General features: G+C 64.2%; 103 protein-coding genes, 1 tRNA gene and 16 pseudogenes (2 of these 120 only partly in view). 60 read left to right on the top strand and 60 right to left on the bottom strand.

The window, feature by feature from the left end; genetic code table 11:
• From D1F64_RS24665 to D1F64_RS13780, 5 genes are all read left to right on the top strand, one after another.
• A protein-coding gene (locus tag D1F64_RS24665; RefSeq protein WP_117412902.1) for a cobaltochelatase subunit CobN crosses the window boundary here: on the top strand, positions 1-947 show its 3' portion. Its footprint begins 898 nt before the window's first position; 947 of the gene's 1,845 nt are visible here — the last part of the coding sequence; the start codon falls outside the window, past its left edge; the stop codon is at positions 945-947.
• Positions 944-3,133, top strand: coding sequence for a cobaltochelatase subunit CobN (gene cobN, locus D1F64_RS13795; RefSeq protein WP_248304462.1), 2,190 nt, complete (start codon positions 944-946; stop codon positions 3,131-3,133). The genes D1F64_RS24665 and cobN overlap by 4 nt, the downstream gene beginning before the upstream one ends.
• On the top strand, positions 3,130-3,756 hold the full coding sequence (cobO, locus tag D1F64_RS13790; RefSeq protein ID WP_117412900.1) for a cob(I)yrinic acid a,c-diamide adenosyltransferase: 627 nt from the start codon (positions 3,130-3,132) through the stop codon (positions 3,754-3,756). The genes cobN and cobO overlap by 4 nt, the downstream gene beginning before the upstream one ends.
• Before the next feature lie 247 nt (positions 3,757-4,003).
• Positions 4,004-4,300: a YrhK family protein gene (locus D1F64_RS13785; RefSeq protein ID WP_205470475.1), complete on the top strand. Its 297-nt coding sequence runs from the start codon at positions 4,004-4,006 to the stop codon at positions 4,298-4,300.
• 28 nt (positions 4,301-4,328) lie between these two features.
• The gene (locus tag D1F64_RS13780) at positions 4,329-5,768 is read left to right on the top strand and encodes a cobyric acid synthase (protein ID WP_117414603.1); all 1,440 of its coding nucleotides are present in this window, start codon (positions 4,329-4,331) and stop codon (positions 5,766-5,768) included.
• Here D1F64_RS13780 and D1F64_RS13775 read toward each other — a convergent pair.
• The 3 genes and pseudogenes from D1F64_RS13775 to cobD all read right to left on the bottom strand — a co-directional run bounded on the left by D1F64_RS13775 (position 5,765) and on the right by cobD (position 8,511).
• Positions 5,765-6,376 (bottom strand): DUF938 domain-containing protein, encoded by a 612-nt coding sequence (locus D1F64_RS13775; protein WP_117412899.1) that lies wholly within the window; start codon positions 6,374-6,376, stop codon positions 5,765-5,767. The two genes, D1F64_RS13780 and D1F64_RS13775, sit on opposite strands and share 4 nt — an antisense overlap.
• Before the next feature lie 160 nt (positions 6,377-6,536).
• Positions 6,537-7,384, bottom strand: a pseudogene (gene cbiB, locus D1F64_RS13770) (adenosylcobinamide-phosphate synthase CbiB); the annotation flags it as partial.
• Entirely contained in the window at positions 7,378-8,511 is a 1,134-nt protein-coding gene (cobD, locus tag D1F64_RS13765) for a threonine-phosphate decarboxylase CobD (RefSeq protein ID WP_117412898.1), read from the bottom strand. The gene cobD and the pseudogene cbiB, both read right to left, overlap by 7 nt.
• 718 nt (positions 8,512-9,229) lie before the next feature.
• Between cobD and D1F64_RS13760 the strand changes: the two genes are divergently transcribed.
• From D1F64_RS13760 to D1F64_RS13745, 4 genes are all read left to right on the top strand, one after another.
• Positions 9,230-9,721 (top strand): lysozyme inhibitor LprI family protein, encoded by a 492-nt coding sequence (locus tag D1F64_RS13760; protein WP_117412897.1) that lies wholly within the window; start codon positions 9,230-9,232, stop codon positions 9,719-9,721.
• A 152-nt stretch (positions 9,722-9,873) separates the two neighbouring features.
• Complete coding sequence (locus D1F64_RS13755) at positions 9,874-11,049, top strand: GGDEF domain-containing protein (protein WP_117412896.1); 1,176 nt, start codon at positions 9,874-9,876, stop codon at positions 11,047-11,049.
• A gap of 243 nt (positions 11,050-11,292) precedes the next feature.
• Positions 11,293-11,910, top strand: coding sequence for an ATP-dependent Clp protease proteolytic subunit (locus D1F64_RS13750; protein WP_117412895.1), 618 nt, complete (start codon positions 11,293-11,295; stop codon positions 11,908-11,910).
• A gap of 13 nt (positions 11,911-11,923) precedes the next feature.
• Entirely contained in the window at positions 11,924-12,280 is a 357-nt protein-coding gene (locus D1F64_RS13745; RefSeq protein ID WP_117412894.1) for a hypothetical protein, read from the top strand.
• 156 nt (positions 12,281-12,436) lie between these two features.
• Here the strand turns inward: D1F64_RS13745 and D1F64_RS13740 are convergent, their stop codons facing one another.
• Positions 12,437-12,850, bottom strand: coding sequence for a hypothetical protein (locus D1F64_RS13740; RefSeq protein ID WP_117412893.1), 414 nt, complete (start codon positions 12,848-12,850; stop codon positions 12,437-12,439).
• 343 nt (positions 12,851-13,193) lie between these two features.
• Positions 13,194-13,895: a DUF599 family protein gene (locus tag D1F64_RS13735; protein ID WP_117412892.1), complete on the bottom strand. Its 702-nt coding sequence runs from the start codon at positions 13,893-13,895 to the stop codon at positions 13,194-13,196.
• A 315-nt stretch (positions 13,896-14,210) separates the two neighbouring features.
• On the opposite strand from D1F64_RS13735, the gene D1F64_RS25135 reads away from it, so the two are divergent.
• The 6 genes from D1F64_RS25135 (at position 14,211) to D1F64_RS13710 (ending at position 20,851) form a co-directional block, all read left to right on the top strand.
• Positions 14,211-14,342, top strand: a complete 132-nt coding sequence (locus D1F64_RS25135) for a hypothetical protein (protein WP_256372873.1) — start codon at positions 14,211-14,213, stop codon at positions 14,340-14,342.
• A gap of 205 nt (positions 14,343-14,547) precedes the next feature.
• Positions 14,548-14,940 carry a rhodanese-like domain-containing protein gene (locus tag D1F64_RS13730; protein ID WP_162901734.1) on the top strand — a complete coding sequence of 131 codons (393 nt, stop codon included), beginning with the start codon at positions 14,548-14,550 and terminating at the stop codon, positions 14,938-14,940.
• A gap of 123 nt (positions 14,941-15,063) precedes the next feature.
• Positions 15,064-16,608: a carboxyl transferase domain-containing protein gene (locus tag D1F64_RS13725; RefSeq protein WP_205470798.1), complete on the top strand. Its 1,545-nt coding sequence runs from the start codon at positions 15,064-15,066 to the stop codon at positions 16,606-16,608.
• Between the two features lie 153 nt (positions 16,609-16,761).
• Positions 16,762-18,393 (top strand): PAS-domain containing protein, encoded by a 1,632-nt coding sequence (locus D1F64_RS13720; protein ID WP_117412889.1) that lies wholly within the window; start codon positions 16,762-16,764, stop codon positions 18,391-18,393.
• Positions 18,394-18,399: 6 nt separating this feature from the next.
• Positions 18,400-19,326 (top strand): response regulator, encoded by a 927-nt coding sequence (locus D1F64_RS13715; RefSeq protein WP_117412888.1) that lies wholly within the window; start codon positions 18,400-18,402, stop codon positions 19,324-19,326.
• Between the two features lie 127 nt (positions 19,327-19,453).
• Complete coding sequence (locus D1F64_RS13710; protein ID WP_117414602.1) at positions 19,454-20,851, top strand: L-serine ammonia-lyase; 1,398 nt, start codon at positions 19,454-19,456, stop codon at positions 20,849-20,851.
• A gap of 22 nt (positions 20,852-20,873) precedes the next feature.
• Here the strand turns inward: D1F64_RS13710 and D1F64_RS13705 are convergent.
• From D1F64_RS13705 to D1F64_RS13695, 3 genes and pseudogenes are all read right to left on the bottom strand, one after another.
• Positions 20,874-21,694 (bottom strand): annotated as a pseudogene (locus tag D1F64_RS13705) (sulfite exporter TauE/SafE family protein).
• Between the two features lie 5 nt (positions 21,695-21,699).
• Positions 21,700-22,239: a rhodanese family protein gene (locus tag D1F64_RS13700; protein WP_117412887.1), complete on the bottom strand. Its 540-nt coding sequence runs from the start codon at positions 22,237-22,239 to the stop codon at positions 21,700-21,702.
• 108 nt (positions 22,240-22,347) lie between these two features.
• Positions 22,348-22,686: a metalloregulator ArsR/SmtB family transcription factor gene (locus D1F64_RS13695; protein ID WP_117412886.1), complete on the bottom strand. Its 339-nt coding sequence runs from the start codon at positions 22,684-22,686 to the stop codon at positions 22,348-22,350.
• Positions 22,687-22,788: 102 nt separating this feature from the next.
• On the opposite strand from D1F64_RS13695, the gene D1F64_RS13690 reads away from it, so the two are divergent.
• Positions 22,789-23,682, top strand: coding sequence for an MBL fold metallo-hydrolase (locus D1F64_RS13690; RefSeq protein WP_117412885.1), 894 nt, complete (start codon positions 22,789-22,791; stop codon positions 23,680-23,682).
• A gap of 100 nt (positions 23,683-23,782) precedes the next feature.
• Positions 23,783-25,713, top strand: a pseudogene (locus tag D1F64_RS13685) (acetyl-CoA carboxylase biotin carboxylase subunit).
• 119 nt (positions 25,714-25,832) lie between these two features.
• Here D1F64_RS13685 and D1F64_RS13680 read toward each other — a convergent pair.
• From D1F64_RS13680 to D1F64_RS13670, 3 genes are all read right to left on the bottom strand, one after another.
• A complete protein-coding gene (locus D1F64_RS13680; protein WP_117412884.1) occupies positions 25,833-26,294 on the bottom strand; it encodes a hypothetical protein in 462 nt (153 codons plus the stop codon).
• A 120-nt stretch (positions 26,295-26,414) separates the two neighbouring features.
• Positions 26,415-26,702, bottom strand: coding sequence for a coiled coil domain-containing protein (locus D1F64_RS13675; protein ID WP_117412883.1), 288 nt, complete (start codon positions 26,700-26,702; stop codon positions 26,415-26,417).
• 55 nt (positions 26,703-26,757) lie between these two features.
• Positions 26,758-27,075, bottom strand: a complete 318-nt coding sequence (locus tag D1F64_RS13670) for a hypothetical protein (protein ID WP_162901547.1) — start codon at positions 27,073-27,075, stop codon at positions 26,758-26,760.
• A 247-nt stretch (positions 27,076-27,322) separates the two neighbouring features.
• On the opposite strand from D1F64_RS13670, the gene D1F64_RS13665 reads away from it, so the two are divergent.
• Both D1F64_RS13665 and D1F64_RS13660 read left to right on the top strand, forming a co-directional pair.
• Complete coding sequence (locus tag D1F64_RS13665) at positions 27,323-27,826, top strand: c-type cytochrome (RefSeq protein WP_117412881.1); 504 nt, start codon at positions 27,323-27,325, stop codon at positions 27,824-27,826.
• A gap of 75 nt (positions 27,827-27,901) precedes the next feature.
• A complete protein-coding gene (locus D1F64_RS13660) occupies positions 27,902-28,336 on the top strand; it encodes a DUF1489 family protein (RefSeq protein ID WP_117414601.1) in 435 nt (144 codons plus the stop codon).
• A 12-nt stretch (positions 28,337-28,348) separates the two neighbouring features.
• On the opposite strand, the pseudogene panC reads toward D1F64_RS13660, so the two are convergent.
• Positions 28,349-29,214 (bottom strand): annotated as a pseudogene (gene panC / locus D1F64_RS13655) (pantoate--beta-alanine ligase).
• 168 nt (positions 29,215-29,382) lie between these two features.
• Here panC and D1F64_RS13650 point away from each other — a divergent pair.
• The 3 genes and pseudogenes from D1F64_RS13650 to D1F64_RS25450 all read left to right on the top strand — a co-directional run bounded on the left by D1F64_RS13650 (position 29,383) and on the right by D1F64_RS25450 (position 30,842).
• Positions 29,383-30,109: pseudogene (locus tag D1F64_RS13650) on the top strand (VWA domain-containing protein).
• A gap of 68 nt (positions 30,110-30,177) precedes the next feature.
• Positions 30,178-30,438, top strand: coding sequence for a hypothetical protein (locus tag D1F64_RS25455; RefSeq protein ID WP_205470473.1), 261 nt, complete (start codon positions 30,178-30,180; stop codon positions 30,436-30,438).
• Complete coding sequence (locus D1F64_RS25450; protein ID WP_205470472.1) at positions 30,399-30,842, top strand: DnaJ domain-containing protein; 444 nt, start codon at positions 30,399-30,401, stop codon at positions 30,840-30,842. Before D1F64_RS25455 ends, D1F64_RS25450 begins: the two co-directional genes overlap by 40 nt.
• A gap of 31 nt (positions 30,843-30,873) precedes the next feature.
• On the opposite strand, the gene D1F64_RS24090 is transcribed toward D1F64_RS25450, so the two are convergent.
• Both D1F64_RS24090 and D1F64_RS13635 read right to left on the bottom strand, forming a co-directional pair.
• Positions 30,874-31,227 carry an SPOR domain-containing protein gene (locus tag D1F64_RS24090; RefSeq protein ID WP_117414600.1) on the bottom strand — a complete coding sequence of 118 codons (354 nt, stop codon included), beginning with the start codon at positions 31,225-31,227 and terminating at the stop codon, positions 30,874-30,876.
• Between the two features lie 526 nt (positions 31,228-31,753).
• A pseudogene (locus D1F64_RS13635) lies at positions 31,754-32,626 on the bottom strand (D-alanyl-D-alanine carboxypeptidase family protein); the annotation flags it as partial.
• Positions 32,627-33,044: 418 nt separating this feature from the next.
• Here D1F64_RS13635 and D1F64_RS13630 point away from each other — a divergent pair.
• The 5 genes from D1F64_RS13630 (at position 33,045) to D1F64_RS13610 (ending at position 38,030) form a co-directional block, all read left to right on the top strand.
• Positions 33,045-33,377, top strand: a complete 333-nt coding sequence (locus D1F64_RS13630; protein WP_117412880.1) for a phasin family protein — start codon at positions 33,045-33,047, stop codon at positions 33,375-33,377.
• Positions 33,378-33,982: 605 nt separating this feature from the next.
• A complete protein-coding gene (gene clpS, locus D1F64_RS13625) occupies positions 33,983-34,318 on the top strand; it encodes an ATP-dependent Clp protease adapter ClpS (protein WP_117412879.1) in 336 nt (111 codons plus the stop codon).
• A gap of 9 nt (positions 34,319-34,327) precedes the next feature.
• The gene (gene clpA / locus D1F64_RS13620; RefSeq protein WP_117412878.1) at positions 34,328-36,745 is read left to right on the top strand and encodes an ATP-dependent Clp protease ATP-binding subunit ClpA; all 2,418 of its coding nucleotides are present in this window, start codon (positions 34,328-34,330) and stop codon (positions 36,743-36,745) included.
• Between the two features lie 182 nt (positions 36,746-36,927).
• Positions 36,928-37,665: an AzlC family ABC transporter permease gene (locus tag D1F64_RS13615; protein WP_117412877.1), complete on the top strand. Its 738-nt coding sequence runs from the start codon at positions 36,928-36,930 to the stop codon at positions 37,663-37,665.
• Positions 37,662-38,030: an AzlD domain-containing protein gene (locus D1F64_RS13610; protein ID WP_117412876.1), complete on the top strand. Its 369-nt coding sequence runs from the start codon at positions 37,662-37,664 to the stop codon at positions 38,028-38,030. The genes D1F64_RS13615 and D1F64_RS13610 overlap by 4 nt, the downstream gene beginning before the upstream one ends.
• Before the next feature lie 303 nt (positions 38,031-38,333).
• Here the strand turns inward: D1F64_RS13610 and D1F64_RS13605 are convergent, their stop codons facing one another.
• From D1F64_RS13605 to D1F64_RS13590, 4 genes and pseudogenes are all read right to left on the bottom strand, one after another.
• Positions 38,334-38,774, bottom strand: a complete 441-nt coding sequence (locus tag D1F64_RS13605; RefSeq protein ID WP_117414599.1) for an HIT family protein — start codon at positions 38,772-38,774, stop codon at positions 38,334-38,336.
• 113 nt (positions 38,775-38,887) lie between these two features.
• Positions 38,888-40,125 (bottom strand): annotated as a pseudogene (locus D1F64_RS13600) (GNAT family N-acetyltransferase).
• A 101-nt stretch (positions 40,126-40,226) separates the two neighbouring features.
• On the bottom strand, positions 40,227-40,988 hold the full coding sequence (locus D1F64_RS13595) for a glycerophosphodiester phosphodiesterase family protein (protein WP_117412875.1): 762 nt from the start codon (positions 40,986-40,988) through the stop codon (positions 40,227-40,229).
• Between the two features lie 29 nt (positions 40,989-41,017).
• A complete protein-coding gene (locus tag D1F64_RS13590) occupies positions 41,018-41,482 on the bottom strand; it encodes a RidA family protein (RefSeq protein WP_117412874.1) in 465 nt (154 codons plus the stop codon).
• Between the two features lie 217 nt (positions 41,483-41,699).
• On the opposite strand from D1F64_RS13590, the gene D1F64_RS13585 reads away from it, so the two are divergent.
• The 3 genes from D1F64_RS13585 to D1F64_RS13575 all read left to right on the top strand — a co-directional run bounded on the left by D1F64_RS13585 (position 41,700) and on the right by D1F64_RS13575 (position 44,025).
• Positions 41,700-42,575 carry a DUF1849 family protein gene (locus D1F64_RS13585; protein ID WP_117412873.1) on the top strand — a complete coding sequence of 292 codons (876 nt, stop codon included), beginning with the start codon at positions 41,700-41,702 and terminating at the stop codon, positions 42,573-42,575.
• 525 nt (positions 42,576-43,100) lie between these two features.
• Positions 43,101-43,310, top strand: coding sequence for a cold-shock protein (locus D1F64_RS13580; RefSeq protein ID WP_117412872.1), 210 nt, complete (start codon positions 43,101-43,103; stop codon positions 43,308-43,310).
• Positions 43,311-43,782: 472 nt separating this feature from the next.
• Positions 43,783-44,025, top strand: a complete 243-nt coding sequence (locus tag D1F64_RS13575; protein WP_117412871.1) for a hypothetical protein — start codon at positions 43,783-43,785, stop codon at positions 44,023-44,025.
• Positions 44,026-44,108: 83 nt separating this feature from the next.
• Here the strand turns inward: D1F64_RS13575 and D1F64_RS13570 are convergent, their stop codons facing one another.
• From D1F64_RS13570 to D1F64_RS13545, 7 genes are all read right to left on the bottom strand, one after another.
• Entirely contained in the window at positions 44,109-44,441 is a 333-nt protein-coding gene (locus D1F64_RS13570; RefSeq protein ID WP_117412870.1) for a hypothetical protein, read from the bottom strand.
• A gap of 44 nt (positions 44,442-44,485) precedes the next feature.
• Positions 44,486-44,626: a hypothetical protein gene (locus tag D1F64_RS23430; protein WP_162901546.1), complete on the bottom strand. Its 141-nt coding sequence runs from the start codon at positions 44,624-44,626 to the stop codon at positions 44,486-44,488.
• 53 nt (positions 44,627-44,679) lie between these two features.
• Positions 44,680-46,584 carry a DUF11 domain-containing protein gene (locus D1F64_RS13565; RefSeq protein ID WP_117412869.1) on the bottom strand — a complete coding sequence of 635 codons (1,905 nt, stop codon included), beginning with the start codon at positions 46,582-46,584 and terminating at the stop codon, positions 44,680-44,682.
• 128 nt (positions 46,585-46,712) lie between these two features.
• Complete coding sequence (locus D1F64_RS13560) at positions 46,713-47,684, bottom strand: hypothetical protein (RefSeq protein ID WP_117412868.1); 972 nt, start codon at positions 47,682-47,684, stop codon at positions 46,713-46,715.
• 173 nt (positions 47,685-47,857) lie between these two features.
• The gene (locus D1F64_RS13555) at positions 47,858-49,150 is read right to left on the bottom strand and encodes a DNA polymerase IV (protein WP_117412867.1); all 1,293 of its coding nucleotides are present in this window, start codon (positions 49,148-49,150) and stop codon (positions 47,858-47,860) included.
• 26 nt (positions 49,151-49,176) lie between these two features.
• Positions 49,177-49,845, bottom strand: coding sequence for a hypothetical protein (locus D1F64_RS13550; RefSeq protein ID WP_117412866.1), 669 nt, complete (start codon positions 49,843-49,845; stop codon positions 49,177-49,179).
• Complete coding sequence (locus tag D1F64_RS13545) at positions 49,838-50,113, bottom strand: DUF3572 domain-containing protein (RefSeq protein WP_117412865.1); 276 nt, start codon at positions 50,111-50,113, stop codon at positions 49,838-49,840. The genes D1F64_RS13550 and D1F64_RS13545 overlap by 8 nt, the downstream gene beginning before the upstream one ends.
• A gap of 166 nt (positions 50,114-50,279) precedes the next feature.
• Here D1F64_RS13545 and D1F64_RS13540 point away from each other — a divergent pair, with 166 nt between their 5' ends.
• Entirely contained in the window at positions 50,280-50,651 is a 372-nt protein-coding gene (locus D1F64_RS13540; RefSeq protein WP_117412864.1) for a response regulator, read from the top strand.
• Positions 50,652-50,684: 33 nt separating this feature from the next.
• Positions 50,685-52,055, top strand: coding sequence for a PleD family two-component system response regulator (locus D1F64_RS13535; RefSeq protein ID WP_117412863.1), 1,371 nt, complete (start codon positions 50,685-50,687; stop codon positions 52,053-52,055).
• Positions 52,056-52,789: 734 nt separating this feature from the next.
• Here D1F64_RS13535 and rpmG read toward each other — a convergent pair.
• The 6 genes and pseudogenes from rpmG to topA all read right to left on the bottom strand — a co-directional run bounded on the left by rpmG (position 52,790) and on the right by topA (position 60,576).
• Positions 52,790-52,957 (bottom strand): 50S ribosomal protein L33, encoded by a 168-nt coding sequence (rpmG, locus tag D1F64_RS13530; RefSeq protein WP_117412862.1) that lies wholly within the window; start codon positions 52,955-52,957, stop codon positions 52,790-52,792.
• Between the two features lie 115 nt (positions 52,958-53,072).
• On the bottom strand, positions 53,073-54,248 hold the full coding sequence (locus tag D1F64_RS13525; protein ID WP_117412861.1) for an MFS transporter: 1,176 nt from the start codon (positions 54,246-54,248) through the stop codon (positions 53,073-53,075).
• Positions 54,249-54,399: 151 nt separating this feature from the next.
• Positions 54,400-55,140, bottom strand: coding sequence for an NUDIX domain-containing protein (locus D1F64_RS13520; protein ID WP_117412860.1), 741 nt, complete (start codon positions 55,138-55,140; stop codon positions 54,400-54,402).
• Positions 55,137-55,610, bottom strand: coding sequence for a DUF983 domain-containing protein (locus tag D1F64_RS13515; protein WP_248304461.1), 474 nt, complete (start codon positions 55,608-55,610; stop codon positions 55,137-55,139). Before D1F64_RS13515 ends, D1F64_RS13520 begins: the two co-directional genes overlap by 4 nt.
• The gene (rnr, locus tag D1F64_RS13510) at positions 55,610-57,895 is read right to left on the bottom strand and encodes a ribonuclease R (RefSeq protein WP_248304460.1); all 2,286 of its coding nucleotides are present in this window, start codon (positions 57,893-57,895) and stop codon (positions 55,610-55,612) included. Before rnr ends, D1F64_RS13515 begins: the two co-directional genes overlap by 1 nt.
• A 12-nt stretch (positions 57,896-57,907) precedes the next feature.
• A pseudogene (gene topA, locus D1F64_RS13505) lies at positions 57,908-60,576 on the bottom strand (type I DNA topoisomerase).
• A 540-nt stretch (positions 60,577-61,116) separates the two neighbouring features.
• Between topA and D1F64_RS13500 the strand changes: the two are divergent.
• Complete coding sequence (locus D1F64_RS13500) at positions 61,117-61,386, top strand: hypothetical protein (protein ID WP_162901543.1); 270 nt, start codon at positions 61,117-61,119, stop codon at positions 61,384-61,386.
• 16 nt (positions 61,387-61,402) lie between these two features.
• On the opposite strand, the pseudogene dprA reads toward D1F64_RS13500, so the two are convergent.
• The 4 genes and pseudogenes from dprA to D1F64_RS13480 form a co-directional block, all read right to left on the bottom strand.
• A pseudogene (gene dprA / locus D1F64_RS13495) lies at positions 61,403-62,556 on the bottom strand (DNA-processing protein DprA).
• On the bottom strand, positions 62,557-63,171 hold the full coding sequence (gene plsY / locus D1F64_RS13490; RefSeq protein WP_117412857.1) for a glycerol-3-phosphate 1-O-acyltransferase PlsY: 615 nt from the start codon (positions 63,169-63,171) through the stop codon (positions 62,557-62,559).
• A gap of 36 nt (positions 63,172-63,207) precedes the next feature.
• Positions 63,208-64,515, bottom strand: coding sequence for a dihydroorotase (locus tag D1F64_RS13485; protein WP_117412856.1), 1,308 nt, complete (start codon positions 64,513-64,515; stop codon positions 63,208-63,210).
• A gap of 10 nt (positions 64,516-64,525) precedes the next feature.
• Positions 64,526-65,482: an aspartate carbamoyltransferase catalytic subunit gene (locus D1F64_RS13480; protein ID WP_117412855.1), complete on the bottom strand. Its 957-nt coding sequence runs from the start codon at positions 65,480-65,482 to the stop codon at positions 64,526-64,528.
• A gap of 123 nt (positions 65,483-65,605) precedes the next feature.
• Between D1F64_RS13480 and D1F64_RS13475 the strand changes: the two are divergent.
• A pseudogene (locus D1F64_RS13475) lies at positions 65,606-67,248 on the top strand (isovaleryl-CoA dehydrogenase).
• Positions 67,249-67,263: 15 nt separating this feature from the next.
• Here D1F64_RS13475 and D1F64_RS13470 read toward each other — a convergent pair.
• From D1F64_RS13470 to D1F64_RS13445, 6 genes and pseudogenes are all read right to left on the bottom strand, one after another.
• A complete protein-coding gene (locus D1F64_RS13470) occupies positions 67,264-67,446 on the bottom strand; it encodes a hypothetical protein (RefSeq protein ID WP_117414597.1) in 183 nt (60 codons plus the stop codon).
• Between the two features lie 119 nt (positions 67,447-67,565).
• Positions 67,566-68,492 carry an AEC family transporter gene (locus D1F64_RS13465; RefSeq protein WP_117412854.1) on the bottom strand — a complete coding sequence of 309 codons (927 nt, stop codon included), beginning with the start codon at positions 68,490-68,492 and terminating at the stop codon, positions 67,566-67,568.
• 64 nt (positions 68,493-68,556) lie between these two features.
• Positions 68,557-69,320, bottom strand: a protein-coding gene (locus D1F64_RS13460) for an IS5 family transposase (RefSeq protein WP_117410987.1) whose coding sequence is annotated in 2 segments (ribosomal slippage) — positions 68,557-68,990 and positions 68,990-69,320 — 765 coding nt in all. Because the reading frame shifts where the segments join, the coding sequence is not laid out codon by codon here.
• Between the two features lie 80 nt (positions 69,321-69,400).
• The gene (gene ruvX, locus D1F64_RS13455; RefSeq protein ID WP_117412853.1) at positions 69,401-69,871 is read right to left on the bottom strand and encodes a Holliday junction resolvase RuvX; all 471 of its coding nucleotides are present in this window, start codon (positions 69,869-69,871) and stop codon (positions 69,401-69,403) included.
• Between the two features lie 112 nt (positions 69,872-69,983).
• Positions 69,984-70,352: a rhodanese-like domain-containing protein gene (locus tag D1F64_RS13450; RefSeq protein ID WP_117412852.1), complete on the bottom strand. Its 369-nt coding sequence runs from the start codon at positions 70,350-70,352 to the stop codon at positions 69,984-69,986.
• Between the two features lie 27 nt (positions 70,353-70,379).
• A pseudogene (locus tag D1F64_RS13445) lies at positions 70,380-71,263 on the bottom strand (MBL fold metallo-hydrolase).
• A gap of 213 nt (positions 71,264-71,476) precedes the next feature.
• On the opposite strand from D1F64_RS13445, the gene D1F64_RS13440 reads away from it, so the two are divergent.
• The 3 genes from D1F64_RS13440 to D1F64_RS13430 all read left to right on the top strand — a co-directional run bounded on the left by D1F64_RS13440 (position 71,477) and on the right by D1F64_RS13430 (position 73,786).
• Positions 71,477-72,184: a metal-dependent hydrolase gene (locus D1F64_RS13440; RefSeq protein WP_117414596.1), complete on the top strand. Its 708-nt coding sequence runs from the start codon at positions 71,477-71,479 to the stop codon at positions 72,182-72,184.
• 130 nt (positions 72,185-72,314) lie between these two features.
• Entirely contained in the window at positions 72,315-72,998 is a 684-nt protein-coding gene (locus tag D1F64_RS13435; RefSeq protein WP_117412851.1) for an HAD-IA family hydrolase, read from the top strand.
• On the top strand, positions 72,995-73,786 hold the full coding sequence (locus tag D1F64_RS13430) for an ATP12 family protein (RefSeq protein WP_117412850.1): 792 nt from the start codon (positions 72,995-72,997) through the stop codon (positions 73,784-73,786). Before D1F64_RS13435 ends, D1F64_RS13430 begins: the two co-directional genes overlap by 4 nt.
• A 35-nt stretch (positions 73,787-73,821) precedes the next feature.
• Here the strand turns inward: D1F64_RS13430 and D1F64_RS13425 are convergent, their stop codons facing one another.
• The 4 genes from D1F64_RS13425 to D1F64_RS13410 all read right to left on the bottom strand — a co-directional run bounded on the left by D1F64_RS13425 (position 73,822) and on the right by D1F64_RS13410 (position 77,982).
• Positions 73,822-74,553: a proteasome-type protease gene (locus D1F64_RS13425; RefSeq protein WP_117412849.1), complete on the bottom strand. Its 732-nt coding sequence runs from the start codon at positions 74,551-74,553 to the stop codon at positions 73,822-73,824.
• Between the two features lie 145 nt (positions 74,554-74,698).
• Positions 74,699-75,514 carry a transglutaminase family protein gene (locus D1F64_RS13420; protein ID WP_117412848.1) on the bottom strand — a complete coding sequence of 272 codons (816 nt, stop codon included), beginning with the start codon at positions 75,512-75,514 and terminating at the stop codon, positions 74,699-74,701.
• 157 nt (positions 75,515-75,671) lie between these two features.
• A complete protein-coding gene (locus D1F64_RS13415) occupies positions 75,672-76,586 on the bottom strand; it encodes an alpha-E domain-containing protein (RefSeq protein ID WP_346432239.1) in 915 nt (304 codons plus the stop codon).
• Between the two features lie 40 nt (positions 76,587-76,626).
• Positions 76,627-77,982: a circularly permuted type 2 ATP-grasp protein gene (locus D1F64_RS13410; RefSeq protein WP_248304778.1), complete on the bottom strand. Its 1,356-nt coding sequence runs from the start codon at positions 77,980-77,982 to the stop codon at positions 76,627-76,629.
• Positions 77,983-78,320: 338 nt separating this feature from the next.
• On the opposite strand from D1F64_RS13410, the pseudogene D1F64_RS13405 reads away from it, so the two are divergent.
• Positions 78,321-79,852, top strand: a pseudogene (locus D1F64_RS13405) (acyl-CoA carboxylase subunit beta).
• A 114-nt stretch (positions 79,853-79,966) separates the two neighbouring features.
• Here the strand turns inward: D1F64_RS13405 and D1F64_RS13400 are convergent.
• The gene (locus tag D1F64_RS13400; protein WP_248304459.1) at positions 79,967-80,326 is read right to left on the bottom strand and encodes a hypothetical protein; all 360 of its coding nucleotides are present in this window, start codon (positions 80,324-80,326) and stop codon (positions 79,967-79,969) included.
• On the opposite strand from D1F64_RS13400, the gene D1F64_RS23420 reads away from it, so the two are divergent.
• The 3 genes from D1F64_RS23420 (at position 80,313) to D1F64_RS13390 (ending at position 81,490) form a co-directional block, all read left to right on the top strand.
• Positions 80,313-80,690 carry a hypothetical protein gene (locus D1F64_RS23420; protein WP_162901542.1) on the top strand — a complete coding sequence of 126 codons (378 nt, stop codon included), beginning with the start codon at positions 80,313-80,315 and terminating at the stop codon, positions 80,688-80,690. The two genes, D1F64_RS13400 and D1F64_RS23420, sit on opposite strands and share 14 nt — an antisense overlap.
• Before the next feature lie 173 nt (positions 80,691-80,863).
• Positions 80,864-81,139, top strand: coding sequence for a hypothetical protein (locus D1F64_RS13395; RefSeq protein ID WP_117412847.1), 276 nt, complete (start codon positions 80,864-80,866; stop codon positions 81,137-81,139).
• A 105-nt stretch (positions 81,140-81,244) separates the two neighbouring features.
• Entirely contained in the window at positions 81,245-81,490 is a 246-nt protein-coding gene (locus D1F64_RS13390) for a hypothetical protein (RefSeq protein ID WP_117412846.1), read from the top strand.
• A 191-nt stretch (positions 81,491-81,681) separates the two neighbouring features.
• On the opposite strand, the gene folB is transcribed toward D1F64_RS13390, so the two are convergent.
• The 4 genes and pseudogenes from folB to D1F64_RS13370 form a co-directional block, all read right to left on the bottom strand.
• Complete coding sequence (folB, locus tag D1F64_RS13385; protein ID WP_117412845.1) at positions 81,682-82,044, bottom strand: dihydroneopterin aldolase; 363 nt, start codon at positions 82,042-82,044, stop codon at positions 81,682-81,684.
• Between the two features lie 115 nt (positions 82,045-82,159).
• Positions 82,160-82,576 (bottom strand): hypothetical protein, encoded by a 417-nt coding sequence (locus D1F64_RS13380; protein WP_162901541.1) that lies wholly within the window; start codon positions 82,574-82,576, stop codon positions 82,160-82,162.
• Between the two features lie 243 nt (positions 82,577-82,819).
• Positions 82,820-83,538 (bottom strand): annotated as a pseudogene (locus D1F64_RS13375) (LrgB family protein).
• Positions 83,535-83,939, bottom strand: coding sequence for a CidA/LrgA family protein (locus D1F64_RS13370; protein WP_117412843.1), 405 nt, complete (start codon positions 83,937-83,939; stop codon positions 83,535-83,537). The pseudogene D1F64_RS13375 and the gene D1F64_RS13370 overlap by 4 nt, the downstream one beginning before the upstream one ends.
• Positions 83,940-84,444: 505 nt before the next feature.
• Between D1F64_RS13370 and D1F64_RS13365 the strand changes: the two genes are divergently transcribed.
• Entirely contained in the window at positions 84,445-86,751 is a 2,307-nt protein-coding gene (locus D1F64_RS13365) for a S8 family peptidase (protein WP_117412842.1), read from the top strand.
• A gap of 201 nt (positions 86,752-86,952) precedes the next feature.
• On the opposite strand, the pseudogene D1F64_RS13360 reads toward D1F64_RS13365, so the two are convergent.
• The 5 genes and pseudogenes from D1F64_RS13360 to D1F64_RS13340 all read right to left on the bottom strand — a co-directional run bounded on the left by D1F64_RS13360 (position 86,953) and on the right by D1F64_RS13340 (position 92,106).
• Positions 86,953-87,806 (bottom strand): annotated as a pseudogene (locus tag D1F64_RS13360) (cation diffusion facilitator family transporter).
• Positions 87,807-88,043: 237 nt separating this feature from the next.
• The gene (locus tag D1F64_RS13355; RefSeq protein WP_162901540.1) at positions 88,044-89,405 is read right to left on the bottom strand and encodes an FAD-dependent oxidoreductase; all 1,362 of its coding nucleotides are present in this window, start codon (positions 89,403-89,405) and stop codon (positions 88,044-88,046) included.
• Between the two features lie 11 nt (positions 89,406-89,416).
• The gene (locus tag D1F64_RS13350) at positions 89,417-90,964 is read right to left on the bottom strand and encodes a diguanylate cyclase (protein WP_117412840.1); all 1,548 of its coding nucleotides are present in this window, start codon (positions 90,962-90,964) and stop codon (positions 89,417-89,419) included.
• Positions 90,965-91,084: 120 nt separating this feature from the next.
• On the bottom strand, positions 91,085-91,780 hold the full coding sequence (locus tag D1F64_RS13345; protein ID WP_117414593.1) for a pentapeptide repeat-containing protein: 696 nt from the start codon (positions 91,778-91,780) through the stop codon (positions 91,085-91,087).
• A gap of 17 nt (positions 91,781-91,797) precedes the next feature.
• Positions 91,798-92,106 (bottom strand): DUF1294 domain-containing protein, encoded by a 309-nt coding sequence (locus tag D1F64_RS13340; protein ID WP_117412839.1) that lies wholly within the window; start codon positions 92,104-92,106, stop codon positions 91,798-91,800.
• Between the two features lie 120 nt (positions 92,107-92,226).
• Between D1F64_RS13340 and D1F64_RS13335 the strand changes: the two genes are divergently transcribed.
• The gene (locus tag D1F64_RS13335) at positions 92,227-94,239 is read left to right on the top strand and encodes an acetyl/propionyl/methylcrotonyl-CoA carboxylase subunit alpha (protein ID WP_117412838.1); all 2,013 of its coding nucleotides are present in this window, start codon (positions 92,227-92,229) and stop codon (positions 94,237-94,239) included.
• Positions 94,240-94,296: 57 nt separating this feature from the next.
• Here the strand turns inward: D1F64_RS13335 and D1F64_RS13330 are convergent, their stop codons facing one another.
• The gene (locus tag D1F64_RS13330) at positions 94,297-94,488 is read right to left on the bottom strand and encodes a hypothetical protein (RefSeq protein WP_117412837.1); all 192 of its coding nucleotides are present in this window, start codon (positions 94,486-94,488) and stop codon (positions 94,297-94,299) included.
• A 198-nt stretch (positions 94,489-94,686) separates the two neighbouring features.
• Between D1F64_RS13330 and D1F64_RS13325 the strand changes: the two genes are divergently transcribed.
• Positions 94,687-95,370: an HAD family hydrolase gene (locus D1F64_RS13325; RefSeq protein ID WP_117412836.1), complete on the top strand. Its 684-nt coding sequence runs from the start codon at positions 94,687-94,689 to the stop codon at positions 95,368-95,370.
• A gap of 7 nt (positions 95,371-95,377) precedes the next feature.
• Here D1F64_RS13325 and D1F64_RS23415 read toward each other — a convergent pair whose 3' ends face one another.
• Positions 95,378-95,518, bottom strand: a complete 141-nt coding sequence (locus D1F64_RS23415; protein WP_162901539.1) for a hypothetical protein — start codon at positions 95,516-95,518, stop codon at positions 95,378-95,380.
• 164 nt (positions 95,519-95,682) lie between these two features.
• Between D1F64_RS23415 and D1F64_RS13320 the strand changes: the two genes are divergently transcribed.
• Complete coding sequence (locus tag D1F64_RS13320) at positions 95,683-96,060, top strand: acylphosphatase (protein WP_117412835.1); 378 nt, start codon at positions 95,683-95,685, stop codon at positions 96,058-96,060.
• On the opposite strand, the gene D1F64_RS13315 is transcribed toward D1F64_RS13320, so the two are convergent.
• Positions 96,033-96,722 (bottom strand): hypothetical protein, encoded by a 690-nt coding sequence (locus D1F64_RS13315; RefSeq protein WP_117412834.1) that lies wholly within the window; start codon positions 96,720-96,722, stop codon positions 96,033-96,035. The two genes, D1F64_RS13320 and D1F64_RS13315, sit on opposite strands and share 28 nt — an antisense overlap.
• Before the next feature lie 15 nt (positions 96,723-96,737).
• Positions 96,738-97,370: a lipoyl(octanoyl) transferase LipB gene (lipB, locus tag D1F64_RS13310; RefSeq protein ID WP_117412833.1), complete on the bottom strand. Its 633-nt coding sequence runs from the start codon at positions 97,368-97,370 to the stop codon at positions 96,738-96,740.
• Between the two features lie 193 nt (positions 97,371-97,563).
• Between lipB and D1F64_RS13305 the strand changes: the two genes are divergently transcribed.
• From D1F64_RS13305 to D1F64_RS13255, 13 genes and pseudogenes are all read left to right on the top strand, one after another.
• Positions 97,564-97,830 carry a FliM/FliN family flagellar motor switch protein gene (locus tag D1F64_RS13305; RefSeq protein WP_117412832.1) on the top strand — a complete coding sequence of 89 codons (267 nt, stop codon included), beginning with the start codon at positions 97,564-97,566 and terminating at the stop codon, positions 97,828-97,830.
• Positions 97,831-97,910: 80 nt separating this feature from the next.
• A tRNA-Leu gene (locus D1F64_RS13300) sits at positions 97,911-97,997 on the top strand.
• 416 nt (positions 97,998-98,413) lie between these two features.
• Positions 98,414-99,826: a magnesium transporter gene (mgtE, locus tag D1F64_RS13295; protein WP_117414592.1), complete on the top strand. Its 1,413-nt coding sequence runs from the start codon at positions 98,414-98,416 to the stop codon at positions 99,824-99,826.
• Between the two features lie 99 nt (positions 99,827-99,925).
• Positions 99,926-100,474 carry an ATP-binding cassette domain-containing protein gene (locus D1F64_RS13290; RefSeq protein ID WP_248304456.1) on the top strand — a complete coding sequence of 183 codons (549 nt, stop codon included), beginning with the start codon at positions 99,926-99,928 and terminating at the stop codon, positions 100,472-100,474.
• The gene (locus D1F64_RS25445; RefSeq protein ID WP_346432238.1) at positions 100,471-100,878 is read left to right on the top strand and encodes an ABC transporter permease; all 408 of its coding nucleotides are present in this window, start codon (positions 100,471-100,473) and stop codon (positions 100,876-100,878) included. Before D1F64_RS13290 ends, D1F64_RS25445 begins: the two co-directional genes overlap by 4 nt.
• Entirely contained in the window at positions 100,800-101,276 is a 477-nt protein-coding gene (locus D1F64_RS25440) for an ABC transporter permease (protein ID WP_346432237.1), read from the top strand. Before D1F64_RS25445 ends, D1F64_RS25440 begins: the two co-directional genes overlap by 79 nt.
• A 25-nt stretch (positions 101,277-101,301) precedes the next feature.
• Positions 101,302-101,598 carry a hypothetical protein gene (locus D1F64_RS13280; protein ID WP_248304836.1) on the top strand — a complete coding sequence of 99 codons (297 nt, stop codon included), beginning with the start codon at positions 101,302-101,304 and terminating at the stop codon, positions 101,596-101,598.
• Positions 101,559-101,741, top strand: a complete 183-nt coding sequence (locus D1F64_RS24655) for a hypothetical protein (RefSeq protein ID WP_346432326.1) — start codon at positions 101,559-101,561, stop codon at positions 101,739-101,741. The genes D1F64_RS13280 and D1F64_RS24655 overlap by 40 nt, the downstream gene beginning before the upstream one ends.
• Entirely contained in the window at positions 101,738-102,184 is a 447-nt protein-coding gene (locus tag D1F64_RS13275; protein WP_117412830.1) for a PaaI family thioesterase, read from the top strand. The genes D1F64_RS24655 and D1F64_RS13275 overlap by 4 nt, the downstream gene beginning before the upstream one ends.
• A 66-nt stretch (positions 102,185-102,250) precedes the next feature.
• On the top strand, positions 102,251-102,484 hold the full coding sequence (locus tag D1F64_RS13270) for a type II toxin-antitoxin system CcdA family antitoxin (protein ID WP_117412829.1): 234 nt from the start codon (positions 102,251-102,253) through the stop codon (positions 102,482-102,484).
• A 12-nt stretch (positions 102,485-102,496) separates the two neighbouring features.
• Entirely contained in the window at positions 102,497-102,823 is a 327-nt protein-coding gene (locus tag D1F64_RS13265; protein WP_117412828.1) for a CcdB family protein, read from the top strand.
• Between the two features lie 38 nt (positions 102,824-102,861).
• Complete coding sequence (locus tag D1F64_RS13260) at positions 102,862-103,311, top strand: GNAT family N-acetyltransferase (protein ID WP_117412827.1); 450 nt, start codon at positions 102,862-102,864, stop codon at positions 103,309-103,311.
• A 103-nt stretch (positions 103,312-103,414) separates the two neighbouring features.
• Positions 103,415-104,532 (top strand): annotated as a pseudogene (locus D1F64_RS13255) (isovaleryl-CoA dehydrogenase).
• Positions 104,533-104,750: 218 nt separating this feature from the next.
• Here D1F64_RS13255 and D1F64_RS13250 read toward each other — a convergent pair.
• Complete coding sequence (locus D1F64_RS13250) at positions 104,751-107,471, bottom strand: ribonuclease E/G (RefSeq protein WP_117412826.1); 2,721 nt, start codon at positions 107,469-107,471, stop codon at positions 104,751-104,753.
• A gap of 965 nt (positions 107,472-108,436) precedes the next feature.
• On the opposite strand from D1F64_RS13250, the gene D1F64_RS13245 reads away from it, so the two are divergent.
• Both D1F64_RS13245 and D1F64_RS13240 read left to right on the top strand, forming a co-directional pair.
• The gene (locus D1F64_RS13245; RefSeq protein WP_248304455.1) at positions 108,437-109,711 is read left to right on the top strand and encodes an N-acetylmuramoyl-L-alanine amidase; all 1,275 of its coding nucleotides are present in this window, start codon (positions 108,437-108,439) and stop codon (positions 109,709-109,711) included.
• A 353-nt stretch (positions 109,712-110,064) separates the two neighbouring features.
• Positions 110,065-112,364, top strand: a pseudogene (locus tag D1F64_RS13240) (penicillin-binding protein 1A) (it continues 183 nt past the right edge of the window).

Below are 112,364 nucleotides of genomic sequence, written 5' to 3'. Positions count from 1 at the left end.
AGGGCTGGGCGGAAAGCGACCGGGGCCTGGGCATTCGTGATCTCGCCATGCACGTGGTGCTGCCCGAACTCGACGGCCGCATCCTGTCCCGCGCGATCTCCTTCAAGGAGGCGGGCGATCAGGACCCGTTGACCCAGAGCCGGCCGGTTCGCTTCGTGCCGAAGTCTGATCGGGTGCGGTTTGTCGCGGAGCTTGCGCGCAACTGGACACGGTTGGGCCGTGTGGCGGCAAGCGAGCGCAAGGTGGCGCTGGTGCTGGCCAACTATCCCAACAAGGACGGCCGCATCGCCAACGGCGTCGGGCTGGACACGCCGGCCTCGGCCGCCGGCATTCTGCGGGCCATGGCGGATGCGGGCTATGCGCTTGAAAGCATTCCGGAAAATTCGTCCGCACTGATGGATGTTCTGCTCACGGGGCAGACCAATGCGATCGGAACGGCTGCGAAAGGATCATCGGGGCCTGAAAGCGCGTCCGGGGCTCGAAACGAAACCGTTTCGCTGACCCTACAGGATTATGCGGAGCTGTTTTCGCGTCTTCCGAGGGCGGTGCGCGCGGGCGTTTCGGAGCGCTGGGGCGCGCCGGAAGATGATCCGTTCGTGCGTGACGGCGCGTTTCATCTCGCCATCCACCGCTTCGGCAATGCGGTCGTCGGCATACAGCCGGCGCGTGGCTATAACATCGATCCCAAGGAAACCTACCACGCGCCCGACCTGGTGCCGCCGCACAATTATTTCGCCTTCTACATGTGGCTGCGCGACGCCTTCGGCATCCACGCGGTGATCCATGTGGGCAAGCACGGCAACCTGGAATGGCTGCCGGGCAAGGCGCTGGCGCTCAGCGAGGACTGCTATCCCGAAGCCGTGCTCGGGCCCGTGCCCAATATCTATCCGTTCATCGTCAACGATCCGGGCGAGGGGCGCAGGCCAAGCGCCGCACCTCCGCCGTGATCATCGATCACCTGACGCCGCCGCTGACCCGGGCCGAGAGCCACGGTGTGGGCGCGGAGCTGGAGGTGCTGCTGGACGAATATTATCTCGCGGCCGGGGTCGATCCCCGGCGCATGAAGCGTCTCGAGGACGACATCTTCCAGCTCGCCGCGCGCCACGGGCTTGATGTGGATGTGGGCATCACTCGCGAGATGGACCGCACGTTGAAGCTGACGCGGATCGACGCGCATCTGTGCGACTTGAAGGAGCTGCAGATTCGCGACGGACTGCATGTGCTGGGACAGTCGCCCCAAGGCCATCTGCTGCGCGACCTGCTGGCCGCGCTTGCCCGCGTGCCCCGCGGCTCTGCGCCCGGCGAGGCCTCGCTGCAGCGGGCCATCGCGCAGGATCTGGGACTGATGGCGGCGGCAGCGTTGCCGGGCGCCGGCGGGAATGGAAGTGCGCCCTCATCTGGTCCTGCGGGCCACCTTCTCCCCGCAGGGGAGAAGGAAGGGCTCGCCGCCGAGAAAGAGGAAGGCCGCGCCGCCGCGGAGACGAAAGGCGGCCGCGCTGGTGGTTCGGAACACAGCCTCACGACGGATGCCTCTGCTCCCTCTCCCCGTCGGGGAGAGGGTTGGGGTGAGGGGGACGCCCCGTCCGATACCGGCTTTTCCTTCGATCCGCTGGATTGCGAGATGGCGGACCCATGGCCGGGGCCGCGTCCGGGCGCACTTGCCGAAGTCGCAGACGACGTGTGGCGTACGGCGGGCGACACGGTGGAGCGCATCGAGATGCTGGCGCTGCGGCTGGTAGACGGTGCCGCATCCGTGCCCGGTCCGCGCACGCAGGCGGTCGTGGACGGCATCAACGATACTCTGAAGACCCGGGTACAAGCCTCTGGCCCTGCGGAGATTTCCGCCGTTCTCAATGCGCTCGACGGGCGCTTTGTCGCGCCGGGGCCGTCGGGTGCGCCGACACGCGGGCGTCCGGACGTGCTGCCGACGGGCCGCAACTTCTATTCCGTCGACGTGCGCGCCGTTCCCAGCGAGACCGCCTGGGCGCTGGGACAGCTTTCCGCCGAGCGGCTGGTGGAGCGCTATTTCCAGGAAGAGGGCGCCTGGCCGCAAGCCATCGCGCTCACAGCCTGGGGCACATCGAACATGCGCACGGGTGGCGACGACATCGCGCAGGCGCTGGCGCTGATCGGCGCGACACCCGTCTGGGAAGCCGGTTCGGGGCGCGTCACCGGCTTCGAGATCGTGCCGCTTTCCAAGCTCGGGCGGCCGCGCGTCGACGTGACCTTGCGGATTTCCGGATTCTTCCGCGACGCCTTTCCGCACCAGATCGATCTTTTCGACAGCGCCTTGCGCGCCATCGCGGATCTCGACGAGCCGGAGGACGCGAACCCGATCGCGACCCGCGTGCGTGCCGACGCGATGCTGCTTGCGGACGGGGGCATGGAGGAAGGCCTTGCGCGCCATCGGGCGGCGTTCCGGGTGTTCGGATCGCGCCCCGGCGCCTATGGCGCGGGGTTGCAGGCGCTGATCGACGAGGGAATTTGGGAGGAACGCGGCGATTTCGCCGAGGCCTTCCTGACCTGGGGGTCCTATGCCTATGGCGGTGGTGAGCAAGGCGCCGACGCCCGCCCGGAACTCGAGAGCCGGCTGCGCCAGACGGACGCCGTGGTGCAGAACCAGGACAACCGCGAGCACGATCTGCTGGATAGCGACGACTACTACCAGTTCGAGGGCGGGCTGGCGGCCAGCATCGAGACGCTGAAGGGGGAGGCGCCGCGGGTCTTCCACAACGATCACTCGCGGCCCGAGCGCCCGGTGATCCGCACGCTGGACGAGGAGATCGCCCGGGTGGTGCGTGGGCGAGCGGCCAACCCCAAATGGATCGCCGGCGTGATGCGGCACGGCTACAAGGGCGCCTTCGAGATCGCCGCCACGGTTGACTATCTCTATGCTTTCGCCGCGACCACGCGCGCGGTGAAAGATCATCATTTCGACCAGCTGCACGCGGCCTATCTGGAAGACGCGGTCGTGCGTGATTTCATTGCCGATGCGAACCCGGCGGCGCTCGCCGAAATTGCCGAACGTCTGAAGGACGCCGTCGACCGCGGCCTCTGGAGGCCGCGGTCCAACAGCGCCTATGATCAGTTGAGCGCGCTGGCGCGCGCCACACCCAAGGAGACAGGCTCATGAGCAAGCAGGACATGACCGAGGAGGAACTCAATGCGCGCCACGCGGAGAAGATGAAAAAGAAGAAGGCCGCGCGCGACAAGATCATGGCCACCAAGACGATCGAGAAGGGGCTGCTGATCGTCCACACCGGCAAGGGCAAGGGCAAGTCGACCGCCGGCTTCGGCATGGTGTTCCGCTCGCTCGGCCACGGCCACAAGGTGGCCATCGTGCAGTTCGTCAAGGGCCGTATCGACACCGGCGAGCGCATGGCGCTGGGCCGTTTCGACGATCTGGTGACGCTCAAGCGGATGGGCGACGGTTTTACCTGGGAGACCCAGGACCGGCAGCGCGACATCGCCGCCGCGCGCGAGGCTTGGGAAATGGCCAAGCAATTGATCACCTCGCGCGAGCACCGGCTGGTGCTGCTCGATGAGCTCAACATCGTGCTGCGCTATGACTATCTCGACATCAACGAGGTGGTGGAGTTCCTCAAGACCGAGAAGCCCGACGACGTGCATGTCGTCATCACCGGGCGCAACGCCAAGGACGAGTTGATCGAGATCGCGGATCTGGTCACCGAGATGACGCAGATCAAGCATCCCTTCCGCTCCGGCGTGAAGCCGCAGGAAGGCATCGAGTTTTAGGGGGGAGGCGGAGCCGGTCGCGCCTCTCGATTGTCATCCCGGCCGAAGCGCGAGCCCCGGGACCCAGTAGCCGTTGAGCCATCGCGCAGGCCACGCTATCGCCGCACGAATGGGCGCGTGAGCCGAGAATCCAATGGCTACTGGGTCCCGGGTCTCGCGATGCTCGCCCGGGATGACAATCCGGTGATGCTCGGCCGGAACGACAACCGGGGTGACCGTGTCGCCACACCCGCAACAGGAGACGCCCGTGCCGAAACTTTTTGACCAAACCCTGCGTGATCGCTCCGATGAGCATCGCGATACGGTGACCCGCTACGAGATGACGCGGACGCTGGTGGAGTTCCTGGCGGCCGTCGCCTTCATCATCGGCAGCATCTTCTTCTTCTACGAGTCTTTGATGTTCGCCGGCACGTGGCTGTTTCTGATCGGCTCGATCCTGTTCGGGATCCGCCCGGCCATACGCCTGGTGATGGAAATCCGGCTGGTCAGTATTAAGGCGCCCGACAAGATCGTCCCGGAGGCCTTGCGTGGCAACGACGACTGACGCGGACGCGGTCAAGACGCCCGCGCTGATGATCCAGGGCACCGGCTCCAATGTCGGCAAGAGCGTCGTCGTGGCGGGCCTGTGCCGTCTGTTTGTTCGGCGCGGGCTCAAGGTCATGCCGTTCAAGCCGCAGAACATGTCCAACAACGCCGCGGTGACCGAGGACGGCGGCGAGATCGGCCGGGCGCAGGCGCTGCAGGCGCGCGCGGCATGCGTGCCGCTGTCGGTGCACATGAACCCGGTGCTGCTCAAACCCGAGACCGACACCGGCGCGCAGGTGATCGTGCAGGGCAGGCGTCACGGCACCATGCGGGCCGAGGAATACGGGCGGCACAAGGCCGAGCTGCTGCCAAAGGTTCTCGAGAGTTTTGCGATCCTCGAAGGGGAGGCCGATCTGGTGCTCATCGAGGGCGCGGGCAGCCCGGCCGAGACCAACCTGCGCTCCGGTGATATCGCCAACATGGGGTTTGCGGACGCGGCCGACGTGCCGGTGGTGCTGGTGGGCGACATCGATCGCGGCGGCGTCATCGCCTCGCTGGTCGGCACGCACACGGTGCTGGAGCCCGGTGAGCGGGATCGAATCAAAGGCTTTCTGATCAACCGCTTCCGCGGTGATGTTGCGCTGTTTTCTGAAGGTGAGGCAGAGATTGCGCTGCGCACGGGCTGGGCGGCGCTTGGCGTGATCCCGTGGTTCGACCGCGCCGGCGAGCTTCCAGCCGAGGATGCGCTGGGGCTGGAGGGCGGCGGGGCATCGGGCGCGGCTCTCAAGGTCGCCGTGCCGGTGATCGGCCGCATCGCGAATTTCGATGATCTCGATCCGCTGCGCATGGAACCGGATGTCGATCTGGTGCTGGTACGGGCCGGTGAGCCGCTGCCCGGTGACGCGGATCTGGTGCTGTTGCCCGGATCGAAATCCACCATCGGTGACCTCGCCTATTTTCGCGCGCAGGGCTGGGACATCGATCTGATCGCGCACGTGCGGCGCGGCGGCCGCGTGATCGGCCTGTGCGGCGGCTACCAGATGCTGGGCCGAACCATCGACGATCCGGACGGCATCGAGGGCGCGGCCGGATCTGTCGAGGGGCTCGGCTTGCTCGACGTGGAGACCGTTCTTGGCGGTGATAAGCGGCTCACCCTGACGCACGGAACACACGTGGCAAGCGGTGCCAGCGTTGAGGGTTATGAAATTCATCTCGGCCGCACGACGGGGCCGGACTGCGCGCGGCCGCTGCTGGAGATCGGCGGCGAAACGGATGGCGCAACCTCGGCGGACGGGCTTGTTTGCGGCACCTATCTGCACGGGCTGTTCGGCGCCGACGGATTTCGCGCCGCCTATCTGGGCGCGCTTGGCGGGGTGTCGAGCGTCGCCTATGAAGCGCGGGTCGAGGCGGCGCTCGACGCGCTGGCGGATCATCTGGCCGCTTGCGTCGATACCGATGCCCTGCTGGCGATCGCGCGGGCGCGCTAGGTCCGTTTCCAGACCAGCAATTGGTTGTTGGCCGGCATGGCGTGATCGGCGACAAGTTCCAGCTCTTGGGCTTTTGCCAATGCGTCCACAGCCTCGATATCGCGGATGCCGGCTTGCGGATCGCGCGATCGGAGATAGGCGTCGAACTGCGCGTTGCTCGGCGTTGTGAAGGCGCCGCCGTATTTGAACGGGCCGTAGACGGCGAGCATGCCGCCCGGCGCGAGCACGCGGCCGACGCCCTTGAAGAACGCTTCCACCAGCGGCCACGAGACGATGTGCAGCGAATTGGCGGTGAAGACCGCCTCCGTGCTCTCGACCGGCCACGGCTGGTCGCCGATGTCGAGCAGGAGCGGCGGCCGGATGTTGCCACGCGGTTCCCGCGCAAAACGCGCCTCGAGCCCCGGCAGATTCGGCTCGAGATCCGTGGGCTGCCAGGTGAGGTGCGGCATGCGGATGGCCATATGCACCGCGTGCTGGCCGGTACCGCTGGCGATTTCCAGCACGGTGTTCACATTCGCGAAGGCGTCCCGGAGAACGCCGGCGATCGGCTCCTTGTTGTTCTCCGCCGCCTGGGAGGACGGGAGCGGGTTACTGTTGTCGAGCGGCATGAGTGTACCCCGTGTTTGCAGCCGGCCCGCGTTACAGCCGCCAGACGAGGGCGGCCAGGGATCCGATAAGGACAAGTAGCAGAACCCATGCGGCCGTGTTGACGCGCACCGCGCGGGTTATGTCGTTGGCATCGGCGTCGGGGCGGCCCGCCGGATTCATCCAGGGGTCGTCCACGACCTGCGTGCCGTAGTGACGGGGCCCGGCCAGGGCCACGTCCAGAGCGCCCGCCATGGCAGCCTCGGGCCAGCCGGCATTGGGGAGCGGTGGGTCTGGGCGTCGTTCACCATCGCCGTGAAGGCGGCCCGCGTGCTGCCGCGTGCGACCCGGGCGCTCAGGGCGATCAGGACGCCTGAAAGCCGTGCCGGGACCAGATTGAGAACATCGTCCAAACGGGCGGCCGCCCAGCCGAACGCCTCATAGCGCTCCGAGCGGTGGCCGATCATCGAGTCGGCGGTGTTGATCGCCTTGTAGGCGATGATGCCGGGCAGGCCTCCGATGGCGAACCAGAAGGCGGGCGCGACAACGCCGTCGGAGAAGTTTTCCGCGCAGGACTCAATTGCCGCTCGCGCGATGCCCGCCTCGTCGAGACTCTCGGGATCCCGCCCGACGATCATCGACACCGCGTGACGTGCCTCGTCGATCCCATGGTTCATCCCGTCGCGGACAGCGGTGACATGCACGGTAAGGCTTCGCTGGGCGATCAGCGTGGAGGCAGCAAGCACGATCAGCACCGAGCCGCCCGGCACCATCCGGAACAGGTGTTCCATCACAAGCCCGATCACGATGCTCGCGCCGACCAGCACCGCCACCAGGAGGACGCCGGCTGCGCGGCGGACGTGAGGCAAAAGGGAAGCGCTGTTGGTGCGGAACTCGAACGCCGAAATCAGTCGGCCAATGTTGACGACCGGATGCGGCAGCCGACGCCACAGCCAGCCCGGATCGCCAATCACGGCATCCACAGTCAGCGCGGCCAGCAGCAGCAACAGGGCATCGGATCCAGTCAGCATGAAGCGTCTTCTGTTCGGGTGCCTGCCCGCGGCGGGCGCCGATCGTCGGCCGGGGGCAGTTCATCAAGGGATTGCGACAACGCCGTGTCGAAACGCGTCAGCGCTGCGTCTGTACCCGGAAGTCCGATGCGAAGCCAGTGGGGCGCGTAGTCGAAGGCACGTGTCCAGATGTGCCGGCGTGCCAGTGCCGCGTGCAGGGCATGGGCATGTTCGTGCCGGATCAGCCGGAAGAGCGTCGTGCCCCCGGCAATCGGCAGGCCATGCCGGGCGAGGACGGCATCGAGCGCCGCGCTGTCCCGGATCAGCGTCTGGCGCATTTCTGTCTGCCACGCCGTGTCCCGCAATGCGGCGGCGCCGATCTCCAGCGCGGGGCCGGAGACGGACCAGCCGCCGATCGCCTCCGACAGGCTTGCGCACAGGGCAGGCGGTCCCGCGAGGAAGCCGAGGCGCAATCCGGCGAGACCGAAGAACTTTCCGAACGATCGCAGAACGGCCACAGGCGTCGTGCTGGCATGCGGCAGCACGCTTGTCTGCGGCGCGACATCGGCGAAGGCCTCGTCGATGATCAGCAGCCCGTCACGGGCGGCGAGCATGCGGGCGACGTCGAGCAGGGCTTCAGGCGCGAGGCTGCGGCCATCGGGATTGTTGGGGTTGACCAGCACCACGATCCGGTCGGCGGCGCCGATCTCGTCCAGCGACAGGATTTCGCGAACCGGACGATGCGCGCCGCGCCAGCAGCCGGCATGGCTGGAATAGGTTGGCGAGAGCACCACGACGTCACCCTGCGGCGCGATCGTCGGCAGGCGCGCGAGGATGGATTCGGTGCCGGGCGCGGCCGTGACGCCAAACGCATCCGGCACGCGATATGCGCCACGCGCCGCGTCCAGCAAGGAGGACATCGCGGCGTCGCCGGGGAGGGTGCTCCAGGCGTCCGCCGCAAGAGTGAATTGCGGCCCGTTTCGCGGCGTTTCGGATGCGTTCCGTTCGCCTGGCGCATGTGTTGTCCCGTGGCGCGATTCGGGCCATTGCCACGCATGGGGATTGATTCCCGTCGACAGGTCGAGCCAATCGTTTCGGCTGCCGCCGAAATGGCGCGCCGCCTCGCTCAAATCGCCGCCGTGCCGCATCCCTGTTGTCCCATTCTCACTGTGAATCACCGTGTTTTAGCGCTTTTTTGCTCGCATGTGTGCGCTACGTAGCGGGTAGTTCGGACCGCATTCGACCGAACAGACTGGGAGGGGTTCGCCGGTTAGGGTTTGAGTCGCATTAACCAGAGGTTCCGCCCATGTCGTTCGCAGGAATTCGTTCACTGCATGTGGTCGGCGCTGATCGCAGAGGTTGTAATAGTCCGGTGTCATCCATCTGCCTGAACTGCCCCAATCGTCTTCGGTGTGTCCGCTCAGGCTGGCAGTCGCCGAATCGGTTCTGGTTCCCCCATGTGGTGATGATCCGCCCCATCAGGGAATGTCCCTGCAAGCAGGATCTCGGTGTAGACGCGATAGGCGCAGGGTCCGGTCCCGTGCCGTGCGTGCGCCTCTCCGATGAGGAAGACACCGACGTCGCGCCCAAGAACGCCGTCGCATAGTATCACCGTTCCCCGTCGCCCAGGGCCGGTACGCGGATGACGCGCGTCGTGAAGCAAGCGTGCTTTCGCGCTTCGCGAGCCGGCTTTCCAAGCTCCTAATGCTCTCCCCAAACGCTCCGACATGGCCAGGTCAACATCCCTTCCGGTGTACCGGCGCCGATATGCGCCGGCCATGCGTTCGGACCCGTTGAACTGGCGGCCGACCCGGCTATGCTGCTCCACTGAAGCCGGGGGCGGCTGACGACTCGCGGGAGGCTTTGATGCGGTCGATTTTGCTTTGCGCCGTGGTGGCGCTTGCGGCTGCGTCGGGAGCGCGGGCGCAGGACAATTTTCTGGAAACGACGGCGGCGGACCGTTCCAACCTGCAATCGTGCATCGAGGCGGCGCACGATATGAACGCCCTGGTCGACCAGTGTATCGGCGCCGCCGCCGACCCATGCATGGATCATCCCGACAATCAGCACACGATGGGCATGAGCGCATGCGCCGTCCGCGAGCAGAGGTTCTGGGACGAACGGCTGAACGCGGCCTACTCGGAACTGAGACGCGTTCTCGGCGAGCCGGTCCGCACTGAACTGCGCGACGTGCAGCGTTTGTGGATCAAGTGGCGCGACACCTCCTGCGCCTTCACGATCGCCTATTACGATGGCGGCACGGCCTACAAGCCCGCGATGGCCCTGTGCGGCATGCGGGCGACGGCGCGCCGCGCGATCGACCTTCAGGAAATTCTCGACCTCTTGAAAAGCCGCTGATCACGCGGCTGTGTTGTCTCTCCGGGCAGCGCCGGTCGCTTTTCCACCGGGAATTGATAAAGTTTACGCATCAATAATCTCTATCCGGCAGATTACGTAACTTGGCGCGCTTGGGGCGTCCTCCGTCAGCCGCTGTGGGTTCCGCCGCTACCATGAATCTTGATATTTCAACCCTGCTGCTGCTGCTGGGCACCCTGTGTTTTCTCGTCGGCATTACTTTGCTTTGGGTCTGGCGCACGACCCGGCAGGAGGTCGGACTTTTCTGGTGGGGGATCAGCTTTCTGGTGCGTGCGCCGGCGTTTCCCCTGATCATGGCGCGTGGATATATTCCCGACTGGATTTCAATCGATGTCGCGGTCGGGTTTCTGATGCTCGGACTTGGAACCGGCTGGTACGGTTCTCGTGGCTTCTCGGGGCGGCCAATGTATGTCCCCGTCGCATTGGCGCCACTCGCGATATGGCTGTTCGCCAGCCAGGTGCCCGCGCTTCACGACGACACCAGCAACAGGATGCTGCTGATCTCCGGCCTGACGGCGATCTACTCGTCGGCCGTTGCCATCGAGTTCTGGCGGTGCGCCAACGACGGTGCGTTCCTGCGCAGGGGGTTGGCCATACTGTTCGCGATCAACGGCGGCCTGCATGCGGTGCGCGGGATCTACTCGCTGGTCTCGGACCTGCCCTATGACATCATGAATGCGGGAAACGGCTTCGCTGCGTCGATGTATTTTCCCTCTGTCATCCTGATGATTGGCGCGCTGCTCGGCGTCGCCCTGCACAACGACCGCACCATGCGTGCGCTGCGCCAGGAGGCGGAGTTCGATTCGCTGACCAACGTTCTGACCCGCAAGGCGGTGTTCACCCTTGCCGACCGGGAGATCAGCCGGGTGCAGCAGGATGGCGGCTTCATCGCCTTGCTGCTGTTCGATCTCGATCACTTCAAGACGATCAACGATTCCCACGGCCACCAGGCCGGTGACATGGTGCTGCTGCGGTTCTGCGAGACCATTGGCGGGCGGTTGAGAAAGAGCGATCTGTTCGGTCGTATTGGCGGCGAGGAATTTGTGGCGATGTTGCCCGACGTCGATGGACCGACGGCTTGCCGTATTGCCGATGAGTTGCGCCGGGCCGTCGACGAGCTGAGCATCGTGCGCGCGGGACAGGTCATTCCGGTCTCCGTCAGCATCGGTGTCGCCTGCGCGCGCGGCGGCGTGGCGGCGCTTGATGCCCTGATGCAGGAGGCGGACGAGGCGCTTTACGGCGCCAAGCAGCAGGGCAGGAACCAGGTTCAATTGGGCGGGCTCGCTCCGGCGTTCGCCGCTCATTCCTGATGCCGGTGTGTGTCGGCGGCAGTAAGGCCGGATCGCCACCCGTCGCGGGTGCTGGATCGTGCCGCGCCGGCGTTGCGGATGTGACGTTTACCAGCTGGTCACCCCGCCGGTGTTGATTGGGCTTTGACGCCACAATTGCCACTTGAGCGTTTGCTAGGGCGTGCGCCATGGCCTAGATATGGGGCATGACAAGCACGCTTCGCCGGTTCGCCGGCTGAACACCCGCAACAGCAGGATTCCCGCATGAAGGATTATGCCGCCACTTCGCCCTCCCGTCTCGACGAGGAAGAGGATGAAGAAAAGACCAAGACGCAGCAGTCGATCCCCGTCGATAAACACCTGTTTGAGGCACGCACCGTTCTCATCACGGGCCAGATCACCATGGAGTTGGCGCGGGACGTTTGCGCGCGGCTGATGGCGCTGGCACAGGTCTCGAACGATCCGATCACCGTGATCGTGTCCTCGCCGGGCGGCCACGTGGAATCCGGCGACATGATCCACGACACCATCAAGTTTATCGTGCCGAAGGTGCGCATGCTGGGCATGGGCTGGGTGGCGAGCGCGGGCGCGCTGATTTTCGTGTCGGTGCCGCTCGAGGATCGCTATTGCACCCCGAACACCCGCTTTCTGCTGCACCAACCGTCCGGTGGCGCAGGCGGCCCGGCAACCGATATCGAGATCCAGGCGCGCGAGATCCTGAAGATGAAGGATCGCCTGAACAAGATCTTCTCCGAAGCCACGGGGCAGCCGGTCGAGCGGATCGACAAGGACACCGACCGGGACTACTGGATGTCTCCCGACGAGGCGATCAAGTACGGTCTCGTCGGCAAGATCGCCGCACAGGCATCCGAACTCGGCTAGCGCGGATACGACAATGCGCGTGTTGTACACGACAGCGCGGGCGGTGAAAGCCGCCTGCGCTGTAGCTTTCCTTGTCGGTTCCGCGGCCCCGGCGCAAGCGTTTTCGCCCGCGCCACACGAGATGCCGTTCCACACTTTGTCGGATATCGAACTGCGTCTGGAAATGGACCCGGATTCCCAGGCGATCGGGACGGTCCGGCGTGGCACCGGCGACATCAGGGTGCTTTGGTGTGAGCCGGCAATCCCCTCGCAAGCGTGGCAGGACGCGACTCCGGATCAGCAGCGGGCCCTGCTCGACACCCGCTGGTGCGAGATCGAGGCCGACGGATTGGTCGGCAATGTGGATGGACGGATGCTGTCCCCTGGATAGGCCCGCGGGTCGGCCCGCCGACGGGTGTCGAACATGGTGTCAATGCAATGAACCGGGCGGCGCAGATGCAACGCCCGGTTCATTGCGTTTTGCGTGTGAATTTCGTCGCGTGTCGTCGCAGCACAGGGTGGAATCAAGAGGCCGATGGCGGTTGCGTCAGGCAGGTTGCGCAACGGGTTTGTCGAGAACGACGTTGCGCATTTGCTCGATGGCGGTGATCGCGTCGTCACGCGCCGCGAGCGAGGCTCGGACCGAGTGCAGGGCGGCGGGGATGAGATTGCAGAAACGGTCGAATTCCTGGTCTGATTGCAGCAGGATCTTGTAGTCCGTGCGCAGGGATTGACCTTCGTAATAGGGTGAGCCCCCGAACGTGAATGTGAGGAAGGCCTCGAGCCTGCCGACCAGTTCGGACTTTCCGATCCGGGCCGCGCGATCGGCGAACTGCGCGTCCTCGCGCAAGTGGTCATACAGCGCGTGTGCGGTCGTCCGCATGGCGGGTAGTCCGCCAAGTTCGAAGTAGAGCGTCGCCATTGTCATCCTGTCCTCCGGCACATTGTCGATGTCCACCATGTTGACAGCGTGCGGACCCGGCGATGCCGCGGGGATGGCGACGCGCTGGTCTCGAAAGGCGCTGACTGGGACGCTATGCGCTGGCAGCACGCTGGGAACGCGCTAAGGAAAACACCGTATGAGGCAATCTCACTGTGAGATATATCACCTCCGTGTAAATTAGTTGTCATAGCGTCAAGTTGGCCACTCGCGCTGTTGAAACTTTATTTCTTTCAATGGGTTTTATAAGGTTCTTGAATTCCGCTCCGCACTTGCACGATTGCGTCCGAACTCTGGAGGCGCGTCGTGAGCATGCGTGCTGCGGTGTGGCGATCGCCGGACGGTCGCCACGGCGTGTTTGGGCTTAGACCTGGTTGTTCTCGCCAGTCGGCGTGCGCGCCGCCTCCAGCGCATTCGAGAAGAACTGCCTGCGTGTGAGCACCAAAGTGACGCAACTTGTGACGGCGACGAACGGCAACGGCCCGGCGAACCAGCTCATGAAGCCGATGGAAAAGAACAGCGCCCGCTGACCCTGGTTGAAGTGACGGCCGGCGAGAATGTTCATGGCCGCTGCCTTTTCCGCCATCGCGAGCGCGTGCGGGGTCGGGGTGGTGTCGTGCGGCACGGCGCCGACCAGGATCGAGCAATAGTTGAACAGACGGTAGGCCCAGCCGAACTTGAAGAACGTGTAGGCGAAGATCATCATCAGGCCGAGGACCTTTGCCTCCCACTGGCCGCGGGTCATGGCGATGGAAAACGGCAGGTCGGCGTAGAGTTCCAGCACCCGCTCGGTCGCATTGAGCATCGCGAAGCCGCCGCCCAGTGCGAGCAGGGCGGTGGAGGCGAAGAAGGCGGTTCCCTGCTGCAAGCCGGAGATGATCTGGGTATCCACCATGCGCATCGGGCGTTCGCGCATCGCCAGCATCCAGGCATGGCGATAGCCGTCCATGGTGTGCGACAGGGTGCGGTGTTTCCAGCGGCTGTGCCCAACGAGCCAGTTGAAGGCCGTCCAGCAGACAAGGAACCAGCCCAGCGCGGCCGCGTCGATGGGGGAGAGCGAAGTCATGATGCCAATCCGATCAGGGGCATGAACAATACGCGGGAACGGGTTCGGGGCATAGGGCGTGCCCTCTCTGAGGACCCTCGCATGCGCGGAAGGCGGCTTGCCCGGACGCGTCAAAACCCTTGGTTTGCGCGGGGTTCTGAACCGCGGGAGCATGACGCCGGTTATGCACAGGGAGCGTGACAGCCATGTGCATAAGGCCGCGCTTCGGGTTTGTTCGCACTTGCGAAAGCGTTACCATGGCGTTAAATCGCTGTACGGAAACAAGCGCGCCGGTTTCTCCCGGCCAGGCGCGCGCCATATGCGGATAGGAGTTTCATGGACGATCATGCGCAGAAGTCCTGCTGGGGTGTGATGACCTGGACGGTCTTGACCCTCGGAGGCGCTCTGATGCTCGTGTATCTGTTTGGTGGATTTGATCCTGCTGCGACGACGCTCGTCGCGCGCTGACACCGACCACGATAGCGACAAGAATATTCCGGGAATTTGGCGAAAGGCGCGGCGCAATCCGCGCCTTTTGTCGTTCTGCGCGAGGCGCTTGCGTGCTGATGCTCCCAGGAGCGTCGATCGGGACCCTTGTTATTCGATTGCCGAGTCGCGACACTCGCTTCCATATTCGCTCGTTGTGGGCGTATCGGAAGGAACAGCAATGGCAATGAAGCGCGGCTACAAGGATCTCGTTGAAGAGGCCGAACGCGAGATCGTCACGTTGAGTGCCGGCGAGGCTTTGGCGCTTTCGGGCGATCCGGGCGTCGTCCTTGTCGATCTGCGCGACATCCGCGAACTGGCGCGCGAGGGCAAGGTGCCGGGTGCCGTTCACGCGCCGCGCGGCATGCTGGAATTCTGGGTCGATCCAGACAGCCCGTATCACCGTGAGGTCTTCTCCCAGGACAAGCGCTTTGTGTTCTTCTGCGCCGGCGGCTTGCGTTCGGCTCTGGCCACCAAGGCCGTGCAGGATATGGGGCTGGAAAACGTGGCGCATATCGCCGGCGGATTCGGCGCCTGGCGGGACGCGGGCGGCCCGGTGGACAAGCCGGAACAGCGGTAGCGCGGGTCTCAAGCTGCCAGATTCTCGATAAAAAGATCGATTGCAAGGAAAGGCTTACGCGTGGCGGTTGTGAAATCCGATATCTCCCCGGCATCCGATGCATTCCGCCACCAGGCGGCCGACATGCAATTGCTGATCGACGATTTGAAGGCCAAGCGCGCGGAGGCAGCCGCCGGCGGACCGGCGCGTGCCCGCGAAAGGCATCTTTCGCGCGGCAAGTTGCTGCCGCGCGAGCGCGTCCTGCGGCTGATCGATCCGGGGACGCCGTTTCTCGAACTCTCGCCGCTCGCCGCGCACGGTCTGTACAACGACGCGATCCATGGTGCGGGACTGATCACCGGGATCGGCCGCGTCTCGGGGCGTGAGTGCATGATCGTGTGCAACGATGCGACCATCAAGGGCGGGACCTATTACCCGATGACGGTGAAGAAGCACCTGCGCGCCCAGGAAATAGCGCGCGAGAACCGCTTGCCGTGCATTTACCTGGTGGATTCAGGTGGCGCCAACCTGCCGAACCAGACCGACGTGTTTCCCGACCGCGAGCATTTCGGCCGCATCTTCTTCAACCAGGCCAACATGTCGGCGATGGGAATCGCCCAGATCGCCGTGGTCATGGGATCGTGCACCGCCGGCGGTGCCTATGTACCGGCCATGTCCGACGAGACGATCATTGTGCGCAGGCAAGGTACGATTTTTCTCGCCGGTCCGCCGCTGGTGAAGGCGGCGACGGGTGAGGAGGTTTCCGCCGAGGATCTGGGCGGCGCGGACGTGCATGCCAGGACATCCGGCGTTGCGGATCATTATGCGCTCGATGACGAGCAGGCGCTGGCCATGGCGCGCCGCTGTATTGCAAATCTGAACGGCGAGAAGCGCCCCGATATTGCGTTGCAGCCGCCGCGCGCGCCGCTCTATGACCCTTCGGAACTGGACGGTGTCGTGCCGGCGGATCTGAAAAAGCAGTATGACGCGCGTGAGGTGATCGCGCGGCTGGTCGACGGCTCCGAGTTCGACGAATTCAAGAAGCTCTACGGCACGACGCTGGTCACGGGCTTTGCCAGGATCGAGGGCATGCCTGTCGGGATCATCGCCAACAACGGCATCCTGTTTTCTGAATCCGCACTGAAGGGCGCGCATTTCATCGAGTTGTGCTGTCAGCGGCGCATCCCGCTGCTGTTTCTCCAGAACATCACCGGCTTCATGGTGGGACGCGACTATGAGGCCGGCGGCATCGCCAAGGACGGCGCCAAGCTGGTCACCGCCGTCGCCTGCGCGCAGGTCCCAAAGGTCACCGTCATCGTCGGCGGTTCGTATGGGGCGGGCAACTACGGCATGTGCGGACGCGCCTACAGCCCCCGGTTCCTGTTCATGTGGCCCAATGCCCGGATTTCCGTGATGGGCGGCGAGCAGGCGGCGTCGGTGCTTGCGACGGTCAAGCGCGACAACATCGAAGCGGACGGCGGCGCATGGAGCGCGGAGGAGGAGGAGGCCTTCAAGGCGCCAATCCGGGATCTCTATGAGCAAGAGGGGCATCCTTACCATGCCACCGCGCGGTTGTGGGACGATGGCATCATCGCGCCGTCGGAAACCCGTCGCGTGCTGGGACTGGCGTTTTCCGCCGCGCTCAACGCACCGGTTCCAGAAACAAAATTCGGCGTCTTCAGGATGTAATATTAAATAAAATTCTAGTTACTTTGACTATAAATCAAGAATAAGTATTTTCTCATACGTATAAATTTCCTTATTTCCATTTTTTACTTATGTTTAACTGGTCAGGCCGGATAGTCGCTCTGCAAATTTTAGTTGTGGAGGATGTAGTGAGTCATGGCAGGCGAGCATTTCATTGCCGAGAGCGACCAGCTGCTTCCTCTGCTGTCGCAGCTGCTCGATACAACCCATCAAGGTGTCTCTGTCATCGACAAGGATTTCAAGCTGTTGTTGGCCAATCAGCGCGCGGTTGAGCTTCTCGATCTGCCGCAAGCGCTGCTTGATGGCACCTACAATTTCGCGGACATGATCGCGGAACATGCGCGCCGCGGCTACTATGGACCGGGCGATCCGGAGGAAGTTGCGCGGGAGCGTATCGCCATTCTGAAGAATGGCGAGGCGCACGATCTGGAAAAGCAACATGCAGACGGCACGGTGCTGCGGCTGCGAGGCACGCCGCTGGAGAACGGCGGTTTCATGACCATCGTGACCGATGTGACCATCGAGCGTGCGGCCGAGCGCTATCTGGCCGAGAACCGGGACGATCTTGCCGGCCGGTTGGAGGTGCAGGCGCGGGACCTGAAGGCAAGTCACGACCTGTTGTCCAGCGCGGTGGACGCCATCCCCGACGGTCTGGTGATGACCGACCGCGATGGCGTGCTCACGCTGGCCAACGACGCCATGAAGCGCCTGTTTCCCGAAATCGAAGGCCATATCCGCGACAAGCGCACAATTGCCAGCGTCATTCCGCTTGGCTCCGCGGCGGCCAGGACTGTCGATCACTCCGAGGGAGTGGACAAGGATGCGTTCTTCGAGCATGTCGCGGTGGAAAGCGACCACCGGATGTTCGCCAACAAATGGATCCGCGTACAGAGTTCGCCGGTATCCCACGGCGGCCACATTGTCGTGTTTGCCGATATCTCCGACTTCAAGAAACAGAACAAGACGTTGCGCGCTCACGCGGATCAACTGGTGAAGCATTTGCGCAAGGAGAAGCGTCTCAACGAGATGCAGCGCGAGTTCGTTTCCATGGCCTCGCACGAGTTTCGCACCCCGCTGGCGATCATCGACGGTGCGGCCCAGCGGCTGAAGCGGCGTATCGACAGGCTGGAGCCGCTGGACGTACTGGAGCGGGTCACACGAATTCGTGATGCCGTCGGCCGCATGCAGTATCTCATCGACCGGTTCATCGACTCCTCCGGCGCACATTCCGGAAACATGGAAATCGAACCGACGCTACAACCGCTTGACGCGCTGCTTGGCGCGATCTGCCGTCAGCAGGCACAGGTCCACACCTCGCACCGGATCGAGACGTCCTTCGACATTGACGGTGTGGTGCTGAACATCGACAGGCGGATGATCGAGCAGTGCGTGCTCAACGTGCTTGGCAATGCCATCAAATATTCGCCTGGCGGGGACAGGATCGAGGTCAAGGCGCATGTCGAGGGCCGCTACGTGGAGATCAGGGTGAGCGATTTCGGCGTCGGCATTCCGAAAAACGAGATCAGCAAGATTTTCGGCCGCTACTTCCGTGCCTCCACCTCCAGCGGCATCCCGGGTACGGGCATCGGGCTGAATTTGACCGAGATGGTCATGGAGCAGCACCACGGCAAGATCGAGGTGGAAAGCACCGTTGGCGAGGGGACGACCGTTGTCCTCAAGCTGCCATATGCACAGGACGAGGCGATCGGCGCGCAGGCAGACTCAGGCGCGCTTGTGGTGAAAACGGCTGCGGCGGGGGCGAGGTAGAAGGCAATGGCAGACAAATACAAGGTCCTCTGCGTGGAGGATGAAGAGCTGATCCGGGCGGATCTGGTCGATGAGCTGACGGACGCCGGATACGAGGCGATTCCAGCCTGCAACGGATTGGACGCGATCGAGAAGCTGAAGGGCGTGCAACCGGACCTGATCCTGTGCGACATCATGATGCCGGAAATGGACGGTCCCGCACTGCTCACGCATGTCCGCGCGACGATGCCGGAATTGGCGCGCGTACCGTTTATTTTCCTCACCGCTCGCGCCAGCCGCGGGGATATCATCGATGGCAAGCAGGCGGGGGCGGATGACTATCTGACGAAGCCGCTCGATTTCGACATGCTGCTGGCGACACTGAAATCACGTTTTGGCGAAGTCGAGCGGATGACCGCGATCGCCAGCCAGGAACTGGTCAAGCTGTATCAATCCATCGGGTCCAGTCAAAAGGTGAAGACCGCGCTGAAGGTTTCCATCGTCACCGGAAACTCCAGCATGGTGGGGCCGATCAGCTCCGCGCTCACCGAACTGGGCTGCGAGGTCTCGGTGCATCATGAGGAGACGCTCAAGAACTCTGTGTTCCGTAGCGATCATGCCGATGTGAATTTCCTGATCTACGGCAAAATTGTGCACTTCTGGTTGAAATATCTCGCGACCACCATGCATAAGGATAAATCGTCCAAGGTGGTGGTGCTGATCCCGGCGCATATGTCGAAGGACGCGCGCGAGGCGCTGATGGAGTTGGGCGTGGACCAGTGCATCGAGTTTCCGTTCCGTCCGGTCGAGATCTTCAAGGTGATCATGGAGAGGCTGTCGGAGGGCGGAAAGGCCGTGAAGCCGGCCTCAAGTGCCGCCGTGACGGCGGCGGCGCCCGCGTCTTCAAAGGCGCCGGAGCCGAAAAAGGTGCCCGTTCGGGCTAACAGCGGCTGATTGCATCCCTATGCTTGGCCATTGTTGCGGCGCAGGCGCAACAATGGCAGCCGGGTTTCACCGCATCCCCTCTGGCGCATCCTTGAGATTCACGGCATGCTGACGCTCGGTCATGGAAAGAGCGCGCATGTTTTTGTCTGTCTTCGAGTTGTTCAAAATCGGAATCGGTCCGTCGTCCTCTCATACGGTTGGGCCGATGGTCGGCGCGGCTCGCTTTTTGGAGGCCTTGTCGGGTATGGGCCAGCCCGCACCCGGCGCGGGCAAGCCGGAACGCATCCGGGTGACGCTTTACGGTTCGCTGGCATTCACTGGCAAGGGGCACGGCACCGACCGTGCCATCGTGCTCGGCCTGCATGGCGCGAAGCCGGATGCCATCGAACCCGAAGACGTCGAGGGGTTGCTCGCGCGCGCGCAAACGGCCCAGGCCGTAGCGCTTGAGCCTCTCGGGGTGCTGGCCTTCGATCCTCAGGGCGACATTATCTTCGATTATGGCCCGGCGTTGCCCGGACATGCCAACGGTATGGTGTTTGCCGCCCTTGATGCGCATGACAACGTTGCCTTCTCGCAGACCTATTATTCGATTGGCGGTGGGTTTGTGCTCTCCGCCGACGAGCTCAAGGCGCTTGATCGCGAGGCGCGGACGGATGGCGTCGCGGTTCCCTATCCATTCGCATCCGCCGTCGCCATGCTCGACATGGGCGACAAGAGCGGACTGACCATTGCCGAGATGAAGCGCGCCAATGAGATCGCGCGCATGGGACGCGACGAACTGGTGGAAGGGCTCGACCGAATCTGGACCGTGATGAGCGACTGCATCGATCGTGGACTGGAGCGGGACGGGGTGCTTCCCGGCGGGCTGAAGGTGAAGCGCCGCGCCAAGGGCATCCATGACCAGCTGGTGGATGAAAAAAGCTTCAACATGCCCCAGCCGCACCGGGTGATGGACTGGCTCGGGGTCTATGCCATGGCGGTGAACGAGGAGAATGCGGCCGGTGGCCGGGTGGTTACGGCGCCGACCAACGGCGCGGCGGGTGTCATTCCGGCGGTCATTCGCTATTATCAGGATCACTGCGTTGCGGCTGACCGCGAGGGCGTTCGAACCTTCCTGCTCACCTCCGCCGCGATCGGCGGCATCATCAAGCACAATGCGTCGATCTCGGGCGCGGAAGTCGGCTGTCAGGGCGAGGTCGGATCGGCCGCGGCCATGGCGGCGGCGGGCCTGTGCGCGGCCCTTGGCGGCACCAACGCGCAAATCGAGAATGCGGCGGAAATTGCGCTGGAACATCATCTTGGGATGACCTGCGATCCCGTGGGCGGGCTGGTGCAGATCCCCTGTATCGAGCGCAATTCGCTGGGCGCGGTGAAGGCCGTGACGGCGGCGTCGCTCGCGTTGCGCGGTGACGGTACGCATTTCGTGCCGCTGGACACCTGCATCGCCACCATGCGCGATACCGGCCGTGACATGAGTGACAAATACAAGGAGACCTCCACCGGCGGTCTTGCCGTCAACGTGGTGGCCTGCTGAGCGTCTGTGGGCCTTTCAGCGCTTACAAAAGCGCCGGCAAGCCCTTGACGAGCATGTAGATACCGACCATCACCACCGCCGCCGAGAAGACCAGCGTGAGATGGCGCGCGGTGCCGCCGAGCCTTGCGGCGCCCCATGTGCCAATCAGTCCTCCCAGGATGCCGCCGGCAATGAACTCCATCGCCAGGCCCAGTCGACCAGCCCTGAAAGGGCGTAGTTCGTGGCCGTCGTCAGTCCGAAAGCCGTGACGGAGACAAGCGAGGATCCTACGGCGTTGAGCATTGGCATGGCGGTGGCTGCGATCAGCCCAGGCACGATCAGAAACCCGCCGCCGATGCCGAAGAATCCCGCCAGCGCGCCGACGCCGAGGCTGGAGCCGATCAGGCGCGGCAACAGGCGGGTGGCATTGAGACGGGTGAGCGCGACCTGCGGATCGTCGGAGGACGATTTTCGCCGCAGCATCGACAGGCCGACCACGACCGTGATGAGACCGAAAAGCGCCAGCAGCCGCTCGCCGTCAAACGCCTTGCCCAGCGATGAGCCGATGGCCGCCCCCAGAATGCCGGTCGCCGCGAAGACCATGGCGCAGGGCCACTTCACGGTTCCCTTGCGGGCATGACCGATAAGGTTGGCTCCGGCGCTGACGGCAACCGCAAGCGCGCTGGTACCAATGGCGACATGCGGGTTTTCAACGCCCACCACGTAGACGAGAAGCGGAACGGCGAGGATCGAGCCTCCACCGCCGATCAGGCCCAGTGACAGGCCGACGAGACCGCCGGCGGCAATGGCTTCAAGATTCGCTCCCAACGATCCTGCGTCAAGAAACCCGAGGACAGACTCCATCGGGTCTACTCGATCACGCCACTTGCCGGCTTGGCGGCGTTCCAGGGCATGCGGCTCAATGCTGTGGCGAGAGGGCAGATGCCCGTCAGGCCTGCGGAGAGCAGACCGAGACCCGCGGCACCCGACACCAGGTGCCACAGCGGATCAACCAGGAGCCCCAGGGCGCATCCCAGCACGATGACACCGCCGGCAGTGATCAGCACCTGCCGCATCAGGCTCAGCGAGGCGCCTTCCTTCCGCTCGGTCGGCAGGCCGGCCTGTTTCCAGGCCGAGAGGCCACCTTCCAGGATGTAGGCCTCGCAGTCGATCGCCGACTTCAGGTTGCCCGCCGCCGCGCCGGTACGCATGCCCGACTGGCACATGAAGACGACGATTTCGGCGTTGCCGGTGTCTGGCCTCAACGTTTTGAGCCTGGAAAGCGGATGCAGTTGCGCGCCGGGGATGTGCTCACGGGCGAATTCGCCCGGCTCGCGCACATCGATCAGCAGCGCGCCGCGGCCATGAAGATCCCGCGCCTGCTGCGGCGTGATGGATGTCAGGCTCATGGGAGGTTCCTTCCGGCTGGACATGCGGCGCAATGGAGGCCGGTCATGATGGGTCGCATCGTCGGCGTCGCGCGCCAGCGTTCATCCGTGTGGCGCGGACGCGATGTGCTACTGAGTCTTCGTGGGCTTGGCGGCAGGAGGATCGCAGAAGATTTCCTTCAGCAAATGCAGGATCCGGCCCGCGTCGTCATTGGCGACAAAATAGAAGAGCGTCTGGGCATCGCGGCGGAACGCCACCAGCCCTTCGGCGCGCATCTTCGCCAGATGCTGCGACAGCGCGGACTGGCCGAGCCCGATCATCTCGGAAAGCTCGGTGACGGAAAGCTCCCCGTGATTGGCGAGCTCGCACAGGATGCGCAGCCGCTTTTCATTGGCCAGCAGCTTGAGGAGCCGGGTGGCTTCTTCTGCGCGGGCGCCCAGGTCGATCTGTTCTGCGGTCGGCTGCATGTCGTTATCCGGTAAAATTAGATATTGCTAATTTAGTTATGGCTCATATATGTGTCAATTGAGAAGATTGCCACTGATTATCGATGTCGAGAGGATACTCCCATGCCCGAAACCGGTATGTCCCATTCCACGGTCGCGCCAGAGATCCAGGCATTTTTCGATGAGCCAACCAATACGGTGAGCTATCTCGTTTGGGATCCGCGGAGCGCCAAGGCGGCGGTGATCGATCCGGTGTTGAACTATGACCACACATCGGGCGAGGCGGCAACGGATGCGGCGGACCTGATCCTTCAGGTGGCGCAGGCCAACGGACTTGATATCGAATGGGTGCTGGAGACCCACGCCCATGCCGACCATTTGTCCGGCGCGCCCTATATCAAGCTGAAGACCGGGGCCAAGGTGGGAATCGGTGAGCATATTCGCGATGTCCAGAAAATCTTCCGCCCTGTGTTCAACGCCACTGACCTCAAGGGCGACGGCTCCGAGTTCGATCACCTGTTCTCCGATGGCGAGGTTCTGGAAATCGGCGATCTGCGAATCGAGATCATCGCCACGCCGGGGCACACGCCCGCCTGCATTTCCTACAGGATCGGCGATGCGGTGTTCGTTGGTGACACGCTGTTCATGCCGGACTTCGGCACCGCGCGGGCGGATTTTCCCGGCGGCGACGCGCGCCAGCTCTATCGCTCGATGCAGCGGCTGCTGAGCCTGCCGGACGACACGCGGCTGTTCATGTGCCACGACTACAAGGCGCCGGGACGCGACGCCTATGCGTGGGAGACTACGGTTGCGGAAGAAAAGCGCGACAATATCCACATCGGCGGCGGCACGTCCGAGGACGACTATGTGGCGATGCGCGAGGCCCGTGACGCGACGCTGTCCGCCCCGGCGCTTCTGATGCCCTCGATCCAGGTGAACATCCGCGCCGGCAAGCTGCCTCCCGCCGAATCCAACGGTGTTACCTACCTGAAAATTCCCGTGAAGCTGGCCGGTTGAACGGATTGTTGCTTTTCGCCGCTTTGCTCTTGTCATCTTGCGGCGAACGGGTTTCCTTGACCGCAACACGACTGCGCGGACCGGAGGAAACAGGCACGCCATGCTGTCATCGGTATTGATCGCCAACCGGGGCGAGATCGCCTGCCGGATCATCCGCACGGCGCGCCGCATGGGCTTGCGCACCATTGCCGTCTACTCGGCGGCGGACGCGGATGCGTTGCACGTGCGGCTTGCCGATGAGGCCGTGGCCATCGGCGCGGCGCCGGCGTCCGAATCCTATCTCGTCGCGGACAGGATCATCGCCGCGGCCAAACAGACCGGCGCGCAGGCGGTTCATCCCGGCTACGGGTTCCTTTCCGAGAATGCCGCCTTTGCCGAGGCATGCGCCAAGGCGGGGCTGGTGTTCGTCGGTCCGCCCGCGTCCGCCATCCGGGCCATGGGCCTCAAGGACGGCGCCAAGGCCTTGATGGAAAAGGCGAAGGTTCCGGTGGTGCCAGGCTACTACGGCGACCGGCAGGAGCCGGAGTTTCTCAAGCAGAAGGCCTATGAGACCGGCTATCCGGTGCTGATCAAGGCCGTGGCCGGTGGCGGCGGAAAGGGCATGCGGCGCATCGACAAGGCGGTGGATTTCATCGCCGGTCTGGAGGCCGCGCAGCGCGAGGCGCAATCGGCGTTCGGCGATCCGCATGTGCTGATCGAGAAATTCGTCAAGAATCCCCGTCATATCGAGATCCAGGTCTTCGCCGACAATCACGGCGAGGCCGTGCACCTGTTCGAGCGCGACTGTTCGGCCCAGCGACGTCACCAGAAGGTGATCGAGGAAGCGCCCGCGCCGGGCATTCCGGACGCCGTGCGCGAGACGATGGGCAAGGCCGCGGTCGCCGCCGCCAAGGCGGTGGGCTATTCGGGCGCCGGCACGGTGGAGTTCATCGCCGAGGGCACGGGCGAACTGAAGGCTGACGGCTTCTGGTTCATGGAAATGAACACCCGCCTGCAAGTGGAGCATCCGGTGACCGAATGCGTCACCGGCACGGATCTGGTCGAGTGGCAGTTGCGCGTCGCCTCCGGCGAGCCGCTGCCGGCCAACCAGGCGGCGCTGACGCTCCAGGGTCATGCCATCGAGGTCCGGCTCTACGCCGAGGATCCCGACAACGGATTTCTGCCGTCCGCCGGACGGCTCGATATCCTGCGCTTGCCCGAAGGCGAGGGCGTGCGCGTGGACACCGGCGTGGAGGAGGGGGCGCAGGTCTCTCCCTACTACGATCCGATGATCGCGAAGATCATCACCCACGGCGCGGACCGGGATGAGGCGCTGGATCGCATGCACGATGCGCTGGCGGGCACGGTCGTTGCCGGGCCGCGCAGCAATCTGGCGTTCCTGCGCCAGCTGATCGATCATCCCCTTGTGCGTGCTGGAGCCTTCGACACCGGACTGATCGATCGCGAGCTTGGCGCGCTCACGCAAGGCTCGGTGTCCGATGACACGGTCGCCGCCGCTGTCGATAGCCTGCTTTCGGGTGTCGAGGAGGCGGCGGGCGGAAGTGGCGGCGGTTGGCGCGATCCGTGGTTGGCGCGTGATGCTTTCCAGTTGTCAGGTCCGCGCGAGGTTGGAGTCCGCGTCAGCGTCGACGGCGAGGACCGCGAGATCCGCATCGATTGGCAGAAGCGCGAAGCGCAGGCGGCAGGGGACACAGGCGCGGTGCTGCGCGCGGGCGATGCCGTCTATGCGCTGGAAGGCGGCCGCGCCATCAAGGTCGAACTCACCGATGCGCTGGCCCGCGACGCGGAGGACGTGGGAGGGCATGGCGTGGTGCAGGCGCCGATGCACGGCAAGGTAATCGCCGTCTTTGTGGAGCCGGGGCGGCGGTTCTCCGTGGCGAGCCGTTGTTTATTGTCGAGGCGATGAAGATGGAGCATTCGGTCTCCGCCCCGCGCGATGGCATTGTGGCCAGCATCGCTGCCGCCGTCGGCGATCAGGTCGCCCAAGGCGCTGCGGTGGTGGTGCTGGAAGAAAGCGACACTTTGGTGTGAGACGACCGCCCGGGGTTTGCGACAGATCCCCGGCATCAATCGCCCGCACGTGCGATGCTCATGTATTGGGTGACATAGGCCGGTCAGGGTGCCCGAGCGGGTTGGCCCAGGCCTGACCTTTATTTCGCTTTCTCTGCTTGCTCCGGCTTCCCGGCATCCCAGGCCGCTTCCAGATCGGCATAGGCGTCGGAAAAGCCGCGCTTGATGTCATCCCAGGCAGAATCAGCGCCGTACCTCAGCGCGCCGTACCATTCGCCGAGCCGGTTTCGTCTGTCACGCAGTTCTTGCAGGGATTCAGCGGCGGCCTGGCGCGCGGTCGTGCTCATCTCGCCCCATTTGTTCCGCAAGGCCTCAGCCTTTTGCTCGATCTGCGAGTCGAGCTTGTCGAGGGCGGCGCGGGTCTCGGCCAATGCCTGGTCGCGGCGCTCCAACGAATACTCCTTGATCGCGGTGACGGCCTCCGAGATCTCCTTGCGCATTTGTTCGCTGCTGACCGGGTCCTTGCCATCGGCCGCGGTGGCCGGCAAGACGGTGGCGCCCAAAGACGCCGAGAGCAGGAGGGCCGTTGTCATCTTTCTCATATCTTCGAGTTTCTCCGTGTTGTTGAATCCTCCTTTGCCCGGCCGTGCCCGTCCGGGCTGGAAAGCGGTGCCTTGGCTCCGAATTGCGTCCCGCATGTCTCTTGCGCCAGAACGGCCGGCTTATCCGAACCGGGATGTCGCTGTGCGCACGGCGTTTTCGAGGCTGTCCCAGGCGCTCTCCATGCCGGCCTTGAGATCCTCCCAGGCCGTCTCGCTGGTACGCTGCAACTCCTCGAGCTTTGCTTGCGCGTCCTTTTGTTGCTCGCGCAACTGGTCGATCTGCTTGTTGTACGCGATCTGTGCATCCGCCTGGGCTTCGTCGGCCTTTGCCTTGAGGCGGTCGATTTCCGCGTTCCATTCGTCAAGCCGTGCCTGAAGCTTGGCTTCGTATGCGTCTTTCATGCTCATTTTTCTCGTCTCCGTTTCCTGCGGTGTACGGGTGTCCTCCCTGGAGAGCTCAGCCTCAAAGGATCATGAAACCACGTACGGTGCATTGAGTTAGAACAACGCCTCGGACCGGTTTCGAGTTCCATTGTTGCTGATTGCGGTGGATAGAGGCGCGCACGCGGCTTGAGCCGCGGGCGATGCCGTCTCTGCGCTGGAACGCGGCCGCGCCATCAAGGTCGAACTCACCGATGCGCTTGCTCGTGACGCGAAGGACGTGGATGGGCGTGGTATGGTGCACCCCAATGCACGGCAAGGTGATCGTCGTTTTGACGAGCCGTCGGCGGCTCTCCGCGGCGAGCCGTTGTTTATCGTCGAGGCGGTGAAGATGGAGCATTCGGTCGCCGCCCGCGTAACGGGCGCACACGGTCGGCAATCAGGTCGCCCAAGGTGCGGCGGTGGTGGCGCTGGAAGAATTGGCGACACTCGAGCAATAGGCTGGGTCTTCTGATATTTGCGGTCCGGGGATCGAATGCGTGACGGATATCACAGCGTCAAATCCGCCAATACCGCAAGGCTATTGGCGCCGGACACGATGTCCGGTGACAGAAATGGGGATATCCATGAAATCCAGATTTGTTTCGATGCTTGCGGCGCTTGCCGGTCTCGCAGTGACGCTGTCGGTAGGATCGGCGCGCGCCGACGAGGCGGTCGAGCGCGGCAAGTACCTCGTGGCGCTCATGGGTTGCAATGATTGCCACACGCCGGGGTATTTCTTCGGCAAGCCCGATATGGCGCACATGTTGAGCGGTTCCGAGGTCGCCTTTGAAATCCCGGGTATGGGTGCCTTCGCGGGGCCGAATCTTACGCCGGACAAGGAGACCGGGCTGGGCGACTGGACGAACGAGCAGATCGTCACCGCGCTTCAGACCGGCGAACGCCCCGACGGGCGCATGTTGGCGCCGGCGATGCCCTGGCGCTCCTTCGCCCAACTGACGCCGGACGACGCGATGGCGATTGTGCTCTATCTGAAAACCTTACCTGCGGTGTCGAACGAGGTCCCGGGTCCGTTCGGTCCCGGTGACGTCGTGCCGACCTTCATCAGCCGCATTCTGCCACCCGGTCAGATGGTCGCCGATCCGCAATAGACGCGCCTGACGGGGCGGCCTGTGCACAACCGCCGTAGCGCTTTGCCACGGCCGCCCGCCTGCTAAATCATGGGCATGACCCTGAACCTGGTGAAATTGTGCGTCGGCGTCGATTCGGTCGAGGACCTCAAGGCCTGGGCTGATTTCCGCCGCGACGAGGCACGCGCTCAGGGAATCGATTTCGAGCGCACGCACACGACCCGCATGGTGCCCACGCGGCGCGATGAGTTGCTGGACGGCGGCTCGCTCTACTGGGTGATCAAGGGCAAAATTCAGGTGCGCCAGCGGCTTGTGGACATCCGCCCGTTCAAGGACGAGGCCGGAATCAAGCGCTGCGATCTGGTGCTGGAGCCGAAGCTGGTGCTCACCCGCATGCAGCCCCGTAGGCCGTTTCAGGGCTGGCGCTATCTCACGAGCGACGATGCGCCACCGGACATCCGCAAATCCACGGGTGACGACGAAATGCCCATTGAGATGCAGCGCGAACTGGCGAAACTGGGTCTGCTTTAGGCTGCGGCTTCCCTACACCGGCATGTTGTCGATCAGCCGCGTCGTGCCGATACGGACGGCGGCGAGCACGCGCATCGGGCGATCACCGGGCGTGTCGATCGCCGCAAGCGTCTCCGCGTCGCGCAGCGCGAGATAGTCGACATTGAAGCCGGCGGCTTCCAGTGCTGCGCGGCCATCGCCCAAGGCTGTTGCCGCATCCGTGCCCGTCTTCAACCGTCCGATGAGTGACTTGAGCGTTGCCGGCAGGATGGCCGCGGTGGCGCGTTCCTCGGCGCTCAGGTAGGCGTTGCGCGACGACAGGGCCAAGCCATCGGCCTCGCGGATGGTGGTTGCGCCGCGGATCTCGATGCCCAGATTGAGATCGCGGACCATCTGCCGGATCACCAGAAGCTGCTGATAGTCCTTCTCGCCAAAGATCGCCATGTCCGGTCGCCCGGCGCTAAGCAGCTTGGCGACGATCGTGGCGACGCCCTTGAAGAAATGCGGCCGGAAATCTGTTTCAAGCCCGAGCGAGGGGCCCCAACGACTATCTCCGTCGCGAAGCCTTGCGGATACATCTCTCTGGCGTTGGGCGCGAAGACCACATCGACGCCCAGTGGCTTCAGCTTGGCGATGTCGCGGGCTTCGGTGCGCGGATAGGCGTCGAGATCCTCACCCGGCGCGAATTGCGTCGGATTGACGAAGATCGTCACGATGACGCGATCGGCCAGTTTCGACGCCTCTTCGACCAGCGCCAGATGACCGGCATGCAGCGCCCCCATGGTCGGCACCATGGCGATGCGGTGACCGTTTTTCTTTTGCTCGTCGGACCAGGCCTGAAGCGCGGCAATGGTTCGGATGATGGCCGGCGCGGTTGCCGAAGGCGTGTCCGAAGTCATGGAAGGTCTCTCGAAATCTGATGCCCGTCGGGCGATGATTTAACAGACGGGCGATCGGATTGCACGGGTGATAAGCCGCTGGAATGTCAGGTTTTGTGATCGGCATCCTTGCGGCAGCGGTGACATCGCGCCACATTTAGAAAACCCGAAAGAGGAACGCGGCACGGTATGGCGGATCCGAAGACACCCACACGCACCAAAACCGCGGCGACGAAGGTCACATCTCCCTCCAGTTCCGCCGAGGTGGACGCCTTCGTGCAGCGGACGCGGACATTCGCGCCGAAGGCCGACGGTAACGGCCGGCTGATCTTTGCGCTCGACGCGACGATGAGCCGCCAGCCGACCTGGGACCGCGCCTGTTCCATTCAGGCGGAGATGTTTGAGGAGGCCGGGCGCATCGGCGGGCTCGATATCCAGCTTGTGTATTTCCGGGGGTTCGGGGAATGCCGGGCCAGCAAATGGGTCGGCAACGCCAAGGGCTGGCCAGCCTGATGACGCGGATCGATTGCCGCGGCGGGCACACGCAGATCGGCAAGGTTCTCAAGCATGCCGCAAGCGAGACGCGCGCGCGCAAGGTGCAAGCGCTGGTTTATGTGGGCGACTGCATGGAGGAGAGTGTCGATTCACTGTGCGCGAAGGCGGGGAACTGGGCCTGCTCGGCGTGCCCGCCTTCATGTTTCAGGAAGGGCACGATTCCGCGGCGGAGGCGGCGTTTCGCGAGATCGCCCGGCTGACCAACGGCGCCTACTGCCGTTTCAGCTCGGCGTCCGCGAAGGAACTGCGCGATCTCCTGAGGGCGGTCGCTGTATACGCCGCCGGTGGGCGCAAGGCGCTCGCCGACATGGGCAACCGGGGTGGCGCAGGCGCGCGGCTCCTCATCGAACAATTGCGGTAGAGCGACATGGGACTTTTCTTTTTTGGTGTCGCGGCGCTGTTTCTGGGCTGGTCGCGGTCAACGCCTTCGTGCAGGCGGATCCGCGCCGGCTCGCCGGGCAAATGCGCGTTGCCGCCGGGCTGGCGATGCTCGCCGTGGCGGGCGTGCTGGTCTTCACCGGCCGCTGGGCCTTCGCATTGCCGCTTGGGGCCTTCGCCCTGTCGCTGCTCGGCTGGGGCGGCGTGCCTGGCTTTGGCCGTGTCGGCGGGGGAGCCATTCCGGCGGACAGCGGTCGCAGGTGCGTTCCGCAATGTTGGAAATGGAGCTCGATCACGACAGCGGCACGCTGACCGGCATGGTGATCGCGGGAAGTTTCGAGGGCCGCGCGCTTGACGATCTGGCGCCCGACGACCTGCAGGCGCTGCTCAGCGAAATCGCGGCCGACGCGCAGAGCGTCGCGCTACTCGAAGCCTATCTTGATCGCCGGATGCCCGGATGGCGTGAAGACTTCGAGGCGAATGGCGCATCGGGGCAGGGCGCAGCGACGAGCGCGGGCCCCATGACCGATGAGGAGGCCTACCAGGTTCTTGGGCTTGCGCCCGGCGCCGGTGAGGCGGAAGTCCGGGAAGCGCATCGACGCCTTATGAAAAGGCTGCACCCCGACCAGGGAGGAACGACGTTCCTTGCGGCCAAAATCAACGAGGCCAAAGACAGGCTTTTGAGGAGACATGGGTCCTCCGGTACGCATTACTGATGCCGGTACACATTACTGATTCAGATACACATTATGGATGCAGGTGATAGCAGGCGAACTTGGCTTTCTTCAGCGAACGGCAGGCGGCCTTCGCCGATGCCTTTGAGTCAAATCCGACGAACCGGGCGCGATACAGGGTTGAGCCACTGGCCTCGACGGTTTCGGTGTAGAGCGCGCTGCCGGCAAGCGCGTCGCCCGCCTTGGCCTGCGCCTTCTTCAGAAGATCGAGCGCGCCTTCCTCGCTCTCCGCGGCCGCGATCTGCACCTGCCAGCCCGAGGGCGGCGTCGGCTTCGCCTTTTCGGGCGCGGGCGTGCTCGAGGCGGCTGTGGCGGGCGTGTTCGAGGCAACTGTGATGGTCGTGGTGCGTACCTGCTTGATGGGCATGGCGGGAGCGGCCTTCGCGGAGCCGGTTGTCAGCGGCAGCAAAGAACCCGCCTGGACCGGTGCTCGGGCCTGGACCGTTTGCGGCTTGCTGATCGCAAGCTGATCCACCGCGCGCTCCGCGGCGCCTGGAATATTGGCCGGTGGCGCCATCGCCAGAAGCATCTCGCGCGGCTTGCCGTTGGCGGCCGGGGCTCGCCCGGCATCGGCTGCCGTTTCGGCGTTGCGATCGCGGTATCGAGGCGCAGCGGCCCCTTGCTCGTGGCGCCCAATTCAAGGGAATGCGCGGCGGCGATGCGGGCGGTCGGTGTCGGGATCTTGCCGATCGAGGCGACGGTGAGTTCACCGGCATCGCCTTCGCTGATTTCGTTGGGGCGCGGCGGCACGGGCGGAATCGCAGGGCGGCGCTTGCCACGGCCAGTTCTGGCGCGGCGACCGGAATGGCCTTTGGCGCCTCTGCGAACTGAATCGCCGGCTTTGCGGGCGGCAGCGGCGCGTTGGCGATGACCACGTAGTTCGCGGCGCGGCCGGCCATCAAGGGAACCGTGCGCTTGCCGGAGCTTGCCTTGGGCAGATACGCGGCGATCAGTTTCTTCATCTGTGCATCGCGTGTGCGGCCGGTTCGGCCTCCCAGGACAACGGCGACGATGTGCCGGTCGCGGTGGTGCACCGAGGAGACCAAGTTGAAGCCCGAGGCGCGGGTGTAGCCTGTCTTGATGCCGTCGACGCCCTTCACGTGGCCCAGAAGCTTGTTGTGGTTGCCGTACCGGCGCCCTCCGATCGAATAGGAGCGCATGGAGAAGTACTTGTAGTACTTCGGGAAGTGGTCCTGGATCGCCCGGCCGAGGGTCGCGAGGTCGCGCGCCGTGGTATATTGCTGGGAGTTCGGCAGGCCATGCGCATTGCGGAACTGGGTGTGGCTCATGCCCAACCTGTGGGCGGTGCTCGTCATGCGCCGGGCGAAGGCTGCCTCGGACCCTGCGATGTTTTCGGCCACCGTGGTGGCGACATCGTTGGCCGACTTGGTGACCAGCGCGCCGATGGCGTCCTTTACCGATATTGTCTGACCAGCCTTGAGGCCGATTTTCGACGGCGCTTCGGCGGCCGAATTGGCGGAGGCTTTGAGCATCGTGTTGAGAGTCAGTCCGCCGGCATCGAGTTCCTCGAAGAGGATGTAGAGCGTCATGATCTTGGTCGTGGATGCCGGATAACGCCTGGCGTCGGCCGAACTCGAATAGAGGACCTTGCCCGTCTTCGCGTCGACGACAATACCTGCGTATTTGGAGTTCGCTTGTGCCTGGAGCGGCGTCAGACCACAGGCCACGACGGCGACACCGAGAACCGCGAGCGCACGCAGCGCTTTCTTGAGGGCGGTTCCGGAACGAATTACGCGCGATAACATGTATGAACTCACTTCGAACTGTCCGGCTTGCGGCGGGCGGACCGCGGAGCGGACTTGATCGTTACGCTTTGGCACACACAGGCCGAGACCTGCAACTCTGGCCCTCCCGGGCGTGATTCACATTGAATGCGCCTGTGGGAAAATGTCGAACCTTCGTGGTGACCTCAAGTCGCGGGCGTCATCCCGCTGGTGCCAGTCCCTGTCAGCGCACAATGCCGAAACGCGGTTACGATTGTGTAAAGCCGGCTGGAGGGAGGCGAGAAAACGTGCCGTGGTGCGACACTTTCTTTAATATTGCACCGCAACATAAATCTCTTGACATTATTGTGCGGTGCACATACATTCCGAATTGTTCAATGATCGAGCGCTCGCAGAGTTAAATGAATCTGGCGCTCCAATTCGAAAAGGGTACCGGACCATGATTAACGGCTTTGAAGATATTCAGAAGGTCAGCAAGGACAGCATGGACCAGGCGATGAAGAGCTTCGGCTCTTTGAGCAAGGGTCTGCAGGCGATTGCGACGGAATACGCGGATTTCTCGAAGAAGTCCCTCGAGGACGGCACCGCGGCCTTTGAAAAGGTGATCGCGGCCAAGAGCCCGGACAAGGCGCTTGAAGCCCAGAGCGAGTTCGTCAAGACGAGCTACTCGGGCATGGTCAGCGAGATGACCAAGATCAACGAGATGTACGTCGACCTGGCGCGTGAGGCTTTCTCCTCCTACGAGACGGCTCTCGGCAAGGCGACCAAGTAGGCAGCGCTTGCGACGCGCGGCTCACGCCGCGCGCGACTGCTGCTCAGAGTTCTGACGTTTTGAAAGAACCCGGCGTTTGTCCGGGTTTTTTCTTGTCCGCAAGAGACTATTGGAAAATCTGACAGGCAAGGCGGTACTCCGCGCCATTGCGATGGGACGCGGGCGATTTTTCCGCGTCTCGGGCTCGCGGAATTTCGCAATATTTCTCGCCGAACGCGTCATCTCCCATTGCACGCGACGTTCAGCGGCTTACAATTCTCCATAGACGCACTTACATCATGATTTGGTTCGCGCCGGATCGGCCGGCGGGGCAATCCTTCGGGCCGGTTTGACTGAGCCGTCTTGACGATTTCGTCAGCGGTCTGATCGCGCTCTCCGATTGGGTGTGTGGCCGAATGCAGCCGTCCTCATAGAATTGCGAATTGCAATGGAGCGGCGGGAACGGCAGGATTGACCGGTCGGCTTTGACTGGATCGGTGCGGATCGGGACGGCCTGGGACCCGAACTGCCTTGAAACCGGGCCTGCAAGCAGGAACTGCCCGGGGACCGGCATGCGCCAGGGACCGGGCGCCTGGGACCGGGAAGAATAATTGAGCCGGAACGGAATGAGCAAGAACAACCGCGATGATATCGATGGCGGCACGGATGGCGGCACTGGCGTCGCAACCAAGACGCGGCCGAAGACCAAACGGCCGAATATGTACCGCGTGCTTCTGTTGAACGATGATTATACGCCGATGGAATTCGTGATCCATGTGCTGGAGCGGTTCTTCCAGAAGAATCAGGACGACGCGACCCGCATCATGCTTCATGTCCATCAGCATGGGGTGGGGGAATGCGGCGTTTTCACCTACGAAATCGCCGAAACGAAAGTGACCCAGGTGATGGATTTCGCACGCAGACATCAGCACCCGCTGCAATGCGTGATGGAAAAGAAATAGGGGACGCACGTGCCGTCATTTTCCCGCAGCCTTGAGAAGGCACTCCACCAGGCGCTGGCGCTGGCCAACGAGAGAAGCCAGGAGTACGCCACGCTTGAACATCTGCTGCTCGCCCTGCTCGATGATCAGGACGCGGCCGCGGTCATGCGCGCGTGCAATGTCGACATCGACCTGCTGCGCCGCAGCCTGATCGAGTACATCGACACCGAGCTCGACAATCTCGTGCATGACACCGACGATGACTCCAAGCCGACGGCCGGTTTTCAGCGGGTCATCCAGCGCGCGGTCATTCACGTCCAGTCGTCCGGCCGCGAAGAGGTGACCGGCGCCAACGTGCTCGTGGCGATCTTCGCCGAGCGCGAAAGCCATGCCGCCTATTTCCTGCAGGAGCAGGACATGACCCGTTACGACGCGGTCAATTACATCTCGCATGGCATCGCCAAGCGCTCCGGCAGTTCGGAGCATCGTCCCGCCCACGGCGTGGAGGATGACGCGGCGACGGTTGAGGATGGCGAGGACGTGAAGAAGAAGTCCGACGCGCTGGAGGCCTATTGCGTCAACCTCAACGAGAAGGCCCGCAAGGGCAAGATCGACCCGTTGATCGGTCGCGACAAGGAAATCCAGCGGACCATCCAGATCCTGTGCCGCCGCCAGAAGAACAACCCGCTGTTTGTCGGCGATCCCGGTGTCGGCAAGACGGCGATCGCCGAAGGTCTGGCGCGGCGCATCGTCAAGGGTGACGTGCCGGAAGTGCTCGCGGACGCCACGATCTTTTCGCTCGACATGGGCGCGCTGCTGGCCGGCACCCGCTATCGCGGTGATTTCGAGGAGCGGCTGAAGCAGGTCGTCAAGGAAATCGAGGACTATCCCGGCGCGATCATGTTCATCGACGAGATCCACACGGTGATCGGCGCGGGCGCCACTTCGGGTGGGGCGATGGATGCCTCCAACCTGCTCAAGCCGGCGCTGGCGTCGGGCGCGATCCGCTGCGTCGGCTCGACCACCTACAAGGAATACCGCCAGTTCTTCGAAAAGGACCGGGCCCTTGTCCGCCGGTTCCAGAAGATCGACGTCAACGAGCCGTCGATCCCGGACGCCATCGCCATCCTGAAGGGGCTGAAGCCATATTTCGAGGACTATCACAAGGTCCGCTACACCAACGACGCCATCAAGTCGGCGGTGGAATTGTCGGCGCGCTACATCGCCGACCGCAAGTTGCCGGACAAGGCCATCGATGTGATCGACGAGACCGGCGCCTCGCAGATGCTGGTGCCGGAATCCCGCCGACGCAAGACGATCGGCGTGAAGGAAATCGAAGCCGCGATCGCCACGATGGCGCGGATTCCACCCAAGAGCGTGTCGCGCGACGACGCCGAGGTGTTGTCCAATCTGGAGAAATCGCTCAAGCGCGTCGTCTACGGCCAGGACGCGGCGATCGACGCGCTGGCGAGCGCCATCAAGCTGGCGCGCGCCGGTCTTCGCGAACCCGAAAAGCCGATCGGCTCGTATCTGTTCTCCGGCCCCACCGGCGTCGGCAAGACGGAAGTGGCCCGCCAGCTGGCGTCGTCGCTCGGCGTCGAGCTGATCCGCTTCGACATGTCGGAGTACATGGAGCGTCACACCGTGTCGCGCCTCATTGGCGCGCCGCCGGGCTACGTCGGCTTCGACCAGGGCGGCTTGCTCACCGATGGCGTCGACCAGCATCCGCATTGCGTGCTGCTGCTCGACGAGATCGAGAAGGCGCATCCGGATCTGTTCAACATCCTGCTGCAGGTGATGGATCACGGCAAGCTGACGGACCACAACGGCAAATCCGTCGATTTCCGCAATGTGATCCTGATCATGACCACCAATGCGGGCGCCTCCGATATGGCCAAGGAGGCGATCGGCTTCGGACGCTCCAAGCGTGAGGGTGACGACACCGAGGCGATCAACAAGCTGTTCTCGCCCGAGTTCCGCAACCGCCTGGATTCGATCATCGCGTTCGGCAACTTGCCGGCGGAGGTCGTGCACCAGATCGTCACCAAGTTCGTCATGCAGCTCGAGGCCCAGTTGGCCGATCGTGGCGTGACGTTCGAACTGACCGACGAAGCGGTGCAGTGGCTGGCCGAGAAGGGCTACGACGACCGTATGGGTGCGCGGCCGCTGGCGCGCGTCATCCAGGAGCACATCAAGAGGCCGCTGGCCGACGAAGTGCTGTTCGGCAAGCTCAAGAAGGGCGGCACGGTCAAGGTGTCGGTTGTGACGGGCGAGGACGGCAAGACCAGCCTCGATCTGGAAGCCATCGAGGACCAGCCGGTCAAGCCGAAGAAACCGGCGGTCAAGCGCAAGCCGGCATCAAGCCGCGCGAAAGCGGTAAAGACGCCGGAGCCCGATGCCGGGGTGGCACGCCGGTCTCTGGTTCCGAAATTGCCCCTGGTGGACTGACACGCGTCGCGTCTTGCCGTCAGGAACCGCAGCCGAACACCGGCTGCGGTCTGCGCGCGGCAACGCATCCTTGGACATGCAAGAGGCGCAAGGCTGGGAGACCGGTCTTGCGCCTCTTGCTATGGCGCCGAGCGGCGAGGCTTGGTACCGTCGGATACCTCACTTGAGTCTCCAGCGGCACAATGACATCCGAAGATTCTCCACAAGACCAAGCCGGTAGCGCGTTTTATTGGTACCGGCGCGGCGCCGCGGGCATCATCTCGGTGCCCGCCTTCATTCTCATGGCTGCTTTTATCGGCTTTGCGGGACTGGCGCGTGAAAGCGGCATTGCCCTGCCTGAAGCGCTGTTCATGACAGCGACCGTCTGGGCTCTGCCGAGCATGGTGGTTCTGGTCGGCGCCATCAATGCCGGCACGCCATTGCTGGCGACAGCCATCGCCGTGGCCCTGTCGGCCGTGCGGCTGATGCCGATGGCCGTGGCCCTGATGCCGGTGTTGCGCGGCGAGAGGACCCCGCGCTGGCAATTGCTGGCGCTGTCGCACTTCGTGGCGGTGACGAGCTGGGTTTTCGCGATGATGCGATTGCCGGAGCTGCCGCGCGAGGCGCGGGTGCCGTTTTATGCCGGCTTCGCCATGACGCTGACGGTGGTGAACGTATGCATCACGGCGGCGGCCTATGTGCTGATCGGCACGCTGCCGGTGCTGCTGACCGGCGGGCTGTTTCTCCTGACCCCGGTGTATTTCCTGCTGTCGCTGTGGGCCGCGTCGAAACTCTCTAGCGACAAGCTGGCCATGGTTCTCGGCTTGATCCTCGGGCCTCTTTTCTATCTCTGGCTTCCCGGTCTCGATCTGTTGTGGACCGGCCTGCTCGGCGGCACGGTGGCCTATGCGGCGATGCGCCTGAAGAGGCGCGGTATATGAGCGGTGGAGTGGAGACGTTCGGCTGGCTGTGGCCCTATGTCGTGATCCTGATCGCGGGCTGGTTTCCCACCGACATCTGGCGGTTTCTCGGCGTGATTCTGGCCGGGAAGCTGCAGGAAGACAGCGAGATTCTCGTCTGGGTGCGCGCCGTGGCGACGGCGCTGGTCGCCGGCGTGATCGCGCGGCTGCTGCTGTTTCCTACCGGCGTCTTGGCCGACAGTCCGCCGCCTCTGCGCATCGCCGCGGTGGTGATCGGATTCGCGGCGTTCAAGCTGGCCCGCGAGCGGGTGCTCGTCGGCATCGCCGCCGCCGAAGTTGTGCTGATCGGCGGTTGGTATGTTTTGGGCGGCGTGTCGGGGACTTAGAGCGTTTCCTTGTCAAATGGAACCATTCTGCGGAGATGAATTTTGTCGAGGATCAAGAGGAATGGCGAAGGGCATATCGCGGATATGGCCGAGACGGGCCTCGCCGATAATCGGGAAAATTCATCCCGCCCAAAGGGTTGGTCGAAACCGGCCGTCCGCCGCGTCAACGGCCTCCGCCGTAGCATGGGCTACGCCGTTCGCCCGTTTCCTCGCGGATCGAACCGGTTTGGACCAACAGAATTGATTCCATTTAACAAGGAAACGCTCCAGAACAACGCCCGAAAGCGTTTGCGCACCGCCGCGTTATGCGTAGCCCTCACTCAGCACCGCGCGGATTTTCTCCGCCTGTTCGGCGAGTACGTCCTGATCGGCCATGTCGCCCGTGTGCGGGCGAAGCGGCACATCGTCGAAGCGCGGAATCACGTGCACATGCGTGTGGAACACAACCTGACCGCCGGCGGGTTCGGAAAACTGCTGGATCGTGGTGCCGTCCGCGTCGAACGCCTTGACCACGGCGCGGGCAATGAGCTGGACCGTGTCCATCACCGCGTGCAGATCGCCGGCCTCGATGTCGAGAATGTTGCGCGAGGCGGCCTTGGGAAGCACCAGCACATGCCCGTCGCCGCGCGGCATGATGTCCATGATGGCCAGCGTCTTGTCGTCCTCGTAGATGCGATTGCACGGCAATTCATCGCGCAGGATTTTCGCAAACACGTTCTGGTCGTCATAAGCGGGGGCGGTCATGGTCGGGTCCATCGGCAGTTGTGGGGGCTTCGTTGAATACCCGACCGCCGCAGACTTGTCTATTTTCCGGACCAACGTTGGCGGTCGAAGGCGCGCGATGACAGGGCAACATCCTACGAGCCTTGCTCCGCCTTCCTGAACGGCGCGTGTTCGGTCAGGAACTCCTGCTCGAAGGCGACCGCCTGGCGTTCGCGCTCCAGATAGTCGGCGATAGCCTCGCGCAGTCCCGGATGGGCGATCCAGTGCGCGGACCAGGTGGCGGTGGGCACGTAGCCGCGCGCCAGCTTGTGTTCGCCCTGAGCGCCGGCCTCGACGTGCTTGAGCCCATGGGCGATCGCGTAGTCGATGGCCTGGTGATAGCAGAGCTCGAAATGCAGGAACGGGTGATCCTCCGAGCAGCCCCAGTAGCGGCCGTACAGCGTGTCAGATCCGATCATGTTGAGCGCGCCCGCGACCGGCTTTCCCTCCCGGTTGGCGAACATCAAGAGCGTGCGCTCTCCCAGCTTTTCGCCCAGCAGCGAGAAGAATGTGCGGTTCAGGTAGGGCCGGCCCCATTTGCGGGCGCCCGTGTCCATGTAGAAGCCGTAGAAAGCATCCCAATGCGCTTCGGTGATGTCGGATCCCGTTAGCCATTCGATGGTGAGGCCGGAGGACAGCGCCGCGCGCCGTTCCTTGCGCAGGGTCTTGCGCTTGCGTGAGGCGAGGGCGGAGAGAAAGTCCTCATAAGTGCCATAGCCGTCGTTGTGCCAGTGGAACTGCTGGTCACGGCGCAGCAGATAGCCCATATCGGCCAATGCGCGCGCGTCGTCTTCGGGCAGGAATGTTGCATGCGCGGACGAGGCCCATGACGCGCGCAGAGCTGGGTGAGGCCCGCGCCCAGCGCCTGGCGGCCGGCGTCATGATTCAATGAACTGTCGACGAACAGTCGTCTGCCTGTGGCCGGTGTGAAGGGCACGCTGACCTGCAGCTTGGGATAATAGTTGCCACCCGCGCGCTCAAATGCATCCGCCCAGCCGTGATCGAAGACATATTCGCCCTGGCTGTGATTTTTCAGATAGCACGGCGCGGCGCCGATGGTGCGGCCCTGGGGATCTTGCAGCAGCAGGTGCTGGCCGAGCCAGCCGGTGCGCGCGACCGCGCAGTCCGATTCTTCCAGAGCCAGCAGAAAACTGTGCGAAATAAAGGGGTTGAACGGAACCGTTGGCGCCGTTTCACCCGCCGCGCGCAAGGGCTCAAGCGCGCCGCGCGGACCCAGCCGCCAGCCGGGGTTGGCCAGCCGGTCCCAATCGTCTGCCGGTACGTCGGCCAGCGATGCGGCGACGCGGATGATGAATTCGGCTTGTTCGTTCATTGTACGCTGGTCTGGAGGAGGGACATGTCGACAATGAGGCTCTCCAGCATCGGTCAAGCCAGTGGATTCCTCAAGCGGCGAATGCGTGTCGCGGCCCTGGATCAGGCGGTGTCCGGATCAAACCCCTCAAAGACGATCTGGTCGGCGTTCAGACTGGCAATGAGCCGGTCTTGCGCGTCGCGCACCGTCCAGGTGATCACCGGCACGCCGAGGATCTTGCGGAAGAACCACGGCGCGGGGGCGGGCAGGGACTTGACGCCATACGAGATGAAGTGCGGCCGGGTGCGCGGGTAATGCAGCAGGTTGCGCAGGGCGAAGCGTTCCATGACGCTGAAGCGTTTCCAGAAGGGGTCGGTCCGTGTGTCCTCGGCGACGATGCCGCGGGTGAGCTGCGGCGCATGGGCGCGCAGGATTTCCAGCATGTCGGGATCGAAGGACTTCACCGCCACCGGTCCGGCGTAATGTTTCAGCCTGTCGGCAATGCCGGTGACGAAGGCTTTCTGGCCGTCGCGCACACACAGGGTCTTGATTTCGATGACCAGTGGCACGCGCCCTGTGACCAATGCCAACAAGTCGTCGAGATCCCACATGGGATCGTCGGTGCCGCGCATGCGCATACGTTTCAGCTCGGCGAGCGCGTGCTTGCGGACAGGGCCGCTTTCGAAGACCAGGCGGTCGAGTGAGTTATCGTGGAAGACCAGCGCCTGGTGATCTGCGGTTTCCTGGACATCGACCTCAATGGCGAAATTGCGCTCGATCGCTGCCGATACCGCGGATCGTGTGTTTTCAATCCGCCCGGCGGCCGCATTGTGGTAGCCGCGATGGGCGATGGGCCTGGCGGTGAGCCAGTCGAGCGATGCCATGGTGTGGTCCGTTGCGTCCGGTCGCGGTGTCAGGCGAGCTCAAAAATGGCTTCGATCTCAACCGCAACGCCAAAGGGCAGGGCGGCGACGCCGACAGCCGCGCGCGCATGCTGGCCCTTTTCGCCCAGAACCTCCGCCATCAGGTCGGACGCGCCGTTGATCACGGCGGGCTGCTCGGTGAAATCGGGCGTGGAGGCGACGAAGCCGCCGAGCTTTACCAGACGGGCAATCTTGTCGAGATCCCCCGTCGCCGCGCGGGCCTGCGCGAGGATGTTGATCGCGCACAGCCGCGCCGCCCGCTGCCCGTCGGCGGCGTCCAGCGTGTCGCCGCAGATGCCTTTGAACTGGATGCCGTCCGGCCCCATCGGCAGCTGGCCGGAAACGAAAAGGTGTTTGCCGCTGATCACATAGGGCACATAGTTGGCGGCGGGCGCCGCCGGGCTCGGCAAGGTGATGTTCAGCGCTTGCAGGCGCGCGTCGATGGTGCCGGCCATGGGCTATCTCCTGATGTGGGCGTCGTGGTAGTCTCGCGGGCAGGGCAAGCTCCCCGCTGCGCGGCGAGATTGGCGCAATTTGTCAGTCGCGGCAACCGGGCTATCGTGCTTGGCGACGGTTTGTGTTGAGTCGCAGCGGGCCGGGCGTGTACATATCCCGTTGAGTTCACGGAATGCCGATACGGCGTTCCTGTCATGCCAGTTGTGAGGGCCAAACGTGCTGCCGCATTTTGTTGATTGCCGCGCAAGCGTCGCGCTGACCGCCCTGTCGATCGGGCTGTTCACGAGCCTCGGCGCCGACGCCGCCCAGGCCGGATTGTCGCGCGTGGGCGACGGCGTCGCTCTGACCGCTCATCGCGCGGTGTACGATCTTTCGCTCGACGAGGACGAGGGCAGCGGCATCTCAGCGCTCAGCGGGCGAATCGTGTTCGAATCCGTCGGCAACGCCTGCGACGGCTACAGCGAAACGCTGCGTTTTGTGACCCGGTCGCACGACAGCAGCGGCAAGTCGGTGATCACCGATCTGCAAAGCTCCACCTTCGAGTTCAACGATGCGTTTGACTTCGTCCAGCGCACATTGGTCAACGGTCAGGAGATGGAAGACATCCGCGGCCGGGCCGAGCGTTCGGGTGCGGTGTCGCGGGTTGATCTGGAGCGGCCGAGCGAAAAATCCATCGAAATCGAAATTCCGGTGCTGTTTCCGAACGAACACATGCGCACCGTCATCGCGGCGGCCCGCAAGGGCGAGCATTTCGTGCAGGTTGATGTCTTCGACGGTTCGGAGAACGGCGAGACCGTGTCGCCCGTCACCACTGTGATCGGCGAGGCGCATGCGGATGCGACCGATCCGGGCGAGGACGACAGCGCGGCCGTGGGGATGATCAAAGCGGCCACGGCATGGCCGGTGGTCTTCAGCTATTTCGACGCCAACAGTCGTATGGAAGAGACCGGGCCGGCCTATCAGATGTCCGGCCTGCTTTACGACAACGGCATCATGCGCAAGCTGCACTTCGATTATGGCAGCTACTCCATCAACGGGCGCCTGGCAGAGATCGAGTTTTTCGACGAGGACGACTGCCGCGCCGCGGAGTGACCCAGTCTCCGTCGCGTGTCGGGAATCGGGTCGGTCGGTGTCTTGGCGATTGCCCGGCGTTCCAGAGACGTGGCTCGGCGCACCTGAGGTTGGCCGTTTCGGCAAAAGGTCGTGGCGATCTTCGCCGCACAATCGCATTCGACCCCCGGTTGGCGGCCGGCCGGGGCGCGGGCTTTGCGAATTGATACGTTTTTTTCGCGCGAAAATGCCCGGACTTCTCGTTGGCGTCCGATGCGGAACGCGCTGTCTAGCGCCTTGTTCCTGTTCTTCAATCGGGGTTGTCGGGCAGGCGATTGCATGGTGTGCGCGTGTGCAAATGCGCGCCTTCACTTCAACGGCCGCGCTTAGGTTATTGACTTTTCGGCGGAAATCTCTATGTAGTTAGACACGTGAAGCATTTATTTGGTTAAGTTGAATAGCCGGTTCGCCGGCTAGCTGTTTTCCCGAGATATGTGAACGTCAGACTGACCGCCGCGGCGCATGGTGTGCTGCGCGGACCACTAGCTATGTATCGGGATTACTACAATGACGACTGGCACCGTGAAATTTTTCAATGCCACCAAAGGCTTCGGTTTTATTGAGCCGGAAGATGGCTCCAAGGACGCTTTCGTGCACATCTCGGCCGTTGAACGCGCCGGCCTGAGCACGCTGAACGAAGGCCAGAAGGTTTCTTACGAGCTGCAGGCTGGCCGCGATGGCAAGTCTTCCGCCGAGAACCTCTCTGTGGTCGACTAATACGACATTTCCGCCGCCCCGCTGGACATCCGTCCGGCCCGGGGCGGCGGTTCCTCAAGATTTTTCGGCTGGGTTCTCAGACCTGGTCGCGGCGCGGCGCTGAATGGCGGCGCGACAAGTCCGGATACAGCGAACGACGGCACACGTCGTTTGGTATCGGGCACAGACACTGGTGCCGATGCGGCGCGGTCACAGCCCGAAAGGGCGCGCAGCGGTTCGTCATCACCCCCGTCTTCGCCGGTTTCAAGGTCGCATGACCCATCGCTGCGCCACAATGCCGGGCGCTTTTCATCGAATTCACTGTGCAAGCCGGTTCTATCGGCTGCCGGAAGACATGCCTGAGCGCCACAGCAGCGGCCGTCCGAGGCGCCGGTCCGGCGGGCTCATGATCCCGGGTCGGATGAGATGGACCCTCGTGGCGGGCGACGCGGCAGGAGCCGCACGGCATTCCATGCAATGACAAGGAATTGAAATGATGCAGATATCCGCCAAATCGAAGGCCGAAGAGAAATTCGCGGCGACTCAGAAGAAGGCCGACCGCGTTCTGCAGGAAGACGAAAAGATCCGCCGGGATCGCACCGCGCAGATGGCGAAGCTGAAGGCGCTGCGGCTGGCCAAGGAAGCCGAAGACCTCATCGTCGCTGAGAAGGTCGCCGCCGAGAAGGCAGCCGCCAAGGCCAAGAAGCCAAAGCGCGTCGCAAAAGCAACGACCTGAAGATCTCTTGACGGGGCTCCGGCCCGGTCACAGCAATGTCTTCAGAAACAATGCGCTGGCGCGCCATCTTGTTGTGTCGCCAGCTATTGGACTCTGTGTGCGAGACACTCGGTCAGCTTCGCCAGAGCGCCTGAGGCGTTCGGTTCGGCGACGACCCGCGCCAGCAGCCGCGTTCGCACGGCGTCGGTTCCGGGCGCGTCTTGCGCCTGTTTCAACTCTGCATCCGCCTTTTCCAGCCGCGCGAACACCTGTTCGGTGATCTGCGTGCAATCCGCCGGAGCGAGCCGAACGTTGCCGGCATTGCGCTCCCGCACCTGTTGCGCGCCCGCCGGGGCGCAGAGCGCCGCGGCGATGACGACGCCGCCAAAGAGGCGCGCGCAATCGATTTTCCAGTTCGAGTTTCGCATCAGATCCATGTCGAATTCTCCAGTTTCGTGATGCTTTGTTGAGATCGATTCGATCAGTTTTCGAGTTCATCAACAGTCTGCACGGTGTTGTTGATCAGCGTGGTCTCCGGTCCCTGACCGGTCACCTCGGCCCGGTTGGTCAGTTCCGCGCCGCTGGTGCCCGGTGCGGATTGGCTGCTCGTGTAGGTGAGCACCAGCGCCCAGAATCGAGTCCGCGCGGTATCGCCGGGTGCGATCTCGGGGATCGTCAGGGTGAAGTCCGAGGCCGGGGGAACGGCGTGTTGACGATGTCGCCAAGGGCGCTGCCCTCCGGGATTTCGAACGGCACGTCGGGCACGACGACGACGCCCACGGTGCCCGGTCCAGTGTTCAGAGCCACATGGTCGGCAACCTCGACGTCTTCCGCATGCACGCTGCCGCCGTTGTGGATCTCGACCGTGTACAGCACCGCATAGAGGCCGAACTGGCTGAGGACGTCCGGACCCAGAAGCGGAATCGGATAGACGACCGAGGTCTTGGTGATTGCCAGATCCGCGCGCAGATCGCGTTCGGGAACGCGCTCGACATCGATGGTCTTGACCTCACCTTCCGCAGCGGCGGTATAGACGACGTCCACGTCGAGCCTTCTGGGGCTCTGGACCACCAGATAGCCCTCGATGAAGCCGTTCGGAAACGCCCCGTCGAACAGACGGTCGCGCAGATCATCGCAATCGGCCTTCAGCGCTTCGTCATAGGCAAGCTCATCAATGCCGATGGGATGGATCTCACCGGCTTCCTGGGCGCGCGGCGGGAAGGCGAGCGCCAGCTTCTTGAAGAACGGAACATCGCGGCTCTGGAAGTTATGGACATTCACGATGGTCGCGTAGTCGCCCGGCGCGGTGAGCAGCGGGACACGACCGTCAGGCGTGCCGCACAGGAATTTCGCGGCATACTCGTAGCGCAGGCACAGGGCCTCGCTTTCCGCGGTCGCGGTGTTGTCGGCCGGATTGACATCGGACCATTCGCCGTTGCGCACCGTGACGGTGTTGACGAGCGGCACCGTGTCGGCCTGGCCGCACGGCAGCCGCGGCGACACCATGACCTGCAGCGTCACCGTGCTGCTCTCGCCCTCGGCGATCACGTCGAGGTCGCATGAGACGCGGCCATCCTCCACGACACTGCAGTTGCCGGGCAGGTCGACGGGCGTGACGTTCTCGTCCAATTCATCCTCGATGAACACCTCGAGCGCCGAATTCGGTCCCTGGTTGGTCACGGTGATCTCGTAGGTCAATGGCTGCCCCGCCATGACCAGCTCCGCGTCCACCGTCTTGGTGACGGACAGGTCGAGGGTGCTGAACTTCGCCTCGTTCTCGAACATGTCGCTTTCGTTCGGGTCGTCCTCCTGGGGCACCGGCGTCACGCCGTTGTCGTTTTCCGGAAGATCCTGGACGATGCCGTTGATGCTGATCGGCAGGGTGATGGCGCTCCAGTCGTCGTGGCCGAGGAGCGTGGACAGATCGGCTTCGGGCGGGCTGTCGCAACCGGCGAAGTCCGGTGCGCTGTTCACGTCGGCCTGGACCGTCCCGGGCGCATTTCCGCCGCCGTTCCAGTCCGGTTGTTCATCGAGATTCAGATCGCGTCCGTCGCCGTTCTGATCGAAGAAGCGCGTGGAATTAGCGGTGTCGCTGGGGTCGAGAACGCGGGTTTCCGACAGGGCCATCTCGTCCAGCCCGTCGCCGGGGCCGTATAGCGGCGCAAATCCGCGACCGCCGGGAAAGCGGGGCGGCGAGAAATCGAGGATCCGCGCATCGATGACACCATCGTTGTTGGTGTCCTGGGCCTGCGAATCCGTGGACCGGCGCGCAATCCCGAAGGGGACCAGCGCATAATTCATAATGCTGACGTGGTTGGGCTTGCAGTTCAGCCCCTCGTTGCCGCCGTGGTCGAGCGACAGGTTGTGGCCGACCTCATGCATCAGGACGATGGGCAGCCGCGAGTAGCCGACTGTGTCGTCGCCGCCCAGCTCGCCCTGGCCGCCGGGGTAGGTGTTGCCGACGTCGGTGCGGTCCTTCGCCTGAATCGAGTAGCGAAAGATCCGGGTGCGGATCAGATCGAAGTTCTTCGCCTTCACCTCATAGAAATCCGTCAGGCCGTTGCCGTCGATGTCGACCACATAGTCGAGACCTCCGACACCCTCGCTCAGAGGCGGGATGAACTCGCCTGTGGGATCGGGGATGTCGGCGGCCGGAATCTCGTTGCCGCCGCCCAGATTGTCGCCGACCAGCGCGCCGGTGTCGTCGGTCAGCGCGCCCGTGTCGATCCAGATCGAGACGCCGGGCTGGGTATCGGGATTGTTCTGGCCACCGGCGTTGACAGGGGCTTGATTGAACGCGTCCTTGACCGTCTGGATGGCGCGCGCATTAGGGGACGCGATGCCATCCAGTCGAGCTCGACGAACAGATCCTTGTGATTGGGCTGTGCGCCGAATCCCGGAAGGTCGAGAAGCACCGTGCCGTCGCAGTCTGTGACCCCATCGGTCTCCCAGATATTGGGAAGCCCGTCGCCGTCGCTGTCCTCAAAGCCCGCGACCGTGGTGTCCGCCCAGCTGATGAGCTTGAGGGAGTTGAGAAACACACCGTTGCCGCCGGTGAAGTAATTCGAAACGCCGTTGTTGATGATGCCGCCCCGCGCCTCGGCCCGGGCTGAAATGCCGATGCCGTATTGCCGGCCGGCTTCCAGGCGAACGCCCTCGTCACTGTCGAAGGGCACGTCGCGATGGGCCGGCGGCCCGAAGAAGTTCTCGAAGAACTCCGGTCCGCCCATGCCGAACTCGCCCTGATTGGTGTGCTGGGCGATTTCCGTCGACGCGACGATCGTGTTGCTGTCCAGATCGCGCACGATGGCGCGGATCGAGATCGAGCCGAAGTTGACGACACCGCCGCCGAACCCGGTCAGGAAGCCTGAAAACCGCACGTTCATGTTGGCGCGCACGAACATGTCGGCGGCTGGCGAGACCACCACGCCGAAAAGCTCGGCGTAGGACTGTTCCGTGCTGAGATTGCTGTCGATAGCGCGTACACGCAGGCGTTGGCTGGCTTCAACGACTTCATGTTGTTGGCCGTTCTGCACGCCTGCCTCAACGTCGCATGCCGCGCCGACACACTCGAATGCCTGACCGGGCATCATGCAGACGTCGGCACGGGCGGAGCCGCACATCACGGAGGCGGCGAAAGCGAGAGGCAGAAGGATGGTGTTGCGCGATCGGGAAACCATGGCAATGTCTCCTGGAAATGCAGTTTGAAAATTCAACAAAAATCAGTGTCAAAATACGGGAATGAAAAATCGCGAACTCAGTATGACGCGTGACGCACGGCCGCGCGGTGACATTTCTAACAGCGCGGGCCGTGACGCGCGGATGTGATCGCCGCAGAGACACGTTGGCGGTATCAGGTCTTTTTCCTGGCGTCGAAGACCAGACCCAGCTCCACCGCGTGTTTGCCGAATTTCTCTCGCAGGGCGTCGACAGCGTGTTCGGCGTTGGCGTGGCGGGTGGCGTCCTCGTCGACGAGATCCTGCGGATCAGCCAGATCGCCGGGGCACAGCTCGGAGACGCCGATGCCGATGAGCCGGAAGCGGCGGCCGTCGGTCTCCGGCTCAAGCAGCGCGCGGCCCGTCTTGAAGATCCTGTCTGCGAGCTGCGTCGGATCATTGAGGCTGCGCGAGCGGGTCAGTTGTTTGAAGTCGCTGGTTTTCAGCTTCAGTGTGACCGTGTGGCCAGCGAGCTCCGCCGCCTTCATGCGGTGCGACACCTTTTCCGACAGCCGCCGCAACACGGGGATCAGCTCCGCCGCGCTGCTGATGTCGGTGTTGAAGGTCGTCTCGGCGCTGACGCTCTTGGTTTCGCGCTCGGGCCGCACATGGCGGGCATCGATGCCGCGGGACAGTTTCGCCAGCCGAAGCCCCATGACGCCATAGCGGCGGATCAAATCGCCCTCGTCATGGGTCTGGAGCTGACCGATGGTGCGGATACCGTCGCCGGTAAGCCTGGCGTTCAGCGCCTTGCCGACCCCCCAGATGAAGGAGACAGGTTTGGAGGCCAGGAACGAAAGCGTTTCCTCACGTCCGATGACGGAAAAGCCGCGCGGCTTGTCGAGATCGGACGCGATCTTGGCGAGGAATTTGTTGTGCGACAGGCCGACGGAGACCGTGATGCCGATTTCGGTTTCCACGCGCGCGGCGAAACGCACCAGCACCTCTGCCGCGGTTGCGTGATGCAGGCGCTCCGTGCCGGTGAGATCAAGAAACGCCTCATCGATGGACACCGGCTCGACCAGCGGCGTCAGCTCGTTCATCAGCGTGCGGATTTCGCGGCTGACGGCCACGTATTTGCGCATGTCGGGACGGATGACAACGGCGTCCGGACACGCCTCGAGCGCCTTGAACATCGGCATGGCCGAGCGGACACCCGATATGCGGGCGATATAGCAGCAGGTGGAGACGACGCCGCGGGTGCCGCCGCCGATGATCAGCGGCTTGTCGGCCAGCTCCGGATGGTCGCGTTTCTCCACCGAGGCGTAGAAGGCGTCGCAATCGATATGCGCGATCGTCAGTGTGGCCAGCTCGGGATGGCGGATGAGCCGGGGGCTGCCACAGGCCCGGCATCGCTCCACCGTCGCCTTGACCGGCTTCAGGCAGTCGCGGCAATAGCCGGCAGGGGACGCGGGGATGTCTTGCGACATGTCGTTTCTCGTCGGGCAGGGCGTCGTCAGATGCCCAGGACGCCCTCGATGTAGCGGCGCGTGTCGCGCCAGCAATTGCTGCGATGATGCACGCCGTCGATGGGTTCCGCCAGCGCGAAAAAGCGCGCGTCGGCGATGAAGTGAATGAGGTGCGCGCTGTCCACATGATCGCGCACGGATGTCACGTTGCCCGCGCTGTCGTCGAGGAAGAATATCGGCTCGCGGCGTTCGCCCGCCAGCGTCGCCACAGCCGGACCCTTCGGGCCGATGTTGGTCAGGACGGGGTAGGGGATGGCGTTGCGGCGCAGGATGCCTTCGCGCGCCGGACGAAAGCGCTCGGGCATGTTGGTGAGCATGAGCACCTGCGCATGCGCGCTGAGCGCTGCCAGCGTGTCGGAGGCATGCGGCACCGGCTTCTGGCTTTCGGACTCGGTCTCGAAAAACCCGTGGATGAGGGCGCGCACCTCGTCCTGGCTGGCCAGGCCGCCGCCGTCGAGCCTGCGGATGTTGCCCGTCAGCATGAAGCGCGGCTCGATCAGTTCGAAACCGCAGCGCACCATGTAGGCTTCCAGCGGCGCGATGAAATGCAGCACCACCTCGTCGACGTCGCAGATGACCAGCGGGCCGTCGCCAAGGATGCCAAGGGCCTCGATCTGGGCGAAGATGTCCGGCTCGGCCGGGCGTGTCTCAAGCATGGTCGGCGGGGTCCCCGGCAAGGCGATAGCGTGCGGCGGCGATCATGGTTGGCCGTAATCGGGCGTTCTCGGTGAACGCCAGCAGCAGGGTTTCGTCGCTCATCAGGAACTCCAGAACGCCCGCGAGGAAGCCCGGTTCGCCCGCGACGTCGCGGATCGCATGGGGGCCGATCCCGGTGACGGCGAGGAACCGGCCAAGATGTTCCGGCTCCCGTGCCAGAAATCCAAGCGCTTCAACCGCAATTATTTCAGCCTCTTCCGGCGTCAATCCGCTTTTTTGCCCGGTTTGTGTCAACTGTTTGCCTTTCCGAAACGAATCTCGGTTAGTTTTATTGCTGATATTGGGGGATGAGGCGGGAATCGGACCCGTCCCGCATCCAGGGTGTGCTGAGTATTACCCTGTTTTCCCGCCCCCTGACACCCGAGGCGGACTGATGGCGAAAACCGTGCTTATCGTGGAAGACAATGAGCTGAACATGAAGCTCTTCCACGACCTATTGGAAGCGCATGGCTACGATACGTTGCAGACGCGCAACGGTATCGAGGCGCTGGAACTTGCTCGGGCCAATCACCCGGACCTGATTCTCATGGACATCCAGTTGCCGGAGGTTTCCGGGCTGGAGGTGACCAAATGGATCAAGGAAGACGACGATCTGAAGACCATTCCCGTGATCGCCGTGACCGCTTTCGCCATGAAGGGCGATGAGGAGCGGATCCGGCAGGGCGGGTGTGAAGCCTATATCTCGAAACCGATCTCGGTGGCCAAGTTCCTGGAAACCGTTCGATCCTATTTGGGCGAGGCCTGACCCGCGAACGGGCCAAAGGCTCAGGATGATGTTATGACCGCGCGAATTCTAGTAGTCGACGATATTCCGGCCAATGTGAAACTGCTCGAAGTGCGGCTCAACGCCGAGTATTTCGAGGTGATCACCGCGACGAGCGGGCCGCAGGCGCTGGAAATCTGCGAGACCAGCGAATGCGATATCGTGCTGCTCGACGTGATGATGCCGGGCATGGACGGTTTCGAGGTGTGCCGGCGGCTCAAGCAGTCGCCGCAGACCCGGCATGTGCCGGTGATCATGGTGACCGCGCTCGATCAGCCCGCCGACCGGGTCAAGGGGCTCGAGGCGGGCGCGGATGATTTCCTCACCAAGCCGGTCAGCGAGACCGCGCTGATCGCCCGGGTCAAGAACCTGGTGCGGCTGAAGCGCGCCGTTGACGAGTTGCGCATGCGCGCGCGCACCAGCCGTGAGATGGGCCTCGACGATATCGACAATGTCGACGACCTCGCGAATGAGCGCGGCAAGATCCTGCTGGTCGATGATCGCCGCTCGTCGTACGAGCGCGTCGCCAACACACTTTCCAAGGATGCGGACGTTACCGTGGAGACGGACCCGCAGGACGCGTTGTTCCGCTGCGCGGATGGCGACTACGACATGATCATGCTGTCGCTGTCGCTCGAGGGATTTGACAGCTTGCGGTTGTGCTCGCAGTTGCGCTCGCTGGAGCGCACGCGCAACCTTCCGATCCTGCTGATCGCGGAGCCGGAGGAAAACACCCGGCTGCTGCGCGGGCTCGAACTGGGCGTCAACGACTATATCCTGCGGCCGATCGACAAGAACGAACTGCTGGCGCGCACGCGCACCCAGGTGCGCCGCAAGCGCTACGCCGACCGGCTCAGCGCCAATGTGCAGCATACGATGGAACTGGCGGTGACCGATGGGCTGACGGGCCTGCAGAACCGCCGCTATCTGGAAACGCATCTGGCGACGCTGGTCAACCAGGCGATCGCCCGCAAGACCGACCTTTCCGTGCTGGTCGCCGATATCGACTACTTCAAGGCCGTCAACGACACCCATGGCCACGACGTGGGCGACGAGGTGCTGCGCGAATTTGCCCGGCGCCTGCGCCGCTCGGTGCGCGGGCTGGATCTCGCCTGCCGCTATGGCGGGGAGGAATTCGTCATCGTCATGCCCGAGACCGACATGTCGCTGGCCTATATGGTGGGTGAGCGGGTGCGTCAGCGCATGGCCAGCGAGCCGTTCCTGGTCCAGGGTGGCGCGACCGCTCTGGACGTGACCGTGAGTGTCGGCGTCGCCGGGCTGAACGGTTCGCGTGACACGCCCGACAGCCTTGTGAAACGGGCCGATACGGCGCTCTACGCCGCCAAGCGAGAAGGCCGCAATCGCGTGGTCGCCGACGCCGCCTGAGCGCCGCCCGCCGAGTGGTCCGCAAGCGCCGCGCCGGTTGCACCGGATCAGCCCTGACGCGAGGGTGTGGCTGGTGCCGCCCGTCTGTTTACTGTCATAAGTACTTAAGATGGTGCTGCGCCGGCACACGTCACATGTGCCGGACCTTCGCCGGCGCAACAGACTGTGTGTGTGCGTTGTTCGCGACGATTTGCGCGAAGATGCGCCGGATTACGGTGTTTTGCGTCAGCGTTTCGTGTGGAAACGGATTGGCGGCGCGGCGAATTAAGGTTAAGAATTTACTAAGCGTGAACTGAGGACCAATGATTCAATAACAAATCATTGAATTTGTCTCGCACTGCGGTAGATTGACCTCGCGAAAGATAGTCAATCCTCGATCTCGCAAAGCTTGCGTGATCGAGAGCGACCTGTCTTCGAGACTTTGCGCAATTCACAGTCTGCCCCATGGAACTCTCAGGTCCGCCGCATCTCCTGGGTCCGTGGGGTTAGGCCGGCAGGGAAGCAGGTTGGAGTGGCCTCCTCGTAACACCTGCTTCCCGCCGGCCGCCTTTTTCCGGCATTTTCCACAGATCAATCCAGAATGCCCCTCGGTGGGTCGCCGTGGCCGGAAACGGCCCGCACGCGGCGCGCTTGCGTGAATTTCCGGCACGTATCCGCAGGACGCATCGCATGCGAGCGCGCACAAAAAAGCGCCGGCAAAGCGGCGCTTTTCGTCAATTCCTGTCAGCCGATCGTTACTTGATCTTGGCTTCCTTGAACTCGACGTGCTTGCGTGCGACCGGATCGTACTTCTTCATGCTCATCTTTTCGGTCATGGTGCGGGTGTTCTTCTTGGTGACGTAGAAGTACCCGGTGTCCGCCGTCGAAGCGAGCTTGACTTTGATTGTGGTGGCCTTGGCCATGTGCCTGGTATCCCGTGTGGTCGACGCCCTCGCGCCGACGTGGGCTGAGCTGAGGAACGATGCATTGAAACAGGCCGCCAACCTACGCATCGGCGCGGTAAAGTCAAGCCGCAGTTCAGGGCTTTGTTTCAAGGCGCATGCGCGGGATGACAACCACAATGTAGAGCAGGAAGATTCCGCTGATTGACCACGGCAGCCAGTGCGGATTGCTGCTGTTGAGCGCCACGCCCATCATCGCCGGGCCGACCAGCATGCCGATCGAATACATCATCACGAAGGCCGCGTTGGCGGACGCCAGATCGGTGCCGGAGAAGCGCGCGCCGAGATGGATGAGGCCAATGGTGTAGAGCCCGGCCATGAAGCCGCCCGAGACGAAGATGATCGCCAGCAGCAGGGCCAGATTGTGTGCGGCGAAGGGAATGAGAGCCGCGCCCAGGGCGCCGGCCACCGCGCAGGCGACCAGCATGTGACGGCGGTCCAGGCGGTCGGAGAGCAACCCCAGCGGAAACTGCAGCGCGATGTTGCCGGCGGAGATCGCCGATACCAGCAGAACCGCGTCGGCCGCGTCGTAGCCGATGCGCATGCCGTAGACGGCCATCAGCGACAAGGAGCCCGATTCGACCGCGCCGAAGACGAAGGCGGCGAGGGTCGCCATGGGAGCCGCGACGAGAAAACGGGTGAAGGGTGCGCTGGGTTCCTCCTCCATGCGCGGCGCCGCCTTGCGCGCCATCAGGACCGGCAGCGCGGCAAGCAGCATGATGATCGCGCCCGCGATGAACGGCGTGGCGCCGTCGCTGCCGAGCACCGTGATGATCAGCGGGCCGACCATGAAGCCGACGGAGAGGCAGGCGGCATAGATCCCCATGATGGCGCCGCGGCGGGCGTTTGGCGCCTGGTCGTTGATCCAGAATTCCGAGAGAATGAAGATGATCGTCGTCGTGCCGTGAAACACGATGCGCAAGGGAAACCAGACCCAGAAGGGCTGCGCCAGATAGAAGCCCAGAAACGAGACGGTCGCCCCAACGACGCAGGCGAGCACCAGATTGGCGGTGCCGAAGCGGCGCGCCCAGGGCATGACGAACGGGGTGACCGCGATCGAGGCGACACCAGCCACCGCCGTGTTGATGCCGATCCAGAGCGGCGTGATGCCGCGCGATTCCAGCACCAGCGCAAGCAGCGGCAGGCCGAGGCTGAGGGCGATGCCGACAATGCTGATGGCGGCGATGGCGGCCGTCAGTCCCGGCCGCCGCAGCACCTGCAGCAGCGTGTCGCCGCCGGGCAAAGTGGTCATCGCGCCTGAGCCCCGTCACACCGGCGCGTTGGGGGAGGTCCGCGCCAAATCCAATGACACATTCGGTTGCGATCCGGCGCGCTGGAGGAAATTGCCGGTTCTGCCCGGCGCGCACACGTCCCCAAGCGGGTCGCGTGTCAGGCGGGACGTGTCAGATCAGCTCGCGAACGAATCTGTTCGCGCGCCACTGATAGAAGGGGATCGGCGTCGCGGGATCAAGCTCTTCATCGGTGAGGAGACGGTGCTGCAGCTCTTCGATGACGGTCAGCGTGATGGTGGGCATGTCCAGCGCCTTGGTGTCTTCCAGGCTCAGCCAATGGAGATCCTCGAGCTCGCCCGTGGGGCCCGTGCCCTCGGGCAACTGGTCGCAGATCTGGTCGGCCCAGACGGCGAGAAACCGCGTGTCGAAGCGGCGCGGACGGCGCGGGGGCGTGATGGCGCGCGCGATCAGCCGCACCGGCGCCAGGTCGATGCGGATGCCACGCTCCGAGAACGCGGTGAAATCGGCGGGCGCGCGCCAGTTTTCGCCGGTCTTGTCGCCGACAAACACGCCGGCTTCCTCGTAGGTTTCGCGAATGGCGGCGACCGCCAAGGCGCGCGCGCGCGCCTCGGTCTTGGGACCCTTCAGCGCGTGCATCATCTTCGCCATGACGGCGGGGTCGTAATCGTTCGATGGCTTGATGCGGGAATCGGAAGGGTCGATGCGGCCGCCGGGAAACACGAATTTGCCCGGCATGAACCGGTGACGCTCATGCCGGCGGCCCATCAGCACGCGTGGCTCGCCCGCTTGCCCGCGATCTAGGATCAGCAGCGTCGCCGCATCCTTGGGACGCGTGTTGGCATGATCCATGCGCCGTTCGATCGACGTCAGGCGTTGGGCGAGGTCCGTCATTGGCCGTAGAGCTCCGCGGTCTTCACTCCGGCCATCATCGCGTATTCGTCATCCACGTTTGGATCGAAGCCGTGCATGTAGAGCGCCCATTGCAAGCCGACGAGCGTGCCTTTGACCGGCGGCAGGACGGCAAGGGTGAGTGCAATCGACAGCGGGATCCAGATTGCCATGTGCAGCCAGAGCGCGGGCACGAAGGCGACCTCCACGGCGAGAACCAGCGGGATCAGGATGTGGCCGAGGATCAGGACGGTGAAGTAGGGCGGCGCGTCGTCCGCGCGGTGATGATGAAGTTCCTCGCCGCAGGCCTCGCACGCATGGGCGACCTTGAGATACTTGCCAAAGGCGGAGCCCTTGCCGCAGGCCGGGCAACGGCACATCATGCCGCGAAACATGGCTTGCTTCAGGTTGCGTTTGGGCAGCGTGTGCATCGTTTCACCAGGTGCGATGCCGCCGCTTAATTGAACCGTCATCAACGGGTACCCTTTCGTTGGCCCTTCCGCTGTGCGCTTGAGGATCGTTTCCCCTGTCGCATCGGCGGCTTGCCGCGCCCCTTGGGGCCTCCCGGCTTGCGCTTGGTGCCGTCGCTCAGGATCTCGAACCGCAATGCGCCCGCCAGCGGCGCTGCCTCTACGAGGCGGACCTGCACCTTGTCACCAAGTTGATAGGTCTCGCCAGTGCTGCGGCCCACCAGAGCATGCGTCTTTTCGTCATAGTGGTAGTAGTCCTGCCCGATCGTCGAGGCAGGCACGAAGCCGTCGGCGCCCGAGTCGTCGAGCCGCACGAACATGCCGGTCTTCACCACGCCGGCGATGCGGCCCGCGAATTGCGCGCCGACATGGTCAACCAGCCAATGGGCGATCAGCCGGTCCTTGGTGTCGCGTTCCGCCGCCATGGCGCGGCGTTCGGTCGCGGAGATTTCCGAGCCAATGGCTTCCAGCTTCGGCTCGACGCTTTCGGGCAACCCGTCCTTGCCGAAGCCCAGAGCCCGGATCAATCCGCGGTGGACGATCAGATCCGCGTAGCGGCGGATCGGCGAGGTGAAGTGGCCATAGCGCCGCAGGTTGAGACCGAAGTGGCCGATGTTGGCCGGTGAATACTCCGCCTGCGATTGCGAGCGCAGGACAACCTCATTGACGATGCCGGCGTGCGGCGTGTCCACGACGCGGTTGAGAATGCCGTTGAAATGAGCCGGACGCAGGTTGCCCGCCTTGGGCAGCTTGATGTCGAGGGTCGAGAGGAAGTCGCGCAGGGCTTCGAGCTTTTCGGGGCTGGAGGCGTCATGCACGCGATAGAGCAGGGGCGTCTTCTTTTCCTCGAGCGTTTCTGCCGCCGAAACGTTCGCCTGGATCATGCATTCCTCGATCAGCTTGTGCGCGTCGAGACGCGCGGGCACATGCACGCGATCGACGGTGCCGTCCGGCTTCAAGAGGATCTTGCGCTCGGGCAGGTCGAGTTCCAGCGGCTCGCGGGCGGCGCGGCCGCGTTTCAGCGCGGCGTAGGCATCCCATAGCGGCGTGAGAATCGGCTCCAGCAGCGGACCCGTCTTGTCGTCCGTCTGGCCGTCGATGGCTGCCTGCGCCTGCTCGTAGGAGAGTTTCGCGGCCGAACGCATCAGAACCCGGTGAAAGCTGTGCGACAGCTTCTTGCCGTCCTGGTCGAAAATCATCCGCACGGCCATGGCGGGGCGGTTTTCGCCCTCGCGCAGGGAGCACAGGTTGTTGGAGATCCGCTCGGGCAGCATGGGGATGACCCGGTCGGGGAAATAGACCGAATTGCCGCGCAGGTGCGCCTCCGCGTCGAGCGCCGAGCCCGGTGTCACATAGGCGGCCACATCGGCGATCGCCACGGTGACCACATGCCCGCCCTCGTTGTCGGGACTTGTGTCGGCTTGCGCGTAGACCGCGTCGTCATGATCCTTGGCGTCGGCGGGATCGATGGTGATCAGCGGCAGTTCGCGCCAGTCCTCACGGCCCTTGGTGGTGGCTTCCTCGACCGCCTCGGACTCCTCGATGACGGATCTGGGAAACACATGCGGGATGCCGTGGGCGTGGATGGCGATCATCGAGATCGCCTTCTCCGAATTCATCGAGCCGATGCATTCGCGTACCCGCGCCATCGGCACGCCGTAGCGGCCCGCGCGACCCACGTCGACCGAGACGAGATCGCCGTCCTTGGCGTCCTTCATGCCGTCGGGATCGATCGCCAGCTCTTTCTGCTTGCGGTCGATGGGCACCAGCCGGGCCGGGCGGCCTTCGCCGCTCAGCCGGACGACGCCGAGAATGTCGCTCTGCTTGTGGTCGAGGAGTTTGATCACGCGGACGAGCTGAGTCGCTTCCGGGCCGGATTCGCCGGAGGCGAGCCGCACCAGGGCGCGGTCGCCGACGCCGGGCTGCGCATCCTTGCGGTGGCGTTCCGGCACGACCAGGACCACCGGAGGCTCACCCTTGTGGTCTTCCCAGCGCACGGGACGGCCGAGCAACTCCCCGTCCTTGTCGCGTCCGAAGATGGTGGCGACGAAGACCGAGGGAAGATCGCCTGTTTTCGTGAGCTTCTTGCGGCTCTTCGTCAGAAGGCCTTCCTGGCTCATATCCCGCAGCATGTGCTTGAGCGCGATCTTCGCGCTGCCGGATTTGACGCCGAAGGCCTTGCCGATTTCGCGTTTGCCGGCCTTGCCGGGGTTCTCAGCGATAAAGGCGAGGATTTCCTCGCGTGTGGGCAGGAATTCCTCGCCTTTGATGGGCTTGCGCCGTGTCAATTCGTTGTCCGTCTATGGTTCGCCGGCCTTTGCCTTGGAGGCGGCTGTTGTTTTCTTGGCTGCCGGCTTCGCGGCGGCGGCTTTCTTCGCCGGGGCCTTTTTCGCGGGAGCCTTCTTGGCGGCCGTTTTCTTGGCCGCGGGCTTCTTGGCGGCGGCCTTCTTGAGCGGCTTGCCGGATTTCTCGGCCTTTGCCGCGATCAGTTCCAGCGCCTGCTCCAGCGTCACCGACGCCGGTTCCATGTCGCGCGGCAGGGTCGCGTTGATCTTGCCGCAGTTCACATAGGGGCCGTAGCGGCCGTCGCGCACGGTGATCGGACCGGCGCCATCGGGATGCTCGCCGAGTTCCTTGAGCGCCGCGGGGCTGTTGCGTCCGCGTCCGCCCTTCGCCGCTTTCTGGGCGATGGCGTCCACCGCGCGGTTGATGCCGACGGTGAAGACCTCATCGACGGAATCCAGATTGGCGTAGGTGCCGTCGTGCAGCACGAAGGGACCGTAGCGGCCGATGCCGGCGGAGATCATCTTGCCGGTTTCCGGGTGCGGACCGACCTCGCGCGGAAGGGCCAGCAGTTCCAGCGCCTTCGCGAGATCCATCTCCGACGCCTCCCAGCCCTTGGGCAGCGATGCGCGTTTCGGCTTGGCTTCCTCGCCCAATTGCACATATGGGCCGAAACGGCCGCTGCGCAAGCTGATGTCGACGCCGGTCTCCGGATCCTGGCCCAACACCTTCGGGCCGTCGCCGGCGCCATTGGCGTCATCGCCGGTCTGTCCAAGCTGGCGGGTGTAGCGGCATTCGGGGTAGCGCGAGCAACCGACGAAGGCGCCAAAGCGCGAGACCTTCAGCGACAGCTGGCCTTCGCCGCAGGTCGGGCAGGCGCGCGGATCCTTGCCATCGTCCCCGGGGGGAAGATGTGGGCGGCCAGCATGTCGTTGAGGGCGTCGAGCACCTCGGAGACGCGCAGGTCCTTGATCTCGGCGACCGAGCCCGAAAACGCCTTCCAGAAGTCGCGCAGCACGTCCTTCCAGGCCAGCTCGTTGGCGGAGATGCGATCGAGCTGTTCCTCCAGGTCGGCCGTGAAGTCGTATTCCACGTAGCGGTTGAAGAAGCTTTCCAGGAAGGCGATGACCAGCCGGCCCTTGTCCTCGGGAACGATGCGCTTCTTGTCGATGACGATGTAGTCACGATCCTGGAGCGTCTGTAGCGTGGAGGCATAGGTGGAGGGACGGCCGATGCCGAGCTCTTCCATCTTCTTCACCAGCGTCGCTTCCGTGTAACGCGGCGGCGGCTCGGTGAAATGCTGGTTGGCCTCGATGCTCTCGCGTGCCAGCGCATCGCCCTGGCTGATGGGCGGCAGGCGGCGGGATTCCTCGTCCTCGTCGTCGTCGCGGCCTTCCTGATAGAGCGTCAGGAAGCCGTTGAAGCGTTCGACGGAGCCCGTGGCGCGCAGCAAGACGTCCTTGCCGTCGGGGCCCTTGGCGAGAATGTCCACGGTGGTGCGCTCGAACACCGCTGATTCCATCTGGCTGGCCACGGTACGCTTCCAGATCAGCTCGTAAAGCCGCGCCTGGTCGGCGTCGAGGTAGCGCGCCATGGTTTTGGGCAACCGGGTCAGGTCCGTCGGCCGGATGGCCTCATGGGCCTCCTGGGCGTTCTTGGCCTTGGTCGAATAGAAGCGCGCCTTGGCGGGCAGGTACTTGTCGCCGAATTCCGATGCGATCACCTGGCGCACGCTGTCGATGGCCTCGCCGGCGATCTGCACGCCGTCGGTCCGCATATAGGTGATCAGGCCGACGGTTTCGCCGCCCAATTCGATGCCTTCATACAGCCGCTGGGCGACCTGCATGGTGCGGGCTGCGGCAAAGCCGAGCTTGCGCGAGGCTTCCTGCTGCAGCGTCGAGGTGGTGAAAGGCGCGTAAGGGTTGCGCTTGGCGGGCTTGGATTCGACGGATGTCGCCGTGTAGCCGGCGTTCTCGAGCACCGTCTTGATGGCGTTCGCCTCGGCTTCCGTGCCGATGTCCAGGCGGGTGATCTTCTTGCCGTCAAAGCCGGTGACGCGGGCCTGGAACGGATCGCCGGACGGGGTCTTGAGATTGGCGAGCAGCGACCAGTATTCCTGGCTTCTGAAGATCTCGATCTCGTTTTCCCGGTCACAGACGAGCCGCAGGGCGACCGACTGCACGCGTCCGGCGGAGCGGGCGCCCGGCAGCTTGCGCCACAGCACCGGAGAGAGGGTGAAGCCGACGAGATAGTCGAGCGCGCGGCGCGCCAGATAGGCGTCGACCAGCGGAATGTCGATCTCTCGCGGATTGGCCATCGCCTCGAGCACAGCCTTCTTGGTGATGGCGTTGAAGACCACCCGCTCGACGTGCTGGTCCTTGAGCGCCTTCTTTTCCTTCAGCACCTGCAGCACGTGCCACGAAATCGCCTCGCCCTCGCGATCCGGATCGGTGGCGAGAATGAGCCGGTCCGACCCCTTCAGCGCCTTGACGATGTCACTGAGCCGCTTCTGCGACTTGGCATCGACCGCCCAGGACATGGCGAAATCCTCGTCCGGGCGCACGGATCCATCCTTGGCCGGCAAATCGCGGACGTGGCCATAGGAGGCCAGGACCGTGTAGTCGGACCCGAGGTACTTGTTGATGGTTTTTGCCTTGGCGGGCGATTCAACGATGACGAGGTTCATTGATTTCCAGGAAATGTTTCGGTTCAGCCGAGACCCGGCGGGATAATCCAGACGGACGGGCCAGACGGGCGGGACGGTCCCGATTGGCGGCGTTTAAGCGCTAACTATATGATTCAATGGGAGGAATTATAGCGGCGGGTGTCGATGTTCCGCAGCGCTCCAGCCATTGCCGACGCCTTGTCCGCTTTATCAGGCGGTGGAATGATTCGGATGGACATTCCAAGATCGTGCGTGCGCTGTCAAATGGCGTCTTGGAACGCGGTGCGCAAGGGCGGCTCCGGAGGCGGCAGAAAGCGGCGGCGTATTGGTGATTGTCGCCAGGGTCTGTGGTGAAATTAACCTCAATAGTTGTGTAACTCACATCACACACGTAATAATATCAATGGCGCGCTTGGGACGCCTTGGGCGCGTGCTTGAACACGCCCTGCCGTGCTGGCATTTTACACGCGTGCCCATGATCACTATGGCGCGCCTGTGGGGTTTGATTGAACTCGGGGCGCTGCGGCGCGCGGCGGTGTCCTGACCGACAAGGGGATAGACATGAAGCCGGGTGCTCCCGACGCGGATCAGAGCGATGCAGCCTATATTGCGCGTATGTGCCGCGAATTGCGTGATCTCGCGAACCGGTCTCAGTTCGGTTTTCTCGCCTATCTGCTGGACATGTCGCGGCTTGAGGCGGAGGCGCAACTGAAAGATCCCAAGGCGGCATCCCGGAAAACGCGGAAAGGGCCGGGAGATCCCTCACAGGATGATCCGCCGCCGGATCCGCCCAGGCGCCGTAGATCGTTTTTCAGGCGCGGACAGCCGTGAGATTCCCCGGCCGCGATCAATAGTCTCCGATCAGCGAGATCTGGTTGGGCGCGTGGCGCTGCAGACGGCCCGCGAGTTCAAGCTCCAGAAGAATAATGTGAATGGTGGCGGCCGGCAGTCCCGTATGCCGGATCAGCTCGTCAACGCCGACGGGCGTGGGACCGAGCGCCTGGATGACCGTTTGGCGGGCGTCGTCGGGCACGTCGAGGGCCCCGAGATCGCTGTTCGCGTCATCCTCCTCCTCGACCAGCGGCGGGGCGGGCGGCGGCGGCGCGGCGGATTCCAGGGCGGCGATGACGTCGTCGGCGTTTCTCACCAGCGCCGCGCCGTCACGGATCAGCGCATTGCAGCCTTCCGAGCGCGGATCCAGCGGGGATCCGGGGACCGCGAGCACATCGCGTCCTTGTTCGAGGGCGAAACGCGCCGTGTGCAACGATCCTGACTTTCGGGCGGCCTCGATCAGGACGATGCCCGCGCTGATCCCGGAAATCAGCCGGTTGCGGCGGGGGAAGTCGCGCGAGCGTGGCTGCCAGCCGAGCGGCATCTCGCTCACGTGCGCGCCGCCATGGGTCAGAATGCGCGCTGCGAGGTCTTCGTTCTCCGGCGGATAGAGGACGTCCAGTCCCCGGCGAAGACCGCGACCGTGCCACCGGCGAGGGCGGCTTCATGGGCGGCGGCGTCGATGCCGCGGGCCAGGCCGGAGACGACTGCGTAGCCTGCGTCCGCGAGATCGCGTGAGAGGGCATTGGCCAGCTTGCGGCCCGCCAGCGAGCAGTTGCGGGCGCCGACGATCGCCACGGTTCGGTCCCTGCGTGCCGCATCTCCGCCCATGATGGAGACCATCGGCGGGGCGCCGTCGATGTGGCGCAGCAGGGGCGGGTAGTCGGGCTCGCCAAGCGCCGCCACCCGGCCTCCCATGGCCGAGAGCGCGGCCATTTCGCGTTCCGCGTCAGCCGGTGCGCAGATTTTCAGGCCCTTGCGCGTGCCGCCGCGGCGCGCGAGCTCGGGTAGGCCGTCGAGCGCCGCCTGGGCGGAGCCGAAGTGATTGAGCAGGTCGCGGAAGGTCGCGGGGCCCACATATTCCGACCGGATCAGCCGCAGCCACGCCAGTCTCTGGCGATCGCTCAGGATCCGGCCGGGTTGGACGGCTTCGCGGGGCGGCTCATTCATTCACTTCTGTCCGATGCGGGACTCCGTTCCGTTGATCAGGCGCAGGATGTTGGCGTTGTGCTTCAGCCACAGGATGAGGGTGAGCGCGGCCATCAGTTCGGTCACTTGCCAGTAGCCCTGCCAGGCGAGAAACAGTGTGCTTGCGAGGCTGGCAACAAGCGCCGACAGCGACGAATACCGCGTCGCGGCGGCCACGGCGACCCACACCAGGGCGAAAACCAGCGCCGCCGGCCATGCGAGGCCCAGGAGAATGCCGAGGAATGTCGCGACGCCCTTGCCGCCCTTGAATGTCAGCCACACCGGGAAAAGGTGCCCCAGGAAGGCGCCGAGGCCTGCGGTGACGGCCAGATCGATGCCGCCGAACTCATAGGCGATGAGCACCGCGGCCGTGCCCTTGAGCATGTCGCAGGCGAGCGTCAGGGCGGCGAGGCCCTTGCGGCCTGTGCGCAGCACGTTGGTGGTGCCGATGTTGCCCGAACCGATGCTGCGGATGTCGCCCAGGCCCGCGAAATGCGTGATCAGCAGGCCGAAGGGAATCGAGCCCAGCAGATAGCCGCCGGTGAGAGCCGCCAGATAATACGGCCAGTCGTTGGCCCAGTTGATCGGATCGGGCAAGGCGCATCCCCCAGAATGTGCATGTCGGATTGAAGATTAGGCGTAGACCGTGCGTCCGGCAACCAGCGTGCGCAGCACCCGGCCGGAGAAGCGCGCGCCCTCGAAGGCGGTGTTCTTGGACCGCGAGACGAGATCCGCCTCGCTCAAGACCCAGGGCGCGTCCGGATCGAAGACGATCAGGTCGGCCGGGGTTCCCGGCGTCAGCCGCCCGGTGTTCAGCCCGAGCAGTTCCGCCGGCCGTGAGGTCATGGCCCTGAGCACGGTGAGCAGGGGCACATCGCCGCTGTGCACCAGCCTCAGGGCGGCCGCCAGCAGCGTTTCCAGTCCCACCGCGCCGTCCGCGGCCTCGGCGAAAGGGTGGCGCTTGGTTTCCACGTCCTGCGGGTCGTGCGCGGAGACAATAACGTCAATGGTGCCGTCGCGCAGCGCCTCGACCATGGCGAGGCGGTCGTCCTCGGCGCGCAGCGGCGGCGACATCTTGAAGAAGGTCCGGTAGGGGCCGATGTCGTTCTCGTTGAGCGTCAGGTGATTGATCGAGATGCCGGCCGTGACGTCGAGGCCTTGCGCCTTGGCCGCGCGCAGCACCTCGGCGGATGTGCTGCATGAGATTTGCGCCGCGTGATAGCGGCCGCCGGTCATGGCGGCCAGGCGCAGATCGCGCTCGAGCGTGATGATTTCCGCCTCGCGCGGAATGGCGGCGAGACCGAGCCGGCTGGCGGTGGTTCCCTGGTTCATGACGCCTCCCGCGGCCAGCGCCTCGTCCTGCGGGAAGTGGATCACCAGCGCATCGAAATCGCGTGCGTAGGTCAAAAGCCGGCGCATCACCTGGGCATTGGCGATGGAGCGCCTGCCGTCGGTGAAGGCGACGGCGCCCGCTTCGCGCAGCAGGCCGATTTCCGTCATCTCGCGGCCCTCGAGGCCATGGGTCAGCGCGGCCATGGGGTGCACGCGCACGATGGCCGTGTCGCGCGCGCGGCGCAGGATGTAGTCGACAAGCGCAGGCGCATCGATCACCGGCTCCGTGTCGGGCATGGTGACGATCGTCGTGACGCCGCCCGCGGCGGCGGCCTTGGACGCGGAGCGTAAGGTCTCGCGATGCTCAAAGCCGGGCTCGCCGACAAAGACGCGCATGTCGATCAGCCCGGGGCACACAATCTTGCCGCGGCAGTCGATCACCTCGGCGCCCGTCGGGGCGCCGGATGCAAGCGCGTCCGGACCGGCCGCCTGAATGACGCCACCCACAACGATCACCGCGCCCGGCGCATCGAGGCCGCTTGCGGGATCGATCACGCGTGCGTTGGCGAGAACCAGGGGCGCGTGCGGCGGCTTGTCGTCGTCTGTCATGGCCGCGGCCTCACTGGTTGGGCAGGTGGGCTGCGAGCGCTTCCAGCACCGCCATGCGCACCGCAACGCCCATCTCGACTTGTTCGCGGATCAGCGAGCGCGGGCCGTCGGCGATCTCCGGATCGATCTCCACGCCGCGGTTCATCGGACCGGGATGCATCACCAGCGCGTCTTCCTTGGCGTAGCCGAGCTTCTCCGCATCCAGTCCCCAGTAGCGGAAGTACTCGCGCACGCTGGGCACGAAAGCGCCGCTCATGCGTTCGCGCTGCAGGCGCAGCATCATGACGATGTCCGCGTCTCTCAGGCCCTCCTTCATCGAGGTGAAGACCTCGACGCCGAGATTCTCCACACCGGCGGGCAGAAGGGTGCTGGGCGCGATGACCCGCACACGCGCGCCCAGGGCGTTGAGCAGCAGGATGTTGGAGCGGGCGACTCGCGAGTGGCGGATATCGCCGCATATGGCCACCGTGAGCTGAGCGATCTCGCCCTTGTGGCGGCGCATGGTCAGCGCGTCGAGCAGCGCCTGGGTGGGATGTTCGTGCGCGCCGTCACCGGCGTTGACCACGGAACAGTCGACCTTGTTGGCGAGCAGATGCACGGCGCCGGCCGACGCATGGCGCACGACCAGCAGATCCGGGTGCATGGCGTTCAGCGTTGCCGCCGTGTCGATCAGCGTCTCGCCCTTCTTTACCGAGGACGAGGCGACGGACATGTTCATGACGTCGGCGCCAAGACGCTTTCCGGCGAGTTCGAACGAGGATTGGGTGCGGGTGGAGGCTTCGAAGAACAGGTTTATCTGCGTTCGTCCGCGCAGCACGGACTTCTTCTTTTCAACCTGCCGGCTGACCTCGACGGCTTGTTCTGCCAGATCGAGCAAGGTTGTAATGTCCCGGGGTTGAAGGCCTTCAATCCCCAGGAGATGGCGGTGCGGATAGCGATCCGCGCAAATGGATGTTGGTGTGGTCATTAAAATAAGATCTATAGGCGGAGTCGGGTGTGGCCTCAAGCGCCGTGATGCAGGCATGGTAAGCTTTCCACGAGTACGAATCGTCGGCGAGAGCCGTGCGCGGGCAGGAACTGGAGACAAGTGATGGATCAGGGCCGGACGCATACGGTGTTCAACCAGAGCCCGCCGTACGCGGGGAAAAATCTGTTTGCCAGTGATCCGATCCTGCGCAGCGCGCTCGATGCCGTCCTTGATCCGCAGAGCGAAGACGAACTTGGCCGTGCCGGCACGTTCTGGGGCTCGCACGAGGCGATGGAACTGGCCCGGCTGGCCAATGTGAACACTCCCGTGCTGCGCACTCACGATGCCCAGGGGCGTCGTGTCGACGTGGTGGACTATCACCCGCCTATCACGCCTTGATGCGCCGCTCGGTGGATGGCGGGCTGCATGGCTCGGTGTGGGAGAAGGAGCCGACCCAGACCGGCCGCCGGCATACGCTGCGCGCCGCGCGGCTGTTTCTGACCGCGCAGGGGGAATGCGGCCATATCTGCCCGATGACCATGACCAACGCGGCGGTCGCCGCGCTGATGAAGGGCTGCGAGGCCACCGACGAGTGGCTGCCGCGTATTTTGTCGCGCCGCTACGACCACCGCTTCGTGCCGGCGGACCGCAAGGCGGGCGTCACCATCGGCATGGGGATGACGGAGAAGCAGGGCGGCACCGATGTGCGGGCCAACACCTCCCAGGCCGTAAAATCGGACGACGGCATGTGGCGCATCACCGGCCACAAATGGTTCATGTCCGCGCCGATGTCCGACGGATTCCTAGTGCTGGCGCAGACCGAGGCGGGTCCCACCTGCTTTCTGATGCCGCGCCATCTGCCGGATGGCACCGTCAACGGCCTGCACCTGCAGCGGCTCAAGGACAAGCTCGGCAACCGCTCCAACGCGTCGTCGGAGGTGGAATTCCACAATGCCGGCGCATGGCTGGTCGGCGAGGAAGGACGGGGTGTCGCCACCATCCTCGAAATGGTGACGATGACGCGGCTCGACTGCGCGGTGGCGTCGGGCGGCATGATGCGCGCGGCGCTGGGCGAGGCGGTGCATCACGCGCGCCATCGCAAGGTGTTCGACAAGCCGCTGATCGAACAGCCGATGATGATCCGGGTGCTGGCCGACATGACGCTGGACGTCGCGGCCGCGGGCGCCCTGTCGATGCGTCTGGCGCGGGCCTTCGATCACGCGGGCGGCAGCGAGACCGAGGCGCTGTTTGCGCGGCTGATGACACCGGCGGCGAAATACTGGATCTGCAAGGTTACGCCGTCTTTGACATATGAGGCGATGGAGTGCCTGGGCGGTAACGGCTACGTGGAGGAGGGAAGTCTCGCGCGGATCTATCGTGAGGCCCCGGTCAACGCGATCTGGGAAGGCTCGGGCAACGTCATGTGCCTGGATGTCCTGAGGGCGCTGCAAAAGTCGCCCGAGGCCCTGGATGCCGTCATCGGCGAGGTCGAGCGCGATCTCGGCACATCCGGCCCGGTCTCCACAAAGGTATTGAAGGCGGCGGCGCGTGCCTGTGTCGAGGATCCCGGATCCGCGCGGATTCTCACCGAGCAGCTGGCTCTGACGGTTGCGGCCGCTTGCCTGCGTCAGATCGCACCGCGTGCGCTGGCCGATGCGTTCATCGACACGCGTCTGGGCGGTCAGTGGCGCGCCACCTACGGCATGCTGGATCAGCGTTTCGATGCCCGCGCGCTGGTGGACTACGCCTTTCCTGTGACCGAGTAGCTCCGCGGCGAGGCGTCAGCTCTCGTCATCCTCATCGTCGCTATCGGGTATGGCGAGGTCGACGGCCGTTGTGGCGACGCCGACGGTTGTGCCGATCGCGGTGCCGGCGAGGCTGGCGGCTCCGCCGACCACGGCGACGGCTGCGCAGCCCTGCAGGGCCGCGAGGGTGAGCGCGATGATTAGATATCTGATGACCATGGTGCCGTTGCCCCGCAAACCCCAGAATTGCGGCCCGGAGCGATCTTTGGGCGCGGCGGGCAGCGGGACGGGTGGTAGCAGACAGTGTTTAATGTGCCGTTTAGACGGCGCTGATGGCGTTACCCAAGCAACCAGAGGGCGACCGGCATCGTCACCACGGCGAGAATGGTCTGCAAGGTGAGAATCTCGGCCATCAGCTTGGCGTCACCGCCCATCTGGCGGGCGAGCAGGTAGGAACCCGTCGCGGAGGGCACCGCGGTGGCCAGAATGGCGATGCCGTGTGCTGTGCCGGCGAGATCCAAGAGCCACGCGAAACCGGCCGCCAGAAGCGGCATGCAGACGAGTTTCAGCAGGGTCGATGAGGCGAGCGCGGGCCCCGGCCGGCGCAGCGCGCCGAGATCGAGGCTCGCACCGACCACAAGAAGGCCCGCGGATAGCGCGGCGCGGCCCATCATTTCCAGCGCGGTCATCACCTGCGCGGGCGGCATCAGTCCGGTGAGGTTGATCGCCAGGCCGATCGCGGTGGACAGGATGAACGGGTTCTTGACCAGATCCTGCAGCATCCTCGCGGCCGTGGGTGCGGCGCCTTCCGCGTAGCGCGCCAGCACGAGCACGCTGAGCACGTTGAGCAGCGGCACCATGGCGACGATGGCGACGGCGATCAGGGCCACGCCCTCCGCGCCCCACAGGCGGTCCGCCATGGCCAGTGCCACGAAGGTGTTCCAGCGGATGGCGCCCTGGAAGATCGAGGTGAACCGCTTCGGCGTGATCCCGAAGAGATGCTGCAGCATCGGCCGCAGCGCCAGCGTCACGCAGGCCATTGTCAGGATCGAGAAGATCAGTGTCGCGCCGAGGGAGAGAAACGGCAGCGCGCCGAAATCCACCAGCGCGATGTTGTAGATGATGATGCAGGGAAACAGCACGTAATAGGCGAGTCTCTCGAAACCGCGCCACTGGTCGCCGTCGACGAATCCCATGCGCGCGACGATATGGCCGGTGGCGATCACCAGCAGGACGGGAATGAGAGCATCGATCGCAGGCATCATGGCGGGGGTCCGGGAGCGGCCAGGGCGTGACAAGCGTTGGGGCTAGGCTGTAGTGACAATTTAATCATTTGAGCCAGAGCATGATGCTGGCGAGTTTGACGAAGCCTAGGAAGTTGGCGGCAAGCTTGTCGTAGCGGGTTGCGATGCGGCGCCACTGCTTGAGCTTAGCGAAGAAGCCCTCAATGCCCCACCGGTTCTTGTAGGCAATCTTGTCGTAGTCGTGCTGGTATCTGCGATGCCGGCGCGGCGGGATGACCGGCTCGCCGCCCTGTTCGAGAATGAGCTCGTATAGCCGGTCGGCATCATAGGCGCGGTCGGCGATCACCTGTGTCACCGCCAAGCCCTCGATCAGCTCGCAAGCGGGCGCCATGTCGTTCTGCTGACCCGGTCCCAGCTCGAAGCGCACCGGCAGACCGAGCGCGTCTACGACGGCGTGCAGCTTGGTGCAGAAGCCGCCGCGGGAGCGGCCGAGAGCCTGGGTTTCAGGCCCCCCCTTTTACGCCGCGCTCCGGCGGCCTGCGCCTGGGCGCGGATGACGGTGGCATCGATCGACAGCCATTCCATGTCCGGATCGCTCGCGATCGCCTCGAACAAACGGTCGAACACACCCGCCTCGATCCAGCGGTAGTAGCGCCGCTTGGCGGTCTGGTAGGGGCCGAAGCGATCCTCCGGCAGATCCCGCCAGCGCGCTCCGGAACGCGCCAGCCACAAAATCGCATCGAAGAAGCGTCGGCCGTCGCTGCGCGGGCCGCGCTTGCCCTTCAGGCCGCCCGGAACAAACGGCCTGATCTGCTCCCATTGATCGTCGCGTAGAACTTCGCCTTCCAAAGCCGACCTCCAAAAGTCAGCCTTGAATCTGATTTGCGCCTCAAAGGGAATCCCCAGTGACGTTAAATTGTCACTACAGCCTAGCCCCTGATGCGGTTCAGGAAGCCCTGCAGGATATAGGCGGCGGCCATCTTGTCCACGACCTCGGCGCGCCGGGCCCGCGAGGCGTCGGCCTCCAGCAAGGTCCGGGTGACGGCGGCGGTGGACAGCCGCTCGTCCCAGAACGTCAGCGGAATGTCGGTGATCGCCGCGAGATTGCGGGCAAACGCCCGGGTGGCCTGGGCGCGCGGCCCCTCGCTGCCGTCCATGTTCAGCGGCAGGCCGATGACCAGGCCGCAGATGGCGTGCTCGGCGCAAAGCTCCAGCAGGCGCACCGCGTCGATCTTGAACTTCTTGCGCCTGATCGTCTCAAGCGGGCTGGCGATGGAGCGTCCGGCGTCCGACAGCGCCAGCCCGATGGTCTTCGTGCCCGGATCGATGCCTATCAGCCGGCCGAGCGGCGGCAGGGCTGCGCGAAAGTCTTCGAGCGTCAGGGTGGGGTCGTTGGCCATGCGGCTGGCTCTATCACGCGCCGCGGGGCGGGGGAAGCGGGAAGCATCGCCGCCTGATTACCCCGTTCCCCGGCGAGTCGGTCGTCCGCCGCGCCTTCAGCCGCCGAAGCCGTCACGCCACGGGCAGATCGGCGGCTTTCCAGGCCTTCAACCCGCCCTCGATGACGGCCGCGCGGTATCCCATGCGGGTCAGGGTTGCGGCGGCGAGCGCCGCGCGTCCGCCGCTTGCGCACAGCACGTTCACCTGTTCGCCCCGTGCGTGGGCACGGGCGAGGGCGGCTTCCGCGGAGTCGCTGCGCGGATCGACCTTGAATTCGAGCAGGCCGCGCGGAATGTGGATCGCGTCGCGTATCGCTCCGCTGGAGTTCAGCTCACCGTGTTCGCGAACGTCCAGGATGAGAAATCCGTGCGCGTCGGCCGGGGTGATGGTGTCGACGGTGCGGCGCGCTTCCGCCACGAGGTCGTCTGCGGTCATGGTCATGATGGGTCTCCAAAAAGGTCAAGAGGGTCAGAAACGGTCGAGCGGAATGAGGATCCGGCGATGTCCGTCCGCGTCGGGTTCGGGCGGCCGGCCGCCGCGCAGGTTGAATTGCAGCGCCGCCAGCATGCGGTCCGGCAGCCCGAGCGTGGCATCGCGTTCGGTGCGAAGCTTCACGAAGTCGTCGCGTGTCTTTCCCGCCAGATGGATGTTGCCGGTCTTGTGGTCGGCAACGCTCGCCTCCCATTCGGGTTCCTCGCGATCTTCCCGGGATAATCGTGTCCGATGAACAGGCGTGTGTCCCCGGGCAGCGACAGGATGCGCTGGATGCTGTCCCACAGGACGTCCACATCGCCGCCGGGAAAGTCGGCGCGTGCGGTGCCCATATCGGGCTGCATGAGCGTGTCGTGCACGAAAGCGGCGTCGCCGACGAGATAGGTGACGCTGGCCAGTGTGTGGCCGGGAGTCAGCCAGACGCCGATCTCCAGATCGCCGAGCGGCAGCGTGTCGCCTTCCTTCAGCAACCGGTCGAAGGCGGGGGCAGGGTTGAAATAGCGGCCGTAGTAGTCCGTCCACAGGCGCGCGACATCGCACACTTTTTCTCCGATCGCCGTCGGCGCGCCGGTCGTTTCCGACATGTGAAACGATGCCATGAGATGATCCGCATGCGGGTGGGTGTCGAGCACCCACTTCACTTGCAGCTTCTCCCGTTCGACGATGGCGGCGATCCTGCCGGCATTCTCCCAGGAGCGTCTCGCGGATGCGGGGTCGAAATCCTGAACGATATCGATGAGCGCCGCCTCGCGGGTTCGCGGGCAGGCGCACAGATACTGGATCGATCCGGTGGCGCTGTCATGCAGACCCCAGACGTTTGGCGAGTCTGGGCCGTTTGAAATGCTGTGTCTTTCTGTCATCAGGTACTCATCGCTTAGCTGCACTCGTCTAGGAGAACCAATGGGACCGTGATCGGTTCCAGCCGTCCGCCCTGCGAATTTGGCCCGGCGGTTGACAGGCGGCGCGATTGGCACGGCGTGCGCCGGGCCTGAACGTGGTGCGCGCATGTTGAGCGTGCGGCGGCGCGGATTATAGTGCGCAGACGATTCACCGATTGAGTTATGGGGTCCGTCATGAAAATCACCTGGTTCGGCCATTCCGCCTTTCGCGTCGAGATTGCCGGCGCGACGATCCTCATCGATCCGTTTTTGACTGGAAACCCGAGCTTTCCGGAAGGCGTCACGGTCGAGCAGGCCTCCGCCGGCGTCACGCATATCCTGCTCACCCATGGTCATGACGATCACATCGGCGACACCATCGACATCGCCAAGCGGACGGGCGCGCAGTTGACCGCTAATTTCGAGATCTGCATGTGGGCGTCGGGCCAGGGCGTGGACACCATCAACCCGATGAATTCCGGCGGCAAGGTCGATTGCGGTCCCTTCCAGGTGGCCATGACCGTGGCGCATCATTCGTCCTCGACGCAGGGCGAGGGCGGCATCGCAACCTATCTCGGCAATCCGCACGGGCTTGTGCTCTCCGCCGCCAACGAGCCGACGCTCTACCACATGGGCGATACGGACATTTTCTCCGACATGGCGCTGATCAACGAGTTCCACGCGCCGAAGATCGGCATCGTGCCGATCGGCGACCGCTTCACCATGGGCGCGAAAGCGGCCGCCACGGCCTGCAAGCGGTTCTTCGGTTTCGACATCATCATCCCGTGCCACTACGCCACCTTCCCGATCCTCGACCAGAGCGCGGACGGATTTCTGGCTGAGATGGGCGATGGCGCCTCAAAGGTCGCGGTGCCCGAGCGCGGCGTGGCGTTCGAGGTCTGAAGAGGCGGCATTGCGCGCCCGCGTGGCGAGGTTGCTCATTCAGGGATCGGTCCGAGATGCCCGATCCACTTGACCCCCGCGGGATAAAAGGCCACATGCGGGGCACTTATCCGCGGAACAAAGAAGCCTCATGTATCTCGTCATCTTCGATTGCGACGGCACGCTGATCGACAGCCAGAACACCATTGTCAGCGGCATGGACGTGGCATTCCGCTCGCAAGGGTTGACGCCTCCCGACCGCGCCCGGTGTTTGTCGATCGTGGGGTTGTCCCTGGAAGTCGCGATCCGCACGCTCTGCACACCCGAAGACGCGCATCTGGCCGGCGTGATGGCGGATGCCTATCGCGATGCCAAGGTGGCCGAGCGGGAAGCGGGCGGGGCCTTCGATCCGCTGTATCCGGGCGCGAAAGAGGCTGTCGATCTGCTGCATGCGCGCGACGACGTGCTGCTCGGCGTGGCAACCGGAAAGGCCTATCGCGGCGTCGTTCACATGGTCGAGATGCACGGGCTGCACGACCGCTTCGTCACCATCCAGACGGCGGATCGCGCGCCATCGAAACCGCATCCGGGCATGATCTTGCAGGCGCTGGAGGAAACTGGAGCGGAGGCCGCGCGCACGGTGATGATCGGCGACACCAGCTATGACATGGAAATGGCGCGCTCAGCCGGCGTGTCGGCACTCGGGGTCTCGTGGGGCTATCACGCGCGGCCGCTCCTTGAAGGGGCTGGCGCGCACGCGATCATTGACAATTTCAGCGAACTTGCACCGGAACTCACCCGCCGTTTCGGCTGGATACAGGATGTGCGCGCATGAGTGACGAATTTCCCGAAGGTCCTTTTGCCGGGCCGCGCGGCGGCGCCCTGGAAGGCGATCCGGTGCGCAAGTCGCAGGAGCTGATGCGGCGCAACCTCACCAAACGGTTCTACAAAGACGTCACGGTGGAACTGCGCGACGAGGGGCATGTGGTGCTGCTCGACGGGCGCCAGGTGAAAACGCCGGGAAAGGTGACCCTGGCGCTGCCGGACGCGCGGCTGGCGGAAGCGGTTGCCGCCGAGTGGCGCGCCCAGAAAACCCATATCGATCCGGGCGTCATGCATCTGACGCGTATCGTCAATTCCGGTATCGAGGCGGTGCCCGCCAAACACGCCGAGGTTGCCGACGACATCGCCGGATACGCGGGCACGGATTTGCTGTGTTACCGCGCCCAGTCTCCCGAGCGGCTGGTGCTGCAGCAGGCCCGGCACTGGGATCCGGTTCTGGCGTGGGCTGAGGAGACGTTCGGCGCGCGCTTCATCCTCGCGGGCGGCGTCATGCATGTGGCGCAGCCGCCGCACTCGCTCGAGGCGATCCGCGCGGCGGTGAGGGCCTATGATTCCCTGCATCTGGCGGCGCTGCACACCGCCACCACGCTGACCGGTTCGGTGCTGCTGGCGCTCGCCCTGACGCAGGGGCATCTGACCCCGGACGCGGTCTGGGCGGCGGCCTTCGTCGATGAGAACTGGAACGCGGAACTGTGGGGCGCGGATGCGGAAGCGCTGCAGACACGGGCGCTGAAGCGGCAGGAATTCGACGCCGCGGCCTTCGTGCTCGGAATCGGCTGAGCAACAAGCGTCCGGCCGCTGGCGTCCGGCCCGCTTCAGACGTCGAACGGCTCCATCTTGGAGAAGGCGTCGCGCAGGGCGTCGGACCACCCGGTCGACAGCCTGTGGAAGTAGGGGTCGTCCTGCTCGATGCGGGTCTGGCGCAAAACCTCCAAGGTGTCGGTGTTGTAGAGCAGCAGATCGATCGGCATGCCCACCGAGAGATTCGACCGCAGGGTCGAATCGAAGGAAATCAGCACCAGCTTCGCGGCGTCTCCCAGCGACATGTCGGCGCGGGTGACGCGGTCAAGGATCGGCTTGCCGTATTTGTGCTCGCCGATCTGGAAGAACGGCGTGTCGTCGCTCGCTTCGATGAAATTGCCGGCGGAGTAGATCTGGAACAGCCGCGGGCGCTCGTTGCCGATCTGGCCGCCGAGAATCATCGACACGGAAAAGCTCTCGCTACTGGCAGTCAACGCATCACCGTCGATGTCGCGCACCTCGCGCACCGCTTCGCCGACCAGCCGCGCCACCTGGAACATGGTGTCGACGGTCATGATGGTGGGGCGTTCGTTGGCTTGCTCGCGTATCTTTTCTTCGAGCAGCGAGATTACCGCCTGGGTAATCGCCAGGTTGCCGGCGCTCAACACGACAATGACGCGGTCACCCTTTTTCTCGAAAACACGCAGTTTCTTGAAGGTCGCGATGTTGTCGAGACCGGCGTTGGTGCGGGTATCGGCGGCGAACACCAGCCCGCGGTCGAGCCGCAAACCGACGCAATAGGTCATTTTTTTTCCTTAGGATCCGGAGGCGGCACGCGCACCGGGCGGGACCTGGGGGCGGGTCCACGCATTGAAGTCACAGATCTTGTCAACGTCACGATGTTCAATTGGTTCCATCCTTCGCCGGAATGGGCCCCACACGAACCGCGATTCACTGCTGCTGCTGTTGCGCTGCCTTGGTCACCTGAACCTCCACATCAAGCGCTTCGTCGCTGCCGCCCCAGCGTACACCGCGAATCGGCGCGGCAGAACGGGAATCGAGGCCGACGGATAACCGGATGTGATGATCTGTTGGGGAAATCCCGTTGGAAACGTCGAAGCCGACCCAGCCGAGAGGCTCGATCAGCACTTCGGCCCAGGCGTGATGGGCTTCGGAGTCGTCGCCTTCCTCGAGGAGCAGGTAGCCGGCTACGTAGCGCGCCGGCACGCCGATGTGGCGGGCGGCGGATACAAAGATGTGCGCGTGATCCTGGCAGACGCCTTCGCCGATGGTGATCGCTTCAGCGGCCGACATGTGGGTCTCGGTGATGCCAACCTTGTAGGCGACCTCTTCGCGAACGGCCTGCATGAGCGTGTGAAAATCGGCGATCTCGGTGCCGTCGCCCGCGCGTGCCGCGAGCTTGCGGATCGCGGGATTGGTCTTGGTGAGGTCCGTCTGCCGCAGGTAGACCCGCGAGGGCATGGTCTCGTCGAGATTGCCGACGATGCCGTGGGTGTCCTGCGTCTCGATGGTGCCGTGCGCGGTGATCGTCAGTCCATTCTGGATACGGTCGAATGTCGCAAGATGCACCTTGTTGCCGAAGGCGTCCTCGTAGCTCAGGGCCTTGTCGATTCCGGGCGCGTCGATATGCCAGTCGAGCACCGTCTGGGCCGGATAGGAGAACGGCGTCAGCCGTAGGTGCTGCACCGACTGGCTGACGCTGGTGTCGTAGCGATAGTGGGTGGAGTGGCTGACGGCGATGCGCATGGAGGGTATCGATGATCCAATTGACCCGTGACCGGGTGACGTGAAGAACCTGCATTGCAGTCCGCGTACGACCGCCGGAGACGAGCCCGGGCGATTGGACACAATATTTCCGGATATGGCAATCAGGCGAAATTGTAGTCCGCCGCCATGGTGCTGGTCAGGGCATTGTTATGGGCAATGAACTCAGAAAGGAATTCGTGCAAACCCCAGAGAAAATGGCGTTCATATCCCCTTTTCGCAGGCTGTCGTAGGTTTTCAGGGCGATATCCATGGACTCGCTGCGCTCGCCGTAGAGCTGTTCGAGACCGTCCATGCTTTCCGAAATCCAGGCGTAGCAGTGAATCAGCGAGCGCGGCATTTCCCGGCGCAGAATCAGGAACTCCGCCACGTTCCACGGTTTCGGAGTGTTGTCGCGGTAGATCCAGCGGTAGTTGCGGTGTGCCGACACGGAGCGCAGGATCGTTGACCACTGATAGCTGTCGATGCCGCCGCCGATGGTTTCGTTCTGCGGCAGCAGCAGGTGATATTTCACGTCGAGGATACGCGAGGTGTTGTCCGCGCGTTCGATGAAGGCGCCGAACTGGCTGAAATGAAACGTGTCGTTGCGCAGGATGGTGCCGAGCAGGGCGCCGCGAAACAGCATCGAGCGTTCCTTGATCCAGTCGAGGAAGCTCGGCAGCTTGTTGCGCGTCATGTGATGCGGCTTGATCTCGTTGAACTCGAGCCAGGTGGTGTTCAGGCTTTCCCACATTTCGCGCGTCAGCGCTGTGCGCACCGAGCGGGCGTTGTTGCGCGCCGTCTGAAGGCACGAGAACACGCTGGAGGGATTGGACGCGTCAAACAGCATGTAGTTGATGACGTTGCGCTCGTTGACCTCGTCGTAGACGTTCGGGAAGCCGCTTGCGCAGCCGGCGCTGACCAGCGTCGACATCCAGTCCTCGCGGTGTCCGTCGGTGCCCAGACCCGGCAGCAGCGAGATGCGGTAACCGACGTCGACCAGCCGGGCCATGTTCTCCGAGCGCTCGACGTGGCGAGACAGCCAGAATAGGGAACTCGCGGTCCGGCCTAGCACTGTGTTGTTCCTTTCAGGCGCATCGATCCTCCAGGGCCGGTCAATCTTCCAGAACCCATGTGTCTTTGGTGCCGCCGCCCTGGCTGGAGTTGACCACAAGCGAGCCCTTCTTCATGGCAACCCGGGTCAGTCCGCCCGGCGTGATCCGCACCTTGTCGCCGATCAGAACATAGGGCCGCAGATCGACGTGGCGCGGCGCCACGCCGGCGCCGACAAATGTGGGGCAGGCGGAGAGCGCCAGGGTCGGCTGGGCGATGTAGTTGCCTGGCCGCGCCTTGAGCTTGCGGGTGAAGGCGGCGCGTTCCTTCTTGGTGGAGGCCGGGCCCACGAGCATGCCGTAGCCGCCCGAGCCGTGCACTTCCTTGACCACAAGCTCGTGCAGGTTTTCCAGCACGTACTTCAGGCTGTCGGACTCCTCGCACTTCCATGTGGGCACGTTGTTCAGGATCGGCTTCTGGCCGGTATAGAACTCGATGATTTCCGGCATGTAGGTGTACATCGCCTTGTCGTCGGCGATGCCGGTGCCGGGCGCATTGGTGATTGTGACCCGTCCCGCACGATAGACGTCGAACAGGCCGGGCACGCCGATGGCCGAATCGGGGCGGAATGTCAGCGGATCGAGGAAGTCGTCGTCGATGCGCCTGTAGAGGACGTCGACCCGCTCCGGTTCGCGCGTTGTGCGCATGTAGAGAAAGCCGTCCTTGACGAAAAGATCGCGCCCCTCGACCAGCTCCACGCCCATGGTGTCGGCCAGGAACGCGTGTTCGTAATAGGCGGAATTGTAGATGCCCGGCGTGAGCACCGCGATGGTCGGCGGGCCGTCGCACGCAGGGGGCGCGACGCTTTCCAGCGTCTCGCGCAGAAGCTCGGGATAATGCTCGATCGGCGCGATTCGGTGATTCTGGAACAGCTCGGGAAACATGTGCATCATGGTTTCCCGGTTCTCCAGCATGTAGGAGACACCGGAGGGCGTGCGGGTGTTGTCCTCGAGGACGTAGAATTCGTCCTCCGAAACCCGCACCAGATCGGTGCCGATAATATGGGCGTAGACCTGCCGCGCCGGCGTGTGCCCGATCATCTCCGGCAGGAACGCCTCATTCTGGATCACAAGCTCGGCGGGGATGCGCCCGGCGCGGATGATTTCCTGACGGTGATACAGATCGTGGATGAGCGCGTTCAGCGCGCGCACCCGCTGGTCGATGCCGGCGGCCAGTTTGCGCCACTCGCGGGCGGCGATGATGCGGGGAATGATGTCGAAGGGAATAAGCCGCTCGGTCTCTTCGTCGGTTCCGTAGACGGCGAAAGTGATGCCGTGGCGGCGGAATATGGTCTCGGCCTCGCGAGACAACCGCGCCAGATCGCTCTTGGGCTGGGTCTGCAGCCAGCTGTCGAGCATCTCATAGGCCGGCCGGGGCAACCCCGTCGCATCGGCCATTTCATTGAAGAACGCGTTTTCCTCCGTCAACTATTTTGCTTTCCGTTGGTAATGACGTTCGCTGCCTAAAATCATTGCAAATTACGGGGCCTTTGGCCAAGGCCAAATCTCACGCTGCCTTGCCTAACAATTGGGCACTTGGGATCGGAATGCAACCGGCGGTCATCCATAGGGCTGACTTTGCCGCCGCCGGCCGTCATGGTAGAGCATAATGCGTTCAAGTGGTTCCACATGAACGTCAAAACGACGATCCGGTGCGTTGTGCCGGACGAACGATGCGGGAAGGACCGGTCCGGGCCATGAAGGAAATCCTCGTAGAATTGGAAAGCCGGCGCGACGTCGCCCGGCTCGGAGGTGGCCAGCGGCGCATCGATGCGCAGCATGCCCGCGGCAAGCTGACCGCGCGCGAGCGCATCGAGATTCTCCTCGACGAGGGATCGTTCGAGGAATTCGACATGTTCAAGCAGCATCGCTGCACCGATTTCGGCATGCAGGACCAGCATATTCCAGGCGATGGCGTGGTGACCGGGTGGGGCACCATCAACGGCCGTACGGTTTATGTGTTCTCGAAGGATTTCACTGTCTTCGGCGGCTCGCTTTCGGAGACCCATGCCCAGAAGATCATGAAGATCCAGGATATGGCGCTGCGCAACCGCGCGCCGATCATCGGACTGTTCGATGCAGGCGGCGCGCGGATCCAGGAGGGTGTGGCGGCGCTGGGCGGCTATGGCGAGGTGTTTCGGCGCAATGTGATCGCCTCGGGCGTCATCCCGCAGATCTCGCTGATCATGGGACCGTGCGCGGGCGGGGATGTCTATTCCCCCGCGATGACCGATTTCATCTTCATGGTGCGCGACACCTCCTACATGTTCGTCACTGGCCCCGACGTGGTGAAGACGGTCACCAACGAGACTGTCACGGCGGAGGAGCTCGGCGGCGCGTCGATCCACACGGTGAAATCCTCGATTGCCGACGGCGGGTTCGACAACGATGTGGACGCGCTGCTGCAGATGCGGCGGCTGGTGGACTTCCTGCCGATGAACAACCGGGCCGAGTTGCCGACGCTGGGGGCTATGACGATCCGGACCGGATGGAAATGAGCCTCGATACCCTTGTGCCGGCCAATCCCAACAAGCCCTACGACATGCACGAACTGATCGCCAAGACGGTGGACGAGGGCGACTTCTTCGAGCTTCAGGCGAAGTTCGCCGGCAATATCATCACCGGTTTCGGCCGCGTCGAGGGCCGCACCGTGGGGATCGTCGCCAATCAGCCGATGGTGCTGGCCGGCGTGCTGGATTCTGACGCCTCGCGCAAGGCGGCGCGCTTCGTGCGCTTCTGCGACTGTTTCGGCATCCCGCTGGTTACCTTCGTCGACGTTCCGGGTTTCCTGCCGGGCACCGCGCAGGAATACGGCGGGCTGATCAAGCACGGTGCCAAGCTGCTCTTCTCCTATGCGGAAGCCAGCGTGCCGAAAATCACCGTTATCACCCGCAAGGCCTATGGCGGCGCCTATGACGTGATGAGCTCGAAACATATCGGCGGCGACGTCAATTATGCCTGGCCGACGGCCGAGATCGCGGTGATGGGCGCCAAGGGCGCGGTCGAGATCCTCTACCGATCCGAACTCGGCGATGCCGCCAAGATCGCCGCGCGCACCAAGGACTATGAGGACCGCTTCGCCAATCCCTTCGTGGCCGCCGAGCGTGGCTACATCGACGAGGTCATCATGCCACATTCCACCCGCAAGCGCGTCTCGCGCGCGCTCGCGCTCCTGCGCAACAAGCAGGACGACACGCCGTGGAAGAAACACGACAACATTCCGTTGTGAGGCAGAACCGAGCTGATCCGTCAGGCCGCTGCGATCCGTCCCCGACATGATCGATTTCATGCGCGAGACCGGGCGTGTCTCGGTCGGATTTGACGCGAACCGGCAGGGACGGGATCAACGGATACTGGGCAGCATTCTGGGAATGCACAGGTAGCCGGCGAAGCACTGCCGCTGGTCGATTGTCGGAGCGAATTGCGGCTGCGTTACCTCGTTGCGGAAGCAGTGCCCCACGTGATCGACGAAGCGCGAGTAGGTGTGGTCGCCGGTCGACAGGACGATGGCGCCTTCCCGGCGCACGAGTTCCCGGGCATCGGCGCATGTGTAGTCGCGCGTGTCGGGGCGGCCCTGGGCATTGGCGGTGCCGATGACGAGGGCGGTCGCGCCAAGAACACCGCACAGTCCCGCGAGGACCCTCTTTGCTGCGACGCTGTCGGCCTGCAATCGGGACGGACGACGGGTGATGGCGGTGTTCATGCTGCAGGCTCCTATGCTCGATGCCAGGCAATGGGCGCTCATGAAGCCGCTCGTGTGCGGGCCCGCATGGTGCATCGTCGTAACAGGCTCTCTCGCCAATATGGCGAGGCCCGGGCGGGGAAATCAACAGCGCGTGATGGCTGCGGGTGCGTTGTCGGTTGCGGGGGCGAGAGCAAACCCGGACGCGCCGGCGTGCGATCCTGTGCGTTCGTTCAACGCGCGAGCGCCTGGTTCTGAACAAGCGCCTGATCGGACCGTCGTCACAGCGGGAATCTTTTTTCCAGTCTTTATTCTCCTAATTCTCTCATTTCTTGCAGATACGCCTCTCCAAAAGCTTTTTGCTTCGATGATGTCATTGATCTGACGCAAGGAGAGATTTGCCGATTGTTCTTAGTCTTTGTCATCAACTCCATACCATGCCGGATATGCGGCGCGGCGAAGTAGTGGTGGCGGTCGGTGCACGGCCGCGCACATCGATCCGTCGCATCGGCAAGCGCTGAATTTGGGGTGGGCGGGCTGTGACACAGGGAGAACGTCATGACCAAGGTGACCAAGGAAATTGTCGAAGAGGCCGGTGAGGCCGTTCGCGAGGCTTACAACCAGGGCAAGAAGACCGGGAAGATGCTGAAGGAGGAAATCATCGATCCGGTCACCGGCTACTACGAGGCGCGCGGCGAACAGGAGCGCGCTGAAAAGGAAGCCCGCATCATGGAGCGCGCCACCGAAATCAAGCGCGAGCATCCGAAAGTGCCGGGCAAGAAGGCCGTGGAACACGCCCGCAACGAAGAAGAAGCGGGCATGCTGAAGGATTGATCCGCGCGCACGGAAATCTGGAGGCGGGTCGTTCTCTCGGCCCGCTTCCGTATCCCTTGGGGCGAGGCGCTTGCCCGCCGCGACTGGACCAATCGGGAGGATGCGATGACATCGATCAAGGAAACGCTCGGGAAGGGAATACTGGACGACGTTTGCCCCCATTGCGGCGAACCGCTTTTGAGCCGGCATGCGCGGCGCCAACATCTCACCTTGCGGGTGTGTCAGCAGAAGCCGGGCGAGTTCGGCCCACCTTGGGACGAGAGGGACGTGCGGCATCCGCCGGAATGGAAGAGGCAATTTCTCGCAGAGGAAGCGGCCGCCGAAGCCGAACGGCGCAAAGACAAGGATTGACGCCGGCGCGCGCCACAGTGCTGTGCGGTGACGCTTGAGCGCTGCTGCCGCTCGGCTCCTGAAGGCATCCGGAAAATAGCCGAATGGGCCGTGGAGCGGATCCGCTTCATACAGAATCGGATCTTGGCTCTAGGTCTTTGTCTCGGAGCAATCCGGACGGATGACCGGTACCCACGTATCCTGGATTTGCTCTAGCCGCGGGACTTCGTCAGAGCGATCGAGACGTGACCGGTGCTCAGCGGCAAGGGCGCGCCGGGTTTGTGCACCCGGATGTCCACGGTGTCGATACGGGGATCGACCGCCAGCACCGCATCGGCGATGGCGCCCGCCAGCCGTTCGATCAGATTGAAGCGGCCGCCGGTGACAACCTCCTCGATCGTCTTGACCAGGGAGGCGTAGCAGATCGTGTCGGCATAGTGGTCGCTCGCCACCGCCTTCGAGAGATCGGCGTGGACCGTCATGTCGACATGGAAGCGCTGGCCGAGGCGCGCCTCTTCGTCGTGCACGCCGTGAAAGGCGTAAAAGGCCAGATCTTCAAGGATTATACGTTCCATGCCGTTCCCTCAGCGCCGCGCGAGCCATCATACGAGGCTTCGCCTGCAGCGCTGATACCCCGCGGAGAGGCGTTATGCCAATGCGGATTGCGCGGATGATGCAAAAAGAGGCGTCTCAGTGGCTGCGCCGGGGAGAGCAGCCACCGTCGGCGAGCGCCTGAGGCGCGCCGGTGAGGTTGAATTCCGCTCTGCGCATGTCGTCAAGCGAGACATTCATGGCCTGGCCCTGGTGAATCATCGTCCAGAGCCAGTAGTAGGGATCGGCGTCAAGAGCGCTGGCCAGATGGATTTGGCCGTCCTCGCTCGCATGCATGGTGATCCTCGATTTGCCGATGCGAAATGAGATCGGGCTGTTGGCCGGGACCGGATCTTGACCGATGGATACATTGATGACCCAGCCGTCGCGGCGTGAGTGCGGGTCACAGGAGAGACTGAAGATGTCTCCGTGACCGTTCGTTGCCATGTAGTTGTGGCGTTCGCCGGTGTGCCGGCGCTGCCACTCGACGCGATGGTTGAGCACCTCGTGGCCCATGGTGTCCCACTCGGCCGCATGCGCTCGCGCGCCCAGCGCAGCGCCGCCCGCGAGAAGCGCACCGATCGCCATAGCAGCCCGGAAAAATGTCGAAGCCGTCCCCTGTCCCATGGGAAAAGTGTCATCGATAGCGATTGATAATGGGTAAAAATCCGGCGGTGTTGCTCGGATTTCTGGAGAACGTTTTCACATTTCCGGATCAGCGCCCGCGGGGCCGGCGGCAGTGGGGGCCCGATCGACGCTCTAATGCATCGGCACGAGGCCGAGCAGCGGCATCAGCAACGCCGTCGCGAGGCCGTTGAGCCCCATCGCGAGGCCCGCGAAGGCCCGGCGACCTCGCTCACCTGGAACGCCCTGGCGGTGCCGATGCCATGGGCGGCGAGGCCGACCGCGAAGCCGCGCGCTGCCGGATCCTTGCATTGCAGGGCGTCCATCAGCGGGGTGACGATCATGGCGCCGAAGACACCGGTGGTGATCACCAGAACCGCGGTCAGCGTCGGGATGCCGCCAAGGGCTTCGGCCAGGCCCATGGCGATCGGCGTGGTCACGGATTTCGGCGCCAGCGACATCAGCAGATCGCGCGGCGCGCCCAGCGCCCATCCGACCGCCACGGCGGAGACGATCGCCGTTGCCGAACCGGCGAACAGCGCCAGCAGGATTGGCAGCGCGGCGCGGCGGACGCGGTCGAGGTTTTCCACCAGCGGCACCGCGAGCGCCACTGTCGCCGGACCGAGCATGAAATGCACGAACTGCGCGCCTTCGAAATAGGTGGCAAAATCGGTGCTGGAGAGTTTCAGCGCCACAATGACCAGCGCCGCGGCGATCACCACCGGATTGGTCAGCGGGTGACGGTTGGCGCGCGCCGAGATCCAGTCGGCGATCGCATAGGCCACCAGCGTCACCGTCAGCCACAACAGCGGCTTTTCAGCGAGATAGACCCAGATGTCCGTCACGCGCGTCATGGCTGCGGCTCGTCGCCACGCACATCGGTCACGCGCCGGACGATCTTGAACGTCAAGGCCGCGACCGTCATGGCGGCGACCGTGGAGACCACGAGCGCGGCAATCAGCGCCACGCCATGCTCGGCCAGCACGTCGGCCTGCTGCACGATGCCGACGGCGGCGGGCACGAACAGCAGCGACAGATTGCGCAGAATGGCATGTGCGGCGTCATGCACCGGCTTCGGGATGCCGTCATAGGTTCGGGGTGGCTCGGTTTTGCGCGGACGGTTGCGCCAGGCGACAAGCCCCAGCGCCAGCAGCACCAGACCGGCGACGGGGCCGGGCAGGGGGATGTCCAGAAACCGCACGAGGGCCTCGCCCGCGAGCTGGCAGAGAAGCAGAAGGGCAATGGCGGGAATCATGTGACGGCCTGTTCGATGCGGGACGGTTGGTGGCGGTGGCGCCTGGGGCGGCACGCCGGCAGGTTAGGCCAGGCGGCCCGGCTTTCCTAGCGTCCAGGCCGCTGCGCGTTTGATCGCCGGTCCACGGCGCCCGACCACAAAAAATCGCGTCGGTGTGATTTAGTTCATCCCGCCGGAAACCGATCCGGGGTTCAATGGCGATATTGTTTCGGTCCTTTTCTCATAACAGCGGCGCCCCGACATGCAGCGCCGCGATTGACCAGCCCGGCGCCAGAGCGCGCGTCCGGGCGACAGAAACGGGCATGTCAACAACCGCGACGTGAGAGCAGCGAACCAGCACCGCGCGCGGTCGTCCGTCTTCATCAGAATACCGTCTTGGGGCGGAGGGGCACCACACGATTGCAACCCTGAAGGGAGTGCGTGTCATGGATGAACTACAACCCCCAGAGTTATTGTTCGATTCCACGAGCAGATTTCGAGCAGCCAGATCAAGGACCCGGTCACTGTGCTCGTCGAAAGCGATCCGGCGGCGTGGCGCAAGCTGGTCAGTCGGTTTGGTGACATCCGGCTCGATCCGGCCATCACCGCGTTGAAGCCGGATGAGATCCGGAAGCTCCAGAGCATCGCCGCGGACCGCGACCCCACCTATGAACCCGCCGATTTCGGCCTGTTCTTCGAGGCCCACGGCGAAAAAGTCGAGGACATGGAGGAATTCGCGGGCGCGCTTCGGCGTTGGCCGATCATGCGTTCGGTGGAAATCGAGCTTGATGGTCCGCCTCCGCTGGTGGACGCCTCCAACGATCCGCTGGCCGTCAACCAGGGGTATCTCGACCCCGCACCGGGCGGCGTCGACGCACGCTTCGCCTGGACGGTGACCGGCGGCGATGGCGCGGGCCAGGCCGTGGTCGACGTGGAAGGCGGCTGGGAACTGGCGCATGAGGATCTCAGCGCGCATGGCATTTCGCTGATCAGTGGCACCAATTCCACCAGTCTTCTGTGGCGGCGGCACGGCACCTCGGTGCTGGGCGAAATGGTCGCGGTCGACAACACCGTCGGCTGCGTCGGCATCGCGCCCAACGTCGGCTCGGTGCGTGTGTCGTCCATCTTCGGCAGTACCTATTCCGGCGCCATTCTCGCCGCCCTGCCGACGATGAATTTCGGCGACATCATGCTGATCGAGCTGCAGACCACCGCCTCAACCACTCCTGGCGGCGACCCGACCTATGGGCCTATCGAGGTCGTCGACATCAACTACGAGGCCATTCGGCTTGCGACCGCCCTGGGCATCGTTGTGGTGGAAGCCGGCGGTAACGGCACCAACAACGGCGGCACGCCGGCGACCAATCTCGACACCCATACCAACGCCGGCGGGGACCTGATCCTGTGGCGGGATCCGTCGAACCCGGATTTCCGGGATTCCGGCGCGATCATCGTCGCGGCGGCGACGTCCGCCGCGCCGCACACCCGGCTGGCCTATTCGACCTACGGCGCGCGCGTGGACTGCTACGCCTGGGGCCAGAACGTGGAGACCACCAGCACCAACTCCGGCGGCTCCACCAGCCTCTACACGTCGAGCTTCGGCGGCACATCGAGCGCCTCGCCAATTGTCGCGGGGGCCGCGCTGAGCGTGCAGGGCGTGTTCCAGGACGCCAACGGCTTCCGGCTCAGCCCACGGCAGGTGCGCACGCTGCTCAGCGATCCGGCGCTCAACACCGCGCCCTCGATGGCGGAAACCACCGCCATGGGCATGATGCCCAACCTGCAGCAGATCATCACCACCAGCGTCGGGATGACGCCGGATATCTACCTGCGGGATTTCGTCGGCGACACCGGCGAGCCGCACATGGGATCGATTTCCGCCTCTCCGGACATTATCGCGCGTCCGGTGACGGTGGCCGATCCCCAGGCGTCGTTCGGCGCGGGGAGCGGCACGGAGAACGCGTCCAATCTCGGCTTCACCGTGCAGGGCGGACAGGACAACTACCTGTATGTCCGCGGTCTCAACCAGGGTCCGGTCAATGCGACCGGGGCGACGGCCACCGTCTTTTGGTCGGAGGTCTCCACGCTGGTGACGCCCGATCTGTGGAACCTGGTGGGCAGCACGGCGATGCCGACCCTGCCGACCGGAGAGGTACTCACCTGCGCCAATCCCATCACATGGTCGTCGGGCGACATCCCCGCCGAGGGGCACTATTGCTTCGTCGGACTGCTGGATCATCCCAATGATCCGGCGCCGGGGCCGGCTGATTTCGGTGACTGGGACAACTTCCGCAACTTCATCCGCAACAACAACAATGTGACCTGGCGGAACTTCAACGTCGAGGATCCTGCGCCCGCGCCCAACGCGGAGCCCAAGGGTTTTGTGGCGATGCCGTTCCTGGTGCCTGGCGCATTCGACGAGCCGCGCGACTTCGTCGTTGAATTCGTCGGCAAGTTGCCGCGCGAGGCCAAGGTCATGCTCGAGCTGCCGGTGAACTTCCTGCAGTTCATGGAAAGCGAATTGAAGTTCGAGCGGATCGACCGGGGCAAGAATCTCGCCGTCGCGGTGTTGCCGCCGTCAGGGCGCATTCGCATCGGCCGGGGATTGATGCCGGCCAAGGCCCGCTTCCGCATGCGGCTGCTGGTGGCGGCCGGCATCAAGAAGAAGGGCGCGGACTACTCCGTCGCCGTGCGTCAGCTCTATCGTGGCGAGGAGGAAGTCGGCCGCGTCACGTGGAAGCTGGAGCCCGGCCGGCGTGACTTTGAAAAGAAGGAGGCCGAGAGGGCTGGCGGAAAGGCCGACCGGAAAGCCAAGGACCGCAAGGCGGTCTGACGATCTGTCTGCGATCACCCGACGCCGGCCGTCAGCCGGCGTCGGAGAAATCCGGCACCCCGCGCCCTGATGGCGCGGGGTGTTTCTGTGCGTGGCCGCCTAGAGCAGATCCGTTTCTTACAGAATCGGATCTTTGCTCTAAGTCCTTGTTTTGGCGCAAATCCGGACGGATAACCGGTATCCACTTATCCTGGATTTGCTCTAGCCGTGGCCGATGTTCTGTCTCGGCTCGCAGGCGTGGCGGGCGCATTCGAGTTCCAGCGTGGTGTGGTTGATCCCGAAATCGTCCAGAAGAACGGCTTTCACCTCGGCCTTTATGGCGTCGGCGCGCGCCCATGCGCCATCCTCGATCACCACGTGGGCGTCCAGGGCGTTCAGGTGCTCGTTCATCTGCCAGAAATGCGCGTGGTGAACGTCGGCTACCCGGCGACGCGGGTCATGCTCCCGATCACCCGCTCCGTGGCGATGTCCGGCGGGCTGCCGAGCATCAGGATACGGATGACCGGGCCGATTTCGGAAAACGACTGCCATAGGATGTAGCCAGCGATCAGCAGCGTCACCAACGGATCGATGAAGCGCCAGTCGTACAGCAGGATCAGTGTGCCGGCCACGATGACGGCCAGCGAACCCAGCGCATCGGCGACGTTGTGCAGGAAGGCGGCGCGGATGTTCACGCTCTGCTTCGACAGCGCGTAGGTGAGCAGCGCGGTGGCCATGTCCACGACAAGCGCCACCATGGCGATGACGACGATCAGCCAGCCGTCGACACCCTGCGGTTCGATAAAGCGAAAGATGGCCTCATAGACGAGATAGAGGCCGACGACGATCAGGGTGGTGTAGTTGATCAGCGCCGCGACCACCTCGATCCGGTCGTATCCGAACGTCATGACGGCGTCCGAGGGGCGGCGGGCGATCTTGCGCGCGCCGAACGCGATGATCAGCGAGATGGCATCGGAAAAATTGTGAAGCGCGTCGGCGATCAGCGCCAGCGAGCCGGCGAAAATGCCGCCGATCACCTGGGCGATGGTCAGTCCGAGATTGACCACGACGGCCATCAGCACGCGCCGGTCGCCGGAGTCAGGGTCAATATGATGGTGATGGCCGCCGTGGCCGTGATGATGATGCGCCAAATCCGTCTCCGCTGATTCTGATCCGCTGTCGGCCAGTCGCCGCGCCGGGAACGCCGCGTCTCGCGAACGTGGCTTTAGCGTAACGTCTGCAGTCACTGTAGGTTCAACGGTTTTCTTCGAGCCGCCGGCGGACACAATGTCGCGGCGCTGGAAAGGGCGTGGTTAGAGGCGCTGGAGGACGGTCGCGGCCGCCTTCAGGCCGCTGAGATGCGCGCCGTGCGCGGTGCCGTGATAGGCAAAGCCCACGTGTTCCCCCGCAAACGAGAGGGTTTCGCTGACACTCTTCGCGAGGTGGTCGAAGTCGGCGGCCTTGCTGCCCACGGCCGGAAAGGAATAGGCGCCAAGCGTATGCGGATCGCGCGACCAGGCGGAGGCCACAATGCCGGCGGGCTCCGGCGTGCCGTCGCCGAACATGGCGCGCAGCACGGCCGTGAGATCGGCTTTCAACGCGCCCGGGTCCATCGCGTCGGCGCGTTGGGCATAGGCGCCGGTGGCGATCATCATCAGAATGTTGCGCCCCGTCGAGGGCCGCAGATTGAAGGTCGTGGGCCAGCGGCCGCGCGTCTCGTCCAGGTGGCCGAAGAACTGGGTCTGAATCGGCCAGAAGGGCGCGTCGAAGGCGACGGCGGCTTTCGTCACCGTGCCGAAGCCGATCCGCTTGATGGCGTCGGCGTGGCCGTCAGGCAGCGGCGGGTCAAAGGTGATGTTTCCGGCTTTGAGCACACCCAGCGGCACCGCGCAGATCGCCTGGGCGCCGTCGACGGGGCCGTCCGGTGTCTCCACGATGACGCGGCCGTCGCCCTGTGTGATCCGGGTCACCGGCGTGGTCAGGCGGATGTCGAGATCGATGGCCAGCGGCGCGAGCACCGCGTCGTATCCATCGGGCAGGATCGCATCCGCTCCGGGGAACACCTCGTCCTCATCGAAATAGTAGGCGGACGCCGCTTCAATCGGCGCACCGACGTCGTCCTCGGTGGACGAGGAAACCCAGCGCATCACAGGGTCCTTGAGGAAGCCTGCGTCGATGTCCCTGAGTGCCGTGGCGAGTGGCTGGTCGTCGGACGCCTCGAGCTCCTCGTCGATTTCCGCGAGCATGTCGGAGTAGCGGGATTCGGCGCGCCCAAGCTCCGCATCGGCGATTGTCTCGCCGCGGGCGCCGAATACGGTCAGGCTTTCGTTGTCGGTGACAGCAAGCGCCGCGCCGGCCCGTTTCGCGATGTCCGTCAGCGGATTGCCGGAAATGCCGTGGATCCAGTTCGCGCCGCGCTCCACTGCGACGCCGAGCGAACGGTCGGTGTCGATGCGCCCGCCGATCCGGCCGTTGGCCTCCAGCACGATGACCGTGTGTCCGGCGCCTCGCAGGGCATGGGCGGCCGACAGTCCGGCAATGCCGGCGCCGATGACGATGATGGGCGCGCCTGAGGCGGCTCGGGCCGCTGGGGACCGCAAGACGAACGGCGCGGCGAGCCCTGCGCCCAGCCCGGCGATAATGTGGCGGCGGGAAATCGGCGCGGGACGGCTCATCACGGGATCCATCACGCGATGTGCATGCCGCTGACGCGCTGGTTGTCGGCCGCTTCGGGGTCTGTCGCGCCGCCGGCCTCATCCCCGGATTTCTCTTCCCCTATCGTGGCCTCGTCCCCGGCGAAAACGGCACAGCCGCGGCCACGGCGCTTCGCGTCGTAAAGCGCGGCGTCCGCTTCAGCCTGGATCCTTGTTTCGCTTGTACCGCCCGCGGGTGCGACGGCGATGCCCAGACTGATGCCGATATCCGTCGTCACGTCGTTGTCGAGTATGATCGGCTCGTTGATTGTGGCGATGATCTGATGCGACAGCACCGTCAGGCGCGGCCGGTCGGTGTATCCGGTGATCAGCATGATGAACTCATCGCCGCCGGTGCGCGCCACAAGACCAGCGGAGCCCAGGGTTTCGCGCAGGCGTTCCGCGACCACGCACAGAACGGAGTCGCCCGCGGCGTGTCCATGGGTGTCATTGACGGCCTTGAAGCGGTCGAGGTCGCAGGCGATCACCGTGAACGGGGTGCGGGGCGCGAGCGCGGCGGCCAGCGCTGCATCGAATTCCAGACGATTGGCGAGACCGGTCAGCGGATCGTGGCGGGCGAGGTGGCGGCTGCGTCTTTCGCTTTCCTCCAGACGGCTGGAGAGCCGCGCGATCTGCCGGGCCAGCATAAAGGCCGCAATGGCGAGGATGCCCGAGATGACCGTGATCACGGGAATCACGATCGTCCAGATATGCGAACCGGGCGGACGGGCATCCCAGACGAAAGCGCCGATCCGGGCGCCGTCGGCCGCCGTGACAAAATGGTGCGCGACGCGTCTTTGAAGCTCGGGCCCCTGAAACGTGAGGTTGGGAAAGGCAAGCTGGCCGCTTAGATCGGAGAGAAGTTCGGCATCGATATATTTGGCGGAGATGAGCACGACCGGCGGGCCCTCGGGCAGGGCGACGGTGCCGTCGTCGGGCACGATTGCCATGGCGCTGACAAGAGCGGGAATGCCGTCAATTCGAGCGTAGCCGAGTGCCGCGATGCGGTCGATATGTTGGCCCGGAACGGACTTCTGGCCGAAGCCGCCTGCAATCGTGAGACGGTTGGCGAAATGCAGCGCGCGGGCCTGCGCGGCGATCGTGCGCAGATCGGTTCCAACTGGGCTGTTGCTGTCGAAATGGACCTCGTCGTGAACCGCTTCGGCCAGCAGCCGGCCGTCGGGGTCGATCACGAACGTCCGGTCGTGGCCGTAGTCGTACCACAGCGAGTCGACCATCTCCTTCTGCACGTAGGCCTTGTCAAACGCGAGCACGACGTTGGCGACCGTGCGGTCCCAGCGTGCCAGGGTGAGCTGGTCGCGCGCCATCAACGCGAGCCGCTCCTGCAACGCGTTTTCGAACATGCGCGAGCCATTGTGCGCCGCCTGGCGGTTGGCGGCGTGGGTGGCCACAAAGCCGATGAACAGCAGCGCGGAGGCCGACAGCACGATCAGCGCACCGGCCAGCAGGAACACCATCGTCGAGATGCGTGGAGCCGAAAGACGCTTCATGCGCCGGCGTTCGATGCCGTCCCAAACCATTGCTGCTTCCCCATTCGCACATCGTGCGCCCCGAATGATCTGTGGTTGAACGTAAGGGGAAGGGGTTAAGATAGCGTCGCCTGCACCCTGCGACCGGCCGGGCCGCGCGGATGGCGGCCATTAGCGCACGTTCAATCCCAGTTCCGAAAGCAACTGGCCGGCTTGCTCGCGGGAGATGGTCGCGCCGCGAAACGCCGCGGCATCGAACAGCCGCAAGCCGCCGAGATCCGCGCCGCGCAGGTCCGCGCCCTTGAACATGGCATCGGCCAGATTGGCGTCGCGCAGGCTGCAGTTCTCGAAGATCACATCGCGGAAATCGCATTTCGTCAAATCGGCTTGGGAGAAATCGAGCCGCTTGAGCCGGGCCTTGCGGAAGGAAAGCGCCGGCAGGATCGCGCCGGCAAGCAGGGTTTCCTCGAACGTCGGCCCGAGCCCGGGCACGTCGGTGAGGTTCGCTCCGGTCATCTTGCAGCCGGTGAAACTGGCGGCTGAAAGCGACGCGCGCAGGAACCGGGCGTTGTTGAAGTCGCTGGAGCGGAAGCGGCTGTCGGCCAGGTCCGCGGCCGTGAAATCGGCGAAACCGCCGCGGCAGCTGGTCCAGGTCGTGTTGTCCAGCCGCGCGCCCTCAAAATTCGTCCGCCGCAGGTTGCAGCCCTCGAATTCCCAGCCCTCCAGATCCAGCCGGGAGAGATCGGCCGCTTCCAGGTCACAGCCGACCAGCGTGACGGGATCGCCGCACAGGGCCCCGATGGCGGCGCGGTCCAGGGTCTGGTCGGTTATGTTCCGTGTCGCGGACGGGAATGAAGGTGACGGCATGGCGGGCTGCATGTCTCTCAGGTTGTCCAGATGGCATCGTGAAGGCGCACGGCGCAGAAAGCCACAAGGGCGATCGCCTGAATCGAGCAGATGATCATCAGGTACGTTCGGAACGGCTGTTTGCGCGTCTTGTGCCGCAGGCCGTACTGCGCGATGACGGCGCCGACCGTCCCTCCCGCGGCCGCCAGCACGAGGAGCGTTTGCTCCGAAACCCGCCGCATCTGGTTGCGCGCGCAGTGTTTGTCCCAGGCAAACGCCAGGAGGGAGGCGAGATTGATAGCGAGCGCATAGAGTACGACCGCGGTCGCAAACTCGATCGTCGGCATGCTCGTGTTCCCTCCGCTTCTGGTGTCTGCGACCCAGCTTTACCCCCATCGCCTAAGTTGCGCCGCACACATTGCCGCCTTACAACGATTCCCAGCACCATCGTGGGGCCGGGAGTGAGCATGTTTTCCAAGATCCTCATCGCCAACCGTGGCGAGATTGCCTGCCGGGTCATAAAAACAGCCAAACGCATGGGGATTGCGACCGTCGCCGTCTATTCCGACGCCGATGCCGACGCGCTGCATGTCGAGATGGCGGACGAGGCTGTCCACATCGGTCCTTCAACGGCGGCCGAATCCTATCTGGTGATGGACAAGATCATCGCCGCCTGCAAGCAGACCGGAGCGCAAGCCGTGCATCCGGGTTACGGGTTCCTCTCCGAACGCGCGGCGTTTCCCGAAGCGCTGGCAGCCGAAGGGATTGTCTTCATCGGCCCGCACAGACGCGCCATCGAGGCGATGGGCGACAAGATCGAATCCAAGAAATTCGCCAACGCGGCCAATGTCTCCACGGTGCCGGGCTATATCGGCGTCATCGAGAATTCCGACGAGGCGGTGAAGATCGCCGATGAAATCGGTTATCCGGTGATGATCAAGGCGTCAGCTGGCGGCGGCGGCAAGGGCATGCGGGTCGCCTGGAATGCGGCGGAAACCCATGACGGATACGCGCGCGCCAAGTCGGAAGCCGCGAGTTCCTTCGGCGACGACCGGGTGTTTCTGGAAAAATTCATCGAGAACCCCCGCCACATCGAGATCCAGGTGCTGGGCGACAAGCACGGCAACGCGATCTATCTCGGTGAGCGCGAATGTTCGATCCAGCGCCGCAACCAGAAGGTCATCGAGGAAGCGCCGTCGCCGCTGCTCGACGAGGAAACCCGGCGCGCCATGGGCGAGCAGGCCGTGGCGCTTGCCAAGGCCGTCGACTACGACAGCGCCGGCACGGTGGAATTCGTCGCGGGCCAGGACAAGAGCTTCTTTTTCCTCGAAATGAACACCCGCCTGCAGGTGGAGCATCCGGTCACCGAGCTGATCACCGGCGTGGATCTCGTGGAACAGATGATCCGGGTGGCGGCGGGCGAGAAGCTTTCGATCTCCCAGTCCGACGTGACGCTCAACGGCTGGGCGGTGGAAAGCCGCATCTACGCCGAGGATCCGTTCCGCAACTTCCTGCCCTCCATCGGCCGGCTGACGCGCTACCGGCCGCCGGCGGAATCGCGGACCGGTTCGGTTGTCGTGCGCAACGACACCGGCGTCGTCGAGGGCTCGGAAATCTCCATGTTCTACGATCCGATGGTCGCCAAGCTGGTGACCCACGCGCCGTCGCGGCCTGAGGCCATCGAGGCGATGGGGCTTGCGCTCGACAAGTTCGTCATCGACGGCATCGGCCACAATGTGCCGTTTCTCGCCTCCATCATGAAGCATCCGCGCTGGCGCTCGGGTGCGCTGTCCACAAGCTTCATCGCGGACGAATATCCCGACGGCTTCAAGGCGGCCGAACCAAATGCCCAGGCCCGTTCGGTGTTCGCCGCCGTCGCGCTGTCGATGGAAGTGATCCGCAAGGAGAGGCTGGATCATCTCCCTGGCCGGCTGCGGCCCCACACTGGCGCGCTGCGCGCCGACTGGGTGGTCAAGCTGGATGACGACCTGCTGCCCGTCACGCTGGTGGAGGGCTTCCCGGCGGTGCCGATCGAGATGGACATCAAGGTTGCCGATCAGCCGGTTGTGACGCTGACCGGGGATTGGGCGCCCGGTGATGCCCTGTGGAGCGGCTCGGTGGACGGCGCGCCGGTCAATGTGCAGGTGCGGGCCATCGCGAACGGATGGCGGCTGGAATGGCAGGGATACAGCGTCGCGGCTCGTGTGATGACCCCGCGCACGGCCGAGCTTGATGCCCTGATGCCGGAAAAGATCGCGGCCGACACATCCAAGCTGCTGTTGTGTCCGATGCCGGGTCTCGTGGTCTCGCTTCATGTGGCGGAAGGCGACGAGGTCAGCGCCGGCCAGCAGCTTGCCATCGTCGAGGCCATGAAGATGGAGAACGTGCTGCGCGCCGAACGTGACGGCAAGGTCGCCTCGATCAAGGCGCTTCCCGGCGACAGTCTCGCGGTCGACGCGGTGATCATGGAATTCGAGTAGGATGCACAACGGTCCGCAGGCGTGTCGCCCGGGCTCATCTGAAGCAATCTTTGGGCTCTACTGGCGGTCCGGCGCGTCTTCGCATTGACCCTGCATGCCGCGGAGCGGATCGAAACCGCCGTCCGCGCGGCCGCCCCCGGCCACCAGCAGCATCAGCACAAAGGCGATGGCCGCCATCAATGCCAGCAAGCCCGCGCGCAGTGCGCCGCGCATGACCTGCTGCGGAAGCCTCGATACGGGAATAGCCATGAGAACACTCCGGCATTCTTATCGATGATGGGATTCTAACCTGCCGTTACGGCAATTTTGAGGCTTTCCGTCCTTCCCGCGCTCTTGGGCGGGAAGCGGAATGTTGCGCGACAGGGCCGGTCATGAGATTGACCGGCCGTCGCCTGCTGTGCCGCTGCCCAGCACCGGAACCGTCGGGCAGTCAAGGAGACCGGGATTTTGGGCAAGGGGAATTCGGACACGCGCCGCAGCCGTGTTCTGTTCGATCTCGACGGGACACTGACCGATCCGTTCCCCGGTATCACGGGCTCGATCCGCTACGCGCTGGAGCGCATGGGCGCGCCCGTGCCGGAGGCGGACGCCTTGCGCTGGTGCATCGGTCCGCCGCTGCCGGGCAGTTTCGCACTGATGTTGGGCACGGAGGACACGGACACGCTCGACCGGGCGGTCGGATTCTACCGCGAGCGGTTCTCCGACACCGGACTGTTCGAGAACGTGGTCTACGACGGTATTCCTGAAATGCTCGAGGATCTGATCAGCGACGGCTTTTCGCTCTACCTGGCCACGTCGAAGCCGCTGGTCTATGCGTCCCGGATTGTCACGTATTTCGGCCTGCAGCGTTATTTCGCAGGCTTGTACGGCTCCGAGCTCGACGGCACCCGCGCGGAAAAGACGGCCCTTCTGGCCCATGTCCTGGACCGCGAGGGGATCGCGCCGCAGGATGCGGTGATGATCGGGGACCGCAAACACGATCTGATCGGCGCGCGCGCGAATGGCGTCACGTGCATCGGCGTCACCTACGGATACGGCGCGCGGGCGGAGCTGGAAGCTGAGGGCCCGTGCGCGCTGGCCGATACGCCGGAGGATGTGGGCGTGCAGGTGCGGGCCTGGGCGGTGTCTTGACTGTGCCTCAGAGCGAAAGCGCCACAGCGGGACCTATGATCAGCGTTGTTGCGACGAGGCACAGAAATGCGATGGCCCAAAACAGGCCTGGCAGGTTGTCGCGGCCCGGGTTCATCAGGAGAACCGGAATGCGGAAACGGCACGACATGAAATGTCTCCAGGAACAGCGTCGTATGAAAACGACGCATTTTAGGATTCTCCGGCCGCCGGTCTGTGGCGATTGTCACTGGCGGCGTCATTTGGTGCTCGATGAACGACGGGCGTTGAACCGCCGCGACTGTCGCGCGTTCGTCAGGGGAAGGGAGGTCAGTGATGGATTCAAGCGAAGAGCGCGCACCGGATGACGAAGTCGCGCGCGCGGTGCATGTGCTCGTTTCGGGGCGGGTGCAGGGTGTCGGCTACCGCGCCTGGTGCGCACGCGCGGCATCCGCGCACGGGCTGTCGGGATGGGTGCGCAACTGCTCCAGCGGCGATGTCGAGGCGGTGTTCAGCGGGGCTCCTGACGCGGTGGAGAAAATGCTGGAGGCCTGCAAGGCCGGACCCGACTGGGCGCGGGTCGTGGAACTCAGAGTCCTCGGGACGCGGTTGTCGTCGGCGGCCCCTTCGAGGTGCTGCCGACCGAGTGAAGGCGGGAATGCCGGAGCGGTCCGCTATGTTTCCGGTTATTGGTTCAGGATTGCAGTGGCCTGATTGATAAACGACAAAATGGCCTGGGCATGATCTGCCGAAATCGCCCGCTGTTGTGCATAGTAACGGACCCGATAGTCGATCTCCGCGCCGCGTACCGATTGGGTCGAGATACGCCAATTGGTAAAGACGACCTTGGCGGCGGGCAGAATCTCCGCCTGGCGTTTGCGGCATTGGCCGGCGTTTATCACACCCCGCGTCATGCCGACCACACCGGCTCCAAGCAACCCGCCGATAACCGTCGAGCCGCCGTTCATTCCGTTCCACAGAAGGCCTGCGGCACCACCGATCAGGGCGCCTTTGGGGTCGATCAGGCCCAGCAGCATTCCATCGGTGCACACGGCGTAGCGGATTGATCGCGCGCATTGCCGCATGCCGATCGCGATCGTGTCGTCGGAGCCACGGCCTATAATGATGCCGCGTCGAGAGGAGTCATCCAGAAGCGCCATGGCAGCAGCGACCCGCCGTTGATCCGCGTTGAGGTAGACGCGCTCGGGACACGCGCCCATACGCTGGCCCGCAACCTGCGCGGAAGCTGGCGTTGATATGGCCAGAAAGCCGAAACAGGCGAGGGCGGCAAGCGGCAACGAACGGATGAAAAGCATTGGCGCACCTTCGTAGCGGAATTGGCGGATTTTGGCCCATTCCGTCATGCGGCGCAACATGGTGCGTGCCGGGTCTCAAATCGCCTGCGTGGGTCCGAAAATAGCTTCGAACTCCGTGCGCAGCAGCATGTCGACATCGGCCATGGCCAGCGGCAGGCCGAGATCGACAAGGCTGGTGACACCGTGTTGTTGCACGCCGCAGGGCACGATGCCGGAAAAATGCTCCAGGTCCGGATCCACGTTCAGGCTGATGCCGTGAAAAGTCACCCATTTGCGCAGGCGGATGCCGATCGCCGCGATCTTGTCCTCGATATCGGCGCCCTTGTCCGGCCGCCGCACCCAGACGCCGACCCGGTCCTCGCGCCGCTCGCCGCGCACATGGCACGCCCACAGCGTTGCGATCAGCCAGGCTTCGAGCGCCGCCACGAAAGCCCGCACGTCTGCCTGCCGGCGCTTGAGATCCAGCATCACATAGGCAACCCTCTGGCCGGGACCATGATAGGTATACTGGCCGCCGCGCCCCGTCTTGTGGACGGGAAAGCGTATCGGGGTGAGCAGATCCGCGTCATCGGCGCTGGTGCCGGCGGTATAGAGCGGCGGATGCTCGACGAGCCACACTTGCTCGTGCGCCTCGCCGTCCGCGATCCGCGCCACCAGGGACTCCATCTGGGCCACGGCATCGAGATAGGCGACCGGCTCGTCGCTGATACGCCAGTCGACGGGCGGGGCCCGTCGCGGGGATGCATGGCGGTGCGTAGGGAGTCGCGCGAATGGAGCATGTTTATTAACGCCTGTTAACGATTGGGTAACGCTTGGCGGGCAAGGTTTCGTTAATCGTTACGGCCTGCGCCTGCCGGATCGATCGAAGTGGCGCACGGCTTGGGAGTCCCGATTCCGCATCATGAGCAATCTCGACAGCATTTCCGTTGAAATATCCGTTGTGCTCGGCTCGGCGGTGATGCCGATCCACCAGTTGCTGCGTATGGGCCGCGGTGCCGTGATCGAGCTTAATACGTCCGAAGACGACGACGTGCAAATCCTGGCCAACAATACGCCGGTGGCGCGCGGCGAGGTGGTGCTGCGCGGCGAGCGCATCGGCATCGCGGTGACACAGTTGCTGATGCGTGGTCCCGAGTATCGTCCACAGGCAGATGATGACCGACTCTGAATTCGTCTCAAGGGCTCTTGTATGGCTCTGGTCGATTTGATACATGGTGCTCCGCCGGTATCGGATCGATGCCGGTTCAAGCGGTCGTGGCGGAATTGGTAGACGCGCAGCGTTGAGGTCGCTGTGGGGTAAAACCCGTGGAAGTTCGAGTCTTCTCGACCGCACCATCCTCTTTCCCGGTGATTGACCGGGAGCGGGAGTGATGGATTGAAAAAGACGGTGGCCATCGGCCGCCGTTTTTTTATGCCTGGCGCAGGGTCATCGACCCCTTCATGTTTCCCAAACGCAAAGAATCCCTTAGTTTCCATGCGATGGATCGGTCTGGTGGCGCGCACGTCCGCCCGGCCGCCCGGATCGCTGCCCGTATCCCGTTCGTACGAACGCTCCCGGGGACGCGGGAAACGCTGATGCCCGGTTGGCTGTCTGTCTGAAAAGCGGTGTCGTCCAGCGCGTTACCGTGGAATGGCGTCATTTTGCCGACAGGAATATGCTCCAACACTGAACGTTGAAGCGAAGTCGCGCCGGATATCCGCAAGCCGGCGCCTGACTGGCGAACCGGAATGTGCCCGCGCAGGAGACGACCTTGGCCGAAACCGAGACCGATACGACCGCCGAGACCGAGCATGAGCCGTTGCGTCTGCGCGACGACGAGGGCCATGTCGTGCGCGCGTTCGTCGACGCGGTCGAGGACGCGCTGGATCGCGATGATGCGGAGGTCATCCGGGTCTTGTGCAGCGGGTTGCACGAGGCCGATCTCGGCAACCTGATCGAGGCGCTGTATCCGGAAAGCCGCCAGAAGCTGATCCGCCTGATGGGCGACGATTTCGACTATGCGGTTCTGACCGAAATCGACGACTCGGTGCGTGCCCGGCTGCTTGAGGAAATGCCGACCGCCGATCTGGCGGAAGGCATTGGCGATCTGGAATCCGATGACGCCGTCTACATTCTCGAGGATCTCGAGGAGGACGCGCAGGAAGAGATTCTCGGCCAGATGCCGCAGGCCGAGCAGATGTCGCTGCGCCGGGCCCTCGACTATCCCGAGGACAGCGCCGGCCGGCTCATGCAGTCGGACTTCATCGCCGTGCCGCCGTTCTGGACCGTCGGCCAGACCATCGACTACATGCGCGATGCGGATGACCTGCCGGACGAATTCTATCAGATCTTCGTGATCGATCCGGCCTTCCGGCTTCAGGGCGCGGTGGCGCTTGACCGGCTGCTGCGCACCAAGCGCGCGGAAACCATTTCCGCGATCATGGCGGACACCCGCCACCCGGTGAAAGCCACCGAGGATCAGGAAGAGGTCGCGCGCCTGTTCCAGCGATACAACCTGGTGTCGGCGGCCGTCGTCGATGATGCCGAGCGGCTGGTCGGCGTGCTGACCGTCGATGATATCGTTGACGTGATCCATGAGGAGGCCGAGGAGGACATTCTCGGCCTCGCCGGTGTGCGCGACGCGGAAATCTCCGATACCATTCTGGACACGCTGCGCGGCCGGTTTCTGTGGCTTCTGCTCAATCTGGGGACCGCGATTCTCGCCTCGCTGGTGATCGGCCTGTTCGACGCCACCATCGAGCAGATGGTGGCTCTGGCCATCCTGATGCCGATTGTCGCCTCCATGGGCGGCAATTCCGGCACGCAGACCATGACGGTGGCGGTACGCGCTTTGGCGACGCGCGAGTTGGACACCCACAACTCCGCGCGGATCATCGTGCGCGAGACGGCGGTGGGGTTTCTCAACGGCATGATGTTCGCCGTCGTCATCGGTGTGCTGGCCGGGTTTTGGTTCGCAAGCGCGCAGATCGGAGGCGTGATTGGTGCGGCGATGATCATCAACATGGTGGCCGCGGGCGCCGCCGGTATCCTGATCCCGTTGATGCTTGATCGTCTCGATATCGATCCGGCGCTGGCCTCGGGCGTGTTCCTGACCACGGTCACCGATGTGGTGGGCTTTTTCGCATTTCTCGGCCTCGCCGCCTGGTGGTTCGGCCTGGGCTGAGGCGGACGGCTTCATTTCGCAAACGACTCGTGTATCGGCGGGAGAGCTCACGTGGATCTTTCTGTCAGACGCCTTGAGGGGCGCGGAGTAAGCGCCGCGTTGCTGGACGTTGCCTCGGGCGGGTGCGTCGTGGTGCGCGGGGCGTCGGGCTCGGGCAAGACCAGGCTTTTGCGCGCGATCGCGGATCTTGATCCCAACGAGGGACAGGTGCTGTGTGGCGGGCTGGACCGGCGCGCGATGCCGGCGTCCCGTTGGCGGCGCAAGGTGGCGTTCGTTCCGGCGGAAAGCGGCTGGTGGGACGACATCGTGCGCGATCATTTTCCCGCCGCTGCCGATCCCGTGGCCGAATTGGAGGCGCTTGGCCTGCCGCGCGAGGCGCTGGATTGGCGCGTCGAGCGTCTGTCGACCGGCGAACGCCAGCGTCTGGCGCTTGCGCGGGCACTCGCGGGCAAACCGGATGTCCTGCTGCTTGATGAGCCGACGTCGGGGCTCGATGCGGAGGCGCGCACGGCCGTGGAGTCGCGGCTGCGGCGGTTTCGTGACGGTGGCGGCGCAATCGTACTGGTCACCCATGACGCGGATCAGGCGCAACGGCTCGGCGCGAGCCATCTGACGGTCGCCGGCGGACGGCTCGAGGATGCGGCATGACCGGCTATCACCCGCTGGAATATTCCGATCTCGCGTGGGCGTCGAGTTTCCTCGTGCTCAACGCGGTGTTGTCGGTGTTGCTCGGTCTGGGTATCGCACGGTCTCTGGTTGTTTCGGCCTTGCGGATGACGGTGCAACTGCTGCTGGTCGGCATCGCGCTGAAATGGATCTTTGCGCAATCCTCGCTGTGGCTGACGCTGGCGGTGGCGCTGTTGATGACGTTGCTGGCGGCCCGCGAAGTCTGGGCGCGCCAGTCGCGCAGGCTGTCCGGCCCGTGGGGTACGGGCTGGGCGCGACCAACATCCTGCTTGCCGGCGGTATCGTCATGGCGGTTGCGCTTACGACCCAAATCCAGCCCGACCCGTGGTACGCGCCGCGCTTTCTGCTGCCGATGTTCGGCATGATTCTCGGCAACGCGATGACAGGCGTCAGTCTCGGTCTGGATACCCTTGTCGAGAGTACCGTGCGTGACGCGCGCGCCGTCGAGGCGCGGCTGCTGCTGGGCCACACGCGCTGGGAGGCCATGCGGACGCTGTCGCGCCGCGCCATTCGTTCCGGTTTCATGCCGATCATCAATTCCATGGCCGCCACCGGCATCGTCGCCCTGCCGGGCATGATGACGGGTCAGATTCTCGCGGGCGCCGATCCCTCGGAGGCGGTGAAATACCAGGTGCTGATCATGTTCCTCATCGGCGGCGCCACGGGACTTGGCGTGCTTGGCGCGGTGATGGGCGGCGTCTGGCGGCTGACGGATGACCGCGACCGGTTGCGGCTGGACCGCTTGAGCGCCAATGTGAGCTGAGTCGAAACAGGGATTCACGGCAACGATGGCGCGGCCACCAAAAATCGGCGGCATTCTGGAGACTTCCGTCTATGTGGCGGACCTCGATGCGGCGCATGCCTTCTACAACGGCATCCTCGGTCTGGAACGCATGGTGGGAGGCGACCGGCTGTCTGCCTATGATGCGGCGCCAGGGGAGGTCCTGCTTGTCTTCTTGCGTGGCGGGACGGCCAATGACGTCGAGACGCCCGGAGGGGTCATCCCCGGCCACCACAGCGAGGGCCGAGCCATTTCGCCTTCAAGATCGCCACGCGTGATCTCGATGCCTGGCGGGCGTATCTGACCGCGTCCGGCGTGCCGATCACCTCCGAGGTAACCTGGCCGGCCGGAGGCATCAGCCTCTATTTGAACGATCCCGACGGCAATGTGCTGGAGCTGGGCGCGCCGCCGAACTGGCCGAATTTTACCGAACTGGATGTCGAATGAGCGTCTTTGAGCCGCGCGATCCCGATTGGGAGGCCCGTGTACGGGCGAGTTTCGGCCGTCAGCCGTTCATGGAGCATCTGGGCGCGCGCATCGTGCATCTGGCGCCGGGCGAGGTGGATCTCGCGATGGCTCACCAGCCCGCGCTGACCCAGCAGCACGGGTTCTTTCACGCCGGCAGCACGGCGTCGATTGCCGACTCGGCCGCAGGCTACGCCGCCCTGTCGCTCTATCCGCCCGGCACCGGGGTGCTGACGACGGAATACAAGATCAATTTGCTGAACCCTGCGCGCGGCGATCAGCTCGTGGCGCGCGGCCGGGTGATCAAGCCGGGCCGTACGCTGACCATCTGCCGCGCCGACGTCTTTGGTCTTGACGACGCGCGCGAAACCCATGTCGCGACCGCGCTGTTCTCCATGATCTGTCTCGAGGGCATGGCCGATTGAGGGAGGCGGGAGGGCACGGGAGATGTATACTGGCACGACGAAGGTACTCGACAGGGTCTCGAAGCGATGAATAGGAAGATCGCCAGCGTTGAAGTCAGCGAGGAGCTGCTGCTCAGGGCGGAAGCTGCGGGCATAGACGTCTCGCAAGCTGTGGAAGAGGCCTTGCAGATCCGACTGGAGGCCGTCGCGCGCCGCGATGCCTGGGCCGAGGAGAACCGGGAGGGCCTGGAATCCTACCGCCGCTACATCGAGGCGCACGGAACGATGGGCGAGCGTCTCAAGCATCTTCGCCGGTTCTGAGGCCCGCCCGCCTTGGCTTCCTCCCTGCATCAGTTTGATGTGGTCGCTAATCTCGATGCGGCCTCACGCGAGGACGTCCCGTATCTGGTCATTCTCCAGCATGACCTCCTCGACGGTGTTCCGTCGGTCGTGGTTGCGCCGCTGGTCCGGGAGGCATTGTTCGCGCCCGTCGCCGGTTTGAACCTGACCGTTGCCATCGAAGGAGAGCGCTACCTGCTTGCCGTGAGCGATCTCTTTGCGATCTTGCGGCGGGCTCTTTCGTCATCCGCCATTGCGAGCCTCGCCGGCAGGCGTGACGAGATTATCCGGTGTCTGGACCGGCTGTTCGTCGGATTCTGATACCCTCTCCTCGAAATTCACCTGAAACGCGAGAGCCCATGCCCGATTCCACCATCACTATCCGCCCTCTGGCACCCGCCGATCACGACCAGTGGGCCGCGCTGTGGAAGGATTATCTGACCTTCTACGAGACCGAGAAGCCGCAGGAAATCTATGACACCACCTGGGCGCGGCTGATGACGGCGGGCGAGGACCCGTATGGCCTGTGCGCGGTGGATGCTGACGGCAGGCTCGTCGGAATCGTCCACTATCTGTTCCACCGCACCACCTGGATGATCGAGGACACCTGCTATCTGCAGGATCTCTATGCGGATCCGGCGGTGCGCGGTCAGGGCATCGGCCGCAAGCTGATCGAGGCGGTGTATGACGCCGCCGATGAGGCCGGCGCCGGTGCCGTTTACTGGACGACGCAGCATTTCAACGCAACCGCGCGTCAGCTCTACGATCGTATCGGAAAACTCACGCCCTTCATCAAATACGCGCGCTGAGGCGCGCCACAAACGCAGAGCGGACCGCAGAGATCCGCCGGGAGGACCCCATGATCCCAATGCACCCAAGGCCTTCAACTTCAACCTCGGCGAGACGGCCGACATGCTGCGCGACAGCGTGCACTCCTTCTCGCAGGACCGCATCGCGCCGCTGGCGGAAAAGATCGATCGCGACGATTGGTTCCCGCGCGAGCTGTGGCCGGAAATGGGCGCGCTCGGGCTGCACGGCATCACGGTGGAAGAGGAGTGGGGCGGGGCGGGTCTCGGCTACCTCGAGCATTGCATCGCCATGGAGGAGGTGAGCCGGGCCTCGGCGTCCATCGGGCTGTCCTATGGCGCCCATTCCAATCTGTGCGTCAACCAGATGCGGCGCTGGGGCACCGACGCGCAGAAGACCCGATATCTCGGCAAGCTGGTCTCCGGCGAGCATCTCGGCGCGCTGGCCATGTCGGAGACGGGGCAGGGTCCGACGTGGTCTCCATGAAGCTCAAGGCAGAGAAGAAGGGCGACCGCTATGTTCTCAACGGTTCCAAATTCTGGATCACCAACGGGCCGCAGGCCGACACGCTGATCGTCTACGCCAAGACGGACATGGCCGCCGGCTCGAAGGGCATCACGGCCTTCATCATCGAGAAGGCGTTTGCCGGGTTCTCCGTCGCCCAGAAGCTCGACAAGCTGGGCATGCGCGGCTCGGAAACCGGCGAGTTGGTCTTTCAAGACTGCGAGGTGCCGGAAGAAAACGTGCTCGGCGAGGTCGGCAAGGGCGTCAACGTTCTGATGTCGGGCCTCGACTACGAGCGCGCCGTCCTCGCTGCTGGCGCCATCGGCATCATGCAGGCGGCAATGGATGTGGTCATCCCGTATGTGCACGAACGCGAGCAGTTCGGCCAGCCGATCGGCACCTTCCAGCTCGTGCAGGGCAAGCTTGCCGACATGTATGTGATGATGAACGCCTCGCGCGCCTATTGCTACGCGGTCGCGCAGGCCTGCGACCGGGGCGAGACGACCCGCGAGGACGCCGCCGGCGCCATTCTGTATGCCGCGGAGAACGCCACGAAGATCGCGCTCGACGCCATCCAGCTTCTCGGCGGCAACGGCTACATCAACGAATACCCGACCGGACGCCTGCTGCGCGACGCCAAGCTCTACGAGATCGGCGCGGGCACCTCCGAAATCCGCCGCATGCTGATCGGCCGGGAACTGTTCGAGAAGACGAAGTAGGGCGGAGCGCAGAGCTGGGGCCGAAGACCCCGCCTTGGTCATGCTCAGGCTTGTCCCGAGCACCCATCTTCGCCTCGAAAAGAGGGATACTCGGCACAGGGCCGAGGACGACGCGGCACTCTTCGCCACGCTCCAACGAAAAAGGCTCCCGTACCAGTCCGGTGCGGGAGCCTTTTGTTTTCAAAGCGGTGTCAGTCTTTCTTCAGGCCAACGGCCTTTCAAAAGAATGAGCCACCACGCTGCCACCAGCCCGAGCGCTTCTTGCGCGGGGTCTTGTCCTCGGCGGCTTTCGCAGGCTTTGCGGCAGGCTCCTCGGCGACGGCCGCGGCTACGTCGGAAACCGGCTCTTCGGCTTCTTGGGGCGCTTCGGCGGTCACGGGCTCTTCCGCAGGCTCCTCGGCCGCTTCGGCCGGCATCTCAACGGCCTTTGTCTCAACAGCCGGTGTCTCGACAGCCGGTGTCTCATCGGCGGAAACGTCAACCGGCGCCTCCTCGACAGGTGCCTCGGCTGCCTCGGGTTCGTCCGCGGCGGTTTCGGCAGGCTCGGACGCAGCTTCAACGGGCTCCGGCGTTTCGCCGGTGTCGTCTGCATTGGTTCCCACAGCCGTCACGACGCCCGCTTCGCCCGGGTCGGATACGGAGTCATCGGCCTGCGCCGTCTCCGCGTTCCCCGATTCGCCGTCGGATGCCTGGGCGTCCGTGTCCTCGGAGCCGGCCTCGCTGGCGTCGCGACCCCGGCGGCCACGGCGTCCGCCGCGGCGGCCACGGCGGCGCTTCTTCGGCCGGTCGTCGTCGCCTTCCTCGTCGTCGGTGCCTTCGGCGGACGCGGCCTTCTCGGCCGGCGCCTCGTCGTCGTCAGCCTTGGAGGCATCCTTCGCGTCGGCCTGCTCGCCGGACTCGGATGCGTCACCGCCACGCCGGCGCCTGCGGCGCTTGCGCTTGCGGGTGCCATCGTCGGAAGCCGTTTCCGCCTTGACGGTTGCCTCTTCGATCTCCTCGTCGATCTCTTCCTCGATGTCGTCCTCGTCCTCGATCTCCGGCATGATGGTGTCGGGATGGACGATCGCGGCGATCGCCGGGCGCACGGCCTCGTCGCCGATGGCGGGCTCGCCGCGGTCGAGGACGAAATGCTGCGTGCCGATTTCCTCATCCGCCGAGATGGCGATGTTGAGGCCGAAGCGCATCTCCAGTTCCATCAGGTGATGGCGCTTCTGGTTGAGAATGTAGAGCGCCGCCGGCGTGTGCGTGCGCACGTTGATGTGGTGGCTGGAGTGGCGCAGGAGGTGATCCTCCAGCGCGCGCAGCACGTGCAGCGCCACCGACTCGGTGGAGCGGATCATGCCGGAGCCATGGCAGTGCGGGCAGTGTTCGGTGGAGCTTTCCAGCACGCCGGTGCGGATGCGCTGACGCGACATTTCCAGCAGGCCGAAGTGCGAGATCCGGCCAACCTGGATGCGCGCGCGGTCGGACTTCAGGCTGTCCTTCATCCGCTTCTCAACCGCGCGGTTGTTCCGGTTCTCTTCCATGTCGATGAAATCGATCACGATCAGGCCGGCGAGATCGCGCAGACGCAACTGGCGGGCGACTTCCTCGGCCGCTTCCAGGTTGGTCTGCAGCGCCGTGTCCTCGATCGAGTGCTCGCGGGTCGACTTGCCCGAGTTCACGTCGATGGCCACCAGCGCTTCGGTCTGGTTGATCACGATGTAGCCGCCTGAGCGCAGGGTGACGTCGGGCGAGAACATGGCGTCGAGCTGGGCTTCCACGCCGTGCTTGGTGAACACCGGTGTGGAGCTGCGATAGGGCTGGACGTTCTTGGCATGGCTCGGCATGAGCATGCGCATGAAATCCTTGGCCTCGCGGTAGGCGTCCTCGCCGGCGACCAGAATCTCGTCGATGTCCTTGTTGTAGAGATCGCGGATCGAGCGCTTGACCAGGCTGCCTTCCTCGTAGACCAGGCACGGCGCCACGGAGCGCAGCGTCAGTTCACGCACGTTCTCCCAAAGGCGCAGCAGATACTCGAAGTCGCGCTTGATCTCGGCCTTGGTGCGGCTGGCGCCCGCGGTGCGCAGGATGACGCCCATGCCCTCGGGCACTTCCAGCTCGTTGGCCACCGTCTTCAGGCGCTTGCGGTCGGTCACATTGGTGATCTTGCGGGAAATCCCGCCGCCGCGGCCGGTGTTCGGCATCAGCACGGAGTACCGTCCGGCGAGCGAGAGGTAGGTGGTCAGAGCCGCGCCCTTGTTGCCGCGCTCTTCCTTGACGACCTGCACCAGCAGCACCTGACGGCGCTTAATGACTTCCTGGATCTTGTAGTGACGGCGCGGCCGCGCGCGGCGCACCGGCACTTCCTCCATGGCGTCTTCGGCGCCAACGGATTCAACCAGTTCGTCGTCGTTCTTGACGTCCGCGTCGCCCTTGGCGGCCGGTTCGTCGTCGTCGTGATCGTCTTCGGGCGTATCCTCGACGTTGCCGATGTGGCCGGAGGGAGGCAGATTGTCGGACTCGGCATCGTCGTCCGAGCCCTCGTCAACATTTCCGGCGGATGCAGCGGCTTCCGCGTCTTCGGCGCTTTCGCTGACGCTGGCGTCCTTCTTGCGGCGCGACGGCCTGCTCGAGCGGGACTTGCTGCTGGCGGCTTCGTCCTCGGCGGCCTCGGCTTCTTCCTGCTCGAGCAGGGCTTTGCGGTCGGCGACCGGGATCTGATAGAAATCCGGGTGAATTTCGCTGAAGGCGAGAAAGCCGTGGCGGTTGCCGCCGTAGTCGACGAAGGCCGCCTGCAGCGACGGCTCGACGCGCGTTACCTTGGCGAGATAAATGTTTCCCCGCAGCTGTTTGCGATTGGCTGCTTCGAAATCGAATTCCTCAACGCGATTGCCGCGCACCACGACGACCCGGGTCTCCTCCGGGTGTGCGGCGTCGATAAGCATCTTGTTTGCCATTGATTGGATTCTCCACGACCGAAGCACGGAACCGGCGCAGTGTGCTGCCGATCTTGCGTTCCGCCTGCATGGTCGCTCTGACGGTGTGTCTTGTGATGAATGTCCGCGGGCGTCGCATAGACCAGGACGCAGGCGGCCAATGATGTGGCGCCTGTCGTACTCTTGAAACTTTCTGGTCCGGCGTATTCGCTCATCGCGACGCTCGATTTGACTGTGCGATAGTGATCAGGTCGGCGATTGGACCGACCGCGAAATTCTCGTGCGGTCCCGTTTCACACGGGAGCGCACGGCAGTGTCTTTGGATTTGGCAGCGTCCGACCGGTCGTCCGCGAGTGCGTGGCCGTCAGCAAGTGCGTGACCGCCAGCGACATGCCGGGGGCACAATCACTTGCGTGCCGTATCAGCCCTCGCGCGGGCCATGACAGCCCGGTCCTTTGAATGTGACAGGAGATGCCTGCTACAGGGATTACCGGGCGCATTCAAAATCTTCGCCCCGGGAGGGATGGTGCCCGATTGCGAAGTGAGTCGGTCATTGACCAAAATCCAATTTGTTCTTTTAAGGACAGTAGGGCGACTTGGCAAGATAAGGCTAGAATGTTCCTTCAGGGCGAATCTTCGCGGGAATTGCGGGCGAACGCCTGTGTTTTCCCTTGTGAGTACGAAGAAACACCAAGGTTTGGGCCGTTGTCAGGCGCTTGACCGCGGCGCGGCTCGACAATCCCGGCAATGACTGGTTAACCATGAAGGCCTAGTCTTTCGGGCAGTCGCGGAGCCAGGGACGGCCGGCCGCAATCCGTCCTCGCGGAGGTTTCCGGCGGCCGTGCGCGGCGGGAGGCGCGGTTTGTTCGACGATACCGTTCGTGCTATCGGGCCGAATGACGAGAAACGATGTATTTTGGAGGTAGGGAGTGCGGTTTCGCCGGCAGGTGGCATTCGGTCGCCGGCGTGTGCTCCGGGAGCTGTTGATGGTTTTTCGAAGACTGGTCGGTGTCTTCGGCGTCCAGGGCGCCTGTGTTCTGTGTCTCGGTCTCGTCATGGCTGTGGCGGCAGGCGTGCCCGGAACGCGGGCTGCATCGCAAATGACCGGCGCCGGCAGCGAGGGCGGCATTCGCGTCTCCGCGGCGCGCGTTGCGGGCGACGACACCCGCACCCGTTTCATCGCCGATCTCAGCGAGGGCGTGGTGTATTCCGTATCGGGACTGGCGGATCCCTACCGTATCATCATTGATCTGCCGGAGGTGCAGTTCGACCTTGAGCGCGAGACGGGCGCAACGGGCAGGGGGCTTGTCTCCGCCTGGCGCTACGGGTTGTTCGCGCCGGGAAAATCCCGCGTTGTGCTGGATATGTCGGGTCCGGTGAAGATCGACAAGTCCTTCGTACTGCCGCCGGTCGACGGTCAGCCGGCCCGTCTGGTGATCGATTTCGTCAAATCCACCCGCGCGTCGTTCGAGGTTGACTTCGCGCGTGAAGAGAGGCCCGACCCCGGGCAGGCTGACGAGGCGCATGGCAAGGGCGACCGCATGGCCGTCGCGCCGCCGCAGAGCGGCCGTCCGGTGATCGTTCTTGATCCCGGCCACGGAGGCATCGATTCCGGCGCCACCGGGCACAAGGGAACGCTCGAGAAGGCCGTGGTGCTGGATTTCGCGAGTGTCCTGAAGCGCAAGCTGGAGCAGGAGGGCCTGTATGACGTGCATCTGACGCGGACCTCCGACACGTTCATCCCGCTGCGCAAGCGGGTGGAAATGGCGCGGGCGCTCGATGCGAAGCTGTTCATTTCGATTCATGCCGATTCCGCGCCGCAGAGCTATGTTCGCGGCGCGACCGTCTACACCCTGTCCGAGAGGGCATCGGACCGGGTGGCGGCCGCGCTGGCGGAGCGAGAAAACAGCTCCGACGTTTTGGCCGGCGTCGATCTGACGGAAGAACCCGGCGACGTCGCCGACATCCTCATCGATCTCACGCGGCGCGAAACCAAGAATTTCTCGATTTTTCTCTCCCGCGCCATCGTGGGTGAATTGCGCAGCGCCATCCGGTTGATCAAAAATCCGCAGCGTTCCGCCGGGTTCCGCGTGCTCAAGGCGCACGACGTGCCGTCGGTCCTGGTGGAACTGGGGTACCTTTCCAACAAGCACGACGAGACGCTGCTGACCTCTCCTGAGTGGCGTGAGCGCACGACAGACGCGATTGCCGCGGCCATCGGGCGATTCTTCCGCCCGCAACTTGCCAAAGGCGGCGAATAGACCTCCCGCATACAGGCCGGTGCGCGGAGTTTCGTCGCCTCAGCATCGCCACATTGGTGACCGAAGCAGACACGTGTGGATCTGCCCTGTGACGGGTGTCTTTCCTAGGTTCGAAATACGGGCCCGGCGCGATGAGCGCGCCAAGGCGGCGTCACAGTGGATCCCGAACGCGTATACCCATCGTGAGAACATGCGATCCTTGAAACACAGGCGAGCAGAATCAGTATGATGGAGGCATTGCACATGCGGAGTCAGCGTGTGTGTCTCTGTGGAGTTCGCGGGCCCGTTGCGAAACCGTCTTGCGCTTGCCCGTTGCTCTGCTACCTATGCCCGGAAACCAGCGGACCCGGTCTATGAAGTTTCTTGTAAAGCTGTTCGGCTATCTCTTCGGAATCGGTACGGTTCTGTTCATTCTCGTAGCGGCGGGCGTGGGCTGGTATCTGTCCCGGGAGGCCGATGATCTGCCCGATTACACGGCGCTGAAGAACTACGAGCCGCCGGTGATGACGCGCGTCCACGCGGCCGACGGCAGCCTGATCGCGGAATATGCCCACCAGCGCCGCATGTTTCTGCCGATCCAGGCGATCCCCGAGATGCTGAAGAACGCCTATCTCTCCGCCGAGGACAAGAACTTTTACGATCACATCGGTGTCGATCCGGAAGGCATCGCGCGCGCGGCGTTCAAGTACATCCAGAACTACGGCACGGGACGCCGTCCCGAAGGCGCTTCGACGATCACCCAGCAGGTGGCGAAGAACTTCCTGCTGACCAACGAGGTTTCCATCGAGCGCAAGGTCAAGGAAGCGTTGCTGGCGCTGCGTATCGAGGAAGCCTACACGAAGGACGAGATCCTCGAGCTGTATCTCAACGAGATCTATCTCGGCCTTGGCGCCTATGGTGTGGCCGCCGCGTCGCTGCTGTATTTCGACAAGTCGGTGCACGAGCTGACGCTGGCGGAGGCCGCCTATCTGGCCGCCCTGCCCAAGGGCCCGACGAATTATCACCCGTTCCGCTACCCGCAGGCCGCGATCGCGCGCCGCAACTGGGTGATCGACCGGATGGTCGTCAACGGGTTCACCACCGTCGAGGAGGGCGAGAAGGCCAAGGGCGAGCCGCTCAAGGTGACGCCGCGCACGACCGGCGCCCAGCTCTTCGCGACCGAATATTTCGCCGAGGAAGTCCGCCGCAAGATCGTGGAGATCTACGGCGACGACCGGCTCTATGAAGGTGGCCTGTCGGTTCGCTCGACGCTGGATCCGAAGCTCCAGGTGCTCGCCCGCGAGGCGCTGATGAACGGCCTGGTGAATTTTGACCGCGAACGCGGCGGCTGGCGGGGTCCGGTGGATCAAATCGATCTGGACACCGGCGAGTGGGGCGGCAAGATCGCCAAGATCGAAGGGCTCAGCGACGTTCCGGAGTGGCGGCTGGCTGTGGTCCTCGGGGTGAACGAGGAGCAGGCCGTGATCGGCCTGAAGCCGCAGACGCTGGTGTCCGGCGCGCTGTCCACCGATCGCGAGCGTGGCCGGATCTCGTTTCAGGACGTGAAATGGGCCCGCTGGGCCGAGGGGCCGAAAAAGGGCACGGCGCCCAAGGGCGTCAACGACGTCTTGCAGGCCGGCGATGTCGTCTATGTCGAGCGGCTGGACGATCCGCTCGGTGGCACCAGCGATGCCTGGACGCTGCGCCAGGTGCCGAAGGTCTCCGGGCCATCGCGGCCATGGATCCCTATACCGGCCGGGTGCTCGCTATGATCGGCGGCTTCAGCTTTGCCCAGAGCGAATTCAACCGCGCGACGCAGGCCTACCGGCAGCCCGGCTCCTCCTTCAAGCCTTTCGTCTACGCCGCGGCGCTCGACAACGGCTACACGCCGTCCAGCGTGGTGATGGACGCGCCGATTGCGGTGGAGCAGGGCGGCGGACAGGCGACCTGGACGCCGCAGAACTATGGCGGAAAGTTCTATGGACCCTCGACGCTGCGCACCGGCATCGAGAAGTCGCGCAACGTCATGACCGTGCGCCTGGCCCAGGATATGGGGATGCCGTTGGTTGCGGAATACGCGCGTCGCTTTGGCATCTACGACAAGATGATGCCGGTACTGTCCATGGCGCTCGGCGCGGGCGAGACCACGGTGTTGCGGCTGACGTCGGCCTATTCGATGCTTGCCAATGGCGGCCGCAAGGTCACGCCGACACTGATCGACCGGGTGCAGGACCGCTATGGCCGCACGATCTACAAGCATGAGGAGCGGGTCTGCGACGCCTGCGACGCGGATGCGTGGAACGGGCAGGACGAGCCCGAGCTGATCGACAATCGCGAGCAGGTGCTCGATCCCATGACCGCCTATCAGATCACGTCGATGATGGAGGGCGTGGTGCTGCGCGGCACCGCGCCGGGCGTCCAGAAGGTCGGCAAGCCGGTGGCGGGCAAGACGGGCACCACCAACGACGAGCGTGACGCGTGGTTCGTGGGCTATTCGCCCGACCTCGCCGTCGGTGTCTTCGTCGGTTACGACAATCCCCAGCCCATGGGCCGCGGGGCGACGGGCGGTCACGTCGCTGCGCCGATCTTCACGGAATTCATGAAGAAGGCGCTGGCCGAAAAGCCCGCCGTCGAGTTCCGGGTGCCGCAGGGACTGGACCTGATTCCGATCAAC

Source organism: Breoghania sp. L-A4 (genome assembly GCF_003432385.1).
Lineage (GTDB): Bacteria > Pseudomonadota > Alphaproteobacteria > Rhizobiales > Stappiaceae > Breoghania.
The sequence above is the reverse complement of the archived record's forward strand: the minus strand, read 5'-3'. Positions and strand labels throughout refer to the sequence as shown.

What these genes read in the sequence shown, in the direction of transcription:
- D1F64_RS13515 (WP_248304461.1), bottom strand. Translation starts at nt 55,610, where the DNA reads ATGACGGTTCAATTAAGCGGCGGCATCGCACCTGGTGAAACGATGCAC.
- D1F64_RS13680 (WP_117412884.1), bottom strand. Translation starts at nt 26,294, where the DNA reads ATGAGAAAGATGACAACGGCCCTCCTGCTCTCGGCGTCTTTGGGCGCC.
- D1F64_RS13540 (WP_117412864.1), top strand. Translation starts at nt 50,280, where the DNA reads ATGGCGAAAACCGTGCTTATCGTGGAAGACAATGAGCTGAACATGAAG.
- D1F64_RS25450 (WP_205470472.1), top strand. Translation starts at nt 30,399, where the DNA reads ATGTTGGAAATGGAGCTCGATCACGACAGCGGCACGCTGACCGGCATG.
- D1F64_RS13420 (WP_117412848.1), bottom strand. Translation starts at nt 75,514, where the DNA reads ATGCGCATCGCCGTCAGCCACTCCACCCACTATCGCTACGACACCAGC.
- D1F64_RS13730 (WP_162901734.1), top strand. Translation starts at nt 14,548, where the DNA reads ATGAAGCGCGGCTACAAGGATCTCGTTGAAGAGGCCGAACGCGAGATC.
- cobD (WP_117412898.1), bottom strand. Translation starts at nt 8,511, where the DNA reads ATGCGGCACGGCGGCGATTTGAGCGAGGCGGCGCGCCATTTCGGCGGC.
- D1F64_RS25135 (WP_256372873.1), top strand. Translation starts at nt 14,211, where the DNA reads ATGGACGATCATGCGCAGAAGTCCTGCTGGGGTGTGATGACCTGGACG.
- D1F64_RS13630 (WP_117412880.1), top strand. Translation starts at nt 33,045, where the DNA reads ATGATTAACGGCTTTGAAGATATTCAGAAGGTCAGCAAGGACAGCATG.
- D1F64_RS13575 (WP_117412871.1), top strand. Translation starts at nt 43,783, where the DNA reads ATGATGCAGATATCCGCCAAATCGAAGGCCGAAGAGAAATTCGCGGCG.
- D1F64_RS13690 (WP_117412885.1), top strand. Translation starts at nt 22,789, where the DNA reads ATGCCCGAAACCGGTATGTCCCATTCCACGGTCGCGCCAGAGATCCAG.
- D1F64_RS13550 (WP_117412866.1), bottom strand. Translation starts at nt 49,845, where the DNA reads ATGCTTGAGACACGCCCGGCCGAGCCGGACATCTTCGCCCAGATCGAG.
- D1F64_RS13605 (WP_117414599.1), bottom strand. Translation starts at nt 38,774, where the DNA reads ATGACCGCCCCCGCTTATGACGACCAGAACGTGTTTGCGAAAATCCTG.
- D1F64_RS13435 (WP_117412851.1), top strand. Translation starts at nt 72,315, where the DNA reads ATGTATCTCGTCATCTTCGATTGCGACGGCACGCTGATCGACAGCCAG.
- D1F64_RS13380 (WP_162901541.1), bottom strand. Translation starts at nt 82,576, where the DNA reads ATGGGCCACGAGGTGCTCAACCATCGCGTCGAGTGGCAGCGCCGGCAC.
- D1F64_RS13570 (WP_117412870.1), bottom strand. Translation starts at nt 44,441, where the DNA reads ATGGATCTGATGCGAAACTCGAACTGGAAAATCGATTGCGCGCGCCTC.
- D1F64_RS13715 (WP_117412888.1), top strand. Translation starts at nt 18,400, where the DNA reads ATGGCAGACAAATACAAGGTCCTCTGCGTGGAGGATGAAGAGCTGATC.
- D1F64_RS13315 (WP_117412834.1), bottom strand. Translation starts at nt 96,722, where the DNA reads ATGTTGCGCCGCATGACGGAATGGGCCAAAATCCGCCAATTCCGCTAC.
- D1F64_RS13340 (WP_117412839.1), bottom strand. Translation starts at nt 92,106, where the DNA reads ATGCCGACGATCGAGTTTGCGACCGCGGTCGTACTCTATGCGCTCGCT.
- D1F64_RS13665 (WP_117412881.1), top strand. Translation starts at nt 27,323, where the DNA reads ATGCTTGCGGCGCTTGCCGGTCTCGCAGTGACGCTGTCGGTAGGATCG.
- D1F64_RS13245 (WP_248304455.1), top strand. Translation starts at nt 108,437, where the DNA reads ATGGTTTTTCGAAGACTGGTCGGTGTCTTCGGCGTCCAGGGCGCCTGT.
- D1F64_RS13485 (WP_117412856.1), bottom strand. Translation starts at nt 64,515, where the DNA reads ATGACAGACGACGACAAGCCGCCGCACGCGCCCCTGGTTCTCGCCAAC.
- D1F64_RS13260 (WP_117412827.1), top strand. Translation starts at nt 102,862, where the DNA reads ATGCCCGATTCCACCATCACTATCCGCCCTCTGGCACCCGCCGATCAC.
- D1F64_RS13275 (WP_117412830.1), top strand. Translation starts at nt 101,738, where the DNA reads ATGAGCGTCTTTGAGCCGCGCGATCCCGATTGGGAGGCCCGTGTACGG.
- D1F64_RS13745 (WP_117412894.1), top strand. Translation starts at nt 11,924, where the DNA reads ATGCGCGTGTTGTACACGACAGCGCGGGCGGTGAAAGCCGCCTGCGCT.
- D1F64_RS23420 (WP_162901542.1), top strand. Translation starts at nt 80,313, where the DNA reads ATGGCGGTGTTCATGCTGCAGGCTCCTATGCTCGATGCCAGGCAATGG.
- D1F64_RS13440 (WP_117414596.1), top strand. Translation starts at nt 71,477, where the DNA reads ATGAAAATCACCTGGTTCGGCCATTCCGCCTTTCGCGTCGAGATTGCC.
- D1F64_RS13590 (WP_117412874.1), bottom strand. Translation starts at nt 41,482, where the DNA reads ATGGCCGGCACCATCGACGCGCGCCTGCAAGCGCTGAACATCACCTTG.
- D1F64_RS13425 (WP_117412849.1), bottom strand. Translation starts at nt 74,553, where the DNA reads ATGACCTATTGCGTCGGTTTGCGGCTCGACCGCGGGCTGGTGTTCGCC.
- D1F64_RS13520 (WP_117412860.1), bottom strand. Translation starts at nt 55,140, where the DNA reads ATGACGGACCTCGCCCAACGCCTGACGTCGATCGAACGGCGCATGGAT.
- D1F64_RS13480 (WP_117412855.1), bottom strand. Translation starts at nt 65,482, where the DNA reads ATGACCACACCAACATCCATTTGCGCGGATCGCTATCCGCACCGCCAT.
- D1F64_RS13720 (WP_117412889.1), top strand. Translation starts at nt 16,762, where the DNA reads ATGGCAGGCGAGCATTTCATTGCCGAGAGCGACCAGCTGCTTCCTCTG.
- D1F64_RS13390 (WP_117412846.1), top strand. Translation starts at nt 81,245, where the DNA reads ATGACATCGATCAAGGAAACGCTCGGGAAGGGAATACTGGACGACGTT.
- D1F64_RS13555 (WP_117412867.1), bottom strand. Translation starts at nt 49,150, where the DNA reads ATGTCGCAAGACATCCCCGCGTCCCCTGCCGGCTATTGCCGCGACTGC.
- D1F64_RS13395 (WP_117412847.1), top strand. Translation starts at nt 80,864, where the DNA reads ATGACCAAGGTGACCAAGGAAATTGTCGAAGAGGCCGGTGAGGCCGTT.
- rpmG (WP_117412862.1), bottom strand. Translation starts at nt 52,957, where the DNA reads ATGGCCAAGGCCACCACAATCAAAGTCAAGCTCGCTTCGACGGCGGAC.
- D1F64_RS13735 (WP_117412892.1), bottom strand. Translation starts at nt 13,895, where the DNA reads ATGACTTCGCTCTCCCCCATCGACGCGGCCGCGCTGGGCTGGTTCCTT.
- D1F64_RS13775 (WP_117412899.1), bottom strand. Translation starts at nt 6,376, where the DNA reads ATGCCGCTCGACAACAGTAACCCGCTCCCGTCCTCCCAGGCGGCGGAG.
- D1F64_RS24090 (WP_117414600.1), bottom strand. Translation starts at nt 31,227, where the DNA reads ATGCCCATCAAGCAGGTACGCACCACGACCATCACAGTTGCCTCGAAC.
- D1F64_RS13675 (WP_117412883.1), bottom strand. Translation starts at nt 26,702, where the DNA reads ATGAGCATGAAAGACGCATACGAAGCCAAGCTTCAGGCACGGCTTGAC.
- D1F64_RS13270 (WP_117412829.1), top strand. Translation starts at nt 102,251, where the DNA reads ATGAATAGGAAGATCGCCAGCGTTGAAGTCAGCGAGGAGCTGCTGCTC.
- D1F64_RS13535 (WP_117412863.1), top strand. Translation starts at nt 50,685, where the DNA reads ATGACCGCGCGAATTCTAGTAGTCGACGATATTCCGGCCAATGTGAAA.
- D1F64_RS25445 (WP_346432238.1), top strand. Translation starts at nt 100,471, where the DNA reads ATGACCGGCTATCACCCGCTGGAATATTCCGATCTCGCGTGGGCGTCG.
- D1F64_RS13760 (WP_117412897.1), top strand. Translation starts at nt 9,230, where the DNA reads ATGCGGTCGATTTTGCTTTGCGCCGTGGTGGCGCTTGCGGCTGCGTCG.
- D1F64_RS13725 (WP_205470798.1), top strand. Translation starts at nt 15,064, where the DNA reads ATGCAATTGCTGATCGACGATTTGAAGGCCAAGCGCGCGGAGGCAGCC.
- D1F64_RS25440 (WP_346432237.1), top strand. Translation starts at nt 100,800, where the DNA reads ATGGCGGTTGCGCTTACGACCCAAATCCAGCCCGACCCGTGGTACGCG.
- D1F64_RS13525 (WP_117412861.1), bottom strand. Translation starts at nt 54,248, where the DNA reads ATGACCACTTTGCCCGGCGGCGACACGCTGCTGCAGGTGCTGCGGCGG.
- D1F64_RS13355 (WP_162901540.1), bottom strand. Translation starts at nt 89,405, where the DNA reads ATGAGCCGTCCCGCGCCGATTTCCCGCCGCCACATTATCGCCGGGCTG.
- D1F64_RS13465 (WP_117412854.1), bottom strand. Translation starts at nt 68,492, where the DNA reads ATGATGCCTGCGATCGATGCTCTCATTCCCGTCCTGCTGGTGATCGCC.
- D1F64_RS23415 (WP_162901539.1), bottom strand. Translation starts at nt 95,518, where the DNA reads ATGTCGTGCCGTTTCCGCATTCCGGTTCTCCTGATGAACCCGGGCCGC.
- D1F64_RS13660 (WP_117414601.1), top strand. Translation starts at nt 27,902, where the DNA reads ATGACCCTGAACCTGGTGAAATTGTGCGTCGGCGTCGATTCGGTCGAG.
- D1F64_RS13560 (WP_117412868.1), bottom strand. Translation starts at nt 47,684, where the DNA reads ATGGTTTCCCGATCGCGCAACACCATCCTTCTGCCTCTCGCTTTCGCC.
- D1F64_RS13750 (WP_117412895.1), top strand. Translation starts at nt 11,293, where the DNA reads ATGAAGGATTATGCCGCCACTTCGCCCTCCCGTCTCGACGAGGAAGAG.
- D1F64_RS13755 (WP_117412896.1), top strand. Translation starts at nt 9,874, where the DNA reads ATGAATCTTGATATTTCAACCCTGCTGCTGCTGCTGGGCACCCTGTGT.
- clpS (WP_117412879.1), top strand. Translation starts at nt 33,983, where the DNA reads ATGAGCAAGAACAACCGCGATGATATCGATGGCGGCACGGATGGCGGC.
- D1F64_RS13330 (WP_117412837.1), bottom strand. Translation starts at nt 94,488, where the DNA reads ATGGCTATTCCCGTATCGAGGCTTCCGCAGCAGGTCATGCGCGGCGCA.
- D1F64_RS13670 (WP_162901547.1), bottom strand. Translation starts at nt 27,075, where the DNA reads ATGCTCCATCTTCACCGCCTCGACGATAAACAACGGCTCGCCGCGGAG.
- D1F64_RS13470 (WP_117414597.1), bottom strand. Translation starts at nt 67,446, where the DNA reads ATGGTCATCAGATATCTAATCATCGCGCTCACCCTCGCGGCCCTGCAG.
- D1F64_RS13410 (WP_248304778.1), bottom strand. Translation starts at nt 77,982, where the DNA reads ATGCTCGACAGCTGGCTGCAGACCCAGCCCAAGAGCGATCTGGCGCGG.
- D1F64_RS13450 (WP_117412852.1), bottom strand. Translation starts at nt 70,352, where the DNA reads ATGACCATGACCGCAGACGACCTCGTGGCGGAAGCGCGCCGCACCGTC.
- D1F64_RS13595 (WP_117412875.1), bottom strand. Translation starts at nt 40,988, where the DNA reads ATGGCATCGCTCGACTGGCTCACCGCCAGGCCCATCGCCCATCGCGGC.
- D1F64_RS13740 (WP_117412893.1), bottom strand. Translation starts at nt 12,850, where the DNA reads ATGGTGGACATCGACAATGTGCCGGAGGACAGGATGACAATGGCGACG.
- D1F64_RS13580 (WP_117412872.1), top strand. Translation starts at nt 43,101, where the DNA reads ATGACGACTGGCACCGTGAAATTTTTCAATGCCACCAAAGGCTTCGGT.
- folB (WP_117412845.1), bottom strand. Translation starts at nt 82,044, where the DNA reads ATGGAACGTATAATCCTTGAAGATCTGGCCTTTTACGCCTTTCACGGC.
- D1F64_RS13345 (WP_117414593.1), bottom strand. Translation starts at nt 91,780, where the DNA reads ATGCCGTCACCTTCATTCCCGTCCGCGACACGGAACATAACCGACCAG.
- D1F64_RS13610 (WP_117412876.1), top strand. Translation starts at nt 37,662, where the DNA reads ATGAGCGGTGGAGTGGAGACGTTCGGCTGGCTGTGGCCCTATGTCGTG.
- D1F64_RS13335 (WP_117412838.1), top strand. Translation starts at nt 92,227, where the DNA reads ATGTTTTCCAAGATCCTCATCGCCAACCGTGGCGAGATTGCCTGCCGG.
- D1F64_RS13250 (WP_117412826.1), bottom strand. Translation starts at nt 107,471, where the DNA reads ATGGCAAACAAGATGCTTATCGACGCCGCACACCCGGAGGAGACCCGG.
- D1F64_RS13710 (WP_117414602.1), top strand. Translation starts at nt 19,454, where the DNA reads ATGTTTTTGTCTGTCTTCGAGTTGTTCAAAATCGGAATCGGTCCGTCG.
- D1F64_RS13695 (WP_117412886.1), bottom strand. Translation starts at nt 22,686, where the DNA reads ATGCAGCCGACCGCAGAACAGATCGACCTGGGCGCCCGCGCAGAAGAA.
- ruvX (WP_117412853.1), bottom strand. Translation starts at nt 69,871, where the DNA reads ATGGCCAACGACCCCACCCTGACGCTCGAAGACTTTCGCGCAGCCCTG.
- D1F64_RS13700 (WP_117412887.1), bottom strand. Translation starts at nt 22,239, where the DNA reads ATGAGCCTGACATCCATCACGCCGCAGCAGGCGCGGGATCTTCATGGC.
- cobO (WP_117412900.1), top strand. Translation starts at nt 3,130, where the DNA reads ATGAGCAAGCAGGACATGACCGAGGAGGAACTCAATGCGCGCCACGCG.
- D1F64_RS13780 (WP_117414603.1), top strand. Translation starts at nt 4,329, where the DNA reads ATGATCCAGGGCACCGGCTCCAATGTCGGCAAGAGCGTCGTCGTGGCG.
- D1F64_RS13430 (WP_117412850.1), top strand. Translation starts at nt 72,995, where the DNA reads ATGAGTGACGAATTTCCCGAAGGTCCTTTTGCCGGGCCGCGCGGCGGC.
- D1F64_RS13500 (WP_162901543.1), top strand. Translation starts at nt 61,117, where the DNA reads ATGAAGCCGGGTGCTCCCGACGCGGATCAGAGCGATGCAGCCTATATT.
- D1F64_RS13305 (WP_117412832.1), top strand. Translation starts at nt 97,564, where the DNA reads ATGAGCAATCTCGACAGCATTTCCGTTGAAATATCCGTTGTGCTCGGC.
- D1F64_RS13615 (WP_117412877.1), top strand. Translation starts at nt 36,928, where the DNA reads ATGACATCCGAAGATTCTCCACAAGACCAAGCCGGTAGCGCGTTTTAT.
- D1F64_RS13400 (WP_248304459.1), bottom strand. Translation starts at nt 80,326, where the DNA reads ATGAACACCGCCATCACCCGTCGTCCGTCCCGATTGCAGGCCGACAGC.
- D1F64_RS13320 (WP_117412835.1), top strand. Translation starts at nt 95,683, where the DNA reads ATGGATTCAAGCGAAGAGCGCGCACCGGATGACGAAGTCGCGCGCGCG.
- D1F64_RS13280 (WP_248304836.1), top strand. Translation starts at nt 101,302, where the DNA reads ATGGCGCGGCCACCAAAAATCGGCGGCATTCTGGAGACTTCCGTCTAT.
- D1F64_RS13350 (WP_117412840.1), bottom strand. Translation starts at nt 90,964, where the DNA reads ATGGTTTGGGACGGCATCGAACGCCGGCGCATGAAGCGTCTTTCGGCT.
- D1F64_RS13370 (WP_117412843.1), bottom strand. Translation starts at nt 83,939, where the DNA reads ATGATTCCCGCCATTGCCCTTCTGCTTCTCTGCCAGCTCGCGGGCGAG.